The organism is Nostoc sp. (genome assembly GCF_036917535.1).
GTDB lineage: Bacteria > Cyanobacteriota > Cyanobacteriia > Cyanobacteriales > Nostocaceae > Nostoc.
This window is the reverse complement of the sequence record NZ_JBALDA010000111.1, coordinates 1-115,343: the sequence shown is the minus strand read 5'-3', so window position 1 is coordinate 115,343 and position 115,343 is coordinate 1. Positions and strand designations below refer to the sequence as shown.

Here is a 115,343-nt window from a genome sequence, read left to right as displayed (position 1 = left end):
ACTGCACGGGCATCAATATTGACATCTCCAGCATTGCCTGTCCCTAAAGCGCTGACAGATACGGTGGCGCGATCGCCAATATTTAAGTCACCATTAGGAATGTTGATATTAATATCTCCCCCGTTTCCCAAAGCAGTTTGAGCCGAAGAAGCAAATAAGCCTGAACCAAAACCCTGTTGTAAAGGGCCAATTAAATCAATGGACTTGAAACCATTAACTGTTAAATCCCCAGCTTTTCCAGAACCAAAGGTAGTAGTAAATACCTGTGCGCCACCTTTAGCTGTAAGTTGAGGCGCTATTAAGTTAACATTGCCAGATTCGGCATTAGTTAATGTTCCCGTACCGATAAAAGAGTTATCTAACTCGAAATTATTACTGCTATTCAGGGTAATATTCCCCCCTTGTCCTTGACCCAAAGCGGTAGTAGCAATTAATCCACTATTGCGGCTAAGAAAATTTGGGGTTTGAATCACAACATTTCCGGCTTTACCTTGGCCTGCACTGACAGCAACAATTCCCTGGTCAAAGTTAGCCAGGCTGAGAGTACCCGCATAAGCTGGATTAATAATTTTTGCTTGCAAGTCTGCAAATCCATTCCCAGCAACTTCTACAGATTCGCTGGCGTTGATAGTGATATCACCTCCATTACCTGCACCATCTGTGGAAGCGTTAATTCTACCGTTATCTAGTTGCAGCGTGCGGGTATTAATTGTGATGGGTGCGCCGTTGCCTTGACCAACGGTAGCGCTAGTAATCTCTCCTCCTTGGCGGACAAGTAACTTCCCAGTCGTAATATTCAAAGCCCCAGCATTACCAATCGGACTCAATGAACCTGTTGCGATCTGACTGGGATAACTGCTATTGTCTGCAAAATTCCCCACCACTTCTACTTTGTCGGTAGCGTTGAGATTTAATGTTGCTCCATTCCCCTCGCCTGTAGTTGCTGAGGAGACAATAGAACCATCACGGACATTTAGTTGTTTAACTGATAAAGTTAAGTTCCCAGCATTGCCCGTACCAGCTAGCGCCGCTGCATCGATTATCGACCTATTGGTGAGCGTTACATTATCGGCATTAATTGTTAAATCCCCAGCTTGTCCTGAACCAGCGGTTGCTGTTTGAATCCCGGCAAAATTCTGCAACAATATTTCTGTAGCATTAATTGTTAAATCTCCGCCATTACCTGACACTGGAAAGGTGGTAATTCCACCTGCATCTCGAAGCACTAAACGCCCAGTATTAACGGTCAGTTTACCAGCGTTACCACTCCCAAAAGCATTTGTACTTATACCTACTCCCGTTCCTTGTAGAAGTTGGCTAACTAATTGGCTAGGGGTAAGTATTGGGGTTGTGGGTTGACGACCGATAACTTCTACGGATTCTGAAGCATTAATTGTTAAGTTCCCGGCATTACCCGTAGTATTTGCGTCAGTTCCAGTACTTATGGTAGTTGCTCTAAAAGGGAAAAAAGCTGTTGGATCTTGGCTAACGCTCAACCGACGAGCATTAAGAGTAAAATCTCCAGCATCGCCGCTAGCACCAATAGGCAGATTTACAGCCAACGCCGCATCAGAATTTGTACCAATATCGCTTGTCCGCATGACTACATCATCTGTAGCATTGAGAATCATATTTCCTCCTCGACCTTTACCCCTAGCTAAGGCGAAAAGAGATGTAGTGTCTAGAAAAATCGAGCGAGCGGTGAGGGTGATATCATTGCCTATACCAGCACCTAAGTTGGCATTGACGATGCGAATATTTTTGCCAGAGAGGATATTACCACTAGTAAATGTAATTTTCCCTGGTATATCTCCAATAGAAGCGATATTACCCGAACGAGGAAAGTCACCTGCGGCGTTGAGACTAAGATTACCTGCGGCGGTGAGAGAAATATTTCCCGCTTGCTGTTGAGCATTAGCTAACAGATAATTAGTAGTAGTAATTCCGCCTGCGCTGCTGTTGATAGTAATATCACCGCTATTTATGGAGTCGGTGATATTGGGTATATTGAAAAACCCACTAATTAAATTACCAGTTGTAATATCATTGATAGCATTTAGAGTAATGTCGCCACCATTGCCGCTACTTTTTGCAGAGATAATAGATGCAGCAGTAGTATTAATTTGACTATTTTGCCCAAACTTCCCTGATGTAATAGTTGCATTCCCGCCATTGGTGAGGATTTGGGAACCTGGGTTCATCAAAAATTGCGCTACTCCAGAATCTCTAACGGTTGCGATCGCATTTTCATCGTTAATTTTGGCATTAAAATTACCACCATTGAGAATAATACTGTGGTTGGGATTGATGGTGAGCGATCGCCCCGCTTCTAAGTTAAGATTATTTGCCCCAAAGCTAGTGATATTATCATCAACAGTAATATCATTATTAGCTTGTAAAGTGACATTATTAAGTGCTAGCGCTTGGCTCAAACTTTGACCGCTAATAGTGCCTCCTGCTTGAATCAGAATATCTTTCGGGTCAAGCAGTAATGTTCCAAAACCATTTACAGCACTAGTATCTACAGTACCAGCAAATTCCACCCTGCCACCTGATACTTCTACAAACCCACCCTTCCCAGAATTTTCACCACCACGGGCGCTAATATTACCCTCAAAATGCGTCAAATCATTTGCTTTAATAATTACAGTGCCGCCATTACCATTTTTGAGAGCATCAGTGTTAATCTTGGCATTATTTAATAAACTCACCTGATTACCTAAAACCTTTACAGTTCCTTCTGATACAGTTAAGGAACCTGTATTAGTAACAATATCTCCCTGTAAAGTCAGAGTTTGTCCAGTACCTATGGTTAAATTCCCTTGATTGCTAATTTCTGCCTGTGGTTGGTGTAGGGCATTAGAAAATAAAGCTGTTGGCTGAATTGTTAATAAATCACTTTTTTGAGGTTCAGTAGCACTAAATAACCCATTTGTTCCTAATTTAATTGTATTTGCAGTACTAGCTGTAAAAGAGCCTGCAATATCTAATCGGGCATTTTTACCAAAAATAATCCCATTCGGATTAATCAAAAATAAATTTGCAGCACCATCTACACCTAATGTGCCAAAAATTTTAGATATATGATTTCCTGTAACGCGAGTGAGGATATTATTAATACCCGCTGGATTAGCAAAATAAACCTGCTGTCCTTGATTAACATTAAATTCTTGAAAACTGTGGAAAATATTACTACCGCGAATTGCACCTCCACTGATTAATTCACGAATATTTTGAGGGGTAACGGTAGACTGTTCAGTTCCCAAAGTGCGATCGGGTATTATTTGAGCGTTAGCTGGATGAAAATAGGTAAGAAAATAAATAAATATATTATTAATAAACAATATTGTGTATATTTTCGAGTACCGAGAATACTGTCTCGGAAAGTTTATTAGTTTAAACATGAGTTAACTTGTTTTTTATTTGAAAGCCACAGAATCCCGACTGCTTAAAGCGAGCTTCTTGTTTCTTACGAATGATTTAGTATTACTGTATTCTTAGTAAAGTAATTACTAAAAAATTCTTTATACAAACCACAACTAACTATTGCAGTTTTCCTTTCTAGATATATTAGTCCCAAACTTTTTAACTTAAATGCTACTTCTTGCTCTAAGGTAATCGGTACAGTTGAATTGATAATCTGTTGAAAACTATCAACCAAATCAGGACTTTGTAGAAGAGAATGTAACTGATTGTGCAAATGTTCGCTAAAAATTCTAGTATCATTTGTGGCATCTTCTAGTATATCGTCCATAGGAATTTGATGTTGAACGCTATGATAAAACGCCAGTCGCACCAAGTAAGGAAATCCTCCTGTAAGCGCCATTAATTGTTCAAATTGCAAAGCTGTCATTTCGAGTCCGTGACGTTGTGCTAAATCTTCTAACTGCAATCTTGTAAAAATAGGCAATTCAATTGCTAATCCTACATTAAAAGGAGATTTATTAATATCTAAATTAATATAAATATCGGTAGATTTAACAATTAATACTCGTAATTTCTGCCAAATTGATATATCTCTTGTTTCTTCATACCATGAACGCAATAGCCCCAAGAAATCACGAGTTAATTGAGGATATTCAAACAATTTATTTACTTCATCTAATGCTAAGATAACGGGAGTAGAGATTTCCTGTAATACATATCCTTGAAAGTAGATAGTACAGTTCATCAAATCACCCATATCCTCGTCCCAATATTCTTCTAACTTTGACTTTATTCCTAACTGATGAGTAACATTGGCACAAAACCAGCGTAAAAATTTTTCTAATGAGCTAAAAACTTCTGTTTCAGCGCGATGTAAACTTAACCTGACAGTATGATAATTATGCAAGCTACCATAAGCAAGGATTCTGGTCATTAAAGAAGTTTTCCCCATCTTTCGTGGTGCTTTGATGTGGATAAACGCACGAGGTTGGAGAATTGCTTGATAACAGACTTGTTCTAAGTCCCGTTTAATATATAAGGTAGAAGAAAGCGAAACTTGTCCTTCTGGAGGTTCTAAAACTATCTTTTGCTGTATCTGTATAGACTGAGACATTGTTTGCAAAGATGAACTGTCTAGTCGTTGCTCTAGCACAGCACGGCAATTAGTTCTATTAACTTTCTCGCCAAGAGCATTAGAAAGTAGTTGCCACAATTTAGGAGCAACCAATTGCCTAATATAGTTCTCTGAATAGTTATTTTCTATAGCAATTTGGGAATAATTTTTTTTGTTTCCAAAAGAGATGCTGACAAGACAGCTTTTTGGATAAATGAGAGTGATTTCCCTGTCTTATTAATAATTAATGCTTCTGTCAATTGGATAAATTGTTCTATACTCCTCATCTCTCTTCAAAACTAAAAATGTTTAAATTTCTATTTGTTTTCATCCCAATTCTCTCAAAGTAAAGGTACAAGCCTTCCATTTCTAAATATTTAAACTTTCATAACTATACATCACGAATTAGTATTAGCCATCATTCTAAAAATCAGAAATATTCAATGCTCCATTTTGCCTCAGCCATTGCTTTTGTTGAGAAGTTAACCCAATAGCATCGGTAAATAACGCTCCCTTAACGCGAGAACCGGAAAAATTTACCCCTTCTAATTGGGTATTTGTAAAATTTGTGTGTCTTAAATCACTATCACTCAAATTTGCCTCATTTAGAACTGCCTCCTCTAAGTTGGCGTTAAATAAAGAAGCTAATTTTAAATCAGCACGACTCAAGTCTGTATTAAACAAACAGGCTAACTCCAAGGCAGCTTGACGTAAAATTGCATCACTCAAATCTGCATTACTCAAGTCTGATTTAATTAAATCTGATTCTGTTAAGTCAGCTCCTTTTAAAATAGTATCGTGTAATTGCGCTCCTTCCAAATCAGCTCGTCGTAAAGAAGCAGCAGATAAAATTGCCCCTTCCCAGTTAGATTGACGCAGATTACTATCATCAAAGTTAGCGCCAGTAAAATCTGTAGCTTTTAGACTTGCTTTAAACAAATTTGCCCCAGTTAAGTCTGCTTGAGTTAGGCTAGCTTTTTCTAAATCAATCTCTGTTAAGTTTGCCTCTCGTAAGCACGCATTATCAAGTTTGGCGTAATTCAAGCGAGCGCCGATTAAGTTTGCCTGATTTAGAGTAGTCTGATTCAAGTTTGCCCACAATAGACTCGCATTCGACAGATTTGTATGAGTTAAATTGGCTTTTTGGAAGTCTACTCGATTCAAATCTGTCCAAATTAACGTGGCATAACTTAAGTTAGCCTCACTGAGATTGGCACTACTGAGGTTAGCATAGCTAAAATCAACACTACTGAAGTCAATACCCTGCAAAGAAATCTGACTTAAATTCATGTGTTGAAAATTTCTTTCCTTAGCTGCATAGCGTTTGATAAGTTCTTGGGCAATCATTATCTTGAGCAAGTTTAACTAACAATAAACTACCGCTTACACTGAATAGTCTTATACCATAGGGATATTTAATTAATAATTTATATTTGAGTTTCTGCAATTAAAGTTAATACTTTTTCCTAAATATATGAATTATCTACATTGACAAAATATTTATAATATGAATAAGCATAATATATATGACATTTTATATTTAAATTTATAATACTTATATATTGACAAAAAACTACTCTGTGAATCAGTAAGTAAAAATATTTCACAGCAGCGTAAAGATATGACATTTATGTACTTGTTTAATTTCAAGTAAAAATGCTTTAATAAACTGCTAAAGCAAGGGTATTCGCAAAAGTTATCCAAAAAATTAATATTTACTGTTTTGGTTTTCATGACTTTATATGAAAATTTTTAAACCTTTGCAAGTATGAATTTTAGTGACGGATTCTGTTGCTGACAACTTGAAAGATATGCCCAACATTGGCTTGAAAAAAATTGATCCAGTTCCTACTGGTAGAAAGGGAGCATTTAACATCTATGTCTACGATCGCGTCAACATCTAGCATTATCAGTACGGTTAGCAGTATTATCGACATGGTTGATGACGAAAAGTTGAAACAGGCTTTGAGTCAGAGTTTCTTGGAAGCAAGTGAACCACTGCAACATTGTGAAAGCTTTTTTGAACTTTTACCTACCCATTGCTGGTCAAGCAAAATGCTAGCCACATTCTTTTATTCCTGGAAAGCTACACACTTGAAAATGTTAGCTATATATGGGCTATCTTGCCGTTTACAACGTTTGGCTTTAACGAGAGATTCTCAAGAACGGGAACAATTATTTTTAGCTAGCGCTTTCAATGCTGAAACTAGTCACGAAGATTTGGGATTAGACTATGAAGGTGTAACTCACGCTGCACTCTATGAAGATTTGGCTAACAGCTTTTTAGGAAATTACCCTTGGCAATTAGAAGAATATTGTTTACCCCAAGCGCGTGATTTTCAGAAATGGATATATCACAACATGGTGGTAGATGATATTTCCCAAGGGTTACTCACAAACATGTTTTCAGAAATTTACAACCACGGTGAGTATACACGAGCCTTACTTGCTTTTTCAGAATTAATTGACAAATATTACCACTTCTCCGCTGAAGAAAAAAAGAAAGCTCTGTTCTATATCGGTGTTCATGTTGCAGATGAAACGGAAGTGGCTCATTTTCAAGTAGTTGTCGAAGCCTTGAATGAGTATGGCAAAGCTACTAATACTCCAATTGACTATACACAAGCAAAACTTTTGTTTAAGGAGTACCTGACTCGGTTAGGTACTGTAATGGAAGCACTAACTATAGAGATGAGACAAGAAATAAATGCAGCAAAACATCTGCTATCCGTGCCTTAAACCTCAAGCGCAACATTTTATTAACGATGCTCAACAAGCTATTGCTGCAACTTTAGATTTTCGACAACATCTGTGTGCGATCGCCCAAAACAAAAAGCTACGTTCAGAAGCTGTTGAGGATCAAAGTTATCCCAATGAAGTGATTGTACTGAGACCAAATCAGACTCAAGCGCCTCCTTTACTACTATTAGGTGGAATGGGGCCTTTAGCAGGTTTGGGAGCTTTTGAGGTAGCCTGTCAGATGTTCCAAAACAGTAGGGAAATTGTTCTATTTCAAGCTTGTTCATTGCCTAATCGCACTACAGCCATTCAACAAAAGATTCAAATTGGTGCATCTCAAGAGCCGGATTTGGTGGTAATGCTGGCGATCGCTATTCGAGAAGCGATGCAGTACATTTGCTCTAGTGTTGAACCTGTTGAGTTGATCGTTCTGTGCAATGGCGCTCATTATTTCTTACCTGAAGTCATGCAGCGACTCTTGACTGATTATTCAAAGATTTTTTTCAGACTGGAATGGATCTCTTTGATTGACACTACAATACAGTACTTGCAACAACGAAACTTTTGTCAACCTTTAATTCTTTGTACTACAGCAACGCGGCTAGGGTGTGTTTACTCTCGACCACTTCAAGAAGTCGGCATTGTTTATTTAGAACCTAACGACGAGTTGCAATCAATATTAATGCAATCTATTTATCAAGGAGTAAAAACATCTGACTGCGATTTTGCTTGTCAAGTTGGTGAACTTTTTTTCATTGAGCTACTCAAGCTCCAACCTACTGTTGACTGCATTATCGCTGGATGTAGCGAAATTCCCTACTTGTTGGAATGCTTGAAAACTAGCTCTTCTAAACAAGTAAAGAGATTCTTATCAAAATTGGAAATTATTGATCCTGTGCAACTAACTTTGAACAGCAGACTTAAATTCTTGCAGCATTTGAAGACAGTAAGTCATTAACGCCAATAAAAATTAAATAGCTCTAATCATGAAAATCAACGATGAATAACCCGTTACAACAGTTAATTCAGAGACATTACGTCCACCCAAATAACCCTTTTATAAAGTTCGACAAGAAAGATGTTGAACTATCGGTTCCTGAGCGCTTTCAAAAACAAGTGCATATATATCCCGAACGTATGGCAATCAAAACTAAGGAGCATACGTTCACCTATAATGCCCTAAATAAGTTTGCCAATCAGATAGCCAGGGCTATCTTAATCAAAGGCGAACACCTTCGGCGCAGCAAGGCTGAACGCCAAGCAGAACCGATTGCAATATTATTTGAAAGTGGCGCTCCGATAATTGCTGCAATTCTGGGTGTATTGAAAGTTGGTAAGTTTTATGTACCGCTAGATACTTCGCTGCCACAAGCAAGGATTAGCTATATTCTAGAAGATTCACAAGCAGGTTTATTGCTAACAGATAGCAAAAATATTTCATTTGCCAAAAAATTGCAAATCAGCGGCTTAGAAATACTCAATATTGATGAGATAGATTCCAGCATTTCTTATGAAAATCTAAATTTACCTCTGCAACCAGATAATTTTGCCTACATCATTTATACCTCTGGATCGACAGGGCAGCCCAAAGGCGTGATCCAAAACCATCGTTATGTTCTGCATCTGACGATGAACTATACCAACAGCGGTCATATTTGTGCTGATGACAAGCTAGCGCTTTTGTACTCCCCTAATTTTGCTGGTGCTGTCAGGGATATCTTTTGCTCCTTGCTTAATGGTGCAACTCTTCTGCCATACGACGTTAAACAAGAAGGGCTAATAGGTTTAAGTAGCTGGCTGAAACAGCAAGAAATAACTATCTTTTTTGCGGTGGCGACTATGTTTCGTCATTTTGTCAACACCTTAACTCAACAAGATAAATTCCCCAAACTGCGCCTGATTCAGGTAGGGAGTGAGACAGTCTACAAAAAAGATGTAGAACTTTTCAAGCAACATTTCTCTGATGACTGTATTTTTGTTGCCAATTTGGGAGGTTCGGAAATTAGCCCAATTCGGCAGTATTTTGTTGATCGGGAAACAGAAATTATTGGCAGTACTGTACCAGCTGGCTATGCAGTTGAGGATCATGAGGTTTTGTTAATTGACGATGAAGGTCAACCAGTTGGGTTTAATCAGATTGGTGAAATTGTAGTCAAAAGTCGTTATCTCTTTTGTGGATATTGGCAAAGACCAGACTTGACCAAAACAATACTCTTAAAAAACATCCGAGAAGATAAGCTGCTGTATAAAACTGGCGACTTAGGCTGTATGTTGCCAGATGGCTGCCTTTTGCACTTAGGCAGAAAAGACTTCCAAGTGAAAGTCAGAGGCTACCGCATCGACGCTTCGGAAGTCGAAATGGCATTAATCAATACTAACCTCATCCGAGAAGCTGCTGTCGTAGCATCACCTGATCGCCTGGGTGAGCAACATCTAAGAGCGTATATTGTGCCGATCGCTCCCCAACAAGCACTCTCACTCCGAGAACTACGAAGTCTGTTGTTAGAAAGTCTACCAGACTACATGGTTCCCTCAACTTTTATGATTTTAGAAGCACTACCCCTAACGCCCAATGGCAAAGTTGACCGTTTGAGTTTACCCGCTTTCAGTCAGGTGCAAAGAGCGCCGTTAGAAAGTTTAGTTTTGCCTCGCACTTCTATTGAGCAAATACTGGTTGACATCTGGACTCAAATTCTCGGAATAGAAGAAATTGGGATTTATGACAACTTTTTTGAATTAGGGGGTCATTCCCTACTTGTTAATGAACTTATCACACAATTATTTAACGTTTTCTCAATAAATATTCCTTTAATTACTGTATTTGAATTACCGACGATCGCTCAACTAGCCAAACGTGTTGAAAACACTTGTCGGATATTAGTACGAAAGGATGTGCCTGATAACACAGATGATTATGAAGAGGGGATGCTATGAAAACGCTTGATGAACTGTTGTTAGAACTTGGTCGCCTTAATATCAAAGTCTGGGTTGATGGCAACAACCTCCGTTATCAAGCACCATTAGGTATTCTAACTTCAGATATACTGGCTCAAATAAAAACATATAAAACAGAAATTTTAGCTTTCCTCAATCAATCAGCACTTGAGTTACAATTAATCATTAAACCTGTTGATGCGACTATAAAAAATGATGGTTTACCTTTATCCTTTACTCAACAACAATTTTGGCTGCTCCATCACTTAGAAGAGTCAAATTATATCTACAACATGGTGAGGGCGTTTCGCTTGGAAGGAGACTTGGATATTCCCAGTTTCGAGCGAGCAATTCAATGTCTAATTGAGCGTCATTCCATTCTGAGGACTAGGTTCAAGGTAGTGAATGGTTCGCCAGTACAGGTTATTACACCTCCCCTGACTTTTGAGATTCCTGTGATTGACTTGCAGAACTTATCAGAAACAGAGCGCATTTCTCAAGCACAACAACTTCTTTTGCAAGAGCGTACCCGTGCTTTTGATTTAAATGAGTCTCCTGTGTGGCGAGTGACTTTAATCCGTCTTCATCCTCACACTCACTTGTTGATGTTCAATCTGCACCACATTATCTGTGATGATTGGTCAATTCAGGTATTTTTGCGGGAATTATCAGCCCTGTATCAAGAAGTTTTGACAGGAAAAACAGCTTCTTTACCAGAACTCCCAATTCAATATACTGATTTTGCTCATTGGCAAAACCAACAGAGTACTCATGAAAATTTTACCCAACAGTTAAACTACTGGCAGCAACAGTTGGCAGACGTTGTGCCTGTTTTGGAACTGCCTTACTTAAGCGATAGCGATCGCAATCATAATACAAAGCAAGCGTTTCAATCGGGTATAGTTCTGTTGTCTGTGAGTACTGAGGTGACTCGTAAGTTGAAGCAGTTAAGTCAACAGTCTGGGACAACCCTTTTTACCACCCTCCTGACTGCTTTCGCCATCTTACTTTCCCGCTACACCCATCAGGAAGATTTAGTTATTGGAACTGCTATTGCTAATCGCACCTCAACGCAGACAAATTCACTTATTGGTGCTTTTGTCAATATATTGGGCTTACGTATTCAAATTCCTGATAATTTTACCTTTCGAGAACTGTTAACTGAAGTCCAAAAGGTTGTTTTAGAAGCGTATGCCCATAGTGAGATTCCCTTTGTTAAAGTTATTGAAGCTCTGAAAATAGATCGCAAATTGGGTAATAATCCCCTTTTGCAAGTGATGTTCACTCTAGAAACTCTCAATCAGGAGAAATTGCAACTTCCTGGAGTTATCACAACAGTATTAGAGTTAAATAAACCAACAGCCGGAGCAACCTTTGATTTAACCTTAAACTTGTCGGAAACAAACTCAGAATTGCAAGGTAAACTAGAGTATAATGCCTATCTGTTTAATGAAGAAATAATTCAGCGCATCAGTGGACATTTTCAGACTTTGCTAGCAACAATTGTTGAATCTCCAAATCAGTGTATCGGCAATTTGTCAATACTCAGCGCTACAGAAAGGGAGCAGTTGCTAGGGAAAGAAATACAGAGGATTGAGTCTAAGTGTCTCTGTTTGCATGAGTTGTTTGAAGCACAGGTAGAGAAGACACCCAAAGCTACAGCACTTAAGTTTGAAGGACAACAGCTGACTTATGAGGAATTGAATGAGCAGGCTAACCAACTAGCGCATCACTTGCAAACTCTGGGTGTAAAACCAGAAACTAAGGTAGGAATTTGCCTAGAACGTTCACTAGAAATGATTGTGGGTATATTGGGAATACTTAAAGCCGGAGGGGCGTATGTACCACTAGATCCTAATAATCCGCAAGAACGGTTGAACCACATACTCGAAGATGCACAAGTGCAAGTGTTGGTAACGAATTCGCAATTACGCAACACTTTAGATCAAAGCAATTTTATTGTCTATTTAGATAAAGATGCAGACAAAATTGCTCAGTACCCGCAAAATAACTTAGTCAGTAGTGTACAGGGTGATAACCTAGCGTACATGATTTATACATCCGGCTCTACAGGAAAGCCCAAAGGAGTATTAATCACTCATCACAATGTCGTTCGGCTATTCAAAGCAACGGAAGATTGGTATCAGTTTAATCAAACGGATATATGGACGCTGTTCCACTCGTTTGCATTTGACTTTTCGGTTTGGGAACTGTGGGGAGGGTTGCTGTATGGCGGGTGTGTTGTGGTTGTGCCTTTCGAGGTGAGCCGAGACTCGCAAGCATTCTACAACTTACTGATTGCTGAACAAGTGACTGTTCTCAACCAAACTCCATCCGCTTTTTACCAACTAATTCAAGTTGATGAACACTCCAAGACAACAGAAAAATTGAGTTTACGGGTGGTGATATTTGGCGGAGAAGCACTCTCATTACCTTTGTTGCAGCCTTGGTTTGAGCGGCATGAAGATCAACTGCCCCAGTTGGTAAATATGTATGGCATTACAGAAACAACAGTTCATGTGACAATCCGTCGTTTAACCTTAGCTGATGTGAAAGCCACTAGTAGCTTAATCGGGCTGCCAATTTCCGACTTACAGATTTATCTTCTGGACAAATACCAACAACCTGTACCCATTGGGGTGGTAGGAGAACTTTATGTTGGTGGAGGTGGTGTGGCGAGGGGTTATTGGCGGCGCAGTGAACTGACCCAGGAGCGATTTGTGCCCAATCCTTTTAGTAATCAGCAGCAAGGGCGTTTATACAAAACAGGGGATTTAGCGCGATATTTGCCTACAGGTGAGCTTGAGTATAAAGGACGCATCGATCATCAAGTCAAAATTCGGGGCTTTCGGATTGAGTTAGGAGAAATTAAGGCACTACTTTCTAGACACCAAGCTGTGCAAGATTGTGTTGTACTTGCTAGAGAGGATGAACCTAATAATAAGCGATTGGTAGCCTATATTGTCCCTGAGCGTACCCAAGCTTCAACCATTCTCAATTTGGTGAGTTTAAAAGAGCAAGGTATGCTGGGCGATGCTCCTTTAGGAGCCGCCAAGGGCGATCGCTCTCTGTATGAGTTACCCAATGGGATGACGATCGCTCATCTCAACAAAACGGAAACAGAATTTCTTTATCAAGAAATATTTACGGCTCAATCCTATTTACAGCATGGAATTACCCTTGATGAAGGGGACTGCATTTTTGATGTCGGGGCGAATATCGGTTTGTTTAGTTTATTTGCTGCTCAAGCTTGCCCAAAGGTAAAAATCTATGCTTTTGAACCTATTCCTCCTGTCTTTGAATTATTACGCTTGAATGCAGAACTTTATAATCTCGATGCCAAAGTCTTTAACATTGGTCTTTCTGGGGAAACTAAATCTGCTGAATTTACCTATTATCCCAATATTTCCGTCATTTCTGGACGCTTTGCTGACGCATTTGAGGAAAAAGAAGTCGTCAAATCCTTTTTGCTCAAGCAACATGTGGGAACAGGCAATGGGACAACTCTATCACAGGAAGTACTGGATGAATTATTAGTTGAGCGTTTGCAGAGTGAGAAATTTACCTGTCAGTTAAAAACAATTTCTCACATCATTGAAGAAAATCAAATTGAGCGCATTGATTTACTCAAAATTGATGTTGAAAAAAGTGAACGGGATGTACTAGCAGGAATTAAAGAAAGAGATTGGTTAAAAATCCAACAAATTATTGTTGAGGTTCATGATATTAATGGCAGACTTACTGAAATTACGGAGTTGCTGAAATTTCATGGATATGATTTGACCATTGTTCAGGACAAACTACTCGAAGCAACTCCCCTCTATAATATTTATGCGAGACGGACAACAATAAAGCAGTGTTTGCCTCAAAAAACGGGATCAAAAAGTTTAGGCGATCGCCAATCGACTTGGAACAGTTTAGAGAGATATATTCAAGACCTTCGCCACTATCTCAATGAAAAACTGCCTGAGTACATGATTCCATCTGCCTTTGTTGTCCTAGAAAAGTTTCCCTTAACGTCTAATGGAAAAGTTGATAGCCGCGCTCTACCCATACCAGAGAATTTCAAGAGTAGATTAGAATCTAGCTTCGTAGCACCTAGCACCCTTACCCAAGAAATTTTAGCTAACCTTTGGGCTGCGATTCTCAGTGTTGAGAAAGTCGGGATTTACGATAACTTTTTTGATTTGGGCGGACATTCTTTACTGGTAACCTCACTCATCTTCCGAATTCGCCAAGCCTTTGCGGTTGATTTTCCCGTGCGGTGTCTATTTGAAAACCCGACGATCGCCGCCCTCAGCAACTTAATTGAGTCGTTCAAAGCCCATCCAACACTCAGTTCAAATGGGATTCCCTCTACCATGCTAACCATATCTGGCTTGGAGAGAAGCTCATCTACACCCGTGCCTCTCTCGCTATCACAGCAGGGGTTATGGTTCTTGGAGCAATCAACAAGTAAGGTTGCAACTCTTAATAGTTCGACTCTAATGCGAGTTAAGGGTTCCTTGTTACCAGAGGTCGTCGAGCAAAGTTTTAATGAAATCGTCCGCCGTCATGAGAATCTTCGCACGGTCTTCACGATCATCAACGATCGCCCAATGCAGATCGTTTTACCTCACCTACACCTGCCATTAATCTATGAAAATCTACAGCACCTACCCCCAGAGGCGCGTGAGTCGGAAGCGGTTCGCTTGGGAATTAAAGTACGTCAGCAGCCCTTCAACTTGGCTGTTGCTCCCCTGATCAGAACTGCATTATTTCAACTGAATCCGGATGAGCATTGGCTGGTGATTACCATGCACCATCTGATCACAGATGGTTGGTCATTTGGTGTGCTTCTGCAAGAATTAAACACACTGATGCAGGCTTTCGCCAATGGGCGACCTTCGCCCCTCCCAGCCCTATCATGCCAATATGCTGACTTTGCCTTGTGGCAGCAGCAAGTCTATAACGAGTCCGCGATCACACAGCAACTCAGTTATTGGCAACGCAAACTCGTTGATGACGAGTTACACCCCTCTCCAAGTCTGATGCTGTCTAGTAAACAGGCAGGGCATCGTTTTATCCACTTACCTGAGTCTTTGATTCGTTCGATTGAAGGGCTGGGTCGTTCACAGAGGGTGACGAGTTTTGTCATCTTGTTGAGCGCTTTCAAACTTGTTTTAGCGAAGTGGAGTCAACAAAAGGAGATTTTGATTCTGGCAACGCTCGGCAACCGCACCGGGCCAGACACAGAGCAGATGATTGGCTGCTTTATCAATGACGTGATTTTGCGATCGCTAATCTTGCCGGAACAGACTGGCTCGACCGTAATTAAACAACTTCAAGAAACCGTCAATGAAGCGATCGAACATAAAGAGGTGCAGCTGCATCGGGTGATCGAGCAGATCCAACACTCACGTCCCTTCAATCTGCTGGCAAGTATTACCATGACTCCCTCTGTTCAAGATCGAATGCCAGGTTGGGAAGCGATCGCACCGTCACAATGGGGCGATATGCCAATGGAACTTTATGGCAAAACACCTCCGTTGGAGCTTTACGTTGAATTGTCAAAAACAATCCAGATCAGGGCTAAATACGGCACTGAAAAATTCACAGCAGAGACAATTGATCGCTTATTGAACAACTATCAGGAGATGCTGACGCAGCTTGTTAGCGATTCAGAAATGACTGTTTCAAACCTCTTGAAGACAATACATGCAGATCCCATCTAACCCAATCATCGAGTTTTATTCAATCTTCAGTTGTTAAACAGATTAGAGATTCAAGAGACAAGGCACTGGAGACGAAATCAAATGAATTCTCTCAATATACTTCATATTAATAACTGCTTTGGCTTAGGGGGTGCATTTATTGCTGCCTACAATCTGCATCAAGGTTTATCCAAAGCCGGGATTCAATCTTTCTTTGCCTATAAATATGAGATTAATGGAGTGTTTCAGGAAAAAGCTAATGATTTGAAAAATACGGTACAGATTGTCCAAAGAAAAAATCAGTTTGTCGATTTAGCGAACTCAATTACAAGACGAATGGGCTTGAATTACGTTGCCAATCCCTCAATTGCTGCTCTTAAACATCAAGCCTGTTATCAGAATGCTGCTTTACTCAACTTTCACCTGCTTCATGATGATTATTTTTCTTATCTCATGCTTCCCTCATTAACGAGAGATAAACCTGCCGTCTATACGCTACATGATATGTGGAGTTTCACGGGACACTGTGCCTACAGTTATGACTGTTCAAAATGGCAAACTGGTTGTGGAAAATGTCCTTATCCGAATGCGTTACCTCCGATTCAACGAGATGCCACATCTCTAGAGTGGAAGTTAAAGAATTGGGCATATCGTCACTCCAACTTAACAATTGTGGCTCCTAGTCATTGGTTGGCTGAATGCGCTAAACAGAGTATGCTCAACTGTTTCCCCATTCATCACATTCCCTACGGAATTGATACAGTAGCCTATCAACCACTCGATCAACAGCAGTGTCAATCTGAACTGGGAATTCCCCAGCATAAAAAAGTTCTCATATTTGGAGCGCAAGATTTGACCAATCGGCGTAAAGGTAGCGATCTATTGCTCAAAGCTTTTTCTGGTATACCTAAATCGCTCAAAGCTGAAATCGTGTTGCTGACTTTTGGGGATGAAGCGAAGGCAATCTCAAATGCCGCAGAAATGGAAGTACTGCACCTTGGCTATATCAGCAGCGATCGCCTGAAAGCGATTGCCTATTCTGCCGCCGATTTATTTCTGTTTCCAACCCGTGCTGATGTTTGCGGGTTAGTTGGTCTGGAGGCAGCAGCTTGTGGTACACCGACAGTTGCCTTCAATGTTGGTGGCGTTCCAGATTATGTCCGTCCTGGAATCACTGGCTATTTAGCAAAACCTGAAGATGCGGATGATTTCTGTAATGGGATTGTCCAACTATTAGAAGACGTTAATTTACGCGATCGGATGAGTCAAAATTGCCGCAAGGTTGCGATTGAAGAATACTCGTTAGAAGTGCAAGCCCAACGGTACATTCAGTTGTACCAGCAAATTTTTAACCAATATGGGTAGAAGTAACCAAATTAGCTACTTAAAAACTAAATATTCTGCTGTTCAAAAAGTTTTTGCTTCAGCCCTAACCTTAGTGCAAATGCATCTCAAAAAATAGGTAACGTATTGTTGTGATCGCAAAATCAAAAAATTGCCTTTTTACTAAAAATTGAACATCTTAAATACAGCGGAACAAAATATGTTAAATAACAGCAGTACAGGTCAATCTATCTTCTATCCACGATTTCGAGATTCTGAACCATTAGTTGCATCGAAATATTATGCTGAAAAGTATAACTGTGACTTGGCAATACCTAGTTATCTCGGAATAGGAAGTTGTGTCTGTTATACACCATTAATTGAAGCATTATCTTTAAAAAAAGGGCGAGCCATAAAATTATTTACCGCTCCTTTAAACTATTATAAAAAAGCTCAAGAAAACGGGTATTCAATTTGGGAGAACAATCCATACATTGAGAAAATTATTAATGCCGATGATATAGATACAAACATAATGGTAGAAGTATCCATTGAGTCAGATAATTTTTGTCAAAGCCGCCATATCATAGAAAATATCTGTTTTGCTCATGGACTACGGCCTCGTCAATTAAGGGGTTCTTTATTTTTATCTCACGCAGAAATGCAGTGGGGATTAAAGACCCTTGCTCACCTCAAACGCCCCGTTGTTTGTATCTGTCCCTATGGAACTTCATCAAGTACTAAAAACTCACCTTGGCACTTAGATAACTGGCTGGAATTAGTCGATTACTTCAAAAATAAAGTAAGTTTTTTACATCTTGGCAATAATGACTTTGATCAAAAGACGTTTTCTATCTTTACACCAAAAACAACTATTAGACAAGCAATGGCTCTGATTTGGGCAAGTGATTTATATGTAGGATTTGATACTGGGCCTTCTCATATTGCCACTGCATTTGCGAAACCAACATTGGTTTTATGGGACGCTGTGAGAAAAGCTTCTTTAGAAGAAGAGAAACAAGAAGGATTTAGCATTGCCCATCTACGTCGATGGTCTTATCCTCAAAATCAGAATCTAGTTATTATCGGTGAGAAAAAGAAGGAAGTCCTTGAAGACTGCTTGGAATTCATTCTTGAACAACTCAACTTCTTTAATCGACTTAGTAAACTAATCACGAATTAATAAAACTAAGAGGATATTTGGAAAGTTGTTGTCAGGCATCATCTAAAAATAACTTAAAAAATTTAGAATCAATCCGTAATATGCAGATTTTTATCAATCAATCCTTACGTCCTCATCCCCATATTGCCGTATTCGGCTCCAGCAAGGTTGGCAATTATGTAGTAACTACCCCCTTGCTACGAGGTCTAAAAGAAAAATATCCAGATTGCACGTTGGATTTTTTTGGCAGTGATGTAACCCAAGACTTTGAACTCTATTGTCCCTACATTGATTGGCGCTTTTCTCTGTATAGCGATCGCGATGATATCTTAGCGCAGTTAGCGCAAGTAGTGCATCAACGGCAACAAGTTGCAGGTGCTTACGATTTAGCGATTAATTGTGATGAATTTAGCCCTATCAATCTAGTCATGACAACTGCCTTACGTCCACTATATGTCACAGGAGCGGCCCTAACACAAGACTTTCAGAAAAAGCTAGATGGAGGTGAAAATGCGAATTCAATTCAACGCTTGCTCCAGGATCGAGATTGGAATAGTTCTAAATTTGTCGAAAGGCATCAAGGCGTGATTCAGAGCAACTACATTGGGGAAATCTTCTGTCGTTTAGCCTATGTTGAAACCGACTTTTTTAAGCTAGAGCTGCCCAGTCAACAACCTAATTTTCCTGTACCCGATGTGCTAATTCATGTGACAGCCACCCGACCTGCTAAACTCTGGCCGATTCACGCTTGGAAGCAAGTGATTAATTGGTGTGCGGCACAAGGACTGAGTATCGGTTTAGTGGGTAGTGCGCCGAAGATACAGAAAACGCTGTACAATGCAGGTTCTATAGAGGACGAGTTGTTACAAACTACTGCTTTGATTGATCTTAGAGGTCAGACATCTCTATTAGAATTGGCAGGCGCATTTCTTCAAACCAAAGCCTTCATCTCAGTGGATGCGGGGCCATTACATATTGCAGTTGCGGTGGGATGCAATACAATTGCTCTGTTTGGTAATGATGTTGACGGCGATGGAGCTAGTCCAATACACTTGTGGAAACCAAGACAACCCCACGTACATCTTGCGCTTTCAACCTTCAAATGTACCTTGTGTCAGGAGCATAGTTTTAGCAATAAATCCTGTCTTGTACCAGACCACCCCTGTATGAGCCATCTGTCTTCTGAGCAAGTTATCGATTATCTCCAGTGCCTGATAAAGAAACAGGACTTACGCAAAATAATGAAAAAACGAACTGCAAAGACGGGGTAAAATGAGCAGGCGCGACCTGAATTGGTCGTTTAGAACGCGGAGCCTACTCCGTTAAGGGATGTTCCATACCTTTAGAAGCTCAAAGATTGGGTTTGGAGGCGTATGGTAGTGATATTAATCCGGTGGCGGTTTTGATTACCAAAGCTTTAATTGAAATCCCACGGAAATTTGCAAATCAGCTTCCGGTGAACCCTGATTCTCAAAAAAATTCTTTGGCTACTAAAAAATGGTTTGGGGCACAGGGATTAGCTGAAGATGTTCGCTATTACGGGCAATGGATGCGGGATGAAGCCTTTAAACGAATTAGGCATCTTTACTAAGTCAGATTTTTCTAATACTTTTTTATTTTTAGTCTTGTTTTTTGGATAGCTAGCAATAGCAATAAAAGTTAAATCTCTGGCAACCTTCCAATCCATTATTCCCGATATTAAGGGTAGTAATTCTTCCCAATGTTCTTCTAAAATTAAAAGTTGTCCTGCTTTTCCCCAAAACTCTGCAATGAATTTGCGAAAGTTTTCAATATTTGTGCATCGTCCTAGTTGCGATAAGATACGTATATTTTCTCGTTAAATTTGAGTATATTGACCTTCTTTTGTCCGGTCGTAAATCATAGCATATATTTTTTTCAATGCTTCATGGCAAGCTTGAATAAATAACTTTTGAGCCTTTATATACCATTGAGAGTGTTCAATCATTTCGTATATTCCTCTATCTTCAGAAAGAATTAGTTTCAGTAAATTAATATTTTGGATTTTTTTTATATACAAATTATTCCACCAAAGAAAGCCTTTTACTAAATTATCAGCAATTATTCCTTGAAGCACATTGCTAATAATGAAATTTAGGTTTTTATATTTAATAATTCTGTAACCTGAAAAAGAGATGCAACTAAGCTTATAGATAATATCAATTATTTCAGTCGCTTCTACTACTGCTAGTTCTATGCGAGTTTTTTGCTGCTTTGACCAAACTGCCGTTCCAAATAATATTACTTGGCATCGTTTTACTTGATCGGGTATAGCCAGTTCTATAGTTGTTTTGTAAGTAAGGAATTTTAATGCGGCATCTCCTAAGCTAGATACATGAGAATGTTTGTAATCCAAGTTTCCCAAATTCCAGTATTGCTGGGCATAAATTTCTAAGTTAGTCACTTCAGGTATAACTACGGCATACTGCGGGTGTTGGGGTTGAGTATGTGATCGCAAAACAAAGTAGTGGCAAGCAACAGGAGCATATAAAAGAGCAAAAGCTAGTTTTGGTTTCTCTTCAAACTTAGTTTCTTTTGTAAAAGCGACATGACAAAATACAGATCCCGGATACAGTCAACCTACTACGCCAATTGACTGCTGTAAGATTTATTATTCAGTCTTGCAGATATATTTGGAACAACTTCCAGCAGTGTTTTCTGGGCAATATCGTTTAGACGGACAGTCAAGATTTGTACTAAGTAGTTGCAACACATGGATGTTAACGATTTTGCAAATGCCAGATGGAGTTTAATTTTACGTCACTTGGGTATTTGTTTTGTGGATCTGACTAGCGATCGCTCCAGTGTTCTTGCGAGTAGGTGAGTGAATATGCCAGGTGATAGAATGAATTCCTAAGGGTTTCCTACTCTGATAAATCTACTCTATCCAAATTGGAGAGCAAGATGGCAAAAGCCCCAAATATACCACCAGAACCAGAAATTACAGATGAGCAAAGAGAAGCAGCAGAAGCAGAAATTCGGGAAAAACAAAAAATAGTTGATTATGATACAAAAGAGTATCCAGTGGAAGTGCTTGTCCAAAAATATAGAGATGGGCTGGATGAAGACATTAATGAGTTGTATATACCAGACTATCAACGCGAAATGATTTGGGAAGAATCTCGGCAGTCAAAGTTTATTGAATCTATTATGCTAGGACTACCAATTCCATATATTTTTGTTGCTGATTTACGACCAAAAGATGATGATGATAGTGATGATGAAGCTCGATTAGAAATTGTTGATGGTACTCAACGTATTCGTACACTAGACAGATTTATAAATAATGAGTTAATGCTTTGTGAGCTAGACAAACTACAAAAACTTAACGACTTTAAATTTAAAGATTTACCACTGGCACGAAGAAGACGCTTCAATCGGGCTACTATTCGGATGATTGTACTAACGGATAAAGCTGATGAAGAAACAAGAAGGGATCTGTTTGAACGCATCAATACAGGTAGTGTCGAACTAAACGACATGGAGAAGCGTAGAGGTATATCTCCAGGCCCATTTGTTAATCTTCTTGAAGAACTAGCTAAAGATCCTAAATTTCGCAAGCTATGTCCATTTTCAGAAGCACTTATTAATAAACGTGAACCAGAGGAATTTGTATTACGTTTCTTCGCGTATCTAGATAACTACAATAAATTTGAAAGACGCGTTAATCTTTTTCTGAATGAATATCTAGAGAAACATAACCATAGTGGAATAGACAGAGAAGCTATGCGAAATGAATTTCACGCAATGTTAAATTTTGTTGAACAATATTTGCCAAATGGATTTAGCAAAAAAGAAGGACATGTAAGAACACCAAGAATTAGATTTGAGGCAATTTCCGTAGGTGTTGCACTTGCTCTAAGAGAAAAAAGCAATCTTAAACCTAAATCAATGAATTGGCTTGACTCACTAGAATTTAAGGATTACACCACGTCAGATGCAAGTAACTCTAGACCTAAAGTAATTCGGCGTATCGAATATGTGCGCGATCAACTTCTCGGTAAATTATGACCAGTGCATTATTTCAGGATTTCAATGAACGCTCTAAAGAAGTAAGCAAATATTTTATTTTTTTAAAGACATTAGAAGAGGGCACTACTAAATTAAGTATGCAAGGTAAAGAAGGAAACCCAAAAATCAGAGAAATTGATTCTGAGTTAATAAAAACTTTGAAAGCAAGTGGGTTTTTATTGCTCTATAATTTGGTGGAAGCAACAATGCGAAATGCTATTGAAACAATATTTGGTGAACTTAGCAGTAAAGGGATTTCCTACGATCAAATTAGACCTGAACTTAAAAAAATAGTTCTTCAAAACCTCAAAAAACGAAATCCTGATAAAATATTTTCGAGTATTACAGCTATCTCTATTGATATTATTACTGCTGGATTTGATAAAGAAAATTTATTCTCAGGTAATATTGATGGAAGACTAATCAGAACTACGGCGGATGAGTATGGATTTTCACATACAACTGACTATGCTAAAACAGCACATGGAAGTGATTTAGTAACTATTAAAACAAACAGAAATCTTTTGGCACATGGCTTTAAATCTTTTGCAGAGGTAGGACGAGACAAAACTGCTGATGAGCTTTTAAAGATTAAGAGTAAAGTGATTAGATATTTGAGACAAATTCTCCAAAATATTGAACAGTATTTAGCTAATAAGGATTATTTGGATTTATCTATTAGAGGAAATCCTTAACGGACAACTTCAAGGTGATTTAGTATGCTTTGAGCGATAACTTCGCCTAGTTTAACAGGAACAGCATTTCCAATCAATCGCCCTATATGACTTAACCCTAAAGCCTCATTGGGGGCGACAAACTCATAATTTGCTGGAAAACTTTGTAGTAATGCTGCTTCCCTAAGAGATATAGCCCTATCTTGTTCAGGATGTCCAAAACGACCGTTACCAAATCCAAAACACTGTGTAGTAATAGTTGGGCTAGGTCGATCCCATTCCATCCGACCATATACCCCAGGATAAGTTTTTCCACTCTTTTTTGTGTGGCATTCTGCAATTAATTCTTTAGGCCAATCTCGCCAAGTTCCTCCGGGTTTTGAAGCACGAATACGACAAAGATTCAGATTAGATAGTTTACTGCATAAATGGAGTCGATCTATCTTAGATTTTTGACCCGCAGAAAGTGGTTCAAGATGTTCAATAGCTTTTCTTACTGTTTCGTATCTTTCTGCATCATGTGTTCGTGGAATTAAGTTAACTTTGCCAAATTTTGAAGCCAGTAAAACTAATCGCTTTCGAGATTGAGGGATTCCATAATCTAGACAGTTAACTTCATAAGATTCCAAAAAATAGTTTAAATTTTCTAATTTATCGATAAATTCATGAAATACTGGATGGTGTTTTAACTGAAGCACATTTTCTATTGAAATAATCTCTGGTTCACATTCTTCTACCAGACGAGCAAAATCACGGCATAGCTTCCACTTTGATTCTTTATCGTTATAACGTCTTGAATAATTTGAAAATGGTTGACAAGGGGCACATCCTGCTAAAACTCTAATGCTGCTGCCAGAAAAATGCTTTGCCAGATCAGAACCGCTAAGATATTCTACATCTTGCAGTATAAATTTTGCTTTGTTATTGTGCTCGTATGGAAATTTACAAGCTCGATCAATATCATATCCAGCTTTGACTGGAAGACCTGCTTGCTCAAACCCATGAGTTAGTCCTCCAGCACCACAAAACAGATCTACTGTAGAGATGCTGCTAACCATTTATTTCCTCTGTTTGCCATATATAGCCCGATTAGCTAGACTAGCTTATTTGTACAATGACTACAACAACGGTTTTTTTTGAGGTAGTCCTTAAAAAACCATGAGGAATTGCACATTGGGTTGTAGTAGCGTTTAAACGCTACTACCTCTATTAATAGACTATTCCACCGTTACAGACTTGGCCAAATTTCTTGGCTGATCGACATCCAAACCGCGACGGGCGGCAATATGATAAGCCAATAATTGCAAAGGAACGACTGTGAGAATCGGAGAAAGTAACTCTTCTACATGAGAGACGGGAAGAAGATCGTTAAAGATTTCCGCAGCTTCGCCATCGTTGACAGGAGTCACGCCAATTAACCGAGAATCTCTGGCTTTGGCTTCTTGGGCATTAGAAATAACTTTTTCGTACACACTACCAGGGATTGCGATCGCAACTACTGGTACTTTTGCATCTAATAGAGCGATCGGGCCATGTTTCATCTCTCCAGCTGGATACCCTTCGGCGTGAATATAGCTGATTTCTTTTAGTTTTAACGCCCCTTCTAAAGCAATGGGAAAGTTAATTCCTCTTCCCACAAAAATGAAATCTTTGGTTTCGGCGAATTCGTGGGCTAGCTGTTCGGTTAAACGTTCCTGACTTTCTAAAGTTGCTTCAATTTCTTTGGGAATGTGTCGCAACCCATTAATAATTTGATCTAATGTATCTTTTGAAACTGTCTGACGACGAGCTGCTAAATCCAATGCCAAAGCATAAAACGCCATCAGTTGGGCGGTAAAAGTTTTCGTCGCTGCTACCCCAATTTCAATTCCCGCTAGGGTACTGATAACATGCGGTACTAGATGACCGAGGCTACTTTCGGGGCGATTGGTAATGCCCAGTAGTCGCGCTTGATATTTGGGTTCTTTCCCCTGGCGACGTTCTTTTTCCATCGCCAAAGCTGCTAGGGTATCGGCGGTTTCGCCTGATTGGGTAACACCAACAATCAACGTGTTAGCCGTCACGGGTGATGGTGCATAACGATACTCAGAAGCGTAATGCACCTGAGTTGAAATTCCTGCTAGTTGTTCAAGTAAATATTTTCCGATTAATGCTGCGTGCCAACTTGTACCACAGGCGAGGATTTGAATTTGTTCTAAATCGTTGTATAAATCCGCAGGTAAACCAAGATTGATTGGCGATTCGGTAGATTCGGCTGGATTAAAGTATGCGTCTAAACTAGCTCTTACTACTCCTGGTTGCTCATGAATTTCTTTGAGCATGAAGTGTTTGAATCCCTGCTTTTCTACCATTGCAGGATTGAAGTTGAGCAGCCTAGGTTGTTTTTTCAACCTGTCGCCAGCAAAATTGTAAATCTCAACGCCCAAAGGTGTGAGGCGGGCAATTTCGCCATTTTCCAGAGGTAGCACCGCACGGGTATAGGCAACGATCGCAGGCGTGTCAGACGCACAAAATAACTCTCCTTGCCCAAAACCAATTACCAAAGGTGCTTGTTGGCGGACAACAATCAATTCATCGGGGTAGTCAGCAGAAATAACTGCAAGTGCAAACGCCCCACGCAAGTGGTTAACGGCTTGGCGAACTGCCTCTAGGAAGGAAGATGAGGGGGGAAGATTCTTTAAAAATTCGGCTATCAGATGGGGAATGACTTCGGTATCAGTTTCAGAACGAAATTCGTGTCCTTTTGCTTTGAGTTCTTCGCGTAACTCGCGGTAGTTTTCGATAATGCCATTTTGCACTACTGCCACTCGCTTTGCCGTATCCAAATGGGGATGGGCGTTGTATTCTTCTGGTTTACCATGAGTTGCCCAGCGTGTATGACCAATACCAATTGGGGCAGGGGTTTCTATTTGTTCCAGTTTAGAACGCAGGTTATGGAGTTTACCCTTTGCCCGCACACAATTTACCTCACCTTCCCAAACAGTGGCGATTCCAGCCGAATCATAGCCCCTGTACTCTAGTTTTTCTAGTCCAGCCAGTAAAATGTCTGTCGCCGCTTGAGTGCCTATATATCCAACAATTCCGCACATTGTTCACACCACTTTTTTTCAGGATGATTTAATCCAGTATAGTCGGTAGCATAAAGTGGACGTTTTGCAAAGAAAAAAGGGAGTATTTTACTCCCTTTACTACTAGGTATTGTTATGGATTTTAGGGTTTTGACAGCGGATTCCTCATCAGCTTTTGACCTGACGGTACAAATACGGCTTATAAGATTTAGATACCTATAGATTGTATCCGCTCAAAAAATGCTTGCTAAAGGTGCTTGCTATTGAGACATTTAAAAGTCTTGAATGCCGAGTTGCGAGTGCTGAGTGAAGAATCAAGAAATTGTGTTTCTGATTTACTTCTTTTGTCTCAGCATTCAGTGAGAAGTTTGAGCGGCGGAAACCGCCGATCAAATCTTCGGTGACTCAGCTTTTTAGTAAGCTAGACCCATACTGCGACTTGTTTCAGCGCCCAGGTAAACCCGGATGCTCAAAAAGTCGGTGGGACAAGCGGTTTCGCAACGCTTACAGCCCACGCAGTCTTCTGTACGGGGTGAGGAGGCAATTTGAGCAGCTTTACAGCCATCCCAAGGAACCATCTCAAGTACATCAGTAGGGCAAGCGCGGACGCATTGGGTGCAGCCAATGCAGGTATCGTAGATTTTTACGGTATGAGACATTGAAAAAACGGCTCCTTTCGAGTGTTCTTCTCTGCGAAAGAATCATAATCAACGCATAGTCTACCGCAGTGGTTGATAGGCCGTAATCAAAAGGCTACATAACTTCAAACAATTTAATAAGCACCGTTAAAATTTCTTTTTGCGAGATTGTCTCTATTCACTGATAATCAGCAACATCATCAGAGCGTATTTACCACAGTGATATACCATAATGGTGTTGAATTGTAAAGATATATGAAACAAAATTAAAAGTAAATAGACACATCTCCATAATTTTAACTATGGGGATTTTGGTTAAGAATCTGAATTTTGCGATCGCCACATTCCCGTGTAAACAAAAGTAATTTGGTAATCTAGATTACACAAAATATTGTTTTTATTGCGTAATCAAACTGTTTTTGCGATGTAAATGATTAATTTAGAGACTGCGATCGCACTCAGCAATTTTAAGCGATCGCTCACTGAGAACTTGTATCTTGTATATTTAATTTTTTAGATTTGGCAATTTCATAATGTTTATTCTTACATATTAGAGGATTTCAGAAATTGCAAACTCATCAGTTATAACAGTAATTTGTGTTTGAATCTTTGGCTCGATAGCGGGTACTTGCAGTTGTTCCTCTATATTTTTAGTATCAGCAAATTTATCTTTGACATACTCCCTTTCTCGGATTTGCCGAACAATACTTTCTAACAGCCAAAGTTGCTCCTCTACAGACAAGGCAAGGATAGAGCGCTCAATTTCTAGTAAATTCGGTGAGAACATTTTATTTCTGACTCCTAGTAATGTGTATTTTTCAAAGATATTATATTCAGTCTATCTGGTTAACCCAGAGCATCGCCAATTCCCAATTATTTTCCCCATGCTTATCATTTCACAAATCATAAGAGATTGCTATAAATAACTAGAAAGCCGTTTTATGACTTTTTAATTAAGTATTACTGCTGAAGCAAAATGTGCGCTAAACTGACTACATGAATTACGAAACAGCTAGGAAACTCCTCATAGATCAGACAATCACAACCGAAGAAAACCCAGATGCGCTGTTAACGCGTATGAAACAGGGCAAACCGCCGATACCCGGTCAGATCACTTCGATTTTGTTAGCATTAAAAGTGGTGTTTGAAGCCCTCAAAGATGCAAAGAGCCTAGATCGAGAACTGGCTTTGGCCCTTTATCAGTTAAGCATTAAGGCGCAACAGCTATTTGGCGCAGGGCGTAAAGCTGGGGTTGATTGGCCGCCACTATTTAAAGAAGATTTACTACGAATTTCCTTAGCAGCTGAAAGTATCTTTTCGGGTATATGGCAAACCTTAGCTCAGACAGAGTTGGGGAAGAGATGAGGGAGAAATCAATTCAAAATTCAAAATTCAAAATTAAAGAACTTCTGCCTCCTGACTCCTGCCTCCTCTTGTCCCATCCACATTAACGAATTTGCAGTTCATTTTCTAACTTGTCTAAGTCAGTTTTGAGCAAAACGGTCATTTGACCGGTAAAAGCTTTGCCAGTCTTGGGTTGGGCAACTTCTACCCAATATACATAGCGATCGCCTACTCGTAATTCTCCCTTTAAGGCTTCCCGAATCGGAGTTTTGGCTAGACGTGCGGAATTAACTACCTTCTCGTTGGGATATTCATACACGACTTGGGCGCGATCGTAATCTTGATAAATCTCCAAGCCATAAATCACCCGCAAGGATTCTTGGAGACGCGCAAATGTCATACCGTTAATAGCATCATACATAGTAATGCGCTCAGTCCGAATTGTGCCTCGGTCTTTGGAAAATTCCACCCTACCAGGAGGCAATACTGACGCTTGAAAAGTGAATCGTTGGGCAGCCGTATCAGTCTTTTGCACAAATAATCGCTCTCCGCTCCTGGGGCGGAGTGTAGGATGTGCTTTAATCCAAGTGCCTACTTCTTCTGTACTTTGCCCTGGTAAAGCATTGGCTTGGGAATCGAAAAGCGTTCCCACGCACAGCCCGGTTGCTAGAGAAACAGGCAAAATTAAACAGTTAAGCAGAGATTTTTTGAGCATTTTGCTATTCAGGATTTTTATAGAAATTTCCCCATTTGGGATTAACCATAGTTTTCCCGTTTTTCAGCAAAATTACTTCAATGGATTGCTGCGATCGCACAAATAAAACGCTTATGCTCTATACCTGTTTGACTTTTGACTTTTGACTTTTGCCTTGCGGTACTAGTACAACACGGCGTAAATAAACATATCATTCAAAATGACGCGAAAGCCCAGACTACAATACTTTTGACTTCCGCGCAGCGGCTACTAGGCACTTCTCAAAGCCACAATGGGGTCGAGTTTAGCAGCGCGACGTGCAGGAACAACACCAAAGAATAAACCAATACCTCCAGAGACACCAACTGCCATAGTAATCGCTACAGGAGAAAGACTCGCTTCTAAAGGAGTCAAGGCTGCCACTAATAGAATGCCACTGATACCAATTGCAGTCCCAACTAAGCCGCCAGCTGCAGAAACAATCACTGCCTCAATGATGAACTGTAGCAAAATATCTTGCTCAGTTGCCCCGATCGCTTTTCGTAATCCGATTTCTTGGGTGCGTTCGGTGACGGAGACTAGCATAATATTCATAATGCCAATACCACCAACAAACAGGGATATGCCAGCGATCGCAGCTAGCATAATTGTCAATGCACCTGTAATTTGACCGACAGTTTGCAAAGCATCTTTCTGGGTGCGAAGAGTAAAGTCATCTTCACCATTGATTTTATGCCGTAGACGCAGCAAATTAGTAATTTGAAACTCTGCTGCATCTACGCTATCGGAATCACGAGCAGCAGCAACAAGGTAATCTAAGGCAATACCATAAGGAGAATTCTTGCCCACAAGTCGGTTTGCTGAGGTGGTGATTGGTATTAAGGCAGCATCATCATAATCTGCTCCCACGCTGGAACCTTTGGTTGTTAACGTTCCAATCACTTGAAAGCTGGTATTTCCGATTCGCAATTGCTGTCCTACAGGGTTACTACTACCGAATAGTTTTTCTGTCAAATCTCCACCCAGTACTACCACTTGGTTACTGCGCTTAATGTCTACCTCTGAGAAAAATCTGCCTTTAGCAGTTTCAAAATCCCGCACTGATAGGAAACTGGGAGTTGTACCAATGATGTTGACATCGGTGTTTCTGTTGCGGTAAGTAATTACCTGTCTTCTGTTTAACTCTGGTGCAACTCCTACTACAGTTGGTACTTGAGAAGCGATCGCATCCGCATCTTGTAACACTAGATTTTTTGGCACTTCAAAGGAGATCCGCTGAGTTTCGCGATTACCTGGCAGTACAAATAGCACATTTGGCCCTAGAGACTCTAGTTGTTTATTCACGTACTTTTGTCCACCTTCGCCAATCCCAATCATGGCAATCACCGAGGCGTTGCCAATAACTATACCCAACATCGTAAGGGCGCTACGCAGTTTATTTGACAGCAGGGTTTTCCCCGCCATGTTCATGCTTTCGAGGAGGTTCATGCTAATTTTGGATTTTAGATTAAAAGTCTTTATTAAAAGAAGGACTAAAGTCCTTATTACAAACTTGCTTATCCCAATTTGGTATTATTTATTCTGCTGTTCTTTGACCTTTTCGATTTTGTAGTCTTTGGGTGGGTTAACAAAAATGCGATCGCCTGCTTTAACTCCCCCTAAAATCTGAGTTTGGTCTTGAATTTGTGCCCCAACTGTAACTTCGCGGAACTGGGGTTTATTCTTTGCATCGGGTACGAGTACACCAGTTTTACCCTTTTCGGTGACAATTGACACCGTTGGTAATACCAAGGCATTATTAACGCGATCGCCTAAAAAAGTCAGATCCACATTTAAGCCAGAACGCAGTTTATCTATGCCAGTATCGAGAGCAACCCGCACCTGAAAGGATGTCACACCTTGTTCCACCACTGCTTCTGGAGCAATCAAACGTACATGACCTTTAAAAACTTGATCGGGATAGGCATCGGCGACAATTTCCACCTGCTGCCCCTGTTTTATTCTGCCAAGATCGGCTTCGGGAACTTGAGCTAATATTTCTAAACCGCGTGCTACGGCGACAATTGAACTGGAAGTTGCCGACGCACTAGTAGAAGCAGAAGTTGTCGGTGTGACAAACGCACCTGGTTCGGCATACTTTTGGGTAACAATTCCCGACAGAGGAGCGCGAATAATAGTATCTTCTAATTGCACTTGTACACCCTTTAACTGAGCCTCAGCAGATGCAACAGCGGCTTGACGCTGGGCAATTTCCTCAGAACGGGTGCCATCTTCTAACAGTACCAATGCTGCTCGTGCTTCGTTAACAGTGGCTTGGCGTTGGTCAATTTCCTCGCTGCGAGTGCCACTTTGGACTAACGACAATCGTTTTTTTATTTCTTCTAAACTGGCTCTAGCACTTTTGTCATCGCTGATAGCTTGATCGAGTAATTGTTTATTCTCTGCTCCCTGTTCGTATAGGTATTGATAACGCTTTACCTGTCCACTGGTGTAATTCGCCTTTGCTTGAGCCGCATCCACTTGGGATTGAGACTGAGCAATCTCTTGGGGACGATTACCAGCCTTAGCTGCGGCTAGTTGAGCTTGAGCTTGTGCTAATCGCGCCTTAGCTTGAGCGATTTCTTCAGGACGACTACCAGCTAGGGCTTGGGCTAGCTGTGCTTGACTTTGGGCTAAGTTAGCACGGTACTGGCTCCTTTGAGCTTCAATACTGGCACTATCCATGCGAGCGAGAATTTGCCCTTGTTGAATGCGATCGCCCTGTTCCACGTATAATTGCGACAGCACTCCAGGGTTCTTCGGACTAATATTTACGCTCTGAACTGGCACGACTTTGCCACTAGCTGTAATCCGCAACGTGACGTTTTGTGCTGCTACTGGCACAGTTAATTGAGCAATATCTTCTTTATTTGTCCCTTGATTTACTAAGGTGTAAGTTGTTATCGTACCCACAACCAAAGCACTCCCCGCCATTAGCCCTATCAGCCAGCGCAATGGATACTTAATTTTGCCAATAACTGGAATTTCTATGTGCGTAGCCATATTATAGAAGCCTGTAAATCTTGCTATATAAGAATATTTTTTAGTTAGAGGACAAGTGGAAAGTACGGAGTTGTTAAAGCTTTGGGATTAAATTTTTATGAGTCAAATAACAACCAGACGCATAATTCGCTTCATAGTTGCTTAATCTTCCTTCATACTAGGCATTTGTATTTCTGTATGTCTTCACCTGAAAGGGTGACTTTAGCCACAACAGATTAGTGCAATCCTATCTGATTTGTGAAATATTTTTAGAGTTGGCTATCATTAGTCATTAGTCATTTGTCCTTTGTAATCACAAATTGACTAATGACGCGCCAGGGGTGAAGCAGCGCGGTTTTGGGGGTTTCCCCCATGAGCGACTGCACCAAGCCGAAGGGCTGACCGCAGGCTAGGATAAATGACCAAGGACGACTATAACAAAAATTTTACAACCTCATTTAGGATTGCTATATGTATCCTTTTCTTTTTCTCTACTCCCCATTTCTTACGTCAAAGGGGTTTGTAATTGTTGCTGAAATTGGGTTAATAACCAAGCACCAACTTGACTTTGATTTATTTGACGAGTTCGCCGTAATGCATCGTTTAATAAAGAAATTGCTAATCCTGGTAACACCTGAGATTCTGTAATCCGCCTACTACCTTGGTTTTCAATAGCAAAAGCCATAACTTGGACATTGTGGACATTTAAAATCCAGTATTCTTTCACTCCTAAATCTTCGTACAAAAGTCGTTTTTCACCTTGATCGTCAGCAAGTGAGGTATTAGCCACTTCAATAACTAAATCTGGTGGTGGATATATATCTAGATTAATGATTAAAGTTCCATAAGGAATGACATCAGCATTCTCACCAATATAATAAGACACATCAGGTTGAGCTTCATTAAAGCCTGTTGTCCTATATGTACAATTATCCTTGCCATTTAGAGCAATGCCTTTGATGCTCGCAAACAAGTTAACAGCAAAGATAATAATTGTATGATCGCTGGCATGGTCATTCCCAATTGGTGGCATTTCAATCCTCATCTGTCCATTTTGGTAGTAGCCCTTGGCTTTTTCGTAGGCAGGATTTTCAATTATTTGGATATATTCATCCCAAGTTGCTGCTATCCAGGTATCGGTCGCTAGTTGGGTCTGTAATTCGCTCATAATATTGCGAAAGAGGAACTTTAATAACGATCATACAAGTTTCATTTTCTAGCAATAGGTCATCTAATGCGGTATCTAGAAACATCCCTTGTTCGAGGCTGCTAGCTAGAGTAAAGTGAGGAGCTTGCTCTAATGTTCTTTATATGGCTAGGAAAAGCTATATTAGCCCTGCAATTGATTACAAGGCTAATATAGTAAAGCTTCTAATTATTTCACTTTTTCAAAACTACATGAAATGAATTTAAATATCCAGAAATAGTTTTAGCTAATGTCTTCTGCTGCTTCTTTGTAGTTATTGCCATTACTTGATATAGTCTTCCTTCGGCAACATACATTCTATTTATAGTAATTTTCCCTCCAGAATTTATGTACTCAATTTCTTTGCCGGGATGATTATTGGAACTACGAATGTTTCGTTGACTAATTAAATTGCTTTTCGTAGTCTTTAAAGCCATATCCCGTGCATTATTAAGTACAGCTTGAGGGTCAGCCATTTGACCGTAACTATAAGGAAAATCATTGTAAGCAACTATGTATGCTACTTGCTGTTTCGGTGGTTGAGCGACAAATATTTCTAGGTTAATTTCCCCCATATAAGTTTTTTGGTATTCGGTGTTTCTGCTAGGGCTTCCTGGCATCAAAATCGTAAAACGTCCATCTGGAGCAGTGTATAACTTCCATTGTGGCTGTACGGGTTGAGAAACGGTTGGTTGTTTGACAACAACTGCCGGAGGTTTGGGTTGACGCGCTTCCACTAAAACAGAGCTACCATAGACAATGGTGGCGGCTATTAGTGGCAACAGACTTTTAACTGTCATATTTTTTGCCTTTTGAGATACCGATCTCACTGATGATGCCAGCTGTTATAACTTAGCAGCACATAAAGCAGCACCAATTAGGCCGACTTGCGGGTTGAGGATAACATACACAGGGATATCTTCTAGGAGACGGCGCATCCTACCTTTTTGGGTGAAATTTAATAAAAAATCGCTACTTTGGATTAAAGGCAGGATTTTGGGCGCAATACCACCAGCGATGTATAAGCCACCGTAAGGTAGGAGTTTCAGGGCGAGATTGCCGGCTTCTGCACCATAAGCGTCTATAAATAATTGCAAAGTTTGTTCGCAGAGGCGATCGCTACCTTGCAATGCAGCTGTACCAATGACAGCACCGGCATCAACACTTTTCTCTTCCTGTCCGGCTTCTTGTTCCCAAGTTCTGACGACTTCGGCAATATCTGGCGATTCAGTAGCAAATTTGCGATCGCGCAAAAATTGGTAAATTGCCACAATTCCCATTCCAGAAACGACGCGTTCTACAGAAAGGCGCTGGATATCATGTTTACCCAATAGGTATTTCAACAGTTGAAACTCGATCTCGTTACGAGGAGCAAAGTCAGCGTGTCCACCTTCTGAGGGAAAAACTTGGTAATCGTTTCCTTGTTTAATTAAAAATCCTTGCCCTAAGCCAGTACCAGCACCAATAATTGCAATCGGGGCTTCCGGTTTATAATTGCCAACTTGCAACGCGTGCAAGTCTTGTTTTTCTAAACCTGAAATGCCATAACCAATCGCTGCAAAGTCGTTAATCAAAGAAATGTGCGGGATACCCAATTCTTCTTGGAGACGTTCGGTATCCAGGAACCAGACTAAATTGGTTAATTGGGCAGTATTTTTGACAATGGGGCCAGCGATCGCAAAACAAGCTTTTTCTGGTATAGGTGTATTAGCTTTGAACAAAAACTGCTGCACTATGGGTACTAAATCGGGAAAATCAGCACTGTGGTAACTTTCCCGATAAATAGTATGTAAAACTGATGAATCTAACGTTTCAACCAATTGCAGAATAGTTTTCGTCCCGCCGATATCTCCTGCTAGTAATAAAGTCATAGAATTTATTCGCGAATTAATTACTTTTTTTGTAGAATATACCCAACGTACCAGAAGCCATGAACGCAAATCTCTATCAGAGGTTTAAGCAAATCGAATAACTTCTTCTATATGGGTTAGATGAGAAGTATCTCCCGTTAGTTCTAATAACCATTCTGGGTCTTGACGTACCACTTTTACCAGAGAACATAAAGAAGCTTTAACTTCTGTTTTAGCAATTTCCCCCACTAGCCCCATTGCTCCCCCCAACACAGATGCACCATGCGCTACTAGTAAAATATCCTCTGGAAAGAACTCAGTAGCTAAACATCTAGCAGTTTGTCCAGAACGTTCTCGCACTTTTTCATGAGTTTCAGGATATTTGGCGGCGATGCGCGAGGTATAGCTGCTGTCAATTCTGGGGAATAACTCTGCTAATACTGGAGTTGAGAGTCTTTCGGGTTCTTCCGTCATCCAAACTGGATTTAGCCATTCACTCAAGCCTGTTTCAAGTTTAATTGGCAAGTTGAGCTTTTCTGCAACTGCGTTTGCCGTTTGTATAGTTCGCAGGAAAGGAGAAGCGAAAATATGTCCAATCTTTTCTCCTTTCAATCGTTTAGCTAACTGCTGTGCCTGCACTATACCATCATCAGACAAAGGTGGATCGTAGCGTCGTTCGGCGGTGATAAACCAATCAGGGTTTACGAAATCGAGGCGGTTAGCGTGTCTTGCGATCCAGATGATTTGACTCATGGGTTTAATTATTCCGGTGAATAGAATTCGCCGCTAAACAAATATATAGATATCTGCAAAGAGGGCTACAAATATTAATATATGACAAAAATCGTAATAATATTTAATAATACTAATAATTAGGAAAAGTTATAAATGCTGTCAATGTAGCTTTTATTAAAGCCTTTTAAGCCAAGTCTCTAAAGCAATAGCGACTAAAATTTCTAGAGAGTTAGTTCCACTCAGAATAAGTTTTTCATATTTTCATAACAGATGCGTGAGCGCTCATCTCGTAATTCATCCCCTGCACATCTTTTTATTGTTTCTATAAATGCTGGATATTCATACATACTACAGGATCTAATTTTATTACTTATAAAAGCTCTAGGATAGTGAATTATTCTATAAAAACTAGTCCAATCTTTATCAGGAAAAATATGCATTCTCTGAGTAAATTACTACCTTTAATATTCCCAAAGCTAGATACGAATTTATATAATTGCTTACAACTTCAACCATCCAAATAATTGCACTACAGTTAATTGAAAATCATTAACTAAATCAGGAACTGGTAATATTTCGTGTGATTCTTGTAAAAGTTCTGGTTGCTGCTTTGGTGGATAAACTAAAACAGAGCGATCGCCTGGATCAATTAACCAACCTAAATGACTACCATGTTTTAAACAATGTAGAATATTTCCGGTTACTTTAGTCTGGCTTTGCTCTGGTGAAAGAATCTCAATTGTCCAGTCTGGATATGTTTTGAAGACATTAGCGACATCTCCACGCTCATCTAGAGGAATCCGTTCCCAAGCAAATACAGCTACATCAAGTACAATTGAACGTCCGCCAAAAGTACATCGCAATTCTGGGAAAGCAAGGGCAATTTTTCGACTTTCACCCACTTCATTTATACCTGTAACTAACTTACCCTGTAATTTGCTATGTTTTCCTTGAGGCATTGGCTTTTGAATAATTTGACCCTTGATGTATTCGGAACTAGGTTTGGTTTCTGGTAGTTTCAAAAACTCTTCTAAAGTTAGGGGTTTAGTTGGTGATTTTACCATCTGTTTGTACTTCTTAAGTTTTCATATACAACAATAAATCATGTATCGTTTAAAATTTTAACTGGGTAAGCACGAATTGCATCATCGACGGTCACGATAGTAAGGTCATGCTGCAAAACTTGACAAATTAGCATTCGATCAAACGGATCGCGATGGTCTAGAGGCATCAGGTGCTTTTACCGTCGGCTTAATTTCAGCAACTGGCTTTCCACCACGTAGAATTACAATAGTTTCTCCAGCTTCAACACGCTGAATATAGCCTAAAAAGTCGCCTTTTATTTCATCTACACTAATCCAGTTCATAAGAAACTTATTAAATTATTACTCCACTATAATTATTACCCTAAATAAGCTTTTCTTACTCGCTCATCACTAATTAATTCTGATGCTGCACCTGTTAAAGTAATAGAACCAGCTTCCAAAACATAACCGCGATCGGCAATTTGCAGCGCTAAATTCGCGTTTTGTTCAACTAATAAAATAGTCACACCTGTAGCCCGCAGATTTTCAATAATAGAGAAGATTTCCCGGACGATCACAGGTGCTAAACCTAAGCTAGGCTCGTCTAAAAGTAATAGTTGTGGTTTACTCATGACAGCACGAGCGATCGCTAACATTTGTTGTTCACCACCGCTGAGGGTTCCTGCTAGTTGATTGCGTCTTTGTGACAAGCGGGGAAATAGCTCAAATTGGCGCTGAATATCTGCCTTTATCTCTGCTTGATTAGAGCGAATATAAGCACCCAAAAGTAAATTATCAAGTACTGTTTGCCGCGCTAATACTCTGCGTCCTTCAGGACAATGAGCGATACCAAGTTGTACAACTTCGTGAGTTTGGCGGCGGTTAATATTATGTCCATTATAGAGAATTACGCCACTTTTAGGATTAACTACTTTAGATATGGCGCGGAGTGTAGTTGTTTTTCCTGCACCATTAGCACCAATTAAAGTAACTACCTCGCCTTTTTGAATAATTAAATTAATCTTTTTGAGAGCTTGGATACCGCCATAATTAACATCAAGTTCTTGAACTTCTAAAATTGTATAGTTTGGTCTACTATCGGCTTTCATGGGCGGTTTATATAGAGAAATATTGATTCAAAACCTAAGATACATCAATCATACATTTCTTAAAACAGTGCCTAGATATTGCTTCAACTTAAAAATTAACGCCAGAATACTGCAATCTTTATGATGTACTATTAATTACTGATAAAGATATCAAGCGTCCTGTGGTAAAAGCAGCAGATATTGGTAGCAAGCGACTAATTAATTTAGCTCCCGATGCATGGGTACAGTGGGTGACGCAGCGTCCTGAAGTCGTGGCGAAAGAAATTCTCGGTTCTGAGTTTCATTGGATTAGCCGGGAAACAGATGTGTTAGTGAAAGCATACAGTGGTACTCACGGGGATTTTCTAGTACTAAATGAACTACAACTGCGTTACACAGCACAGATCCCTCTACGGATGAGAGCTTATGCTGCTTTGGCACAAGAACGCTATCGATTGCCAACTTACCCAGTACTGATCAACATTTTACCGCCCCCATCCACCTTAACGATTGTCAGTAGTTACGAGCAGGAATTTTTGGGATTACGTGCTATCCAAGATTATCGCGTGATTAATTTGTGGGAAATCGATGCTGAGATAGTATTTGGGCAACCATTACCATCTTTGTTACCCTTTGTGCCAATCTTGCAAGGAGGGGGAGAGGTATCAGTTGTGCAACGCGCATTAAAGGCGGTACGAGCAGATGAACAGTTGAACGAGTTAGAATCATTGCTGGCATTTTTTGCTAGCTTTGTGATAGACACGCCTTTAGTGCAACAAATCATGAGGTGGGATATGGCATTATTGCGAGAATCGCCTTGGTATCAAGAAATTGAGCAAAGAGGTATTCAGCAGGGTGCGCTACGGCAGCTAATTCGGGTATTGGAACAACGCTTTGGTGAAATTTCCCATGAGGCAGAAATAAGGCTTGAGGGCAAGAATGTGGAGCAATTAGAAACTTTAATGGATAGTGCGATCGCTGTGAGTTCTTTAGAAGAATTTCTCACAATTATATCTGCCTAAATTATTCAAATCTTCAAGGGAATTGGACATGCGATACCGACCGTAAGCTGCGCTAACGCTCAACCCAAAGACTGATTGCCCTCTAGCTTTCTTAGAACTGCACTGAAACTGTTCCTAAAACTGTAAACGGTGCGGCAGGATACACACTATTTATACTATCGGCACTTTCAAAGTAGTAAACATCAAATAAGTTCTTGATATTCAGCCCAACTCGCCAATTGTCACGGCGGTAATAAATGGCTGCATCGGTTCGCACATAGCTGGGCAATGTGAATGTATTTTCTAAATCACCTTGTCTGTCGCCCACAAAAGTGACTCCACCCCCAAATCCCAACCCTTTCCAACCTCCAGTTTGAATTTCATAGGTTGTCCATAAACTAGCACTGTTTCGGGCAACATTACTCGGTTCATTCCCCTTGTACTCTGGTCTAGTATCTTCAGTGATTTCCGGATCAATATAGGCATAATTGGCAATGATTTTCCATCCCGGCAAGATTTCACCAGCGACATCTAGTTCAATTCCTCGACTGCGTTGTTCACCAATCTGAAGGCTAAATCCCTGATTAGCTGGATTGGGATCGGGTACGATAATGTTTTGCTTGGTAATTTGGTAAGCTGCTAGCGTTGCAGACAGTCTGCCATCGAAAAAGTCACTCTTCACCCCGACTTCAAATGATTCACCGTTAACTGGCTTAAATGGAGTCTCATCGGAATTTCTAACGAAAGCAGGAGAGGGTTGAAATGAGCGAGTATAGCTGGCGTATAAAGAGACTGGTTGAATGGGTTGGTAAACAATGCCAATACGAGGGCTGAAGGCAGTATCTTCTGCTTCACGTGATATACCAGTTAATCTATTCTCATCAAAGGCTTGTACAAAATCAAAACGTCCACCTAGTAAAATCTTTAACTTCTCTCCGATTGAGATTAAATCCTGGGTATAGACACCGATCAAATTTTGAGGACCCTCTCCATCTTCAGTTTTCGTACCAGGTTGAATTGAAGGTCGGTCATAATTTGGGTTAAACAAATCGATGGGTGGGAAAGCGGGCGTTGGACTGAATGTCGTTCGGGTGTAATTAGTCCTACCTAATTCCAAGCCAAATAGCAAATCATGCTTAACACTGCCAGTTTGAACCTTGCCAATTACATCAGTTTGTATCTTGTAATTCCGTGACCTAGCCTCATCAAATCTAGCGCCACGATCCACTGTTCGATAGTCTGCTCGTAGCCCTAAATTATAGTCAAACGCCTCATCATAATCTTCCAGTTCTGCTCTAAATGCATTGTGAATTGACCAATTGTCACTGAATTTGTGTTGTAAACGATATCCAAGCGCTATAAAATTCCGTTCTAATTTCAAATCTGGGTCATCGATAAACCGAGAGCGAGGAACTCTGCCAAGGGGGTTTGGCAATAATGAACCTACTGCCGGAACACCTAAATATTCTATTTTGGAGGTATTGAGATACTCAGCTTCTAGGGTCAGGTTGGTATTCTTCCCCAGGTCAAAACTGATAACAGGTGCTATGAATACCTGCTTTGTTTTCATAATGTCCACAAAGCTACCAGAGTTTTGATACGCTGCACTCAAGCGATAGCGAATCGTTTTGTCGGTATTTAAGGGACCAGAAAGATCCAACGTCGGACGGTAAAAATCAAAGTTACCAATGGTTCCTTCAACGGCGTAATATGGTGTTGAAAGAGGTTGCTTAGTTACAATATTGATAATTCCCCCTGGTTCACCCTGCCCATAAAGGACAGATGCAGGCCCTTTGAGAACTTCAATTTGTTCAATGTTCCCTACATCCAGACTGCGACTAAGGACGTTATACCTCCTAAAACCATTGACAAAAGTACTACCAGCGTCGCCCGCCGCAAATCCTCGGAAAATGAAATTTTCACCATACGTAGTTTGAGAACCACCGTTTCCAGCAGTTATTCCACTAACATTAGAAACTGCTTCCCGAACTTGTGTAATTTGTTGATCCTTTAGCACTTGTTGCGGGATGACCTGAATTGAGGCGGGAATATCGCGGATAGGTGTATCGGTTTTAGTTGCAGTGGAAGCATCAGGTACGCGATATCCATCTTGCTCCCCTGTCACGACCAACTCAATTGGCTCATCACTAGAAGCCGATGGTTGCTTTGGTTGCGTTTGGTTCGCTGGTTGTTCTTGTTCAGGTGTTTGTTGAGTTGGTGGCTGCTGTGCAGTAGATGCAGCAGTTGTCAACCCAAAAATTAGACCTTCATCGCTGTCAAATAACTCGACTGTTGGTAAGCTTGCCTCACCTATGACTGTCACCCGGATAGTATTTACATCGAAATTTGTTACTGTTATTTCAGTAATTCCTGCAAGTGGTTTTTGGGAACGGAATGTAAATACCTCGCCTGATGGTAGACGCAGCTGGGCATTGGGAATATCAGCAATAAAATTATTACCAGTACTGCGATTCGTAACTTGTAACTGTTCCCCAACAGTTGTTTGTAAAATCACCTCCACACCTTTATCAGTGGGATTTGCCTTCACTGCTGTTACTTGCATAATTGCTGATGCAGGCATTGCTTGTGGAGTTGACGATTGCGAAAGTAATCCACTAGCATTGGTGGCTGGGCGTTCCATCTCGCCCAGTTGCTTAATTTTTCTGTTAGTAGAAGAATCGGCAGTCGCTTTGAAATTTTCCCCACTGTTGATTGCTGTTTGCTGATTGTGTTTGACTTGTGCTTTTGCTGGTTGTGCCATCAACAACGGCAGAAAAATCATTACTAACCACAGCCAAGTAGTAAATGGCGATCGCTTAATTCTCATTATTCCTCACACTCCACCAAACCAACTCTAATTAAATGAGAATAGTTGTTAATAAGACTGGGGGTATTGTATAGAGATTCTCGCTTTCGTGTCAACCCAAAAAGGGCATCATCTTCTTAAAAGGACTTTTTACCCAACAAACATTCGCTGGGTGTGATGCCAAATTGGCGTTTAAAGGCAGTCGCAAAGTGTGCCGGATTTGAGTAACCATTAGAAAATCTGGGCGAGGCACTGTTAGATTTCCAGGGAATGGCTGATTTAGATACTTAGTTAGAAGCACTTGGCGGTTAGTGATGGTTTCGACTAAACGAACCGCACACCATTTATGTAGGTCGATAGCAGACGGAAATTTAATTTTGTCGTCAGGATTTGATTTATTCCACTGCGAAAGTCATAATCGTACTCAATCAGACGTGATACGCGAGTTCATCCGGTCATTAGTTGATAAGAAAAAGTGAGCATATATTAGGAATTGTTAGTAAATTGGGTGCTGTTAATTATCCTTTCAAGTGTCTAGAAAATTAATTGAAATTAATACACTGAAGATTTCTTTCGGTGGTGTAACCGATTCTGTGATTCTCAAGGATCAAGTCTACGACACTTATGACTACGGTGTTGAAAAGATTACCTTTAGTAATGGAACCATCTGGAATGAAGCGCAGTTGCAGAATGCTTATCTTACCTTGGGTGCTGCTACACTTATGCCAAACTCGTCGAACGTAGCTCATTAATAGAACTAGTCCACAAAACGGAAGATGGGTATTAATTCTTCTTCCTCACTCCCACTCCCCAGTTATGGCAGGTTGTCAGGGTCGATGCCCAGACTACGTAAGTGGGCTGCCAACTGTTCGATGCGTTGACGTTCTTGTTCTAGCAATAACTCAGCCTGTTGTGCCCGTTGATTGAGTTCTAGGGAATTCACAAATCTCTGTCCATCTGGACGGTAAATTACTAACTCTCCAAGGCCCGTTTGAAATCTAATTCCTAAGCGAGGACTCAACCAACCATCCATTTGCCATAGCTTATTTAAATGGTTGTTTTGCCGCAACCAGCCATCTAATTGAAAACTTTCAGGGTCGTATAAGTAGTATTCTTCAACACCATAAGTATCGTAAAATTCCAGCTTCCGCTCCATCTCCTTGGTATCATTACTATAAGAAAGAATCTCAAAGACTACTTGTGGTGGAATATTATTTTCTTGCCACTGACGATAGGAACGACGTTTTCCCTTTTGTCTACCGAAGACAACCATCACATCAGGTGCAGTCGGTGCAATCAGCCGAGAACGGACGGGATACCAAAGTAAATCTCCCGCAATCAAAATACAATCGTTATTAGCAAATAGAATCTCTAAATTCTCTTTAATCAAGACAATCCAACGATATTGCTCTGTATTATCTGCCATTGGTTTGCCGTCGCTGTCTGGATAGAGGAGATCGTCGGGGTCTATTTGCTCAAAGATCGTCATCGTATTTAACCCAGCGGCTCTTGACTTTCAATTCAATTATGACTGCTTCTAGAAGTCTAATCGCAATGAATGCCCCAAAAACCTTAGAATAAGTAGGTGTATTTAAATCTGTAACAAATATTTATGCCTCCTCGTTGGCCTCGCAAACCCGATCGCAAAGACCCAGATTACCGCAAGATTGATGACCGGATGAATTTTGCCATGCATGTAGCGATCGCTGCTATGATTAATTCTGGCTTATGGTTTTTTCACATCTTGAAAAGCACTACCTGGGACTGGCTGCCGTTGTTGACTGCAAGTTGGACAGGAATATTATTAGTACATCTGATTTATATCAGTGCGATCGCTAATTACAGCGAAACTCCACCTAAATCCACCTGAAGACGGACTGCTGATGCTGGGGCGATTGTAACCTGTGGTAGTAGAATCAGCCTATTAATTGAGCAATAATGTAAAAAAGCCTGAGATTTCGCACTCTTTCTTAACATAGGGTTATTTTTATGGCAAAGACTAACACCACAGAATTACTGGAAGCCCTAGCAGCTGAAATTGGCGAAAATGTCTACATGGACATTGCCAAATGGCATCTTTATTTATCTAATGCCAAACTGCATACCCTTGTTGCTGAACAGTTGTATCCTTTAATTACTTCCAACAATGTAAGTGAAGATCAAGTTTCAAAAGTCTTGCAATCAATTACAGTAAAAATTGGCGGCGGTAGAAGTGAACTTCCTTTAATCGATTTACTGCCACTCCAAGGCCAGGTAACATTAGTGGATATTTTGGAAAAATATCAACGTGAAATCTAATCCCTAAAATCAAAATTATTTAAGTTGAATGATTTTCTTGGTCAGTCTCTTTTATCTGATTTTAGATCTGAGATGTTGAATTGGAGATTTATTTACCGCGTCAACGTCAATTTTATAAAAATGAAAACCACAAATACACATAATAAAAGAATATTGTGTAATTTATGTGTGTATATCTGGTAAAAATTTCCTTTAACAATTAAGGAATCTCACGTTCTAGATCAGTTGAGATGTAAGCGAGTTGATGTTGAGACTCGTCTTACATTTTCAGACAAACTTATTGAGGCAATTTCTATGCTTTTACAACTCAAAGATACTGGCGAATTAATAAAAATTCTTGAAATTCAGGAATTACTTGATCCAAATAATGATGTTGTTCATGCACGACAACAAGAGGGTGAAGAAGAACAGCCACCTAATAGTTTTAAAAAAGAAAATCTCGTTTTTCCTTCTGGTGAAGTTCTACCACGCTGTTGGTTAGATGCCGAATACAGACACGGTAACAGTTAATAATTTGAAAATCAGATAATTGGTAGTGGAAGTAAACTATTAGCAATTATCAATAGTAGGGGCACACATCTGTGCATTAGTCTCAAATTAAGCCAAAACACTTTTAAAATCTCGTTTTCAGCCAGAGGCTGGAAATACTACTCCTGGCGGCTCTGCCGCGAGTTTGGCAGGCAAAGCCTCAATGAAAAGGATTCCCAGTCTCTAAAGAGGAACGAGGTGATCTGCTAAAAGCTTTTTCTAGACTGGCTTTAACCTTAAGTTGACACTAACGACATCTGTGCACCCCTATTACTAGGTGTTAGTTAATTACTTCTTGTTCTGCTAATGTCGCCTTTTCATTGTGCTGAAACTTTGAAAAAAATCTTTTAGTAATCCAGTCAGTTAAAATGTGAGACAGTAATCCCAAAGGCCCAGCGAACAAAGATAAAGCCAGAGAGTGAATTGTCCAAACACCTGTTTTCTGTCCTTCCCAATAAATCCAGCGACCAACAAATAAATCCATCACTAAAAAATGAATCCAACCTGTTGCCGCAGCTGTTTCATCCGCAAAAAACCGTGCAATATCAGCTAATTGAGGATTTGATAAAGCTTGAGCATTTTCTGGGGTAATGCTGTTGATAAACAAATACAAATACGCCCCAGCTAAGAGCACAAAGGGTAAATATGATGACATTATGTATCGTGTAACTTTCCAGTTAGGCAATAAAATCATCAACGCCCAAAATGGCAAGACAAAAAGGTTGGCAACATTAAATAGTTGAGAAATCGTCATATTTTTGTAAAGTGAAGGGTGAAGTTTGATACCAATTCTCTAAAATAAGGTAACAGATATAAGCCGGGAAATTAGGTAATTTTTTAGCAAAAAAGGGACGAACCACAGAAATGATCGCTGCTTTCCCTCAAGCTATCAAACTTGAGCCTGACAGTAGAAAAAATGTGGTCAGTAATGTCTAAACCGACTCTAGTCGTTGCAACTTTGGCGTAGCGACGCAAAGTGCACATTCCCCACATTGTTCGACCGTGAGTGACCATTCTTCTTACCAAACCACTTGTAGCAATTCTCCTGCTTGCTCAGTCAAGTTTTTAGCTGCTTGAAGTTCAACCCATATTTTGCCATAGTGCTGTAGGATGTAAGGATTTTGGGTTGCACTTTCTACACCTGATGTCAGCCAAGGTTTTGTATTAGTTGCAGTATATGTTTTAGCAGCCTCAAATGCTCCTTGGGCAATTTCCAAGTAGATACAGCAGTTTGCAAGTAAATGAGGTATAAAATGCAAGACTCAATATCAGAGAAAAATAGCAAATAGTGTTGAAGGGTTAGACTGGGTTTGTCTCTGCTACCAAGAATATTTAAAAGTCCCTCTCTTTTGGGAGAGGGATTTAGGGTGAAAGCTCATTGATTTATGCAAGAAGTCTATTAACTTCAAGAGAGAAAGAAGTTTTCTAGACTAAAAGTTCTTCTCGACTAAACTTTTTGAATACTCTACAATTGTCTCAACCAATTCAAAATTCAATAAGCCTCCTACATAGAAGGTCTTGCGTTGACCTTGCATAGCTTCTAGGCGATCGTAAAATCCTGCCTGCATAACCTCTGAGGTAACGTGAGGAAAGTAAGGCCACTCATCGTAAGTGTAGTAATCATCATCTACCTCCACTCCCAAATTCTCTAATGTCTTTTTAATTCCCTGGAGAACATCTGTTTTAGTAATTTTTCCCTGGCGATCTAGGCGAGTGTAAAAGGCAATCAGGTCATTTTCAGCAAACTGTTGAGCAATAAACCAGGGATTCCCCAGCGCATTTAAGGGAACGACATTAGTTACCGGGGTTGGCATTTGCAGATCGGGAATCAGATAGGTTATCAAACTGTAGGGATTGAGCACGATCTGTTCAAATAGGTCTTTCTCTGTTGGTGACAAATCGAGAAAGGTGTTAAGGACATCCAGCCTCAACGGACAAGCTAAAACCAGATAGTCAAATTCTAAAACTTCTTCACGGGTAACAATCTTGTCAAGAATTTGCTCCTGCTCAGTGAACCGCACCCGTGTAATTGCCCCACGCTTGATTTCCTTGATGTCAATATTCAAGCGCACATTTATTCCCCAAGCAACACGCTCCCAGAAGCGTTGGAAACCATCAATAAACCTTTTAGGCCAACCGCAACGCATATCTGCACCGTAAGTAACTAAAGTCCAAAAGGTTTCTAGAGTCATGTATTTTAAGGCATAGGCAGTGGGGATTTCGTTTAAATAGCCATAGCCCATTGCAGTAATCGGAATTTCAAACAAAGTTGCTAGACATGACAAATCTTTCTGTGCTAACCACTGTGAAAAAGGTTGAGTCAGTTCGGGATGTTGACTGATACCGGCAAACCCAGGAACAGAAATAATTGGCTCTAGCCAAAGACGCTCCCACCAATAGCGTCCAACGGCTGCCAAAAATGTTACTGGGTCAGTTCCTTCAGTAACAGCATTCATAATTGAGGTGTAGGCAGGTTGTCCCGGTTGAGATTTAAAAGGATTGTAGACTTGACCTGGACCTTCACTGTAAAGTCGAGCGCCGACTTCTTCAGCCATTTTTAGGACTTGTTTGTAGGCAGGAGTGAGATAATTTGCTCCTAAGTCAAAGGAACGGGAATTATAGGTAATGGAACAACACAATCCCCCTACCCGTCCAGCTTTCTCTAGGACAACTACGTTGCGGTAGCCTTGCTTTTTTAAAAAGTAAGCCGTAGATAAACCGGCTGCTCCCGCTCCAACAATACAAATTCGTGCATCTTTAGAGACTTTAGTCATAATGGTCTTTCTTCCTAGTAAATGTACCCTGGTTTGAGAATGCTGCGATCGCAATGTCTTCTACTGAAAATGCGGATAAACTGCTTCTGTGAATAATTGCTGAATGCCTGGTTGGTTAAGTAACGATTCATAATCCTGTCGCACGGCAATATCGTAACTAGCAGTGCGAGGAGCGATCGCCGATAACCAAGCAGTATGCATTGTGAAGCCAAAATCCAGTTGGGGATGGCTCAATTTGCATATAGGCCCAGCCCCTAACTGATCGGCCTGGAAGATCCAAATTTCGTTGTTATTTCCCCCAAATACCGTACAGACGATATAGCCATCTGTAGAACTACCATTGCTGTTCAATCTCGGTACAAACTGGGGTGAACTGATGAAATAACCGGGAGGCGCGTCATAAAAATCTGCCATCTCCATTTTGGTTGTATCTAGCCGAAACAAAGAAGAAGGGCGATTGTGAAATGCTTCTTGTCGTTCCAGTAATTCTTTTAGTGGTACAGCGCGGTAGGGATAGTCTTGGTACAAGTTGTAAATAAACTCAGTCAGCAATTCTGGCCAAAAACCGAGGGATTGCCAATAAATATGATCAATTCGTTTAGCAGGCAATCCAGAAGCTAGCTTTTCTTGGCAAGCGTAAAACCCTATACCCCAATGACGGCGAGTATCGTAAATTACTTTAGCATCTCGAATCTGACCTGTCTCGCCATCTATTTGATAGCGACCCAGACGACCCACATCCATTTGCCCATTAGATAACATTCCTCCCAACCACAGAGGCGCAGATTTGGGAGCATCGAATTTTGAGATATCATACTTGCGAACCCATTCGGCAATATCTGTAGCGCAGAGGTGGGCAGTATGCATTGTGATTTGCCCGTCAGGGTTTTCGTAATCGGTTAAAAAATGCACTGTTTCTAAAGGAATTACAGCTGGGCGGACTATCACAGTAGTCACATCTGTTTTGAGGTCAGCCCGACGCACGATGTAAATGGGGGAATTGGGCTGCTGCGATCGCGTCAGTAATCGCCGCAGTAGGCGCTCAGTTTCTAAACTATCGGGAATTGGATTATTCAGGATTTGTTCTGGGCCAATTTTCAGGGAAGTATCCATCAGCACCACATAGTCTTTGGTAACTGCCAGCTGATGGACACTTTGTTCAATTCGCACCGGGGAACCATCTGGCAGCATCAACTGCCAACGCTGGAATTTACCGACACCATCCCACTGCAACAGATAAACAAAATCTGGCATAGCAGTTCCCAATTGATGCTCGATCCAGCCAAGCAATGGTTGCCAGAAACTTTCAGAAAACTTCGAGAACATTCCCAAGGGAACCTGTAAGGGATTGTTGTCTAAAAGTTGAGCGATCGCACTTAGCAGTTGCTCTAGTTCCTGGGGCAGTTGTTCGAGGTCATAAATGAAACGCGCACTTTCCAGAAAATTACTCAGCGATCGCCCATAGTTAACTAAGAAAACTTCGTTAGTATAACCATCAAAAGTCGGGTGAGACGTACTCAACACAGGGGGGAAAGGATAGGAAAAAGGTAGAAACGCTTTCCACTCAGTATTGCTTCCCACTGGGGTTACAACCTCTAGGCTATTGGTATCAATTTCATAGGGACGACCAGCGTCATAAGTAATCATTAATCGCTCTTGGCTGTCTGTGGCTGTATTAAAAGCGAGAAAGGCAATATCTACCTCATCTCGCAAGCCTAAGGAAGGGGAGAAGCGCAGCAACCCATAATCGCGAAATTGATGAGAGCGATAAGCAAAATTTTTAAAAGTTGCTCGATCTGCATAATAGCAAGGTGTACGTGCCAGTTTCGTTTTGACAGTAACCTGTCCGCCTTGCCAATCGAAGCGGTAAATCATTCCATCACCGTTAAAAATGTGGGTTGCATTCGGATTGGGTAAACCTCCAGAGGCAACACTACCTACAGGCGCAATAATGAACGTATGCCCAGATAAATCTGGCGGTACATGCCCATAGATCGGATTCAGTGGTAAATTCGATAGTTCCTCACGACTGGCAGTCATTGCCGCCTCTGGAAATCGGGGTTCGGAAATTTCACGATTCATTATTGATACCCTGGCATTGCAATTTGATTTGGTGTTTTGCCTTCAGGTATAACACTAGGTTTTTATTTAAAAGTTAAGTTTTTACTCTCAAATGTCCAAATATCAACTTTTTCAGGATTTTTGAAATGGAAGCAGGAGGAAAGAGGGTTTTAGCCTAGTTAACTTTTCTTCACATAGTTTAGTTTTATTGCACCGACTTACTTATCGCTCTTTCATCACTCTCACCAGAGAATAAAGCAATAATCCTTACTACACAACACTTTCAGGCAAAAGAGATAATTTTACCCATAATATTAGAAAATAAAGCTTCAAGCCCAGTTTCTGTGGTTTGTTTGGAAGTTGGCTGAAATTTTTCTTTGACCAGAGTGATGGAAGAGGGTTATTGCTTACCCACAACTTTCTTTGTAGCTCAAATTTCCAACTTCTTAAAAAGTCGATAATCTTGTTTACTATACTCAGCACTTTCAACTCAGAACTCTTCAGCACTCAGCACTTTCAACTTAGCACTCTTCATTATCGTACATTCAAGGGTTTAAGATCCCTCTCTTACAAAGTTCTGATCCGAGGAAACCTCGGCTCAGACTTTGCGCTACGTCTTGTCGTAGCATATTTTGAGTCGGGGTTTAAATCCCCGAATCAAAATGTCTTTAATGCGTGAATTTTGAATTTTGAATTGTTAATTGCTTGGGTTCAAAATGCAGGCTGATCGAACAGCAGTAGAGAGAGGAAAAAATCCATAATAAAAATGGATACCCAACTAGTAACAACTGCTTTTGTTGCCGATTCTCCTACTTCCTTTGCCCCCCCTTTAGTAGTTAAACCCCAACTACAGCCAATGACAGCAACCAGCACTCCAAAAATAAATCCTTTTAGCAAAATAATAAACAAATCTGATGGTTCTAAAAAATTTCTGACTGATTCTAAAAATGTTTCGGGAATAATTTGGTAGAATTTTGACGCAGCAAAAACTCCGCCGATGATGCCTGTAACTAAAGCCAAAATCGTCATTAAAGGCACCATCAAACAACAAGCAATTACTCTAGGAAGTACTAGATAATCAATTGGATCGGTTTTGAGCATATAAAGTGCATCAATTTGCTCGGTGACTCGCATTGCACCTATTTCTGCTGCAAAAGCAGAACCTACTTGTCCCGCCATAATACTAGCGGTCAAAATTGGAGCCAATTCTCTACAAAAAGCTAAGGCAAAAGCACCTCCCACAGCATTGACAGCCCCAAATCGGGCTAATTCCCTCGTTATCTGAATAGTAAAAATCATTCCTGCAAAACCGCTGACAAGCAGAACTGGAGAAATAGAACCTGGCCCAGCGGTAACAAGATGTTGCAAAATCTTGCGATAGTAGGTTTTCCCTTGGAGTAAATGTAGCCACACTTGACCAAAGAGCAGTATTGCTGCAAAACAGCGTGTAATCCCAGATTGCTCAAAATTTGTTTTTGGTTGCAATTTTATCGTCCTTACGACTGACTTTTTTTGCACATTTGTTGTTATATCAATTTTCCAAAATAAGGTTACAGATACAAATGGTGGGAACCCAGCCAGATGTAATCTGACTTTCTCAATCAAATAGACGCACTAAGTGCGGCTTCCCACAGGATATTACGAATTGGTATTAGGGTATGGTAGATGAGCAGATGCACTAGATGTTTACCCTCAAAATAGAGGAGGTGTTTGGACATGATTCAATTTAGCTTAGTAAACTTTAGCCGAAAATAGCACATAAAGCATTGTGAGCTTTTTTGCTGCTGCTCTGATAATTTGTGTGCTAGAGAGTTGCAATCTCTGGTCTGTCAAACTAGGAAAAGTAATTGACTCAACTTAAAGGGTTTAAAAATTTAATAATATTTCCAAATAATGTTAAGCAATTTTTTATGAGCAGGATTAAATACATAATATTTGTGTTGTTATTAATACTACCCTTATCCATGATGCATCCGGCTTTTGCATCTGTATGCCGCAATTACGATTTCTACGACGGGCTACGCCACCAAATTTGCATTCTCAGTATCAACCGAAGTGCAAAAAATTATTGGGAATACAGGGCAACCGTTAGCGTAGATGGAAGAAAAAGACCTACAGAGGTTTACAATTGTCACGAACGAGCCAAGGTTCAACAAGCTGGGACTGTTTTGCCCTTTGAGCAAAAAGGCCCTGGTGAGATGATATGCAGCTTTTTTAATTCTTCTCGGCGGTAAACACGCGCCAGATAATGAAGACGGTGAAACCTAGATAGGCGAATACTGTTAGCCATTCTTGCCAGCTAGCAAATGTATTGTTCATCAGCAAAAGCCGGAAAATTAATATTTATCAATCTTACACGCTGATGCTACCAGTAGGTTGCTGTATTTTAGGAGATCAAAGAAGACTAGTCAAAAATTCTTAGCTAATTTTCCGGAATGGGTAACAATGGCGTGGTAGTAAATATTAGAGCATCGATATTATACTGAACCTCTATAACTAACCTTCGGGGAATATATCCCCATTGTTTTCCCTCAAAAACCCGGTCTTCATGACCGGGTTTTTGGTGTTTATACCAAGTTACAGTCGAGCAAGTCAGGGACAGAGCAATGCCTACTAGCTACACCAACGCAGCACTTCTTTAAACTGTCTACGTATTAAATAAAACTATTGTCCAGAAACTTTTAAGAGATTTTATTGGTCTGATTCTCCAAATTCTGCAAAAATCAACCAATGTTATCTTCTGCTCAAGGTATTCCCGGATTACCCGATTTGACGCATCCAATTGAGCTTGTCAAATTTGGAACCCAGGCGCTGAAAGCTTCACTGTTATTAGTATTTTTGGTCGTAGCTTTGGGAGTTGCGATCGCACTGGTAAGTTTTTCTCTGCGTCGCATTGCTCCCGAACAATTTATATTCATTAACGAATGGGCTGTTAGTTATTCCCAACTGTTGCGGGGATTACAGCATTTAACTCTAATATTAGTTCTGCTAGTACCAGGATTTTTTCTCTGTTCAACTTTGAGCAATCGCTATCATTACTGGGAACAAACAAGGGTGACTCAAGTGGCCCAAAGTGTTGCAGGTGAGAAGCTTGAACAATCTGCTCCGCAAGTCCGTTACACTACCCAAGAGCCATATTTTTATACTACGCAAGCTAATGGCAAAATAGTCAAAGTCAATGATACGCGAAACGTTAGCCGCTTCTTAACGCTGGGTGGTTCGCAAATTCAAGTCAAGCTAGACCAAAGTGTAGATGTTCCAGGTCGCAGTTCAATTTATCGCGTGGAATACACTGCTGATTATAAAGTAGTTAACCAACTCAAGGATATTAATAATTTTTTCTTTGAAGCACCGCCACCTAATGGCTACACACTACTTGCTGGCTACAAAGTAGAGCGTAACGGTACTAGGCTACAACAAACCAATCCGGGAGACTATGGCTTTCCCTTCCGCCTGCAACCAGGGGAAGAAACCACCTTTCGAGTTACCTATCAGGCTCAAGGCGGGCCTCGCTGGGTTTATAGCGCAGCAGGACAGTTACTTTCTAATTTTCGCCTCACAGCAATTGCCAACTTTGCTCCGGTTGATTTTGCTAGTGGTGTTGTACCAAATGAGATTAAAGTTGATGGACGTAGTACTCAGTTTACTTGGAAATTTAACGATAATGTTTCAGTAAAAAATCCATTTGGAGTGTTTACTAACACCGACCCCATTCGTCATACTGGTATCATTCCCCGGCTTTTGTTACTAGCACCAGCAATATTTTTGTGGTGGATACTGTTGTTATATTTGTCGCTGCCAATGAGTTTCAGAAATATTGCGATCGCTGGTAGTATTTTCTTTGCTTGTCTGTTGACTTTGACTTATCTAGCTCGCGTTATCAATGCTCAGTTGGCTTGGACTTTAATTTCGATCATTTTACTAATTTTAACATGGGGATTGGGAGCTAGCCGCAGTGCTTCCCTGGCTGCGATCGTCGCCACTATTGCTGGAGCAGTGCTACCGATTTTTGGATTATTAGTACCGTTTAGCGGACTAACTCTTAGTTTAGCGGGTTTGCTTTCAATGGTTTGGCTAGCAGTTCGTCACTGGTATGGCTGGTACAGTTTGCACCCAGAAGATCAAAGATTGCAGACTCAAAAAAATGCTAAAGATTAGATGATTTCGCTATGATTAGCGAAGTTTCAGCAAATAGCATTTATGGATAACGATTTACTCGCTTTCTTTGCGGCTGCTGGGTTACTCATTCTCTATCTTATCTTCTCAGCTTTAACTGAAATGGGGACTAAATTGCCTTGGAAGAAATAAGCTGATGGGCTAAAAAGTTTACACTTTTAAACCTGATTGGGCTTGGAAAAAAAAGTAACCATCATTTAGGCTTAGGTAATATATTTATTGTTCGAGAGAGTGCCAAATGCGCGATCCAGAGAAGAATCAGATTAAAGTCGATCCGGCAACCCTCGTTTTGATTGTATCTGTCTTAATACTTTTGCCTCTGCTGGTTGTTGGTTTTTTCTCGCAGTGAAGCTAGTGAGGAATACTCAACAGATATTAATGAACCACTAGAACGCCACCCCCGCCAAAGCTATGCTTTCTCCCTTCCCCTTGCTAAGCTACGGTGTACACACAAGTCTGAAATAGTTTACTCATTTGGTTTTCGCGTTAGTTTTACCCCACCCTAACCCTCCCCTTGTAAAGGGAAGGGAACAAGATTTCTTATTTCCCCCCTTTCTAAGGGGGGATTAAGGGGGGTAATTTGACTTGTGTATACACGGTAGGCTAAGGGGAAAAAATTAAGGGATAGAGTGCAATGACTATGGAAATCATAAATATTATCCAAAAACAATACTATATTAGTTAATGCAATGGCTGACAATGCGATTGTTTCAACTAACAATGCGATTGTTTCGCCTGACAATGCGATTGTTTTGCCTGACAATGCGATTGTTTCGCCTGACAATGCGATTGTTTTGACCTGCAAAAATTAATCTGCTCTTTCTTTAATTGTTGGGATTAGTAAAAAGAGTAAGTGTAAAGTATCAACTTTTCTTTAATTCTTAAACAATGTTAGAGCGATGCCTATAGGGAGCTATGCCTACGTCTTTTGTATTAGGTGCGTTACACTACTGTTAACGCACCTGATTGCATAAAAGCTACTTAGGCAAAACCTGCCGTAGTGCTGCTAAAAGTTGGTCAACACTTTCCTTTCGACTATTAAAGCCCATCAATCCCACGCGCCAAACTTTACCAGCAAGTTCGCCAAGACCACCGCCAATTTCAATATTATGTTCATTGAGTAACTGCCGAGCGATCGCTTTACCATCTATCCCGGCTGGAATACGGACAGTGGTAAGCGTTGGCAGTCTATACTCTTGCTCAACGTGCATACTCAGTCCTAAATTCTCTAAACCTTCCCAGAGATATTCTACGTTCTTTTGATGCCGTTGCCAGGAATTTGCTAATCCCTCTTCTGCAAGCAAACGCAGTGCTTCCCGCAATGCATAGTATAAATTAATCGGTGCTGTGTGGTGATAGATGCGTTCAGTGCCCCAATACTTGCCTAGCAACAACATATCTAAATACCAGTTTGCAACTTTCGTTTGCCGCTGTTGCAATTTCTCAACTGCACGTGCACTCATAGTAAAGGGAGAAGCACCAGGCGGGCAACCTAACCCTTTTTGGCTACAACTATAAGCTAGGTCAACTCCCCAAGTATCTAAAAACAAGGGGACACCACCCAAACTTGTCACCGTATCCAGTAGTAACAAAGTGCCAAATTCACGACACAAATCAGCGACCCCTTCCAACGGTTGACGTGCGCCGGTGGAAGTTTCGGCATGAACTAGAGCTAAGATAGCTGGACGATGAGTTTTTAAGGCAGTTTGGAGTTCATCCAAGTTGAAAACTTGTCCCCAAGGTTTGCTAATGGTTCGGACATCAGCGCCATAACGTCCAGCCATATCCACGAGGCGATTACCAAAATAACCAGCTACACCAATTAAAACTACATTACCGGGTTCTACAGCATTAGCGATGGTTGCTTCCATTGCGGCTGTTCCCGTACCGCTGACTGCAATGGTAAGTGAGTTTTCTGTTTGCCATACGTAGCGTAGCAACGACTGAATTTCATCCATGAGTGCGAGAAAAGCTGGGTCAAGATGCCCAACGGGTGAAGTATTCATCGCTTGCAGAACTGTCGGATGGGCATTAGATGGCCCTGGCCCCAACAGCAGACGGGATGGAATTTCTAGCAGCGTGAGTTGCAAGCGCCCGGAGTCGTTAATTGAAACTGTTTGTGTCATAAATCTCTCTTCATTTTGACGATACTTACCGGATCATATAGGAATCCGATTTGATCCCTGAACTTACTTGTGTAGGCAGAGAACAGGAAATTCGGGAATAGGGTATTGCAGAATAGTGGCATGAATTGAGGTAAGCAGGGGGAAATTTTTGGGCGTTGCTAAATCATCCTGCAAATATGCAACGCCGGGATTGTTAGGGAATAACGCTTTTGGCTTTGAGGATTTGGCAAATGGCGGCAGGCTCAAGATTACAACGATTTGATTGTCTAAGTTAATTTGAGTATCGCCTAGTTTGAAGTGACTTGATATAGGTGTAATATAGCCTGTAAGCTTTATTGAGCATTTGGTGTGGTGTTTCACCGAAAATTATGAATTACGAATTAGTTAAACTCTGCGATCGCAAAATTTGTGAGACTTAATTTATTTAAAAACTTTGACTCCCGACCCCGACTGATGATTGCTGTCGGACTTGCTGTATTAGTTTTAGTAATCATGCCGCCTTGGCTGCACTTACCAACTCGCATTCTCTGCGCTTGGAACTCTGGGATGGACTTTTTCTTAGCTATAACGTGGTGGAAAATGATTAAGGCTAACCCAGAAAAAATTCGCCGTTATGCTGAGAATGAATATGAAGGACATTTGGCTATATTTATGCTGGTGATTGCTGCGGCTTGTGCCAGTGTTTTAGCCATTGGGTTTTTATTAACTGATAAAAAAGAATTGTCAACAATTCTACTTACCCTACACGTCATACTTTCAATTATGACCATTGTCGGTTCCTGGTTACTGGTGCATACGATGTTTGCAGTGCAATATGCACACAGCTATTACAAATATATTAATCATAATCATAGTGAAGAAATCACCGGAGGTTTAGATTTTCCTCATAACGACTATCCAGACTACTGGGAATTTTTATATTATTCATTTGTAATCGGCATGACTAGTCAAGTTTCTGATGTGCAGACAACATCACCCGATATGAGACGCTTGACTCTGTTACATGGCATATTATCTTTCTTTTTCAATACCACCATTTTAGCTATGAGTATTAATATCATTGCATCGCTGATTTAAAAATATACAGCAGTTTTCTTTTGCATGAAATACAAAGTTACAGGCTTTGAGGCAGGAGGCAGGAGGCAGAAGGCAGGAGGTAGAAACTATTTTTATTTGATGTTGAGTCTTGCATTTTGTACCTCATTTACTTGCAAACTGCTGTATATACAAGATATGCTGATTCAAAACAGTGAAATAGCTATTCGTTTCATGCAAGATGAAATGTCTGATTATGATCTGATGGCAAAATGGTTAACTAATGCAAAAGTTTTAGAATTTTATGAAGGAAGAGATAATCCTTTTCCCTTAGAAAGAATTATAGAAACGTACAAACCGATGGTTAAGGGAGATGAACCGGTTGTTCCATGCCTCTTCTACTATCAAAATATTCCCATTGGTTATTTACAGTATTGTATACTCAACGAATTATCGGAAACTGATAGACAATTGTATCATCTCGACCAAACCGATTTTGTCTATGCGATTGACTTATTCATCGGCGAAACCGACTATTGGAACAAGGGAATTGGTACAAAAATGCTGTCAGTATTTATCAACTATCTTTTTGAACAGTGTCAAGCTCATAAAATTGTTATAGATCCGCACGTTGACAATTCTCGTGCTATTCGCTGCTATGAGAAATGTGGTTTTGTGAAAGTAAAGCTATTGCCTGCACATGAACTGCATGAAGGAGAATACTCAGATTGTTGGCTCATGGCAATCGAGCCAAAGAAATCATCACCCCTCTAATTTACATAGTTCCTCAGTTAATGTCTGATAGGTTACTCAATTAACTCGCGTGTTCCCAGTCACTAAGTAACTCATGCTGTTGTACTACTTTATGGGATTTACGAAATGGTACTTTAGGAGTACCAATACTCTCACCAGGAAAAGACTGTGTTTTTGTCTTGGTAGGTCTATTTTCTAGGGTTGTTGAACTGAACTGTTGGGTTTTCATTGGTAAATAAATCTTTGATTAAAACCTGAGCACCAATTTATAACATCAAGTTGCAAACGGCAAATTTATGAAGAAAAATAAAAAATATATATTTAATTGCTAAAGGAAAGAAGAGGAATTGAAGAGTTTATTTACTCTGAAGGTGAAGTGTGCCCAACAAGACTAACGATCGCTGTAGCTAAATCCGCTGGATCGACGGGTTTAGGTAAGTGTTTTTGAAATCCTGCTGCCATTGCTTGGTTGTAGTTAATTTCTCCAGCATAAGCAGTTAAAGCGATCGCCGGAATTTGTCCGCCTTGCTCTGGCGGTAATTTTCTCACTTCGCCCAGCAACATATACCCATCCATCAAGGGCATTCCAATATCGCTTAAAAGGATATCTGGCTTTGATTGGACTAATGTTTGCAGCGCTTCATCTGCTGATTCTACTGCCGTTACCGTCGCTCCATATTGTTCCAGCGCAAAGCTAAAAAACTCTCGCACATCAGCTTGATCGTCCACGAGCAGGATTTTCACTCCAGCAAGTAATGTGTCGTCATCACTGACTTCTGATTGAGAAGGCTCACTACTGCTAACTCGCAACTCAGAATTTTTGAGCAAAGGTAGTTTGACTGTGAAGGTAGCCCCTTGTTCTTCTCCCAAACTCTCTGCCTGAACTGTGCCACCGTGAAGTTCTACTAAATGGCGCACAATTGCCAGTCCCAATCCCAGTCCGCCAAATACTCTGGTTGTTTTGGCATCTGCTTGCCGGAAGTAATCAAAGACGTAAGGCAGAAATTCTGGATTAATTCCTTTACCTGTATCAATTACCTGGATTTGGGCATCTAAACCAACTTGCTCTAGACGCACTTCTACAAGCCCGTCTGTAGGTGTAAATTTAACGGCATTGGAGAGGAGATTCCACATCACTTGTTGCAAGCGATCGCCATCGCCGAGAACTTTGCCGATATCATTATTTAACACCGTTTGAATTTGAATCGATTTAGCTTCTGCTGCTAAACGCACCGTTTCTAATGCCGCTGCGATCGCTATTTTCAAATCCACTGCATGGAGATTTAATCTGACCTTACCTTGCAAAATCCGCGAAACATCAAGTAAATCTCCAATCAATTGGGTTTGTAACTTAGCATTCCGCTCGATTGTTTCCAGTGCCTGGATTCTAGTGGCTTCGTTGAACTTGCGGGTTCTGAGTAACTTTGCCCACCCTAAAATTGGATTTAAGGGAGTTCGGAGTTCGTGGGAAAGGACAGCAAGAAATTCATCTTTAATGCGGTTGGCTGTCTCGGCTTGTGCCCTGGCAATCTTTTCGGCTTCGTAAAGTTGAGCGCGGGCGATCGCTTGAGCACACTGTTGTCCCAGTGTCAACATAAATCCCTGGTCTTCTTCATTAAATATTTGTCCAGTAGTAAAGCTTAATCCCAAAGCCCCAATTACTTTACCTTCTACTACCAAGGGAATGGAAGCCCAGGCATTATTCGCCATAACAGTCACAACATTTGCTAAGTTGGGATATCTAGCAATCATGGCTGCTAAATTTTCTAAAAAAATTGGCTGCCCAGTTCTGACTGTTTCTGCTATTTGGTTAGATGCTGTGATCGGAAAACTTGCCCAAGTATTTGTGAGCGTTTGCGGATAGCCAATTGCTTGCACAACTTTTAGGGTAGTATTTTCCTCAGTAAGTAAGACAACAGAACCACCAGTAGCTTTCAAGGCGGCAATGCCTTGGTTCACCACCACATCAGCCACCTGTTGAGGAGTTAGGGCTTCTGAAAGAGCAGCAGTTATTTTTTGTAAAAGTAGCGTGCGATTGACAGACCGTTGAGTTTCTTGGTAAAGTCTGGCGTTGTCGATGGCTGTCGCTGCCCGCCGAGCAATATCCTCTGCTAAAGCCAAGTCTGTTTGTTGATAGTACCGACCAGATTCGGCGGTAAAAAAAGAGATTGCTCCAAATAATTGCCCGCGGGAACGAACTGGAATCACCATTAAAGAACGAATACCTAGACTTTGCAGCAATTGCCGATGTTCTTTGTCTTCAGACATCTGTAAAAGATGTGAGTCAGATAATTCCGGATAAAAGACCGATATTCCTAAGCGTAGCTGCCGTACAAGCTGTTTGGCTTTAATTTTGGGTTGATAACGCCGTCGGATTTCGTCTAAGATATTTAGTTTTGTAGGATCGGCAATTGCGATCGCAATTTGTTTACTTGACCAGTCTTCCTGGAAGACATCTACAATGCACAAATCGGCTAAAGTTGGAACTGCTAGATTTGCCACATTTTCCAAGGTGATTTCATAATCTAATGAGGCAGCTAGTAAGGTGCTGGCTTCGACTAAAAAGTTTTGTGTGGCTTCAACTCGTTTGCGATGGCTAATATCCTCAATAATCCCTAATGCATACATTGGTTCTCCGTTAGCATCCCAAACTGCTGATGAAGTTAGGTTTGCCCAAATTATAGAACCATCTTTGCGAATGTAGCGCTTCTCTAGCGAATAACCACTAATTTCTTTTGCTAAAACTCGCCGGGCATTTTCCCAATCAACTTCTAAGTCGTCAGGGTGGGTAATTTCTTGAAAGTTCATTTGAATTAACTCTTCAGAGCTATACCCAGTAATTTCGCATAGGGCAGGATTAACTTGCAGAAATTGCCCATTCAACCCTACTAGAGTAATACCAACAGCTGCTTGATTAAACATTGCCCGAAACCTTTCTTCGCTTTCTCGCAAAGCAACTTCTGTTTGCTTCGCGGCTGTCACCTCTGCCAAAATAATTCCAATTCCTACCGTTTCACCCATTGTGTTATTAACTGGGTAATAGTTGCCCAGCCAGTAACCGTAACGTCTTGGTTCTCCCCTTGTCTCACCGCTAATTTCCATATTCAGCAAGGGTTCTCCAGTTTCTAACACGCGCTGTAACTGTGGCTCTAACTCAGCTGCCATCGCTGGTAACGCTTCCCTAAATTTGCGTCCTAAATGTTCTTCTATAGTTAAACCGTTAATGTCAGCAAAAACCTGATTAATTCGGATATATCGCAGTTCCCGATCTAAAAAGCATATGGCAACAGGAGCCACACCTAGCAGCGCATCTAGAAGAGATAAAGATTCGGCATAATGGACTAAAGCTTGGTGGATGTCTCGATAAAGTTGGGCATTTTCCACTGCTAAGGCAGCACGATGGGTAATATCTGTTGCTAAAGTTAGGTCAGTGCGATCGTAGCGACGGTTTGATTCTGTAGTGACAAAGCTGATAGTGCCGAGTGCTCGCCCTTTTGCGATTAACGGCACAATCATCACAGACTTCATCCCTAATTGCCGAACAAGTTCTAAGTGTTCCTGATTCTGAGTACTTGCTACTAATAGCGAATCAGATACCTCTGAGATTAATTCGCTTTGCCCAGTTTGCAGTACTCTACTAATAGCACTTGTCACATACTCTTGAAGTTTACGCGCCAACTCTGCTTTTGATGGGTCTGTATGGGCAATGGGTAGGCGGCGAATAGAACCATCTTCATTTAAAATATCGACGCTACACCAATCAGCAAGCTGGGGAACTGAAATTTTGGCGATCTGTTGTAAGGTTTGTTCATAATCTAGCGAAGTAGAGAGTAAACTACTAATTTGGGTGATATAGCGTAGTCTTTCCTCAGCCTGCTTGCGCTCTGTAATATCGAGCACAAAAAAAGCGCCTCGATCTACAGTCCCTTCAAAATGGCTACCACCTGCCAAAACAGGCAAGCGTGAGCCGTCTTTACGGATATATTCTTTTTGATATGGTGTGCAAAAGAAACTGTCCTGAAATTGAGTTAGTGCTTTCTTATCGAGTGGCACGTATTCTGTAGGAGTTAGGTCTTGCCAGCGAAGTGTGCCGGCAAGTAATTCTTCATGGGTATAACCAACCATATTCAGCAAGGCATCGTTAGCGTCTGTAATCCTGCCGTCTCTATCCCAGAAGCCTATACCAATCATGTTTGAATCAACCACACTGCGAAACTTAGCTTCGCTTTCCCGTAATGCTTGTTCAGTTTGTTTCAGTTGAGTAATATCAATTGAACTAATGCCCACTCCCAACAACTGCCCATTCGGCAAACACACCGGATAATAGCTGACAATTCCATAACGATATACCCCAGGCGAATAGGTTTCACCGCTCACTTCTTGGTTGAGTAAGGGCTGCCTAGTTTTCATCACTTGCTCAAAAATCGGCTCAACTTGCGCTGCCCATTCTGGTAGTACTTCCTTAAAGGTGCGACCGATATGTTGAGTTTGCGGTACACCGTTAATAGCAGCTAGCGCTTCATTAACATAAATGTAGCGAAGTTCAGGATCGACAAAAGCCAGCGCCACTGGTGAATTAGTAACCCAAGCATTGAGTAAAGCCAGAGATTCGTCTTTTTGCTGAATAGCTTGCTGAAGTTCCTGGTGCAACCTGGCTTTTTCTAGTTCTGCCTGCTTGCGCTCAGTAATATTCACACCTGCACAGGTGATACCTAAAATGCTATTGTCTGCATCCCTTAACGGTTCAACTAGCAAATCGTAGTAACGATTTTCTCCACCAATTGTCAAATAAACTTCTTGGCGGGTTGCAACATTAGTCTCTATTACTTTTAGCTTAATTGCCTGCAATTGATCTGCTACTGAAGCGGGAAATAATTCATCATCAGACTTACCTAACATTTCTTCAGCAGTGTCTAAACCTTGAGGATTATGAATCCACTGATATCGCAAATCACGATCCTGCTGAAAGACCACGATATCTGAACTACCTAATGCTAATCGAAATCTTTCTTCACTAACTCTCAGCTTTTGGAGATTTCCATCCGCCTGTCTTTTAGCAGTTTTTAATGCATCACATAAGATACTAAAGAGGAATCCTTGTAATGCAAATGACCCAACTTGCACAGAATTAGATAAGTTAAAACTCAGCTCATAAGCTGGAGGAAGAAAAAAGTAATCGCTTAGTAACGCAGACAAAGAAGTTGCTAATAGCCCTGATTTCAAACCACCATACCAAGCACTCACCACGACAGCGCTAAAAAACAGCAGGAAAGGAGTTCCATTCATGCTTAACCAGGGGTCTAGCATTAACATAAGCACCAATACAAGTGCGACAATTAATACAACGATGCCATAACGCAATAACTGAGAATAATGAATATGGGGCATGAAAAGTTCTTGGAATAAACCAATACTCATTGCAGAGGTTGTACATACCCTAAGCTAGTTTGTAAATTTTAGTAACTTATCTACAGATAGATTTTTGCCGAGTTCTAAAAGTCTCTTTTGCCAGAGGTGAATTTGTTAGTTATCTGATATGCAGAGTAAAATTTAGCTCGAACATCAAAATAAATGACACTATTTTGCTAATTTAAAATACTAAATATAAACACCAGCTAATTCATAACAAAAATTATGGAATAATATCTGGTTAATGATAGAAATAAACCGAAAATATTGGCTATAGATTGATATTTTCGAGTAACAAGACAGCAGGTAATAGCTGCCCCTTGTTAAAATCAGGCTAACAAATCGAATTCTCAAGAGCCTCAGCCATTGACGAAAGCTCGTTTAACATCACGATTAGCAAGATACTCTCGCCTTAGCGTCAGATAAGAATGCATTCCGCAGTTTGGGATACCAGCCGTCATCATCCTTATGTAGGATAGAAAACCAGCGTCCGCAATTCAATACTTTCTCTAGCTGGGGCATCTGGTGGGCTTGTTGGGTCATCAAACCCAGTGTGAGCAGCAAACCTCGCCCGTCCGTCTTTGGCACAGTCAAAGCACTTAAACAATAGTGCCTCCGAGGGTTGCATTTGGGGGAAGTAGAACCATTGATGTGTTGGGTTATAGGTTATTAAGTAGCTTTCACCAACGTAATCGCGGTACACGAGGTCACTAGCTACTAGGTCTGTTGGTGCGATACTAAGAGCGTTGCACACTGCTAATGGTGACTTATAAACTGGAGCGATCGCTCGCCAAATATTAATCAAAGCAAACCTTTGCTGTAGTAATTCATCAATGTTATCTACCCCCCGTGCTGTCAACTCTTTGCGTGCGCGAGTATAGCCAGATTTGGCTGTAAAGTCGTTATGTACATGCTTAATAGGCTCACTGATCCCGCTTTCACCGTTCTGCGAGCGTTGAGCGTTACGGAGAGTGTGATCGAATATCACCACCCCAGTGGCACCTGTTACCTCTTTCAAGAGTTGCTCGGCTTCAGGATAATAGACACCAAGGATCTCATCTTCGTCATAAAAATTACGGACATTGCTATGGGCTACAACAAGTCTAAAGCCTTCTCGATCTAGGGATATGTCTTGCGAAACCGCCCGGATGTTATGGACTGGCATCTTGTGTGTCTCGTACTTCCGGTTGGATGGTGGAATCCCTGGTGGTCTTTTGTAAGTATAGATGACAGGTTTTTCTGCCATTGGCGTAAAGTAAGTCAGTTCTGCCTCAACGTGCGGCAGGTCAAGTAAAAAACGACTGTCTAGGCTCATTTAACATCTTTTTCCAGTATAGTTAGATACTTAAATTTGGGTAATTATAAGCTGTGTGTCCTAACCAGACAGTCATACTCAAGATCGAATGATTGGGATAGTTGACACAATATATATCTTAGCTTATCATTCAACCATATGGTTGAATCAAATGTTGCTCTTGATATGATTTTTGGTGCTCTCACCGATGCAACACGGAGAGATATTCTTAAGCGTGTATCGAAAAGGGGACACACGATCAGCGAATTAGCAAAATCATATGCTATGTCTTTGGCAGCGGTTGCCAAGCACGTCAGTGTGCTTGAGAAAGCAGGACTCGTTACTAAATGTCGAAGTGGTAAGGAGAAAGTTATTCATATTACACCAAAGACTATCAAAGTAGCCGCAGCACATCTGAGTGAGTATGAAAAAGTATGGGGTACCCGCTTCGATGCTTTAGAAAAATTATTAGAAGAAAATTGACAAGTAGGAGTCTTACTGTATGGCACATCTCAAAGTAACAGTCCCAGAGAATTCACAAAATATCTTGGGTACCGTCACAATCAATGCTCCGTTAGAAAAGGTATTCGAGGCGTATATCAAAGAGGAACTCTTCACTAAATGGTGGTGTCGTGGTAATCCAATGAAAGTGTATCACTTTGATTGTAAAGACGGCGGCAGCTGGCATATTGCCGAGCAATCAGAAGACGGTAATGAGTATGAATTTACTGGCTGTTTTCACGAAGTAGCTAAAGATAGACGGCTGGTGCAGACATTTGAATTCTTAGGTATGCCGGAACGTGGACACGTCATGCTGGAAAAAATCGAGTTTGTCGCGATTGACGAGCATACAACTGAGATTCGTACACACAGCACTGCAATGAACCAACAAGACCGTGACGGCATGGTTGCAAGTGGAATGGAAAGCGGCTGGCGACAGTCAATTGAAGCCCTTGGCAAGCTTTTAGAATCAGACAATTAAGTAAATTCAGTAGCTCGAAAACTTTTATAAGTTGACAAAATCATCAGGGTTTGGGCCGTCGTTGTTGGGGCTTTCCATTATGACCACAAGCGTAGACGCGATCCAGAAATCTGTTGGTCTGCCGCCAATAGGCTTGATTTGGAATTTGCGACATGACCCCAGGCTGACTGTTCTTTTTCAGAATTCTAGAAACATTGCAACCATGCTGCTATGCAAGTTTTTTGAGTTGTGTAAACAGAATATAGTATGCTAATAACAAGCAACTAACCACAATACTTGGCTTTTTAGTCAAGCGAACGCTCATTTTCCCAGCGTTCGCTTTTAATTTTTCACCATTACCCGTGGTTTCTTGGTAGCAAAAGCCCCTGCTTGCCTGAGTCAGTAGTCGGGTTTGGGTGAGCGAAAAACTCCTCAATCGCTTTGGTCAATCCATTTGCAACAATAATGACTGGCAATGTTTACAGCTTGTTTTCTCAACGACTGGATAAAATGCTTCCTTCAAAGCAGGCATGAGAGGTTTTGAGAAATCGCGATGTTTAGCCAAACAAAGACGCTGGGTGGTCGCTTGTCTGTTTTTGATGCTCAAGTGCTGTCGGCTGAGTAGAAAGAGCTTTACGATTTAATCTGGGTCAAAAATCGGCTTGATTTCGACTTGAGGCGATTATAATTTTAGTCTGGTACAACTAGTTATTTATCATTGGTGAGTTTCAAAGTCCGACGGAACTCACTTGGTGTTGTGCCTGTCCAACGTTTAAATGCCCGATAGAAAGCACTAGCTTCCGAAAAACCCAAGAGAAATGCCACTTCAGACACAGCCATCTGTTGTTCTTGAAGATAATAAATTGAGAGCGATTGCCGCGTCTCATCGAGAAGTTCTTGATAAGAAGTGCCAGCTTCCTTAAGCTTGCGCTGGAGGGTGCGGGAAACAAATCCCAAGCGTTTGGCGATCGTTTCAACTTCCAGATTGCCTCCACGTAGTTGTATACTGATTTCCCGACGAACGCCATCGATAAAACTTCCTGATTGAGGCAACTTCGCCAGTAAATCCTCAATGTAGCGGTCTAGCACTCTTCCGAGACCTGGATCTGATTTCAAAAGCGGTGAAGAGAGAAAAGTAGAATCAAAAACAATTTCATTAATGGGTTGAGCAAACTCTACGGGAGCGCGAAATAATCGATGATAGGCAGAAATCTCTTCAGGTAAGCTGTGCTGGAACCCCACTTTGAGGGGCACAAAATCTACTCCTGTTATTCTGCGAATCAGCAAGAAGAGACCTGCTACAACCTAATCACAGGCAGCACGGTGTAAAGGGATTCGTTGATGGAGACACTGCGATCGTTGAACTTTACACCCAAGCGACTGCGAAGAGTGGTGTTCAGTTCAATAACGAATACTGTTGGATCTGCCAATTTTGCGATGAGCAGATTGTCGAAGTCCGTGCTTACTTAGACTCAGCCTTGGTCACTAAGGTCATCGAAGCAGGAACAACCGACGTTAGATGACATAGTCGATTAAATCATTGGAGAACTGCGTGAACAGACTCGCGATCGCCATCTCCAATATCTCAAAGAAAACGCCGCCAAAATGCACATTGGTGGGCCATTCAAGAACGCAGAGGGCGGCATCGTTGGCACACTGACGATCATCAACGTCGCGAATGCTGCTGAGGCGCGTACTTTCATCAACAACGAACTGTTTCACAAAGCTGGGGTGTTTGAGTCGGTGCGTGTGCGTCGCTGGCAACAGATGCAGCCAGAAGTGGTTCCAGGGGCAAAGGAAAGTACTGCTCAGGAAGCACGACTTCAGTTAAAGGAGGACGGATTTTGAACAAGGCACTGGTTGTGCAGTTACGACTGAAAGAATTGATTGTACGACCGTGAATGTAGTAACGAGTCGCAACAATAGTTTATGCTCCCAGCATAAAGCGTTCCACCGTTAACCTTTCTTTACGCTAAACGAGGTACCAACAATATGACCGAAAATTCCGACTTTGGCACGTTTGGTCGATTTGAGGAGACTCCCGTTGATCAGATGCCTGCCGACATGAAAGCAGCGTATGACTTCACGATGAAACTGCGGGGTCTCGTGCCTGGTCCTCACAAGATTTGGTTGGCAAACCCGAAACTGTCTCAAACGATCGTGCCCACGGGTGCTTACTATCAGACCCAATCAACCCTGACAAAGGCTGAAATCGAGATTGTTACCAATCTCATCAACGGTCACTGGTCAGCTGCTTATTCCAACTATGAACACGAGACGATCGCAGAAAAAATCGGCGGTCTGCCATCAAAGAAGGTGGAAGCAATCATTGCCGGACTGCCGACCTCATTTGACGATCCTCGGCAGCAAGTAGTGTATGAACTAGTGTCAGCTTTGATCGCTTCGCACGTAGTCCCAAAAGGTCTCTACCGACGCGCGAAGCAATTGTTGGGGGATGCTGGCATCGTTGATGTGACTGTCCTTCTTAGCTGGTTCACTGGCGTTTCGCTGACGCTCATGGCTTTCGACGTTCCCTCCAACGCCGTTGGACTGAAGCAATAACAGAAACAATCAACCCATGCTTGCGGCACGGGTTGATCATAGAAGAGGAAAAATCGCGATGTCTAATCAAACTGAAACGTTGGGCGGTCGCCTGCCCCTTTTAGATCCTCAAATGCTGTCGGCTGAGCAGAAAGGGCTTTACGATCGCATGAATCAGACAGCCGTTCCGTGGGCGGACAGCGCTCATTTTCAGAGCAAAACTAAAGATGGCAGACTAATCGGTCCGTTCAACCCGGTGCTTTTCAGCCCCCGTCTTACCTCGGCTTTTTTGGAGCTACAAGCCATTGAAGAGAAACATACCTCACTGAGCGATCAAGTCCGCCAAGTACTGATCCTAAGCGTGGGTGCTGTGTGGAAGTCGGAGTACGAGCTTTACGCGCATTCGGCTGTGGCTCGAAAAGCGGGTCTTTCGGAGGAGTCTATACGATCGCTGGTGAGCGGCGGGTTGCCCAATGACCTAAGCGACCAGGAGAAGATTGCCCAACGTTTTGCACTACAACTTTCCACTGAACACTGCGTCGATGATGCGCTTTACCGGGAAGCAGAGCGCACCTTCGGGCAGCAAGGGTTAGTCGATGCCATTACGCTCATTGGAATCTATCACAGCGTGTGCGCGTTGCTCAATGCGTTTGAAATTCCGGCTCCGCAAGCACAGGTCTAACTGTTTGTCAACCATTACCTGAAAACCACCATGTCCTCTCAAACCGCATCGCAAGCTAAACTCACGACGATCGCTTGTTTTCCAAAGCATTATTTCCTTGAAAACCTGGCAATCCGCAGTAATGGCTCTATTCTTGTCACCGCAATGAATCAAAAGGAGCTTTGGTACATTCCGCCCACAACTGTGGACGTGCCGATCAATCCAATCCTGATACACACCTTCGCGCTCCCCGCGTTGAGCCTCGTAGAGGTCGAGCCAGATATTTTCTATATTTGCATCTCAGATGTGTACAAAACCCACAAATCGAACCTGCAACGCTTTGATTTGCGCGGTTGGACTCCTGGCAGTCCGCTCAACCCGGAAATTCTTCTGGAATTTCCCGATCCCGTGCGTGCGCTCAACGGCAGTTGCTTGATCGCGCCGATTGTCATGATCATCGCAGACTCGGTTGCAGGCTTGTTTTGGCGAGTCGATCTCCCCACAGATGGAAGCGAACTTACAGCCCGCGTCTGGCTCAAGCATGACAGTATGGCATTCAATCCCAACAGTCCGCTCAAACCGCCTCAACCGGGAGTTAACGGAGTGCGGTATGCGTCGAGGAGCCATTATTTCTACTACACCACAACCGCTCAAAAGCTCTTCATGCGCGTGCGTGTCGATCCTGATACGCACGAACCTGCTGCCGAACCGGAACACGTCGCCAACGGCAGAATGTTCGATGACTTTTGCATCGACGAAGACGCTGGCATTGCGTACATCACGACGCACCGAGAAAACACCATTGATCGCGTGTCTTTAGAGCCGAGCGAGAACCGCGGGGTGAGGCACAGCGTCGCAGGTGACCCTCTCACCGAGCAGTTGCTCGGACCGTCTAGCGGTGTTTGGGGACGGATGACGGGGGAGTATGGTCGGGTGGCTTATTTTACGACCGACGGTGGTACTACCTCACCGCCGCCTGATGGGATTGTCCGAACTGCGAAAGTTTTACGAGTGGAGTTCTAAAGGCTGCGATCAAATTTCAGTTGCAATTATCTAGCACTACACAAAGGAGTACACAATGACTGACTTGGCGTCTGAACAGGCGCCGCTTTGTTGCGTCTGTATATACAGAGAGACTTTGACATCGTTTAGCCTCGTGTATTGATATATCTGGGTTTCAAGCATTTTTGAGCCTTTGGTGTATTTCCCTTGCCCTACATGGGTTTGAGGCTTGTTTTTGCCTCAAAAATGTCTAAGTCCCGATAGCTGGCATTTCTCTAGGAGGGATCGCCAGCCTTTTTAAGCTGGCACAGACTATTGATTACTGGAAACCCTTAATTTTTATATTTTTTTGATGAATTTATACTAGTAATTTTTGAAAGAATATAGTATTAATTAAGACTAAATAATTATTAGTACAGCATGGCGGAAATAAACATACCCCTTTGGGTGACGCTCTCTATGAGACGCTGCGCGTAGCTTGCTTCTCTGTAAGAGTACGCAGGCTCGCTAACGGCAGTTCCTCATGGGGGGAACCCCCTCTTCTGCGGACTGCCTCACCATTTCAAATGGCGCAAAAGCGCAAAGATAAGAGTTTTAAACACTTGATTTTGGAATTTCATACTTCAAATCAGCAATGCTAAAAACTCTTTTTCCTATACCCTTATACCCATTTTCAAGAGAAATGAGCAATTTTCATCAATATGGAAAAGGAAATGCGACTCATAACAGCGAGAATCAGCAATACGCCTCCTTAGTAGAACAACTTGATTTGATGATTCGGGCACGGTATCCCTTAGTGTATGTGATTTCTGTTGAAGAAGAACCTGTAGAAGAAGTGCTGCTGCAAGTTGCATCACGTTCTGTGCCCAAACGACAGCTTTTATTTTGGGATATTGTCCGGGGTTGGAGTGATAATGGTGCAGATAAAGGTTCGGTGATGGCCGCGTTAGGGCGAATTGGCAAAGCTGATGCCCTAACACCTGCAATGTTTGTACTGCGGGATTTGCATCCATTTGTGAAAAATCCGACTATGGAGAAGAATGCCCCAATTGTGCGGGAGTTGCGAAACTTGACACGGGAGTTGAAGCGATCGCGTAAAACCATCATTACTACCAGCCATACTCTAGAACTTCCCGACGAGTTACTGCAAGAGGTAACAGTTGTTGATTTTCCCTTACCTAGCATTGGTGAAATCGATTATTTAATTCGACCTCAGCCAAGACAATTGCCCATGAATGGCGTTTACCTCTACTAAGATTAGATTCCGGGCGTTTATTTGGTGGGATTGTTGGTGAAAGCGAAAGCCGCGTCCGCCAAATGATTCAATTAACCGAAGCAATGGCACCCTGCGTTTTGTGGATTGATGAAATCGATAAAGCCTTTGGCAATATTACCAGTAGCATTGATGGGGATTCGGGGACATCGCGCCGCGTGTTTGGCAGTTTGATTACCTGGATGCAAGAGAAAACCGCGAGTGTGTTTATTGTCGCCACAGCAAATAATGTCAAAATATTACCAGCCGAATTGTTGCGGAAAGGGAGATTTGATGAAATTTTCTTTTTGAATCTACCTACAGAAGCCGAACGCCAAGAGATTTTTAAAGTTCATTTGCAACGGTTACGCCCCAATCAGCTGCGAGAATTTAACTTAACTTTATTAGCTAAACAGAGTCTCAATTTTAGCGGTGCGGAAATTGAGCAGGTAATAGTTGATGCGATGCACCAAGCATTTTCTACAAGAGTTGAGGGACAGCGCCGAGACTTTAATACAGAGGATATTTTACAGGCTATAGCGCAGACAGTGCCCTTAGCTGCGATCGCACATGAACAAATTGAAGCATTAAAGCAATGGGCAGCAGAAGCTGGTGCAAGAACCGCCTCCAATGATGTGTTGTTGGTAGAGGAATTAAAACAATACTCAACCGAACAAGGAATAGGCCCTTTAGAAGTCGATTAAAATAGAAAAACTATGTGTTTCCTGCGCCTCATTTTTTAATCCAAAATCCCAAATCTCAAATCCAAAATTGGTATTATGTCTCATTTCACAACTATCAAAGTCCAAATCAAACGCGGTGAAATTCTGCATCAAGTGTTGCAAGAATTAAACTATCAAGTTGAATGCAACACGAATGTACGCGGATATCGAGGCGATACGACTCAAGCTGAGTATGTAATTCGCCAGAAGAATGGTTATGATTTAGGTTTTCGCCGCAGTGGTGAAAATTACGAAATAGTTGCAGACTTTTGGGGAGCAAAAATTAATCAGCAGCAATTTGTTAACTCCATCAGCCAAAAATATGCTCATAATACCTTGATGGTAACGGTGCAAGAACAAGGCTTTAATGTGGAGGACGAAGAAGTTTTAGAAGATGGAACTGTGCGGGTAGTTGTAGGGCGTTGGGTTTGACATTTTCCCGCAGCTATACCGCGCAAGCGGTATAGCTGGGAACTCCAAGAATTTAATTTACTCTGGTATACCCCAAATTTTAATAGTTGTATCGATACTCCCGCTAACAACTGTTTTTGCATCAGGACTAACAGCTATGCAAGTAACACTAGCTGAATGTCCTTCTCAATCGTGATTTTTTTCACCTGTAAGCAAATTCCAAATTTTAATAATGTCATTATTTAAACTTCCAAAGAAAACTTCACCATCCTTGCTAACAGATATTAAGCGAATCTTATTATCTGCTTCCAGAGTAAGTGTATAAATTTTCTCTCTTTTTTCTATATCCCAAACATCAACTTGATTTTCTTCTCCAGCAATAGCAATTGTTCCATCTGGACTGAAAGCAAGTGCGTAAGGGCATGATAAACCTTCGCTTAATGTGTAAATTAATTGGTTTGTTTGAAGATTCCATAATTTGATAGTTTTATCATGGCTTCCACTAGCGATAGTTTTTCCATCGGGACTAAATGCTATTTCATATACAGAAGGAGAAGATTATTTGAGTTTGGCGATCCCTCCCCTATCAACTAACATTTTTCCCGTTAGTAAATCCTTTACTGTTACTACCAATACCCGTTGTTCATTCACTTCAAATTGTGCCTGTATTCGGTCTACTCCTGGTTGTCCAGGCGGTTCGATATGAGCGACACATACTTGTTGATGATCAGTTTCCAAAGAGCGATAACTATCTTGTTTTACTAATTGGCTGCTCGTCATGCTTCCTTGAGCATCGTAATAAACTTCCGCTTGGGAAACTTCTGTTACTTCCCCAATATCAAGGCGAATTTCTCGCTGTCCCTCTGTGGCAACTTGCAGAATTAAAGCTTCAGAACGCGCCCCTGGATACTTTGCCCCTTTTTCGATCAAAGTTAAATAAGAATAACTTTTGCTGTGGGGTTCCCAAAGACGAATAGCATAACTGTGACGCAGATAATCATCAACTGCTGCCATTTCACTTAAAGCTAATGCGCCATGTGCGACAGCTTCAAAGGGTTTATCTAACTTTACCTTTTGTCGTCCAAAATAGGAAATCACCAGTTGTTGTACGGCAGGAATTTGACAAGTACCACCTACTAATAATACTTGTTCAATTGTAGATCTGCTGATACCTTTAGAAAGAGCGATCGCTAATACTTCATCTATCGTCTGTCTTAACTGTTCTAATAATTGTTGATTTTCTAAAATTTCGCCTAACTCGTCCCGATGCAATTGCAATTCATGGGACATAAAATTTTCATCGTCAAACCAAGCTTCTTTGGCTTCATCTGTTATCGAAAGTTGGATTTTTACCCTTTCTGCTACTTCCAGCAGATTCATAAAACCGATTTCTCCAACTTCAGCACGGGAGGAAGCGATTTTTTGCAGATAATGTTCAACAATCCATGTGTCAATATCTACGCCGCCAATAAAAGCATCGGATTTGGCGATAACTTCGGCACGCACTACTTGCTGTTCAGATTCAGCGCTGACAGTTCGTACTAAACTTAAATCTAGAGTACCGCCGCCAAAATCAACCACCAAAACTACAGCACCAGGATGCTTGACAGCATAACCAAGGGCTGCTGCGGTAGATTCATCGACAATTTGCACTGCGGGAATATTTAACTTGTTGCCTAAGTTGCGGAACCAGTCAAGATATCGCTCAAATGCACCGACGGGAACTGTGAAAATAACGCTACTAGGTTGTAATTGCTGTTCAACCTGTTGCCAAATTTCCAACAGAAACAGTTCTGAAACCACCTCAGCGCTGTAACTATTACCATCCAACTGTCGCAAAGGTGGGACAAAATCCGCTGCTAAATCGCGTTTGAAAGCTCTAAAACAGCGTTCCGGCTGGGCAAACCCCAAGCGTTTGGCGCGTACAGATTCACCAAAAAAGATGCGATCGCGCCCTTCCACAAATACTAAACTGGGTACAACGCTTACCTGTTCTGCCCCAATTTCAAAGCGGCGCGACATCAAGTCAAATCTCAATGTCCGTGGTTTTTGTGTAATCAAATCGGTAGTACAAACAACAGTGTTGCTCGTACCAAAATCAATTATTACTGTTGTCATTGGTCATTTATCATTGGGTATGGGAAATTGGGCATGGGGCATTGGGCATTAGTCAAAAGAAGTATTTCTGATCTTTTCTATCCCTCACTCCTCTCACTTCCCGCCTCCCGGTAAGGTGCGACTAACTTTCGCAGGGACAAGAATTCGTCCTTGATGCTGATAACCGACAAATCGGATGTAAACTAACTCATCTTCAGTAATATCAGCAGCGTCTGGTTGATGAATTTGAGGATTGTAAGGTACTTGTTCCCAAGGTTTGCCTATCTGTTCGTAACCCCATTTATAGAGGAGGTTATCTAAAGAGGTAAACATCGAAAGTAGATTTTTCGCAGGCAATTCTGGTTTAACGCGCACCATCTGATGGATGCTGGGATAGTTTGTTAACAATGTCTGCAATTGCTTAAATGTCGAAGAACGTATTTCGTCTGTCAGTTCAAGACGCTGCTGCTGCAATTCTTCATGCAGTCGTAAGCCTTCCTGATGCAATGCTGCTTTTTCCAAAACAAGCTGGTGTAAGTTTTGCTCTAAATCTAAATAATTTTGACGAGTTGCTTTTAGTTCCTCCTCTAGCAATTCAATTTGCGTAGACGCCAAGCGGCTTGTCGTTAGACATCGCGCTAGCTCTAACTTGTTAGTTTCCAAGTCTGCTTTGCAGGCGATCGCCGCGTTAATTACTGGAATAATCAAAAGTAACGCCAAAAATCCGATTGCGATCATCAAAACACTTTCCAGAGAAAACATTCCGGTTCCCTGGATGTCTGATATGATGTCTGCGAGCATCTATATCTCTCCTATTGTTGTTTGAGAGACTGTTGTTCTGTTCCTGTCACGTTTTCTTGCCCCTCGTAATAATCAGGAAGCAGTTCTTGAGTTTCTACGTCTCCCAAAGCATCTTCAATTCCAGATGTTGTGCTAGTACAACTTGCACCAGAAGCACCAATCACTGTTTCCGTAATTTTCCCATCTTTGCCAATGCGATATTCAACTTTTTGATACTCTGCCATAAATAAAATATTTATATTTTTAAGGTTTTAAAGCAATACGCAGTTATTCCGTTGTATCACTTTTGCCAGCGAACCGCAATTACCAAATAAGGGCGTTAGAGCTTTTGCTAATATACCAAAACAAATGTACTATATCGAATAAGATTGCACAAGCATGAAAGAAACCGAGTCAAAGTATAAATGTATTATTTACTACTATAATCACGTAAAAGAGGCGCTACTTTAGCAAGCTGGTAATTAAATTAGAACAGAGTTTTTGGGAACCCTAACTGAGACTTGAAAAATAAATCAACATGACTAACAATCAAAATCAACCCAGAGATTATGATGCAGTTTTAGGAGGACAATCGCCGCTTCCTATAGATGGACTTGTTCTCGGAGGAATTGAGAGTATTAAACGCTGTTTATCAAATCCTGTGGCTAATGTGCGAATTGCTGCACTCAGCGAAGCCTTAAAATATGGTGATGCAGGCTTGGATGTCTTGATTCAAGCATTACAAGATAAATCGAGGTTAGTGCAGCGTTTTGCTTATCGAGTATTGAAGCAAAGAACAGAACCGCAAGTTTTACAAGCTTTGCAGATATATAAACCTTGGAACTTGGAAGAAAGATTGAACGAATATCAAGGGTATGCCGTTACTCAATTTGCTAATCAGCAAGTTGTAGAGTTTGATCAAAATATAGGTATTGCCGAACCTGTTAACAATGCTTACGCTCTTAGATGTAGATATGATGATAATGAGCAGAATTTATGGAGTCAACTGAGTAGACTTCTGCAAGAATCCAACGCTAACAAATTAGAAGCTTTAGTCTTTGGTTTGTGGCCGGAAGCTTATGAAAGGGATTCAAGTAGTATTGTCGAAGCTTTAGTTAATGCCAAAAAATATTTAATTAATCTCAAAGCTGTTTTTATTGGTGATATCGAACCTAGTGAATGCGAAATTTCTTGGATCCAACAAAGTGGTATAAGTCCGATTTTGCAAGCTTATCCCAAACTCGAAATTTTACAAGTTCGTGGTGGGGAAGGTTTACATTTTAGTCCACCAGTCCGGCACAATCATCTGAAAGCATTAATTGTGGAAACTGGAGGATTAAGTCGAGATGCTGTCGCCCACATTTGTAATATGAATCTGCCAGCATTAGAACATTTAGAATTATGGTTCGGCAGTGAAGATTACGGCGGAGACTGTTGGGTTGAAGATATACATTCGATTCTTTTTGAAGATAAGTTTCCCAACTTAACTTATTTAGGGTTACGCAATAGCCAATTTACCGATGAAATAGTCAATGCTATTGTATCTTCTCCAATTATGAATTGTATTAACGTACTTGACCTTTCAATGGGAACGTTGAGTGATGCGGGTGCTGAGGAATTGCTAAATTGTCAAGCTATCAATTATCTTGACATTCTCAATGTTTCAGAAAGCTTTTTGTCTCAGGAAATAATTGAGAAATTATCTAGTTTGGATGTGCATGTTTTGGCAAATCAGCAGAAAGAGGAAAATGATGATAGCTATATTCACAGTCGCTATTGTTCTGTTGCCGAGTAATTGAACGCTAGGTGTACCGTATTTAATTTTAAATATGAATCTAATCAATTTAGGAAATCTTAGATGAATAATAATCAAAATCAACCCGGAGAATTTGACGTAGTACTTGGTGGAGAAGCACAAAGTCAAAATTACGCTGTAGTTTTAGGAGGATTTGAAGGAGTTAAAAATCGTTTAAATAGCGAAGATGATGAAGTCATAATTACAGCACTTGAAGATGCACTTAAATATGGTGACGCAGGAGTAGATTTGATTATTGAAGCCTTATATAACTCTTCAGAAGCAATACATGACTGTGCTGTTTATTTACTACACAAAGCAGGTATTAAAGGAAAGCAAGGATTACTATATTATAATCCTTGGTTAGTTTTTACTATATTTAAAAATTGGGAAGATAGTTATGACAAGAGAATACATGACACGATAGGAATTGCCTATACAGCAAGGGATAAAAATAATTTATTATGTTTGCTGCAAAACTCAAAAGCTAAGTCTATAGAAGCAATAAAATGCGAAATGTATTATAAAAATCCAGACACTAAAACCGCTTTTAAAGATTTCATTAACACACTGGTTAATAGTCGTGAATTACTGATAAGCTTAAAAGCATTATTAATTGGAGATTGTTGCGATTTAATAAATATAAAATATAAAAAATCAAATATTAAAGTATGTAGTATTCATCCTCTGCTGAAAGCCTATCCTAACTTAGAATTACTCCACATCCGGGGTCGAATGCTTGAGGAAGATATTCTAAAACCTGAACTAAAGATAGTACAAGTCCGGAATAATCAAAATAATTTCAATGTTCCTATTAAACCGTTAAAACATGAGAGGTTAAAAACTTTGATTGTTGATGCTGATGGTATATCTAATGATAATCTTATAAAAGTTTGTCAATTATATTTACCTTCTCTAGAGTACTTTGAGTTATGGCTAAGTAGAAGCGATTTAAGCAACATTAACCTCGATAGTTTAGTCCCTGTGCTTTCGGGTCAGTCGTTCCCTAATCTAGCGTACTTAGCCATAAGAAAATGTGGGAACATGAGTGAAATTGCTCAGGCTATAGTTAACTCTCCAATTATAAATAACTTGAAAGTACTTGAGTTAACAGATGGAAATATAAGTAATGGGGATGTTTTATTAAATTCTCCAGCAGTTAATCGTCTACATACCCTTAATATCTCTGCAAATCGTTTACATAAAAATACAATTGAGCAATTTTCTGAGTTGAAATGTCGAGTAATTACAGATTCTCAGTTTAGCGATCGCTATTACTCAGTCTGGGAATAGACTAAAGCCAAAATCACCATTTGTCAATCTATCAAAGTAGCGAATATAACAATAGAGACAATATACAACCCAAGATGAACAATAATCCAAATCAACCAAGAGTTTATGATGCAGTACTTGGTGGAAAAATACCTCCTCCATTAAGCGGTGTAGTTTTGGGAGGACTTGAAGGAGTACAAAATCGATTGCAAAGTTCGGTGGTTGAAGCGCAGGTTTCGGCGCTGTCTGAGGCTTTGAATTACAGTGATGTAGGTTTGGAGATAGTAATTCAAGCCCTACATAATCAGTCAGGACAGGTGAGATTATCAGCTTATAATATTTTGCGATCGCGCCCGACAAACCATCCTAAATTTACACATTTTTTACAAAATTCAGAAAATCTAAGATGAATAATAATTCAGATAAACCTAGAGAATTTGACGTAGTACTTGGTAGAGAAACATATCCTGATAGTCGTGTGATATTAGGAGGAATTGCAGGAGTTAAGAATCGGTTAAAAAGTGGAATTTTTGAAGTACAGGTTGCTACACTTGCTGATGCATTAAATTATGGAGATATAGGTTTAAATTTGGTGATTGATGCCTTGCAAGATTATTCACATAAGATTCACCAAATTGCAGTTGAACTATTGCAAGAAACAGAAGGTAAAGGTAAGCAAGCACTTTTCGGCTGTGAACCTTGGTTATTTTTTACAACTTTAAAAGATTGGACATCGGAAAATTTTAATCCGAAATTTGGTATCATCAATCCAGAAGAGACAGCCTACATAGTAAATACTGAACAATTAAAGTTACTACTACAAGACCCACAAGTTAGTCAAATTGAAGCTTTAATTTGTCATTTATCTCGGTACAACTGTTATTACGAAGTTAGCCAAGATTTTTATAGTTACGTTGATACTCTTTTTGAAGCGCGTCAGGAGTTAACTCATCTGAAAGCTTTCTTTATAGGTGATTGTCGAGATAATCACTATAAAAAATCTTATATAGGCGTGGGGGATATAACTTTAATATTAGAAGCTTGTCCTAATCTAGAAGTGCTACATATTCGTGGTTGTTGCAACGAACTAGAATGTGACAAACTACTACATAATAATTTGAAAACTTTAATTATTGAGACAGCAAATATTAGTGATGTAGCCATTTATCGCCTTTGCTCACTCGATTTACCAGCGTTAGAGTACTTTGAATTATGGATGGGTAGAACTTCTGAACATAGCTCTGATGATACTATTGATAGTCTCAGACCAATACTTTTTAGTGAATCATTTCCTAATTTAAAGTATTTAGGTTTGCATAGCGATTATGCTGATGCAATAGCCGATGCGATCGCACAATCTTCCTTCATGGCTGAATCTCCCATTCTTGCAACCCTGGAAGTACTAGATTTATCAATGGGAAATTTAACAGATACAGGTTTGAACGCTTTGATTGAATCAGAAACAATCATTAATTTACATACCCTCAATATTGCTCACAACTATGTATCAGAAGAATTTATTCAGGAGATTAAACAATCATCCTTAATTGATTGTTTATTGATTGCTCATTCTCAAGAAAAAATATATGAAGGATATAGCCCTTCTCGCTATTCTGCGTTACACGAATGAAAAATTTTATATATACAAATTTTTACTTATAAATTAGAAGTAGCCAAAATGAACAATAATTCAAATCAACCGAGACAATTTGACGCAGTACATGGTGGCGAAGCACCTCCTCCTGTTAGTGGTGTGGTATTAGGAGGGATTGAGGGGATAAAAAGTCGCTTGAAAAGTTCAGTTATAGAAGTGCAAGTTGCTGCACTTTCTGAAGCTTTGAATTATGGGGATATGGGTTTAGATTTAGTGATTGATGCTTTAACAAGTTCTGCAAGTAAGATAAGGCATTTTGCAGCGCGGTTATTGAAGCAAAGAGGGGGAGAGAAAGGAAAACAGGCGTTGTTAGATTATGATCCCTACCATGCTTTCAGCACAATGACAGATTGGTTGGTTGAAGAATTTAATTCAAACGTAGGTATTACAAGTCCCGTAAATACAGCTTATAATCTAAATTTACAACTAGACTGGCAGATTTTGAATACCAAAGTTAGATCAATAGTAAAATCTGACTCTGGACTGTCAAGTTTTAGGTCAGAAAGGCAGCGTCTTGATAAAGAAGAGTCTACCAAAAAATTCCAAATATTTCTCAATAGTCCCCAGAGTCACAAAACCCAAGCTTTACACTGTAACTATCCTAGTCACTGTTTTATAGACATTTTTATTGAAGCTAAGAATCAACTTAGCAACCTTAAAGCATTATTTTGGGGCGATCCTCAAAATGATCCTTACAAAGATAGGTCTAAGCATAAATTAACCAGGAATATGAGCCTCATTCTAGAAGCTTATCCAAATTTGGAGGTTTTTCATATACGTGGTAGAGCTGACGGAGATAACTACGATCCTTTAGGTTCGTGTTTGACATTTACTCCATTGGAACATATGCATTTGAAAACGCTAATTATTGAAACTAAGGTTTTACCAGAATCGACATTTAATGAGATTGTTAATCTTAGTTTACCAAATCTGGAATATTTAGAACTTTGGATAGGAAGGTCTGGATTTGATTCAGTTAACTTAATTCCAATAATTTCTGAACGGTTTCCGAAACTGAAGTATTTAGGTATACGAAGTTGTGAACATGCTAATGAAGTAGCCAAAGCATTAGTAAGTTCTGCTTTAATAAAACGCTTGAAAGTTCTCGACCTTTCAATGGGAGAAATGACAAATGAAGGAGTTGAATATATTTTAAATTGTTCTGCGATGAACCAACTTCACACCCTTAATCTTTCTATGAATTACATTTCAAATACTGAAGTATTAAACCGACTTGTGTGCCATGTTATTGCACAACCTCAAGATAATCAATATGGCGATCGCTATAGTTGTTTATACGAATAAAAATATATCAAAAAATGCCAAGCTTTATCCTCATCGCCAACCCTGGAAATCGCCGTGTCGGTTTCCTCCAACAAGCATTAACCCATTTCAATTTACCACCAGCCACCGTAGTAGATTACGCAGACTTGATTTCAGGTAAACAAACTCTCGAACAATTTAACGCACCCAACACTATTATCCGCTTCGATTCTCCAGAAAAGAACTTTGATATCGATAAAGCGATCATCGCCGCAGGTTTCAACGTATCAGATAACCGACAATATCAACGCATTAGTCCTAGCGAAGCTATGGAATTAGAATTCGACAAAGGACTCATCCTCTACCCGCGACAGTGGTATTTAGGTTGGCGCTATCTCCTGCAAAAATGGGAATCTCAACTTACTCCTCTCCAGGGGTACTTCATGAACCATCCGCAAGACATTACTGTAATGTTTGACAAACCAGCTTGTCACGAAATATTCAGCCGTTACAATATTCCTGTTGCGCGATCATTAGGTAAAATTCACAACTACGCTCACTTACGCGAACAAATGCAAACGCAGGGAATAGAACGAGTATTCGTCAAACTTTCCCACGGTTCCGCCGCTTCTGGAGTCGTTGCTTACCGTGCAAATTCACGCTTTGAATCAGCTATTACCACCGTCGAACGAGTGCGAGAAAATGGGCAAACCCTGCTTTACAACTCCCGGAAAATTAAGCACTATACTCATCACGAAGAAATTGCAGATATCATCAACATCTTGACAGCAGAAGGCGTACAAGTTGAAGAATGGCTACCTAAAGCACATTTGCAAGGATGCGGTTTTGATGTGCGTGTGGTAGTTATCAATGGTGAAGCACAACATATCGTTGTTCGCCTTGGTAAAAGTCCCATGACAAATTTACATTTGGGGAATGAACGGGGAAATACTGAGGAATTTCTAGCAAAAGTTGGTGTAGAAAACTGGGAGATGATGAAGCGAACTTGTAAACAAGCAGCAGCATTATTTCCTAATACTTTATATTGTGGAGTGGATTTATTAATTTTACCAGATTGGAAAACTCATGCAATTTTGGAGATTAATGCTTTCGGTGATTTATTACCGGATATTTTGTGGAATGGAATGGATACTTATACGAGTGAAATTAAAGCGATCTTGGCAATATAAATCTAGGGTACGACTATAAATTAAGATTAACCAAAATGAATAACAATTCAAATAAATCGGGAGAATTTGACGCAGTACTTGGTGGGGAAGCGCCACCTCCTCTTTATGGTGTAGTTTTAGGAGGAAATAAAAAGGTAAAAAGTTTGATTTTAACAGAATCTTTAGACAGAATATTAAAAACCTTAGAAGAAAAAGATCCAGAAATTGCTTCGCTTTTACAACCAGGTTTAACTCGTAAAGATTTTTTTTATTGCTATGTTTAATATGAATGAAATCGTCGGAACTCATGACATCTTATTTATCACCTTAGACACATTACGTTACGACATAGCCAAAGATTTACTTGCACAAGAACGCACTCCAAACTTAGCAAAAGTACTCCCTAAAACAGGTTGGGAAGAACGCCATTCACCCGGAAACTTCACCTACGCTTCTCATCATGCGTTTTTCGCAGGCTTTTTACCCACACCTGTAACGCCTGGAATTCACCCCCGCCTTTTTGCTTTGGGATTTGAAGGAAGTACCACTACAACTGATACAACTTGTGTGTTAGATACCTCAAATATTGTTAATGGATTAGCTGCTAAGGAATATCATACAGTTTGCATTGGTGGAGTTGGTTTTTTCAACAAACGCAACCCTTTAGGTAATGTAATTCCCTCAATGTTTGCCGAAAGTTATTGGAGTCCAGAATTAGGTGTTACTAATCCCAATTCTACAGAAAATCAGGTAAATTTTGCACGACATATTTTAGAAAAAACGCCAAATAATCAACGCATATTTTTATTTATAAATATTTCTGCCTTGCATCAACCAAATTATTTCTACCTTCCTAATGCAAAGGATAAAATCGACACTATTGAATCTCATGCCGCAGCTTTGGAATATGTTGATCGCCAATTAGCTAAACTCTGGAATATTATACGCCAAAGGCATTCTACATTTTGCATTCTCTGTTCTGACCACGGGACAACTTATGGTGAAGATGGTTACACTGGACATCGACTTAGCCATCCTGTGGTTTGGACTGTTCCCTATGCAGAGTTTATTTTATGAAAATCTCACGCAGAGCTGCAGAGGCGCAGAGTTATTCTTTGCATGAGACTTAAAGCAAATTCTTAACTTGTCATAAAAATCCTTGAAATTCTATGATTAAAACCCAAAATCTTGAATCGAAAATCCAAAATCTAAAAGCTAAAATCGCCCAGTCTCCCTATCAAGCATACGTCTATTCTTACCCCCACAAAACAGCTTACCGTCCCCTGACTCCACTTGTGTATCTCCCGGAACTTTGGGCACAGCAAGATAGACAAGCGCTATTTCTCTACATACACATACCGTTTTGTGAAATGCGTTGTGGGTTCTGCAACCTGTTTACTACAGTCAGCCACAATGAAGATTTTATGAGTCAATATGTCCGCACGTTACAGCGACAAGCGCAACGGATGAAAGCGGTGTTGGCTGATGCGACATTTGCTAGGTTCGCTATTGGTGGCGGAACTCCCACCCAATTACCCATTCAGCACCTCGAAACTATTCTCAATATTGCTGAAAATACGATGGGTGCAAAGTTACAGAAAATTCCCATTTCTGTGGAAGTCTCACCAGAAACCGCAACTGAGGATAAGTTAAAGCTGCTGCGATCGCACGCCGTTGATCGTGTTAGCATTGGTGTCCAAAGTTTCATCGAGTCAGAAGTCTTAGCAACTCAGCGCCGTCAATCCAATACTCAAGTAGAAGCAGCTTTGACAAGGATAAAAGAAGCTGGATTTCCGACTTTGAATATTGACCTAATTTACGGTTTACCCGGTCAAACTGTCAATACTTGGTTGCAATCAATACACGCTGCTTTGCGCTTTCAACCAAAAGAAATTTATCTGTATCCATTATATGTACGACCGTTAACAGGTTTGGGACGCACAGATAAAGAATGGGACGATATTCGTTTAGCTTGTTATCGGGAAGGGCGATCGCTATTATTATCGCAAGGATATACGCAAGTTTCCATGCGGATGTTTCAACGATTAGAAAAGGAACAACCTAACAATCTTTCTCCCTCATCTCCTGTCTACTGCTGTCAAGCCGACGGTATGGTTGGTTTAGGTTGTGGCGCACGTTCATACACTAATACTTTGCACTACTCCAACGATTATGCAGTGGGAGCAAAGGGAATCAGCGAGATTTTACAAGCATATATTCAAACAGCAGATGAGTCATTTGACTACGCGCACTATGGTTTTCAACTAAATGCTGAAGAACAACGTCGGCGATATATTTTGTTATCTTTGCTTTCCGATGAAGGATTAAATTGTGCTAGTTATCGCCAACAATTTGGTGGTGAAGTATACGCAGATTTTCCAGGATTTTCAGAACTGCTTGCTTTAAATTTGGCAATTAATTACGAAGATACTTTTCAGTTAACTGAATTTGGCATTGAGCGCTCTGACACTATTGGTGTGTGGTTATTTTCTGAGAAAGTTCAGGAATTAATGCAGGATTATGAGTTGAAATAGTGGGATTTAAAAAAGATTTGTACAGAAGCGATGAATCATGTTTATACAGATATTTATATTACATCTACCGTTGGAGAAAATATGACAAACAATCAAAATAAACCCAGAGAATTTGATGCGGTACTTGGAGGAGAAGCATCACCTACGACTGATGCTGTACTAGGTGGTGTTGAAGGAATTAAAAAACGTTTAGCAAGTCCTTATGCAGAAATACGTGTAGCCGCTCTTCAAGATACATTGAATTATCAAACAGAAGGGTTAAATTTAGTAATACATTCATTGCATGATTGTTCAAGAAAAGTCCGTCAAGCTGCCTATAATTTATTACGTGATAGAATTGAGCCTCAAGTCAAACAAGTTTTGCAGGAATATAAGTATTGGGACTTAATTGAGCGAATAGATGAACCTTTAAATGAGGGATATATCTATAATACTTTCAAAAACTTTTACAATCGACAAGTTGAGAGCTCTGACCCTAAAATAGGTTTGCAAAATCCTGCTGAAAAAGCTTATGTTCTGGATGATAATGTTACTACTTTCTTAAGAGAACCCGAAGTAAATAAAGTAGAAGCTTTGATATTTAGAGGTTACTATGATTTATGGCGCATTTTATCGCCAGATATTCTAAAAAATATTAAAGCTCTTTTTTACGGACCTTATGACATAGATTACCAAATTTCTTGGACATATATTGAGGATATTAGTCTTATCTTAAAAGGTTTATCTAATCTAGAAATGTTGCTAGTTCGCGGTGGAGATGATAAATCTCCCTGGAAAAAATTCATTTATTTACGCCATGAATACTTGAAAGCACTAATTGTAGAAACTGGAGGATTAGGTCGTAACAAAATTGCTCAAATTCTCTCTCTCACTCTCCCAGCATTAGAACATTTAGAATTATGGCTAGGTACTGATGAATATGGTGGAAACTCTTCTATTGATGATTTAATGCCAATCTTCTCAGGTAATTTATTCCCTGAATTGACTTACTTGGGACTGCGTAACAGTGAATATGCTAATAATATTGCTGTTACTATTGTTAACTCTCCTGTTATTAATAAAATTAAAGTTTTAGACCTTTCGTTAGGAGATTTAGGAGATGAAGGTGCTGAAGCTTTACTAAATTGTCCTGCTGTGAATCAGCTAGATATTCTTAATGTTTCTCATAACTGTTTAACTGAAGAAATGGTTGAAAGATTGAAACTGTTAGATGTCGAAGTTATTGCAGATACAGAAAAGGAGCCAGGCGATCGATATTGTTCTGTTTCTGAATAATCAAACTTAAAAAAATTAATTTGGATATTCAATTAATATGCATCTCATTATCCTTTATCGCGGCCCTTTAATCAGTTGTAACTACGGTTGTGAATATTGCCCCTTTGCTAAACGCCAACAAACAGCCGCCGAATTAGCAATCGATAAACAATCTTTAGAACGTTTTGTCAATTGGATTTCCCAACATCCCCAACATCAATTTTCAATTCTGTTTACCCCTTGGGGAGAAGCTCTAATCCATTATTGGTATCAGCAAGCACTGATAAAATTAACGCAATTGCCCAATGTTAATAAAGCCGCAATTCAAACTAATCTCTCTTGTCAGCTAGATTGGGTAGAGGAATGTAATAAAGATAAATTAGCACTTTGGGCAACTTTTCATTCAGAATGGGTGTCACGCGATCGCTTCTTACAAAAATGCCTCAATCTAGACAACAAAAATATCAAATTTAGCGTTGGAGTTGTCGGTTTTCCCAAGTTTAAAACAGAAATAGCCACTTTACGTCAGGAGTTACCACACCACGTTTATTTGTGGATTAATGCTGTCAAGGCTGAACTTCCTGATTTATCACCAGAAAATCGAGAATTCTTCAAATCTATTGACCCGTTATATGAACTAAATACTCAACATTATCTTAGCTTTGGGCATTCTTGTCAGGCTGGAAAATCAGTGATTTCTGTTGATGGTGACGGCACAATGTACCGATGTCATTTTATTAAAGCAGCAATTGGTAATATTTACGATTCTGACTGGGAAGCAGCTTTGTTTGAACAACCTTGTACCAACCAAACTTGTCACTGTCATATTGGTTACGTTCATCTGGAATATTTAGAAATGAATAAGGTATTTGGTTCTGGTATTTTAGAAAGAATTCCTGATAATTGGGCTAATCAAAATTGTCCAGTAATATAAATATCAAGGTTTATCAATTTGACTACTCCTTTCCTGCCAGAAAATTACCTAAGAAGAAGGAAATTATACTACACTATTAGTACACAGGCAGCATCTACGGAAATCTATGTTAAACAGAACCTTTCAATTAGGCGATCGCCAATTAAATTTAGATTTGTGGCAAAAACTATACTACAAACATCAAAAGCAATACACACGGCAGAGATTGTTGGCGATTAAATATTTGTATGAACATGACGAAAGTTGAGTTTCTTTAATACCTCAATGAGTGGAGGATTTGAGGGAATTGTTATTGAGACTAAAGAGAAGTACGAAGGCCAGATTTGCTACATTGCCAGAGTGAAGTGCTGGGGCCAAGAAGCTCGATTTGGGGGTATTGTGATTGAAACAATGATAGATGATGATTTTTCTAATCACTAGGAAACTGTATTTGGATTATTAACTTATACCCAATGTTTGACTATGGTCTATCAGATTGGATGCGATTGCGTCCATCCAATGGAAACCATGTTATGTAATTGCGTTCTTCAGCACCATGAAATTATTGAATTTTCTCAAATCCAAACCAGTCATTATAGTTTTAGCAATTGCAGTAAATATCACTGTTATTGATGTACATTCTTCTAGTTCAAGTCTTCCCATAGGCAATAGTACAATTACTCAGTCCCAAATAGAGATTCAACTTGTTCACACACTGACTGGACATAAAAAAGTGACTTTTGGTGTTCGAGCAGTTGTGATTAGCCCAGATAAGCAAACTCTAATTAGTGGAGGTAGAGATGATACAATAAAATTCTGGAATTTACGTACTGGAAAATTACTTCGTAGTTTAGAAGCTCACTCAGATGGCGTTACTTCAATAGCTATTAGTCCAGATGGCAAGAGGATTGTAAGTGGTGGGATAAGCACCCCAACAATGAAGGTTTGGGATTTACACACTTTCCTTATGCTTGATAGCGAAAGTGGACATACTCAACCAGTAGAAACGGTTGCTATTAGTTCAGATGGTAGATTGATTGCTAGTGGCAGTGACGATCGCACAATCAAGCTTTGGGATTTACACACGCTTAAGCTGCTTGATACCATTGCTGCACACTCAGGATTTGTGAGTAAAGTTGCATTTAGCCCTGATATGCAAACCCTTGTAAGTGCTGGAGGTGGCGATGACAATACAATTAGGCTGATTGATTTACAAACTAAAAAAACACGCTCTATTCTCAAAGGGCACAAAACCGGAGTTGATGCTATTGCCATTACTCCAGATAGCAAAAAGCTTGTTACTGGTAGTTTTGGTCAGCTAGTTTCTCGAAATCGTGCAATTAGTACTCTGAAATTATGGAATCTTCAAACTGGAAAACTGCTGCATGAGTTTACTGATAATTTTAATTCAGTTGAATCTCTTGCCATCAGCCCTGATGGCAAAATTCTGATCTGCGGCAATTATGATGGCACTATTAAACTGTGGAGCTTAGAGACTTTAAAACTGTTGCACACATTGAGGGATGGTTCCAGTTCTGTTTTAGGGCTTGCTCTGAGCCTGGATGGTAAAATCCTCGTCAGTAGCAATGAGGATAGCACTATACATATTTGGCGAATAAACTAACTGGTGAAAGCGAGGGTTAAACTAGAATACACGTTGCGTAAGTTTTGACCTTCTGCCTCCTTCTAGTATTGTTATTATCTCTCTATCGACCAATACTCTTATTTCTCAATCAAAGCTACACTACCTTTGGAAATTGCTAATATTCTGGGGTAGCAGCACATGATTGATCTCTACACCTTCACCACGCCCAATGGACGCAAAGCCTCCGTAATGTTGGAAGAAGTCGAATTGCCCTACAATGTCCACAAAATTGACATTACTACTCAACAGCAATTTACACCTGAATATGTCGCCATCAATCCCAATAGTAAAATTCCTGCCATTGTTGACCAAGAGACAGGGATTAAAGTTTTTGAATCCGGCGCAATTCTGATTTACTTAGCCGAAAAAACAGGCAAACTCTTACCAACTGACCAAAAAAGCCGTTTTCAAGTCCTAGAGTGGCTGATGTTCCAAATGGGAGGAGTCGGGCCAATATTTGGACAACTTAACCACTTTAAACGCTTTGCACCCGAAAAAATTCCCTACGCCATCGAACGTTATGAAAAGGAAACTTTACGTATTTATGGTGTTTTAGATAAACAACTGCAAGACAATGAATTTATCTGTGGTGACTATTCTATTGCTGATATTGCTACTTATCCGTGGGTAGCGATTTATGAATTTCAAGATTTAACACTTGACAACTACCCAAATCTCAAACGCTGGGTGGACATGGTGCAGCAACGTCCGGCTGTACAACGCGGAATGCAAGTCCCTTAAATACAGAAGGAAGGATGAGTCAACAATCGGGATCTGGTTCTCCTAAGCTTAGAGTGATGCGATCGCTGTTATTAAGCTCAACAATTGGTCTTCCAAGCAAAGCTTACCTGGTCGTCCTGTTTTTTGTTTTGTTTGCTTTAGCGTAGGCGCAGCCCGTCGTAGACATCGCATTACCTCTAACATCTGGTTGAAAGTTTCCTGAGGTACACCACACAAGCGTTTAAAGTCTTCTGGCTTCAGGCTCTTTACTTGTTCATAGGTCATAGATGCTACCCAACTCTAACTTACTTGTCTCACGCATCTAGGACTTTTGCAAGAGGTATACTCTGAGAGTTCCGTCTTGGTCAGAAGTCATAACTCGTAAGTCGGAATATAAATAGATGCAACAAATAAGCGATGCCTGCGGCGGGCTACGCCTACGCATCAGTAGGTTACGCGAAAATGAAAACTTGGAAGAGGCTGCCCGTGCTGTGCTGAAGTACTTGGGGAAGTTGAAGCGACCGTATTTGACTGCGGTGAAAGAGAAATTGTTAGGTTTGATTGAGCAAGAATACGATGTTACAGATTAAATTATAAAAACACCTCGACAATAATAGATACACGTCTTATGATTAGGTAATCAGCTTGATGTTTGGCAAGGCGAAGCGAGGGCTAAAACCCTGGGGGATCTGCCAAAATCGCCAGAACCTTGACAAATGAATAACTACAGCGTTTCAAGAATTCGGAAAGTTGCAAATCACTTGCAATAAGAGCGTCTGAAAATGACCTTTTTTTTTGATTTGCCAAAACGCTTCCCAGGAAGCCTGCTCTGTAACAGTTTCAATACCGAGCGGTTTCCAAAACCAATTACCCCGCAAGGGGACTGAAACAGGCTCAGAAGGCAAATGAAGATGGACGGGAGAAAAGTTTCCAAAACCAATTACCCCGCAAGGGGACTGAAACAATCTCGGGCCATTTCCCTGTCCAATTTCCAGCAAGTTTCCAAAACCAATTACCCCGCAAGGGGACTGAAACCTTCCATCCTGTCGGCGGCTTATCAAAGCTCCGCGCGGTTTCCAAAACCAATTACCCCGCAAGGGGACTGAAACGCAAAACCAACTTAATTAACGAGTTGTTGAATGTGATTGGGATTAGTGATAATGTAATTGCCTCGACATTTGCAGAGGTTTTATCGGCAATTAAATTTTCTTATTCTTCCTGTACTGATTAAGTAAGTATTGTGGATTGCTCACATACATCTCTGTATAACCGCACTGACCACAAATATATGCTGTTAATGTCAAGGTATGAGTTCCTTTAAATATAAGTGCTTCTGGATTATCGTAAAATTCTACTTGCAGATCCTGGCTATTCCCTTGTATGTGGGAGACAATGCGAACGTTGGGAATTATATCTGACGAATCACATTTGATACAAACCATTTGTTCAACTCTTTGTTTCACTGGATACGTCGAAGAAGAATCCTCGGCATTGATTATGCCTGTAGATGTTACTAGAACTGGCTGACCTTTAACACTAGAACGAGCAATTTCGTCAACACCCTGGAATGACCTGTCCTCGATTCCGTCCTTTGATGTACCACAACTCCAGCAGAAGGAGAAAGTCTCTTCATTCTGCTCATGACATTTGCAACATTCCCACATCTGTATTACCTTTGCAAAACAGTTGACGTTAGACAAGTTTAAAAGTGATCGCTTGCTTTTTCAAGTGGGCGAGCTTTTGGTTTCATCTCACTTTTTGGGGTTGCTTTCCTAAGCCACGCTTGAACCTTTTGGTAAGAACTGCGATCGCCTTGAGCTTTGAATAGTTCTAGTGCCACTTGCAAATCTGCGATCGCACCTTGCCAATCGCCTAAGTTTTTGCTGCGTAAATCCTGGGCTAATTGAACGCTATCTGAGTAAGCAAGTCTTTACTTTTTTCTTACCGCCGACTGCGAAAACCCTGTTTACCATTAACTTGGTCAAAGAGTACATCATATTTATCAAACAAGGCGATTCCAGGATTTACAAATATAGTCGGTTCTGCTTGTGGCGAGATACTCAAATTCCAGCGATTAAATCCGTCACGGGTTCCTGGTGTCAAACTGTAATCAAAAATGCCATTAATTCCTACTTTCACAGCATTTGCTGACCCTAATACTCCGGGTTTGAGTTTACCTGCTGTAGAAGCTGACTTGAATTCAGTTAAACCATTAATAGTTCCAGTATCAGCGATCGCTCTGCTATTACACGAATTTTTCGCAGCACTCCCAGCAAGAGTTAAACAAACTTTGCTCAGTCGAGAGTCCCATATTTTACCGGGTACACCATTAATTTCGGGTTGTTGACTCCAAGAAGCCATTTTGAAACCTGCTTGATTCTCGGCAGTTAAACCGAGAATAAGGCTGCCATTGTTGTTACTACCACCATTACCATTAACGATAAATCCGTTATTTAGATTGCCTGATAATTTTCTTAACGGGTTATAGGGAAGTGATTTTTCAAAATAGTTAACACCGACAATTCCAGAAAATGGCACACCACTATTTGCTGAACATTTAGGTTTTTGGGCAGTACACTGGCGATTAGTAACAACCTGTACGGGAACAGGTTCGGTGGTGGGAATTAAACCAAAGCGGACATTAGTATAAACTAATTCTCCTTCCAGGATAGTACCATCACTTAATACCTCTTTGATATTTTGACCTGTTCTTCGGATCAAAGAATTACCTAAAAACTCTTTGGGAACTCTTAGCCCTGCCGACCCTGTATCTAATAAGATACGTTTTGGTTGACCATTTGCGATCGCAACTTCCAAAAAATAGCCGCGAACACGTTGCCCAAGGGAAGGTTTTGGATATAAAGGTAAGGATATGGTATTAAAAGTTGGCTTGCGGGGTGTATTTTGCGAGATATCACGCAACGCTGACTTTTGGAAAAGAGCCGCAAATGCCGACTGGCGTTGCGCTGCTGGTTCCGGGGCAATATCCCAAAGGCTCTCGTAGTAGAAAAATCCGATACCTAAACCGCGTTGTTGCACTGCTTCTACCTGGGATTGGATTTGTGCTATGGAAACTGGGCGATTTCGTAACCCCGCCATAATACCAATACCAGTTGGGATGACTTGTTGGGTTTCTAAAATTTCTGGGCGGGTAATTTGAGCGATAAAACTTTCCACATCATTACGGTACACCTGCATCACCAACTCATCAACAATACCCAACCGTACCCAGTTAAGCCAATCTTGCAGTTGCATTTTATAGGCGAAATTATAATAATTAGGAGCAACTGAAAAAATAGCATTCGGTTTTTTGGCTTTCACGGTTTGGTAAAGGTCTACCATGAAAGCAGTAATTTTATCTGCCCGCCATTTTATCCATGCTTGGGCTAAGGGATTAGGTGGAGGAGGATTGCCAGTTTCTTGAGTATATAGACTTATCGTGTACTTATCGTAACCAAATTCTACAGGTAAACTCGTATGGTCGTCAAATTGAACGCCATCAGCATCGTATTGAGTCATAACTTCCATGACAAGTTCGCGGATAAATTTTTGCACTTCCGGGTGAAAGGGATTTAACCACGCCACTTCACCCGCAGCACTAATTGAAGTTTGAGTGCCATCCCCTTGTTGGGTTAGCCAATCTGGATGCTGTGATGCAAGTTCCGAAGTTAGAGGAACCATGAAACCAAATTCAAACCAGGGTATTGCTAGTAACCCTTGGCTATGGGCTTGAGTAATAATGTCTGCAATTACATCTTGTCCATCTATTCCCTTGAAGAAAAAGGGAATACCCATTTTCTGCATGATGGCGCTGGGATATTGTGTATAACCATCATTCCAGACTATCGGATAAACAGTATTAAAATTTAACTGCCGCAGTTGGTTCATGGCTGCTTGCACCTGTGAACGATTTCTAAAAACGCTAAAATCGTTACCACTTAGCCATACCCCGCGAATTTCCTGACGAGGTTGAGGAGGTAGTTGGGCAACGGCAGGAGCAAAGCTATTGAGTAACAATACTAGAAAAAATGATATTAGACATAATAATGGCAACAGACGCTTTTTCAAAAGCCACGGCGATGTCTCTTGACTCGCCTTACTTAGACCTAGTAGTACCCGTCTGTGTATAGGCTTAAATAGTAAGTTAGTTAGAGTTGCATTAATTTCTCTACTTTTTTCCCAAAACTGAATTGTCATTACTTCTGCTTACTAAATGAGGTTAATTGGTTATATTTAATACCATGTAAACATTAAATTGCTACATCAGGAAAACTGATGCGGTAATTTAGCTGCAAGATAGTTGACGCAGTTATCAGGTTAGTGGTGCCAAATAAAAATGTTTCAAATGTAAGCTGTAATCGAGATTGTGATGAAATTTATTGTTGTGCCATTCCTCAAACCCATGAATTTCAAACCTCACCAAAATACTTTTGACGACAAACTAAGCGCAAGTATTGGGCTGGTCATTGGATTGCTATTTATTGGAGGCGGTTTTTGGGTACGTAACATCATCGCGCACGAAGGTGCAACGTTAAACGAAACACGTGGTACGGTGGTAGACAGCATCAGTCGTCGCGATCGCAGCAGTACGAACAATAATGATAATGAGCAAAAAGAAACCTATGCACCAGTTATCGAGTTTCTAGCCAACGGTAAACGCACTCGCTTTACAGGCAGTTATGAGTCCTACCGCTCCAGCAACGGTCAGATGGTAGTGGTACGTTACAATCCTAAACAACCGATAAGCACTGCGCGTGTGGTGAATCCGCTGGAAGGTTTAGTACCTTGGGGAATGTTTGGTATGGGTGGGTTAGCTGTGGTTTTTAGCGTGGGCACACTGTTGCCTGTACGCTGGTCTTCAGGTAAGTGACTATAGATTTGGTCAGTTAATATTGCTCAAAATAGAAATGCGATCGCCTTGCCGCCGACTTATATAGTGTCCGGCTAAATACTTATCATTTAGACCGCAGTTTTTGCAAAGGGAAAGAGGCCTTTGGAATTTTTGCACAGATGCGGTAATCATTAAGTGATTAACCGGACTTGATATTACTTACACAAAAGTAGTAGGGGAGCAGTTGTCTTGGTAGTCATTGGACTATTTTGATTTTCGTGCTGACTTTGGCGGCGTTCGGTGTGCGCCAAAATATTTCTCACTGCGGTAACGCAACCACACCCGCAACACTTGCGGAATCTGGTCTTTTTCTTCCTTAGTCAGAGTTTTGTAAAGGGCTAAGGCGCGATCGCGTTCGCCCCGACAAGCAGCATTGTTGTGAGCATCCCAATAACTGCGGGCTACTCGAATCCGCCGACAGACTTCTTTAATCAGCGCGTCTCCCGTAAGTGGAATGTCTTGCTTGGTCATACTCAAATGCTATAAATTTCTAATGCCATCCTAGCGAGTCAAATTTATCTTGACACTTCAACCGCCCCGAAATACAAAGGACGGGCAAGATGCTTATCCCACAAAACTAGCAAAATCATCCCGCATTTATGCAACACCCGATATTAAACCCTTCTAAGCCTTGTAAATTGCTGAAGGTTTTGATAATGCTTGTAATTCTTCCCAAGAATAGTGAGGGGGTAGTTCAATTGGTTTATGATTGGCTCCTAATCCTAATCCTCTTGTCGGCTGGATTTCTTCAATTAATTCTTCAGCATACTCTATCAGCTTATTGGCTGCAATGCCACCAGTAATTGCCCCTGCAATCCCACCAATGGCAGCACCTACTTTACCACCAATGGAGCGTCCCAATGCGGTTCCGGCAACGCCACCTCCCACAGTACCTAGACTTGTAGCCAATGGATGGGATTGTATTCCTTCTGACTCGTCCTGTTGAGATTGAATTTGTGGTTGCTGTTGTGGTGTAATTTGCTGTTCATCATTTGTCATCATGTTTGCCCTTTTTATCTTTACAAATAAATAATCACTATTGCGATCGTTTAGCTATTATGCATTAGCGAAACGCTGCTGCAAGCAAATCGCCAACGCGCAACGCATTAGCCATAATCGTTAATGTCGGGTTAGCACCTGAATTTGAAGGAAAGAAACTACTATCTACCACGTAGAGATTATCGACATCATGGGTACGGCAATTGAGGTCAAGGACTGAGGTTTTGGGATCTGTACCAAATCGACAAGTACCACATTGATGAGCAACTGCTTGTTCAGGTATTTGAGTGCGGGGATAAATGCTAAATGGCAAAACGCTTTTAGCCGAATGAGAAATTGACTTGAGTACAGATGTCCAACGATGAATTAAGCGATCGCTTGCTTCAATATTGTTCAATGTATAATCAACATGAATCCGATCGCCCACCACACGAATCCGATTATTTGGGTCTGGTAAATCCTCTGTTTGCAACCACCAACCAACTGCTCGCTCGGCCAACAAATTTCGTTCAAAATGAGGAATCAGGTTGATAAATGGAGCCATTAATGGTGGAGCCTCTGCGGGAATCATATCCGCTAGTACATTGCCAGTATTTTGCACCATGCCCATTGGATAAGGAAAATCCGGCTCTCCCCAGTAAAAATCGTTGACAGCGATCGTCTTTTGAAATTTGGCGTGATTCACCTCTAAGTGTATGGAAACTATAGCGGTTTCCAGCTGTTTCATGTAATTCCGTCCCACCTGATCGGAACTATTTGCCAATCCATTGGGATGTTTATCGTTAGCAGAACGTAACAGCAAGGCTGCTGAGTTAATAGAACCACAAGCAACAACGACAATATCACTTGTAAACCAATGTTTTTCCCCGGCAATTTCAGTTTCTACCCTCGTCACTTCTCGCCCCGACTCACTTGTATGCAGCCGCAAGACTTTGGCATTAGTTAAAAGGGTAAAATTTGCATACATCTCGCGGCTAGGACGAATGGCGTTAACATCGGCATCAGCTTTCGCGTGTACGAGACAAGGGTATCCATCAAAAGTATCGCAACGAATGCAGAGACTCTTGGTGCGATCGCTTTCATTAAGCTTTAATCCCAGTGGTAGATGAAATGGGTAATAACCTAATTCGCGGATGCCATCAGCAAGGGACTGCATATCCGGCTCATGACTCACTGGTGGATAAGGATATGGTTCGCTGCGAGGTGGTTCCGTTGGGTCTTCTCCTGCTTGACCATGCACGTCATACAGCTTTTCTGCCTGTGTGTAGTACGGCTCAAAGTCTGAGTACTTGAGCGGCCATTCTGGAGAAATTCCTTGCTTGTGAATTACCCTTTCAAAATCTCGCTCCCGAAATCGAATTAAGGCTGCACCGTAGAGTTTAGTATTGCCACCAACCCAGTAACCTGTCTGAGGCTTAAAAACTTTGCCTTCTTTGTTATACCAATGCTCATCGGTGTGGTAACGATGTTTTTCATAGACTTCCTGGGGATTCCAGTTATCTTTTTCTCTCGGTAAAAAGTCGCCTCGTTCCAGCACGAGAATTTTTTTACCTGTAGGTGCGAGGCGGTGAGCTAATGTACCTCCACCGGCTCCCGTACCGATAATGATGATGTCGTAGCGCTCAGTGATGTTTGTCATATATGTCCTAGCGCTTACTACTAACTTCAGGCTGTCCTTTCTGAATCAAATCAACTATACCACGCCGTAATTCATCAACAGTTAGCATCTGGTTCGAACGCATCAATTCTGAAATCGCTGCTGTTTCTGTATCTTGATGGCTGGTTGCAACTGCCAAGACTTGATTGTTTTTCAGATAAAAAACTATAAATTCCTGTTTTTGTAAATCCCCATCTACAATTATTTCATCCCAACTTTCGGCGTGTCCGATGTAGCGCAACGGAAAGTCGAATTGCATTGTCCAAAACAAAGGAAGCCCTCTAAATTTGACTGCTTTCCCTGTCATGTTCTGAGCGGCAATTCGTCCCTGCTGTGCTGCGACTCGCCAATGTTCGACGCGAATCGATTCATTTGTCCGCCAATCAGGATAACAAGCAATGTCACCTGCGGCGTAGATGCCATCACCTGCACGCAAGTATTCATCAACAACAACACTGTTATCTTTGGGATGCAAATCGATACCCTGAAGAAAGTCTGTTGCAGGCTGTACGCCAATTCCGACAATTACTATATCTGCTTTTAAGCGATCGCCATTATCTAAAATTACAGCTTCAACCTTGTCGCTACCCTCAAATTGCACCGCTTTTCGCTCAAATTTAAAGGAAACGCCCTTTTCCTCATGGACTTGCTGAAATAGTTTGCCAATTTCTTCGCCCAGGATTTTCTTAAAAGGTACAGAATCCGGTGAAACAACAGTTACTTCTAAGCCATGTTGCCTCAGCCCAGCTGCCGCTTCCATACCGATAAAACTGGAGCCAATGACTACCGCTTGTCCTTTTTGCTTGCTGATTGTCAAGATGCGATCAGTATCATTAAAACTGCGTAATGTCAAAATGTTTTGCAAGTCTGCACCGGGAATATCTAACTGGCGTGGTTTTCCTCCTGTTGCTACTAGTAAGGCATCATAGGTTAATGAATCACTAGACGTTCCGGCGTCGCTATCGGTAAAGGTAATCGTTTTATTCGTGGTTTGTACCTGTTCAACTCGCTTGTTCAACAGTACTTCAATCGCGTGTTCTTTAAAGAAATCAGGCGATCGCAAGGGCATTTCCTCTGCGGATGTCTTACCAATGAAGTAGTCTTTAGTCAGCTTGGTGCGATCGTAGGGTAGCCTGTTATCTTGAGTAATCATCACGATTCGCCCTTGATATCCAGCTATTCGCAATGTTTCTGCGGCATGGACACCTGCCGCTCCTGCACCTAAGATGACAAATGTCCGCCCATCAACATTAGGGTCGAATTGCGCCATTGCGGGCGATCGTAATCCGTTAGTTTCCTCTGGTACGCTGACAATGACATTTTCACCTTCAATGCGTACTTTATAACAAGCTAAAGCATCCAAACCAGGTGGCTCTTGTTGGTCGCCAGTTGTTACGTCATAATAGGCATTGTGCCAGGGGCAAACAACATGATGTCCACTCAGTACCCCCTCAGCCAGTGGCGCTTTATAATGAGTGCAGTGTGCGCCGACAGCATAATACTTTCCATCTATACGACTTAATAAAATTTCTGTCTCGCCGACAGACACTTGTCGCATTTCGCCATCATTTAGATCGTTGATGTTACCAACAACTGCTTCTATCTGTTTCATAATCAACTTTCAAATTAAGAATGAGAGTTATACCAATTCTTTCAAATTTGATCACATAATATTAGTCTGAGTTGGGCTACAAGGTTTTACACCATTTCATTACGAATTGATATAACAATAAATAACTGGCTTACTGTTAGTTTCTCAAACACCTCCTTTGCTCACAAACTTACAATCGACCCACCATCTACCCGATAATTAGAACCAACCACAAAGCTTGATTACTCAGAGCAAAGGAATGCAATCACAGCTGCAACTTCTTCTGCTTTCCCACGTCGTTCAATTTCGATGTTCCACATTTTACTTTATGTCACAAAGTCTGATTTTTTCAACTTGTCAATGGTATATCTCTTAAGATGATAAATTCAGCCTTTAGACATAGATAAACTTAAAAAAATTGTTCTTGATGAAAAATTGGAAAAAAACTTGATAAGAGATGGATTGCCATAACCTTGAGTTACAGCGGTGTTGCCAATCAAAAAAATTTAGCTTCTACCCAAGGGATTAATTGTTGTTTATGTCTAAAGAGAGGCTAGTATTTTATTTAAGTTTTATTTTTGTTTATATATTATGTAAATTAAGCATATTTAATATTTATAAAAATGCGGAAAAATTTTATAAATATTACTTTTTAAATTGGTATTAACTTGAACCTGCCATTGATCGCCAGTAACCAAGTTAAATAACAGGAGATTCTTATGCCTGAAGCCATTGAGATTTCTGACGATCGCATCTGTGCCTTAGTACGCCCAGGTGCTTCACTGCAAAAACTTACAAACGGTGCAGTCCATAGCGAAGGCCCTGTTTACTTCCACGAAGATGATAGTGTTGTGTGGAGCGATGCTCACGGCAACCGCCTGTTGCACTGGAATTCTACCAACAACGTTAGTGTTATACGCGACCCATCTGATTACCAAAGCGGTAATTACCGCGACTTGGAAGGTCGTCTAGTTGCTTGTTCTTCTGGACTGCGTGCTATTATCCGACGCGAACACGATGATGAATGGAAGGTTTTAGTCGATCGCTATCAGGGTAAACGCCTGAATAGTCCAAATGATCTAGTAGTCAAAAGTGACAACACGATTTGGTTCACCGATCCCCCTTATGGGATCACCGAACCAAACCAAGGCTACGGCGGCGAACAGGAACAACCTGGAAGTTATGTGTACCGCTTTAACCCTACGACTGGTGAGATTTATCCTGTAGTAACGGATATGGTGCGCCCGAATGGGCTGGCTTTCAGTCCAGACGAAAGTTTATTGTATGTTTCAGATACAGCTGCGTTTAATATTCCTGGCGGGCCTCATCATATTCGCGTCTACGAAGTTGTAGATAATCGCCATGTCAAAAATGGGCGTGTGTTTGCAGTCATCGATCCAGGACAACCGGATGGATTTCGGGTTGACGAACATGGCAATATTTTTATTAGTTCTGAAGACAGCGTACAGGTATACGCCCCAGACGGAACTAAGCTAGGAAAAATTCTTATCCCGGAGACAAGTACTAACCTAACTTTTGGTGGTAAGGAACGCGATCGCTTATTTATCACAGCTGGTCATTCTTTATATGCTATCGACCTTAATACCCGTGGTGTACAACTATGATTTATCAATTTGGGCTGGGTGTAGCGATCGCCTTTTTTCTGGCTGCATTTAGTTTCCCCCAACTAGGCCCACACTTATTGAGTTCACTCTCTTTTGTGTATTCTGACGGATTTCCCGGATTGGCACTTTTGCTACTCAGAGTCAGTGTTGGCTGGTTGTTTATCCTACACGGATATCCCAAGATAACGCATCTGCAACAGTGGGCTGATGCTCTAAAAACGCCTGTCTTTCTTTGCTTTTTATCGGCTGCATCGATGTTAGGTGGCGGAATTTTTCTAATCATTGGATTCCTGACACTCTTATCAACTTTCCCAATTCTCTGTTCAATGATTTTTGCGATATATTTAGACATTTCTGGAAGTAAGCCTTTTGTCGCCCAAGATCCATACTTAATTCCTGAACAAGAGTATAAAGGCCCTTTAGGAAAAGGTGAACCGCCAAGTTGGGAAAAAGCGTTTATGTACTGCGTTATGCTGATTGCGATCGCAGTTTTAGGCCCTGGTGCTTATTCACTTGATGCTTTAATTTTTGGACGCTGAAACAGACATTATTTATCAAGACGCTTGGCTTTATGAAAAATTGAAGGCTAGAATTTATTTCCTAGCCTTTTGTCTTTAAGACATTTTGCAATCAGGATATTAGTAAACCATTTTATTTAAGAGCGGCTAAAGTCCGGCGTCCAATTATTCCGTCTGCTCTTAATCCTTTAGACTTCTGAAATTTCATCACTGCTACACGAGTCTTACCATCAAAGACACCAGTCACACTTGCTGTATAAAATCCTTGTTGCTTTAAAGAATTCTGAGCATTTTTCACTGTTTCTCCCCTGCTGCCTACTGTTAATACAGTACCAGTATTACGCTTTGCCATATTATTGGACTTGTGCATAGTACTAGCCTTATGCATTGCATTAGGCTTTTTCATAGTATTGCCTGGCTGAGGATTTTGGGCAATGTGAGTAGCAGTAGCCGTTGTATTTTGGCTTTTATTATTAGTTAAAGAGTAAGCAGGCAAAGCAGCCGCTAGAGTCAAAGCAGGGAGCAAAGCAAGTATTTTCCAATTCATCTTCTTGTTCCTTCCAACTGTATGAGATTTTGCAATTTCTATTTGAAGAGTCATCTTTATATAAGGGACTGCACCTTAAGTAATTCTCTTCTGTAGATTCTGTATGTGGGTTGAGTCTGAGACTATTTCCCAAGCCAGAGCTATAGCATTACACGTTGTATTGACAAAGCTATTGCAAAATTGTGACAAAAGGATGACTAAATGTATTAAAATTTATGTCGCCCGAAATTGCGCCCTGATTTATGAAAATTTCCCTAATATCATTCTGCAATGAGTAAAATTGTATGTTTGTCAGGATCTTTTATTAAATAACCTTGCTTATGAGAAAAAGAGCTATCTACAATCGGTATCTGATTCTGCCGTAGCTTATCTATTAGCTGCTCAATATCATTGGTAACAAGCTCAATTTGTACACTTGCAATATCGCAACTTTTCCAGTCACTTGGTATCGGACGGCCCTTTCCAGGCAAAATGTAGTCTAACAATTCAATTCCTACACCATTTTCAACTGGTTGCAGTGCTGTAATTCTCACTTTCGCTCCTGGTAAGTTATCCAAGCGAGTTTGAGTTGCACGCCAGTTGAGACTGCGACTATCAATTTGCATTCCCAGAAGGTCGCAGTAAAAGTGTAGACTTTGCTCGGTGTGAGAAACTGCGATCGCACTATGATCGATTCCCAAAAACAAGCTATGACTGTTTTGATGCCATTTATCTTTACCTTTATCAGGCGGAAACCAAATTAACTCTAAATCATGACCATCAGGGTCTTTAAATTTAAAGGCGCGGACACCACCAGATGTTTCATTATCAGATAAGATTGTCTGCGGTGCAACTGAAATTGATTCAATCGGAAATGAACGTAAGTGAGCATAAGCGCGATCCATATCACTTACTACAATTGCGAAATGTTGAAACCACAGGTCATTACTTTGTGAATCGCTGGGAATGGGTTTACCCTGAATATTGAGATACTCTATCAACTCGATAAATTCATCTCCAAGTTGTAAGGTCACAATGCGAACTTTTGCTTCGGTTACATCTTCTGTGCTGAAATTGTGCCCTTCAACAGTAATATCAGAAACTAGTTTAAAGTCCAGTGCTTCTTGATAGAAATTTAAAGAGCGATCGCAGTTTGTTACTGTTAACCCAATAGCTCGAATTCTTTGCACCTGTTTCTTACTATGAGTAGGCATAGTCATCAATAAAAGCCCCTTTTATCCTTCAGTCTCTAATCTTTTTTCTCTTCATTTCCCAACATTTTCAATAATTTTCTTGCAGCTAAAACGCCTATAACTCCTGCACCAACCACTTCCACCGCTTGAACAACTTTTTTGCCTACATTATTAGGGTCAAGGTGATGGTGAAAAATTTCTTCATCCAGCCAATCACTAGCAGCTTTGAAATCATGAATTGGAGTTGGTAATAGCGTTAAATAAGTGCCTTGACGGATTAAATGCCCGGATTCGCCTGTAATTTCCAAAACGTTAAAAATATTAGCAGCAGCATCATTTAACCCTAATTTTAAGAGAGTTCCGCGTATATTTACCCTTGCTGGTTTGAGGTCTTCGCCCAACGCTAATGCTTTCAAATTTTGGGCAATATTGGCTCCTTGCTGATAAGCAACTTGGGCTGTTAGCGGCAGTGATTTATTCTCAACGGCTGCACAATCTCCGCCTGCAAAGACTTCTGGAAAGTCAAGTAGTTGCATTGTAGGAGTAACTATGGGGCGATCGCGACGATCCCGATGTTCTTGGGAAATTGGTAAATCTTTAATCAGTGGATGAATAGAAGTACCAGCTGTCCAGACTGTGGTGTACGTTGGTAGTGTATTAACTTGATTATTGCTCTTATATTCAATTGCATCAGGGTGAACAGCAGTAGCTTCTGCTCCCATAAGAATTTCAACTGCTACAGTGCGCTTTTGTAATTCTTTCTCAGCAATTGGGCGTAGTGGATCGTTAATATCAGCATCAAGGATTTTTTGACCATGATTAAGCAGTATTACCCGAATTTCACGAGAATTTCCTCCCATAGCGCTATACCAATGTGGAAGTAAATCTGCTAGGGTAGCCGCCATTTCTACACCAGAAGCACCACCACCAACTATGACTATTGTTAGTAGTTTCCGGCGTTGTTCTATATCTTCTGTTTTGACTGCTTTTTGTAAACAGTCGCGTAAATGACGGTCAAGAGCGATCGCATCTTCTTGTGTCCAAAAAGGAAAAGCGTGTTCTTGGGCACCTTCAAGATGATGATAAGCAGTAACATTACCTAAACCTAAAACTAAATTACTGTAGTTGTAGGAGTTTCCCGAAGCTAATTTTATTTCTCGTTGATGCAAGTCTATTGATTGCACTGTATCTTGAACAAAGATGACACCGCTACCTTTAAGCAATTCCGAAAAACGCGGTACTACTTGAAAACTATCCATCTCACCATCGAAATACTCATAAAGTAATGGCTTAAAGCAAAAACGTTCATTTTTATCAATCAAAATTACAGAGCGAGGATAATGTTCGTGAGCTAGGTGTAAGGCTGTAAATAAGCCAGTGAAACCACCACCAACAATCACAGTTTGGTAAACTGGGCTGTTCATAAAATATCTCCAAAGTATTGTCAGATTATGATTTCGCCAGGATGTTAAGCATTGAAATCAGATTTTTTTGTTTGATGACGCACAGGTGCAAAGAAACAGTCAAAATTAAGACTTTTGCAAAAGTACAAATGACCAATGACAAATCTACTATATGAATATAAATAACGCAATTAAAATGATGCTGAGGAATAAAGCGAAAGCAATAGCGTATTCGACTCTACGACTAAAAAATCCCACAGCCGCAATTAGAGCGATCGCTAGCCCAATAATGCCAATATATTGCTCTTTTTGTAAACCTTGTGCAATGAGTGGGTCTTTACCTGGTGCGGGAGTTTCTTGAACTGCTTTTGGGGCGAGTTCTGATGCTGGTATATCTTGCAAGAATAAATTCATCAAATTACTCCTAAAAATACTTAGAATTTCTGAACATTTTTATGCTCGCCAAAGATAAATAAGCGAGAAAAGGAAGACCCAAACTACATCAACAAAGTGCCAAAATAAAGTTGTCGCACTTGTACCGAAGTGAGTCTTATTATAATTGCCTGGAATGAATGAGCGAATCAGCATGATTATCTGAAGCACCACACCAGCCAGAACGTGTAAACCGTGGAAACCTGTCAGCAAATAGAATGTGGAACCAACTAATCCTGTAGTAATCTTAAAATCAAGATTTTTCCACTCAATTAATAAACCAATTAAAAAGTAGGTTCCCATTGCGATCGTTATTAGCCATAGCCCGCGAAATTTACTAAGTTGATTATGCTTAAGAGCATTTTCTGCTGGTTGAATCACAAAGCTACTAGAAAGCAAAACTACCGTATTAAGAATCACAAGCTTAGACAATTCTGGGCCAGAAATACCGGGTGGTAGCCAGTTAGTAGTATTCAGTCGTAGAGCAACGTAAGTAAAGATAAAACTCAAAAAAATGATACTTTCTGACAACAGGAACACAGTAAATCCAAACATTCCTTTGCCATGATGATCTTCATGACTTCCGCCACCACTTGGCAGAAAGCGCTGTAACCAATTTGGTAAACGTCGCCGCCATTGGTCAAAACGGATCGGACTTTCATCTTTATGAATGTTGCCATGTTGCATAATTTTGGGCATTGGGAATTAAGAATTGGGCATTGGACATTGAGCATGGGGCATTGGGATTGAATCTTCAATTTTGAATTTTGTTAGCGCAGCGTTAGCGAGTCCGCGAGCGTCATTTTGAATTTTGAATTGATTTCTCCCCTGCTCCCCATTCCCTAGTCAGACTCACCATCATTAGAATTTTCCACGAATGAATATTTTGGATCGCCATAGTCGTAAGGAGGTCTGTTGACAACAGGAATCTCTTCAAAATTGTCTCGCGGAGGTGGTGAGGAAGTTGTCCATTCCAATCCCGTAGCGTGCCAGGGATTATCAACTGCTCTGACTCCATATAGCCAGGAACCGACAATGTTAGCAATAAAGGGTAGTGTCGATGCTCCCAGTAAGAACGATCCCAGGCTAGCGATAACGTTCCAACCCTGATACTGGGGATCGTAGGAGGAAATTCGGCGCAACATCCCTTGCAAACCTAATGGATGCATGGAGAAGAAAGTAATATTGGCAGGAATAAAGGTTAACCAGAAATGCAGCTTACCCCAACCCTCGGCGTACATCCTGCCAGTTATTTTGGGAAACCAGAAGTAAATTCCGGCAAAGATTGCCATTGTGATGGTATTAAAAACGATGTAGTGGAAGTGACCTACTACAAAGTAAGTATTATTGACGTGGATATCAAATGGGGTGGCGGCAAGCATCACACCAGTGACACCGCCAAAAATAAACATCACTGCACCTCCCATTGCAAATAGCATTGGTGTCTCTAGGTGCAATTTGCTCCTCCAGATGGTAGCAGTCCAAGCAAATGCTTTAACACCAGTGGGTATGGCAACTAACATTGAGGTGGCCATGAAGGTCATCCGCATCCAGTCGGGGGTAGCACTGGTAAACATGTGATGCACCCAGACGAAGATGCTGATTACAGCGATACCTAAAGAAGCAAGAGCAACTGACCGATAGCCAAATAGAGGATTACGAGAAAAGGCTGGTAGAACTTCCGCAATAATACCGAAGGCTGGTAGCGCCATGATATACACTGCTGGATGAGAATAGAACCAGAATAAATGTTGGTAGAGAATGGGATCGCCGTTTCCTTCAGGTTTAAAAAATTGTGTACCGAAAGAGAGGTCAAGCAACAGCAGTATCAATGCACCTGTCAAAGAAGGCAAATTAATCAGCTGCAACAACTGGGCGCTAAAAACTGACCATACAAAGACGGGCATTCTAAAAAATGTCATCCCTGGCGATCGCATCCAAAAGATTGTGGTAACAAAGTTGACAGCCCCCATAATTGAGGAGATGCCGATTAGTACTAGGCTAACTATCCAAATAAATTGACCGTTAATCAATTGATTCCCTGGAACTTGCAGACTAACTGGTGGATAAGACCACCAACCAGCTTGTGCAGTCCCGTTAGGTAGCAAAAAGCTAGACAGTAGTAGAAGACCGGCTGGTGGCAAAATCCAAAAAGAGATGGCATTGAGCAGGGGAAAAGCCATGTCCCGCGCTCCAATCATCAGTGGCACTAGGTAGTTAGAAAGACCTGCATTGAAGGGAATAACCCACAGGAAAATCATGATTGTCCCGTGCATGGTGAATAAACCGTTGTAGAGGGGGCGGTCAACTAAATTTGCTTCCGGGGTGAGCAACTCAGCCCGGATGATCATCGCCAACAGTCCACCGAGAAGAAAGAAAATGAAGGTCATTACCATGTACTGAACACCAATTACCTTATGGTCGGTGCTGAAGCTGAGATATTCCCGCCAGCCATTCTCAGGTTCTCTATTCTTGGCTATAGCTTCACTCAAATTATGTGTCATTATTTATCTTCCTTTGATTGGCTATAGCTCTTTGAGTAGGTGTGACAGTGTGCCAGCCGCTTTTAAATAATGTCTTTGGTGGTTGGATATTTTCGGCAACTGCTTGATTTGGAGCATTCCCACTTTCGCTAGACACCGTTTGCGCGAGCCACTGATTATACTTATCAAGGGATTCAACGTATACATCTGCCTCCGTCAAGGCGAAGTAAGTACCACTAAATTGAGAATCTTTCAGTCGATATTTGCCTGGGCGAATGGGTGTTAGCACAATGTCAATGTTACGCCCTGGAACAATATCCTGTTTTAAGCGAAACTCAGGAACGTAGAAACCGTGAATTACATCCTGTGCTTGCATATTTAAGCGAGTGCTGCGATTGATCGGCAAATGTAATTCCTTACTGGTAACATTATTTGGATAGCGAAAAGACCAATCTGACTGCTTAACGAAAACATCTATTGTTTCAGATGCAGGTTTGGGAGCATCGCTAACGGTTGCAGCGTAGGCGGGTGCAGATTCTAAGGGCGCGTGCAAATGCACAATTTGGTTTAGACCGAGAATATTTAATTGCTGATAAATGTTGAAGCTTTGAAAGGCAATCCATACTACTAACAAAGTTGGCGTCGCTGTCCACAATATTTCTAGCTTCCCGTTACCTCTAGAAGGGTGTCCCTCAGTGTAGTCTTCTGGAGGGGCGCGATGGAAAACTATGGCATACACAATAACACCAACCAGCCCCAGCAAGATGAATGCTCCAATTGAGACTAAAAAGCTAAATAAATCATCTACGCGTTGTGCTTCTGCTGTCGCCTGGGGAGGCATCCAAGAAAAAGCCTGTTGTCCAATCCACCGACTGACAATCAGCAGGACTGCGACATAAAACGCCATTAATACATATTCAAAAACACTAAACATCACAATTTCATGTAAGAGTACTTATTACTTGATAAGAAAAAAGGCAGGAGGCAGAGGGCAGGAGGCAGGAGAAAGATAATTTCATATCAGAGTGCTTATTGCTTGATAAGAAGAAAGGTAGGAAGCAGAGGGCAGGAAGAATAAAGGTACAAACCTTGCCCATTATGGGCAAAAAGTTAGAAATATTCTTTTCGATATGCATAGTACGAGAAAATATACGTCATTGCTCAAATCTTTTCTTTTCATGGAGAGGTTTCCTCCTGCCTCCTGCCTCCTGCCTTCGATTATTTGAGTAGTAAATTTGGGTTTTTACCTTCTTGGAGTAACTTCGCAGCAGTAATATGAATTCCAAACTCCTCTCCCAATTGCGCTCCCAAAGTTCCGTGAGCGTATAATATTGCCATGATTGCTATGCCTGCTAACAAGTAACTCCACTGCACCTGTCTAGAAGCATCCTTGCGCCAACGATAGCGTTGTAAACCCCTCCATACTGTCATAGCTGCGATCGCTCCCAACAGCAAAACGCCACCCAAACCATGCAAAAGTATTGTCCAACCAGCAGTTAACCCCCAAACGCTCTTTTGATCGATTGATGGATTTGCTAGCAGCAACTCGAAAAAACCAGCTGCAACCGTGAAAAAAGTGATAAAAGCTGCTCCTATGAGGTTATACCAACCGACATCAAAAAAACCAGAACGCAGGGTAGGCAGACCCAAAAATTTGAAGATTGGTTTTTCTAAAGCAAAAAGCGCTCCGGCAATATCAAAAACGATCGCAAGAATGAATAAACCCAATGTTAGATGCACCAGTTGCGGATGTATCGGAATCTCATAAGGTAATCCGTTAGCATTCAGCCTCAATCTCAACTGGTCAATCAGTTGCCAGTTCATGGCGAAACTCCCTGCTTCATTGCTTGCACAACTGGCTCGATGTGTAAACCATACACCCAAACTAGCTTACTCCCTAAATAGACTTGTAAGCACACTAGGCACACTAAAAACGTTGCAGCACCCAAGTAAGCAGGCGATACTTTCCGTGGGGTGCGTTTGCGAATCACGAAACGCCAAGCTGTAATGCCAACAACAATAGCCGCCAGTGACCAACCCATCAACGTGTGAAAATTCAGTGTTGGTTGGACTGCTGGGTAGATGTTCGCCAGACCTGCTTCAAACTGACCAAGAATTACCGCTATAAAGATAGCTGCTGAGGCTACAAACATATTCCAGAAACTCACCTCAAATAAACGGACGTTACGCGTGAAATAGCCCAGCACATCGCACACGAAAGAAAAAAGCACCATCGCGATTACAAAATGGACAACGACCGGGTGTAGAGGGTCAGGGTATGGTAAATTTTGGTTATTCAGAGACAGAGCAGGCATCGCTTTCTCCTTCATGGGTCTAAATATTATCTAGATGCGTTGCATGGAATTTCCATCCGCCTAACGCACCATTCATATTTTTAAGAATACTGTGCTAACGCCACAGATCAACCAATTAAAAAACATTGGAAACTTCCGATGCACTGAAATTCGTAAAGTAAATTTTGAAATAAAAAGTTTTTTTATACTTATTATTTTCCAAAAATTATTTTTCACGAATGTTTAAATTAAATAAAATAACTACATTTTTGATTTATATTATAATCTCAATTGGCATTTACAAAAAATACAAAATGATTATTTTTGATTAGATGCAATATTTGAAAATAGCCAATCTAATCAGACAATTGAGAGGCGGATAAGAAGTCTTTAACGTTTTTTATGGTTCTCTTAATTTAGGTCATTTTAGATTTTCAATTGATTGATTAACTAAAACATTTTACTTTTACCAATAACCTAACTTGCCTTGAATATACCATAAATTTTTCTTATTAAGATTAATATAAGCTGGAAAATTCCAATTTTGCAAATCTTAATAAAGAACAACATCCTGTGGTCATAGAAATGACAAATGATTGAAATATTTTTTAGTAAAAAATATGTTATTTATCTTTCTCTAGATAGATTATAAAAATACTAGAGATTCTTAATATCGTAAAAAGGTTTTGCTTTCTTAATCACATAATTAACTGAATCTTAAAATTTAAATAGCAAACTAATGCTACAATGCTACGCCCAGAAAGCAAAAATATCATGAAAGCCTTCCAAATATTCAGAAACTCACAACCAATACAAGCTTTAAAAATATCAAAAGCATTATGAGCTATTCCCCTTACCTGCTCAAAGGTCAAAAAGCACTTGTGACAGGTGCTAGTTCTGGCATTGGTGAAGCGATCGCTCGCTATTTAGCTTTCTCAGGTGCAGCAGTAGCCGTCAATTATCATTCGGAAGCTGAGTCAGCTCAAAAACTTGTTGATGAGATCAAAGCAGCTAATGGTGAAGCATTTACTATTCAAGCTGATGTCAGCAAAGAAGACGAAATAAAGGCGATGTTCAGCCAGACAATCGAGCAATTCGGCACTATTGACATTTTAATAAACAATGCTGGTCTTCAAAAAGATTCACCGTTAGTAGATATGACCCTTGACCAATGGAATAGAGTTATTGGAGTGAACCTGACAGGACAATTTTTGTGTGCGCGGGAAGCTGCAAAAGAATTTCTGCGCCGGGGTGTACAGTATGAAATTTCATCTGCCGCAGGTAAGATTATTTGTATCAGTTCAGTGCATCAGGTAATTCCTTGGGCGGGTCATGTTAATTATGCCGCGAGTAAGGGTGGCATAAATATGATGATGCAAAGTATTGCTCAAGAACTTGCACCCCATAAAATTCGCGTCAATAGTATTGCTCCTGGTGCAATCAAAACTCCAATTAATAAATCAGCTTGGGATACTCCAGATGCAGAAGCAGAATTATTAAAACTGATTCCTGCAAAACGTGTCGGAGAGGTAGAAGATATTGCTAAAGCAGCAGTTTGGTTAGCTTCTGATGACTCTGATTATGTCTATGGTACGACACTATTTGTAGACGGTGGTATGACCTTGTATCCAGGTTTTACAGATAATGGTTAATTGACAATACTTAAAAAAGTTACTGTCAATCCTGGTTTAATAACCATCAACGATTAAATTTGGCTGTAGAGACGTTTTGGGGTGATGGCGCACAAACCCAGTGGGAAGTTACCCATCTGGATGGTGAATTAGAAGTTTCTGCATAATTATTATTTACTCTCATGGCATCTAATTCATCTCATAAAACTATATTTGCAGCGATGGGCGCTAACTTAGCGATCGCTATTACTAAATTTATTGCTGCCTCCATTACTGGCAGTTCCGCCATGATATCTGAAGGGATTCATTCGATTGTAGATACTGGCGATCAACTGGTGCTTTTGCTGGGAATTCGCAGGAGCCAAAAGCCAGCAGATGATAGCCATCCCTTTGGTTACGGTCAAGAACTTTATTTCTGGACTTTCATCGTTGCTATCCTGATCTTTGCCATTGGCGGCGGCATGTCAATTTATGAAGGAATCGCTCATTTAATTCATCCTAGCCCTTTAGAAAATCCAAAGTGGAATTATATTGTGTTAGGTATTGCAATATTATTAGAGGGTTTTTCTTGGACTGTAGCTTTAAAAGAGTTTTTGCCGACCAAGGGTAGACAAAATTTCTGGCAAGCAATCAAAAATAGTAAAGACCCCACAGTATTTACAATATTATTTGAAGATTCTGCTGCAATTTTAGGTTTATTCGTTGCCTTAATCGGAATCTTTTTAGGACATTTATTTAATAATGTTTATTTTGATGGCATTGCCTCGATTATTATTGGCATTATCTTGGCTATAGTAGCAGTGATACTGGCGAGAGAAAGTAAAGGATTATTACTTGGTGAAAGTGCTAATCCTCAAACTATAGCCAATATCCGCTCTTTGTCAAAAACTGAACCAGGAGTGCAAGAAGTTATACGTGTATTAACAATGCAGCTTGCTCCCCAGGAAGTATTACTCAACTTAGAAATTCAATTTTCTAAAAATTTGACAGGTGAGGAAATAGCATTAACAGTAGAAAGTTTAGAAATAAAAATTAGTCAAAAGCATCCTGAAATAAAACAAATTTTTATTGAAGCAAAATCCTTCACTGCCGCTCGCAGATTTTCACCAAATTAATAAGTTTTTAATCACATAAATATCAAATACAGAATTTTCCAAAAATCTTCAAAAATTATCGGTACAACAAAACAGTATGGCAAAAATTATTGGTCAAGCAGAAGCTTTTGGCTCGCCAGGTATTGAACCTCGATGGACTCAAGCGAATAAAGATGGAGTCGGAACAGCTTACTCTACCTCTAGTCGCATTTGGTTTACTATCTGGAATGGTGTTGTTACTGAAGTCTACCATCCTACAGTAGACAGACCTCAAATTCGGGATTTGCAGTATCTAATTTCTGATGGTAAAAGCTTTTTCCACGAAGAAAAACGCCATCTCGAAGCCAAAATGGAATCGATGTGGACTCATGGTTTAGGATACCGCATCACTAATTCTGATCCCCAAGGACGTTATGCCATAATCAAAGAAGTGATTGCCGACCCGCATTTATCCTGTATCTTACAGCACACAAAACTAACAGGAGAGAGCGATTTTATCTCCCAACTCCATTTATATGCTTTGTGTGCCCCGCATCTAGAAGTTGGAGGTATGGGTAATAATGGTTACGCTATAGAGGTTGCTGGGCATCGTATTCTGATAGCCGAGAAACAAGGAACATGGCTGGCGCTGGGTGCAACAGTTCCCTTTACCCGCCTTTCCTGTGGTTACGTCGGTAAAAGTGATGGCTGGACAGATTTAGCTGACAACTTCCAGATGGATTGGGAGTTTGATAGTGCTGTAGATGGCAACCTGGCTCTGACTGGAAAACTAAATCTAGATTGCACTAAAGAGTTTACTTTAGGGCTGGCATTTGGTACAAACCAGCACAATGCAATTTCTACACTATTTCAATCGCTCAATATTCCTTTTGAACATCAGAAGCAGCAATACAACGAACAGTGGGAGCGATCGCGCCGCAATATCCGACCCCTAGAAAATGTTTCATATAATGATGGGAAATTGTATCACAACAGCATTAGTTTGTTGTTAGCACATGAAGACAAAGCCTATCCAGGTGCTTTAATTGCATCCCTTGCGATCCCTTGGGGTGAAGCCAAAAACGACCAAGACCAAGGAGGATATCACCTTGTCTGGACGCGGGATATGGTAAGCAGTGCATCAGGTTTAGTAGCTGCTGGTGAAACAGAAACAGCAGTGCGATCGCTAATTTATCTCGCCACTAGTCAGCAGGAAGATGGCGGTTTTGCCCAAAATTTCTGGGTTGATGGTGAACCTTACTGGAAAGGTATCCAACTAGATGAGGTGGCATTTCCGATTCTGTTAGCATGGTTATTGCACCAGCAGAAAACTTGTTTAAAATTCGATATTTATCCGATGGTTTTGCGGGCGGCAGGTTATTTAGTTCGTAACGGTCCGGTTACTCAACAAGAACGCTGGGAAGAAAATAGCGGTTATTCACCATCAACACTAGCATCTAATATTGCCGCCTTAATCTGTGCTGCTCAATTTGTTCGTCAACGTGGAGATGAAGCAACAGCAAAGTTTATAGAAGAATACGCAGATTTTTTAGAATCTCACATCGAAGCTTGGACAGTAACTACTGAAGGAACTTTAGTTCCTGGGATCAAACGGCATTATATCCGAATTACTCCTTCAGATATTAATAATCCTCAAGCCGACGACAATCCTAACCAAGAAACTGTTTTCATCAGCAATCGACCAGCTGGTGAACCAGCAGAATTTCCGGCCAAGGAAATTGTCGATGGCGGATTTCTCCAATTAGTACGCTATGGAATTCGTAAACCAGATGACCCGATTATTGTTGATTCTGTCAAAGTAATTGATGCAGTATTGAAAGTAGATACACCCGTTGGGCCTTGTTGGCATCGTTACAACCACGACGGCTACGGTCAGCAAAAAGACGGAAATCCTTATGTCGGTTCGGGTAAAGGACGCGCTTGGCCTCTGTTGGCAGGAGAACGAGGACATTATGAACTAGCTGCTGGCGGGGATGTCAAAACATATATCAAGGCAATGGAAGGATTTGCTTCAGACACTTGTTTGTTACCAGAACAGGTTTGGGATGAGGCAGATATACCTGATATCTATATGTTTTTAGGAAAACCAACAGGTTCGGCCATGCCTTTAATGTGGGCACACGCAGAGTATATCAAGCTGCTACGGTCAACTGATGACGGACAGGTGTTTGATTTTATTCCAGAGGTGGCAAATCGCTATTTAGGCGAAAGAAAGCAGTGTAAATCATTGGAAATTTGGAAGTTTAACCGACAAATCAGCCAAGTAAAAAAAGGTCAGACATTGCGAATTGACGCTTTAGCATCTTTTCAATTGCACTGGTCAGATAATAATTGGCAAACCATACAAGATACGCTTTCTACTTCTACAAAGTTAGGAGTGAATTTTGTAGATATTTCTGTTTCTGATAACCAGCAACAGCCAATCAGCTTTACCTTTTTCTGGATTGAAAGCAGTAAATGGGAAGAACGCAATTATACAGTTGCAGTTGATTAGTAGTAATTATTGCAAGTTTTCAAAGTTTGTAGTCAGCACTTTAGTGCTTAGAAAATAAGAAATCTAGTGTTTACTCATACAATAAAAAAGAGCCATTTTTATGCAGAACAACTCATCAAATAAACCAACAATTGACTACTGGCACGTCTGGACTGATCGCAACGGTATAAGTCACCAATCCCGTTGTAAAATTGAGGACTTCATTGAAAAAGGCATAGCCCCAGATACTTCACCGCAGTGGCTTTCTAAGTTGAAACAGCCCGGTGCCACAATCACTTTCACTGTGCTACCTGTAGGATGGGTTGGCAACTGGCATGAGAATCCGAAACCTCAGTGGATAATCCCACTGTCGGGACGCTGGTTTGTGGAGACTATGGATGGACAGCGAGTCGAGATGGGCCCTGGCGAAATTTCATTTGGAGAAGATCAGAATACAAAAGCAGACGCGCAAGGTCATAAAGGTCACTTATCTGGAACAGTAGGCGATGCACCTGCTGTTTTGATAATGGTGCAACTTGAGGAGACTCCGACTATAGAGCAATCCTGTCGCTTCAGATAATGATGTGGGCAGTTAACTGACAGCCTAAAGGCGCTAGCTTTATCTAATTAAATAGTAACGAAAGATTAAGCATACCAAGTTAGTTTAAGTGATGGTGCAAAGTAATCTTTCTTAAGGCAAATAGAATAAAAGTGAAGATAGGGAGTAAAATATTTGAACAAATTAAAGCTGATTTGATTCAGAACAAATATATGTTTAGTATACTTTGGGGTATTGTTGTTATACTGGTTGCCTTTTGGGCATTAGGATTGACACTTCACATTGCCGGAAATCTAATTCACGCAGTGTTGCTTATAGCCATTGGCCTTGCTATCTATAACTTTTTCAAAGCGCGTGATGTGTGAATAAATATAACGTTTCCTAATCAGATGAGGTACATCATAGTCTCCTACTGGCTTGCAGGTAGGAGATTGAGGATATGGTTATTGTACCTCACTCATTATCTCTCAACCTTTAGCTCAACTTTTTCGGCAATTGCAAACAAATAATCTGCGTGATTGTTTTCATAACTTTTTGACAATTTCAGTAATATATCCTATATTGATATCTGCTGCTAGTTTTTGACACCCTGCGGCGATTTCATCAGCAGAAGCTAGCAAAGAAAACGTAGAAATTCCAGAACGGATATTTTCATCTAAATATATTTCAGGACAATATTTACCACTATATAAGAGGATGTTTGAAAAGTCCTCAAGCGTATGTTTCACTACCCTGGCTACCAAGAAACTGCTACCAGAGAATCGGAGTTTTGGGATTTGAGAGTGTACCCCTGAGTCATACTTGAGGCTCAAGCCAACCCTTTTCAAACAACCTCTAAAACAGGTCTTGCAAGTTTTTAGAAATAGAATAAGGTTCGATACTTACTGTGTTAAAATCTGCCTCATTGAGAGCATATCTAACCTCTTCTAAACTTGGCATTTGTTAAGCTGATTTATTGGAGGTAAACAGCTAATCGACCATGATATCAAGTTTTGAAGCTGGAGCAATCTCTGGTATTTCTTACACAAGCAATCGCCTGCTTCTCGATTCTTGACTTCAATTACCAAAACTGCTGCTATATTTACTTTCTATACTTTCACTCTTTTGTTAACAGGACTTACGCAAGTGTCACAAGCGATCGCTACCAAAAACTAGACCAACGATATAGAACCCATTTGACATCTTATGAGGTTTTGAATTAAGGTACTCCTGAGCATCTACAATCCAATTGGCTATTGACACCCTTGGGTTTCCCTTCTTTACACATTGCACTCGAGCCAATGTCTCGGATGATGCCGGATTAATTGAGATGCTTACTCTCAAC

At 40.7% G+C, this 115,343-nt stretch carries 105 protein-coding genes and 4 pseudogenes (1 of these 109 running past the window's edge); 54 read left to right on the top strand and 55 right to left on the bottom strand.

Annotation, left to right across the window (positions count from 1 at the left end):
* The 3 genes from V7K56_RS36405 to V7K56_RS36395 form a co-directional block, all read right to left on the bottom strand.
* A protein-coding gene (locus V7K56_RS36405) for a two-partner secretion domain-containing protein (RefSeq protein WP_334918962.1) crosses the window boundary here: on the bottom strand, positions 1-3,344 show its 5' portion. It extends 748 nt beyond the left edge of the window; 3,344 of the gene's 4,092 nt are visible here — the first part of the coding sequence; it begins with the start codon at positions 3,342-3,344; its stop codon lies beyond the left edge, outside the window.
* Between the two features lie 125 nt (positions 3,345-3,469).
* Positions 3,470-4,654, bottom strand: a complete 1,185-nt coding sequence (locus tag V7K56_RS36400; protein ID WP_334918960.1) for an AAA-like domain-containing protein — start codon at positions 4,652-4,654, stop codon at positions 3,470-3,472.
* Between the two features lie 309 nt (positions 4,655-4,963).
* The gene (locus V7K56_RS36395; protein WP_334918958.1) at positions 4,964-5,887 is read right to left on the bottom strand and encodes a pentapeptide repeat-containing protein; all 924 of its coding nucleotides are present in this window, start codon (positions 5,885-5,887) and stop codon (positions 4,964-4,966) included.
* A gap of 431 nt (positions 5,888-6,318) precedes the next feature.
* Here V7K56_RS36395 and V7K56_RS36390 point away from each other — a divergent pair, with 431 nt between their 5' ends.
* The 9 genes from V7K56_RS36390 (at position 6,319) to V7K56_RS36350 (ending at position 19,982) form a co-directional block, all read left to right on the top strand.
* Positions 6,319-6,444: a hypothetical protein gene (locus V7K56_RS36390; RefSeq protein ID WP_334918956.1), complete on the top strand. Its 126-nt coding sequence runs from the start codon at positions 6,319-6,321 to the stop codon at positions 6,442-6,444.
* A complete protein-coding gene (locus tag V7K56_RS36385) occupies positions 6,419-7,279 on the top strand; it encodes a hypothetical protein (RefSeq protein ID WP_334918954.1) in 861 nt (286 codons plus the stop codon). The genes V7K56_RS36390 and V7K56_RS36385 overlap by 26 nt, the downstream gene beginning before the upstream one ends.
* Positions 7,248-8,237 (top strand): aspartate/glutamate racemase family protein, encoded by a 990-nt coding sequence (locus V7K56_RS36380; RefSeq protein ID WP_334918952.1) that lies wholly within the window; start codon positions 7,248-7,250, stop codon positions 8,235-8,237. Before V7K56_RS36385 ends, V7K56_RS36380 begins: the two co-directional genes overlap by 32 nt.
* Before the next feature lie 41 nt (positions 8,238-8,278).
* On the top strand, positions 8,279-10,213 hold the full coding sequence (locus tag V7K56_RS36375; RefSeq protein WP_334918950.1) for a non-ribosomal peptide synthetase: 1,935 nt from the start codon (positions 8,279-8,281) through the stop codon (positions 10,211-10,213).
* A complete protein-coding gene (locus tag V7K56_RS36370) occupies positions 10,210-15,927 on the top strand; it encodes an amino acid adenylation domain-containing protein (RefSeq protein WP_334918948.1) in 5,718 nt (1,905 codons plus the stop codon). The genes V7K56_RS36375 and V7K56_RS36370 overlap by 4 nt, the downstream gene beginning before the upstream one ends.
* 81 nt (positions 15,928-16,008) lie before the next feature.
* Positions 16,009-17,271, top strand: a complete 1,263-nt coding sequence (locus V7K56_RS36365; RefSeq protein ID WP_334918946.1) for a glycosyltransferase family 4 protein — start codon at positions 16,009-16,011, stop codon at positions 17,269-17,271.
* A gap of 178 nt (positions 17,272-17,449) precedes the next feature.
* Positions 17,450-18,412 (top strand): glycosyltransferase family 9 protein, encoded by a 963-nt coding sequence (locus V7K56_RS36360; RefSeq protein WP_334918944.1) that lies wholly within the window; start codon positions 17,450-17,452, stop codon positions 18,410-18,412.
* Between the two features lie 80 nt (positions 18,413-18,492).
* A complete protein-coding gene (locus V7K56_RS36355) occupies positions 18,493-19,662 on the top strand; it encodes a glycosyltransferase family 9 protein (RefSeq protein WP_334918941.1) in 1,170 nt (389 codons plus the stop codon).
* An 86-nt stretch (positions 19,663-19,748) separates the two neighbouring features.
* A complete protein-coding gene (locus V7K56_RS36350; protein ID WP_334919005.1) occupies positions 19,749-19,982 on the top strand; it encodes a hypothetical protein in 234 nt (77 codons plus the stop codon).
* Here the strand turns inward: V7K56_RS36350 and cas8a1 are convergent.
* Positions 19,908-20,984: pseudogene (gene cas8a1, locus V7K56_RS36345) on the bottom strand (type I-MYXAN CRISPR-associated Cas8a1/Cmx1). The gene V7K56_RS36350 and the pseudogene cas8a1 sit on opposite strands and share 75 nt — an antisense overlap.
* Before the next feature lie 329 nt (positions 20,985-21,313).
* Between cas8a1 and V7K56_RS36340 the strand changes: the two are divergent.
* Both V7K56_RS36340 and V7K56_RS36335 read left to right on the top strand, forming a co-directional pair.
* Positions 21,314-22,420, top strand: coding sequence for a DUF262 domain-containing protein (locus tag V7K56_RS36340; RefSeq protein WP_334918939.1), 1,107 nt, complete (start codon positions 21,314-21,316; stop codon positions 22,418-22,420).
* Positions 22,417-23,115: an MAE_28990/MAE_18760 family HEPN-like nuclease gene (locus V7K56_RS36335; protein ID WP_334918937.1), complete on the top strand. Its 699-nt coding sequence runs from the start codon at positions 22,417-22,419 to the stop codon at positions 23,113-23,115. The genes V7K56_RS36340 and V7K56_RS36335 overlap by 4 nt, the downstream gene beginning before the upstream one ends.
* On the opposite strand, the gene V7K56_RS36330 is transcribed toward V7K56_RS36335, so the two are convergent.
* From V7K56_RS36330 to V7K56_RS36315, 4 genes are all read right to left on the bottom strand, one after another.
* Positions 23,112-24,152 (bottom strand): DNA cytosine methyltransferase, encoded by a 1,041-nt coding sequence (locus V7K56_RS36330; protein ID WP_334918935.1) that lies wholly within the window; start codon positions 24,150-24,152, stop codon positions 23,112-23,114. The two genes, V7K56_RS36335 and V7K56_RS36330, sit on opposite strands and share 4 nt — an antisense overlap.
* A gap of 159 nt (positions 24,153-24,311) precedes the next feature.
* The gene (gene glmS / locus V7K56_RS36325; protein WP_334918933.1) at positions 24,312-26,183 is read right to left on the bottom strand and encodes a glutamine--fructose-6-phosphate transaminase (isomerizing); all 1,872 of its coding nucleotides are present in this window, start codon (positions 26,181-26,183) and stop codon (positions 24,312-24,314) included.
* A gap of 392 nt (positions 26,184-26,575) precedes the next feature.
* Positions 26,576-26,821: a photosystem I iron-sulfur center protein PsaC gene (gene psaC / locus V7K56_RS36320; protein ID WP_334918931.1), complete on the bottom strand. Its 246-nt coding sequence runs from the start codon at positions 26,819-26,821 to the stop codon at positions 26,576-26,578.
* 529 nt (positions 26,822-27,350) lie between these two features.
* A complete protein-coding gene (locus V7K56_RS36315) occupies positions 27,351-27,587 on the bottom strand; it encodes a hypothetical protein (protein ID WP_334918929.1) in 237 nt (78 codons plus the stop codon).
* 209 nt (positions 27,588-27,796) lie between these two features.
* Between V7K56_RS36315 and V7K56_RS36310 the strand changes: the two genes are divergently transcribed.
* The gene (locus tag V7K56_RS36310; RefSeq protein ID WP_334918928.1) at positions 27,797-28,165 is read left to right on the top strand and encodes a Dethiobiotin synthetase; all 369 of its coding nucleotides are present in this window, start codon (positions 27,797-27,799) and stop codon (positions 28,163-28,165) included.
* Between the two features lie 82 nt (positions 28,166-28,247).
* Here V7K56_RS36310 and V7K56_RS36305 read toward each other — a convergent pair whose 3' ends face one another.
* From V7K56_RS36305 to V7K56_RS36260, 10 genes are all read right to left on the bottom strand, one after another.
* Positions 28,248-28,859, bottom strand: coding sequence for a hypothetical protein (locus V7K56_RS36305; RefSeq protein WP_334918926.1), 612 nt, complete (start codon positions 28,857-28,859; stop codon positions 28,248-28,250).
* Positions 28,860-29,108: 249 nt separating this feature from the next.
* Positions 29,109-30,326 carry an ABC transporter permease gene (locus V7K56_RS36300; RefSeq protein WP_334918924.1) on the bottom strand — a complete coding sequence of 406 codons (1,218 nt, stop codon included), beginning with the start codon at positions 30,324-30,326 and terminating at the stop codon, positions 29,109-29,111.
* Positions 30,327-30,410: 84 nt separating this feature from the next.
* Positions 30,411-31,880, bottom strand: coding sequence for an efflux RND transporter periplasmic adaptor subunit (locus V7K56_RS36295; RefSeq protein ID WP_334918922.1), 1,470 nt, complete (start codon positions 31,878-31,880; stop codon positions 30,411-30,413).
* Positions 31,881-32,364: 484 nt separating this feature from the next.
* Positions 32,365-33,027 carry a Uma2 family endonuclease gene (locus tag V7K56_RS36290; protein WP_334918920.1) on the bottom strand — a complete coding sequence of 221 codons (663 nt, stop codon included), beginning with the start codon at positions 33,025-33,027 and terminating at the stop codon, positions 32,365-32,367.
* Between the two features lie 212 nt (positions 33,028-33,239).
* Positions 33,240-33,845 (bottom strand): hypothetical protein, encoded by a 606-nt coding sequence (locus tag V7K56_RS36285; RefSeq protein ID WP_334918918.1) that lies wholly within the window; start codon positions 33,843-33,845, stop codon positions 33,240-33,242.
* A 45-nt stretch (positions 33,846-33,890) separates the two neighbouring features.
* Positions 33,891-34,916 carry a glucokinase gene (locus V7K56_RS36280; RefSeq protein ID WP_334918916.1) on the bottom strand — a complete coding sequence of 342 codons (1,026 nt, stop codon included), beginning with the start codon at positions 34,914-34,916 and terminating at the stop codon, positions 33,891-33,893.
* An 84-nt stretch (positions 34,917-35,000) separates the two neighbouring features.
* The gene (locus tag V7K56_RS36275; RefSeq protein ID WP_334918914.1) at positions 35,001-35,648 is read right to left on the bottom strand and encodes a histidine phosphatase family protein; all 648 of its coding nucleotides are present in this window, start codon (positions 35,646-35,648) and stop codon (positions 35,001-35,003) included.
* Between the two features lie 482 nt (positions 35,649-36,130).
* A complete protein-coding gene (locus V7K56_RS36270; protein WP_334918912.1) occupies positions 36,131-36,694 on the bottom strand; it encodes a Uma2 family endonuclease in 564 nt (187 codons plus the stop codon).
* Positions 36,695-36,832: 138 nt separating this feature from the next.
* On the bottom strand, positions 36,833-36,997 hold the full coding sequence (locus V7K56_RS36265; protein WP_334918910.1) for a type II toxin-antitoxin system Phd/YefM family antitoxin: 165 nt from the start codon (positions 36,995-36,997) through the stop codon (positions 36,833-36,835).
* Between the two features lie 35 nt (positions 36,998-37,032).
* A complete protein-coding gene (locus V7K56_RS36260) occupies positions 37,033-37,764 on the bottom strand; it encodes an ABC transporter ATP-binding protein (RefSeq protein ID WP_334918908.1) in 732 nt (243 codons plus the stop codon).
* Positions 37,765-37,925: 161 nt separating this feature from the next.
* Between V7K56_RS36260 and V7K56_RS36255 the strand changes: the two genes are divergently transcribed.
* Positions 37,926-38,765, top strand: a complete 840-nt coding sequence (locus V7K56_RS36255) for an Rpn family recombination-promoting nuclease/putative transposase (protein WP_334918906.1) — start codon at positions 37,926-37,928, stop codon at positions 38,763-38,765.
* Between the two features lie 91 nt (positions 38,766-38,856).
* On the opposite strand, the gene V7K56_RS36250 is transcribed toward V7K56_RS36255, so the two are convergent.
* Positions 38,857-41,571 carry a TonB-dependent siderophore receptor gene (locus V7K56_RS36250; RefSeq protein WP_334918904.1) on the bottom strand — a complete coding sequence of 905 codons (2,715 nt, stop codon included), beginning with the start codon at positions 41,569-41,571 and terminating at the stop codon, positions 38,857-38,859.
* A gap of 210 nt (positions 41,572-41,781) precedes the next feature.
* Here V7K56_RS36250 and V7K56_RS37450 point away from each other — a divergent pair.
* Positions 41,782-41,841: pseudogene (locus tag V7K56_RS37450) on the top strand (DUF4351 domain-containing protein); the annotation flags it as partial.
* A gap of 239 nt (positions 41,842-42,080) precedes the next feature.
* Positions 42,081-42,302 carry a calcium-binding protein gene (locus V7K56_RS36245; RefSeq protein ID WP_334918902.1) on the top strand — a complete coding sequence of 74 codons (222 nt, stop codon included), beginning with the start codon at positions 42,081-42,083 and terminating at the stop codon, positions 42,300-42,302.
* A gap of 62 nt (positions 42,303-42,364) precedes the next feature.
* Here the strand turns inward: V7K56_RS36245 and V7K56_RS36240 are convergent, their stop codons facing one another.
* On the bottom strand, positions 42,365-43,033 hold the full coding sequence (locus tag V7K56_RS36240; RefSeq protein WP_334919003.1) for a Uma2 family endonuclease: 669 nt from the start codon (positions 43,031-43,033) through the stop codon (positions 42,365-42,367).
* A gap of 129 nt (positions 43,034-43,162) precedes the next feature.
* On the opposite strand from V7K56_RS36240, the gene V7K56_RS36235 reads away from it, so the two are divergent.
* From V7K56_RS36235 to V7K56_RS36225, 3 genes are all read left to right on the top strand, one after another.
* Positions 43,163-43,420, top strand: coding sequence for a hypothetical protein (locus V7K56_RS36235; RefSeq protein WP_334918900.1), 258 nt, complete (start codon positions 43,163-43,165; stop codon positions 43,418-43,420).
* Between the two features lie 119 nt (positions 43,421-43,539).
* Positions 43,540-43,848 (top strand): DUF3181 family protein, encoded by a 309-nt coding sequence (locus V7K56_RS36230; RefSeq protein WP_334918898.1) that lies wholly within the window; start codon positions 43,540-43,542, stop codon positions 43,846-43,848.
* Positions 43,849-44,142: 294 nt separating this feature from the next.
* Complete coding sequence (locus V7K56_RS36225) at positions 44,143-44,358, top strand: acetyltransferase (protein WP_334918896.1); 216 nt, start codon at positions 44,143-44,145, stop codon at positions 44,356-44,358.
* A gap of 298 nt (positions 44,359-44,656) precedes the next feature.
* Here the strand turns inward: V7K56_RS36225 and V7K56_RS36220 are convergent, their stop codons facing one another.
* The 5 genes from V7K56_RS36220 to V7K56_RS36200 form a co-directional block, all read right to left on the bottom strand.
* Positions 44,657-45,130 carry an ABA4-like family protein gene (locus V7K56_RS36220; protein WP_334918894.1) on the bottom strand — a complete coding sequence of 158 codons (474 nt, stop codon included), beginning with the start codon at positions 45,128-45,130 and terminating at the stop codon, positions 44,657-44,659.
* A gap of 265 nt (positions 45,131-45,395) precedes the next feature.
* Positions 45,396-45,593: a hypothetical protein gene (locus V7K56_RS36215; RefSeq protein WP_334918892.1), complete on the bottom strand. Its 198-nt coding sequence runs from the start codon at positions 45,591-45,593 to the stop codon at positions 45,396-45,398.
* Between the two features lie 213 nt (positions 45,594-45,806).
* Positions 45,807-47,150, bottom strand: a complete 1,344-nt coding sequence (locus V7K56_RS36210; RefSeq protein ID WP_334918890.1) for an FAD-dependent oxidoreductase — start codon at positions 47,148-47,150, stop codon at positions 45,807-45,809.
* Between the two features lie 60 nt (positions 47,151-47,210).
* On the bottom strand, positions 47,211-49,232 hold the full coding sequence (locus tag V7K56_RS36205; RefSeq protein ID WP_334918888.1) for a carotenoid oxygenase family protein: 2,022 nt from the start codon (positions 49,230-49,232) through the stop codon (positions 47,211-47,213).
* Between the two features lie 690 nt (positions 49,233-49,922).
* Positions 49,923-50,696 carry an MlaE family lipid ABC transporter permease subunit gene (locus tag V7K56_RS36200; protein ID WP_334918886.1) on the bottom strand — a complete coding sequence of 258 codons (774 nt, stop codon included), beginning with the start codon at positions 50,694-50,696 and terminating at the stop codon, positions 49,923-49,925.
* 425 nt (positions 50,697-51,121) lie between these two features.
* On the opposite strand from V7K56_RS36200, the gene V7K56_RS36195 reads away from it, so the two are divergent.
* From V7K56_RS36195 to V7K56_RS36185, 3 genes are all read left to right on the top strand, one after another.
* The gene (locus tag V7K56_RS36195; RefSeq protein ID WP_334918884.1) at positions 51,122-51,445 is read left to right on the top strand and encodes a hypothetical protein; all 324 of its coding nucleotides are present in this window, start codon (positions 51,122-51,124) and stop codon (positions 51,443-51,445) included.
* Positions 51,446-51,941: 496 nt separating this feature from the next.
* Positions 51,942-53,369, top strand: a complete 1,428-nt coding sequence (locus tag V7K56_RS36190) for a hypothetical protein (protein WP_334918882.1) — start codon at positions 51,942-51,944, stop codon at positions 53,367-53,369.
* A 707-nt stretch (positions 53,370-54,076) separates the two neighbouring features.
* The gene (locus V7K56_RS36185) at positions 54,077-54,199 is read left to right on the top strand and encodes a hypothetical protein (RefSeq protein WP_334918880.1); all 123 of its coding nucleotides are present in this window, start codon (positions 54,077-54,079) and stop codon (positions 54,197-54,199) included.
* A gap of 165 nt (positions 54,200-54,364) precedes the next feature.
* Here the strand turns inward: V7K56_RS36185 and V7K56_RS36180 are convergent, their stop codons facing one another.
* On the bottom strand, positions 54,365-55,513 hold the full coding sequence (locus V7K56_RS36180) for an alanine--glyoxylate aminotransferase family protein (protein ID WP_334918878.1): 1,149 nt from the start codon (positions 55,511-55,513) through the stop codon (positions 54,365-54,367).
* A 408-nt stretch (positions 55,514-55,921) separates the two neighbouring features.
* Between V7K56_RS36180 and V7K56_RS36175 the strand changes: the two genes are divergently transcribed.
* A complete protein-coding gene (locus V7K56_RS36175) occupies positions 55,922-56,590 on the top strand; it encodes a DUF1345 domain-containing protein (RefSeq protein ID WP_334918876.1) in 669 nt (222 codons plus the stop codon).
* A 156-nt stretch (positions 56,591-56,746) separates the two neighbouring features.
* Positions 56,747-57,322, top strand: coding sequence for a GNAT family N-acetyltransferase (locus V7K56_RS36170; RefSeq protein WP_334919001.1), 576 nt, complete (start codon positions 56,747-56,749; stop codon positions 57,320-57,322).
* Positions 57,323-57,362: 40 nt separating this feature from the next.
* Here the strand turns inward: V7K56_RS36170 and V7K56_RS36165 are convergent, their stop codons facing one another.
* The 3 genes from V7K56_RS36165 to V7K56_RS36155 form a co-directional block, all read right to left on the bottom strand.
* A complete protein-coding gene (locus tag V7K56_RS36165; RefSeq protein ID WP_334918873.1) occupies positions 57,363-57,530 on the bottom strand; it encodes a hypothetical protein in 168 nt (55 codons plus the stop codon).
* 131 nt (positions 57,531-57,661) lie between these two features.
* Positions 57,662-62,689, bottom strand: coding sequence for a PAS domain S-box protein (locus tag V7K56_RS36160; RefSeq protein ID WP_442940379.1), 5,028 nt, complete (start codon positions 62,687-62,689; stop codon positions 57,662-57,664).
* 487 nt (positions 62,690-63,176) lie between these two features.
* Positions 63,177-64,025 carry a CmcJ/NvfI family oxidoreductase gene (locus tag V7K56_RS36155; protein WP_334918869.1) on the bottom strand — a complete coding sequence of 283 codons (849 nt, stop codon included), beginning with the start codon at positions 64,023-64,025 and terminating at the stop codon, positions 63,177-63,179.
* Positions 64,026-64,163: 138 nt separating this feature from the next.
* Between V7K56_RS36155 and V7K56_RS36150 the strand changes: the two genes are divergently transcribed.
* Together V7K56_RS36150 and V7K56_RS36145 are read left to right on the top strand one after the other, a co-directional pair.
* Complete coding sequence (locus V7K56_RS36150; protein WP_334918867.1) at positions 64,164-64,487, top strand: ArsR/SmtB family transcription factor; 324 nt, start codon at positions 64,164-64,166, stop codon at positions 64,485-64,487.
* 19 nt (positions 64,488-64,506) lie between these two features.
* Positions 64,507-64,986, top strand: coding sequence for an SRPBCC domain-containing protein (locus V7K56_RS36145; protein ID WP_334918866.1), 480 nt, complete (start codon positions 64,507-64,509; stop codon positions 64,984-64,986).
* Positions 64,987-65,673: 687 nt separating this feature from the next.
* On the opposite strand, the gene V7K56_RS36140 is transcribed toward V7K56_RS36145, so the two are convergent.
* A complete protein-coding gene (locus V7K56_RS36140; protein WP_334918864.1) occupies positions 65,674-66,219 on the bottom strand; it encodes a helix-turn-helix domain-containing protein in 546 nt (181 codons plus the stop codon).
* 44 nt (positions 66,220-66,263) lie between these two features.
* Complete coding sequence (locus V7K56_RS36135; RefSeq protein WP_334918862.1) at positions 66,264-66,395, bottom strand: hypothetical protein; 132 nt, start codon at positions 66,393-66,395, stop codon at positions 66,264-66,266.
* A 175-nt stretch (positions 66,396-66,570) separates the two neighbouring features.
* On the opposite strand from V7K56_RS36135, the gene V7K56_RS37445 reads away from it, so the two are divergent.
* The 6 genes and pseudogenes from V7K56_RS37445 to V7K56_RS36105 all read left to right on the top strand — a co-directional run bounded on the left by V7K56_RS37445 (position 66,571) and on the right by V7K56_RS36105 (position 71,575).
* Positions 66,571-66,813, top strand: coding sequence for a YciI family protein (locus tag V7K56_RS37445; RefSeq protein ID WP_442940377.1), 243 nt, complete (start codon positions 66,571-66,573; stop codon positions 66,811-66,813).
* 144 nt (positions 66,814-66,957) lie between these two features.
* Positions 66,958-67,527 carry a carboxymuconolactone decarboxylase family protein gene (locus V7K56_RS36125; protein ID WP_334918858.1) on the top strand — a complete coding sequence of 190 codons (570 nt, stop codon included), beginning with the start codon at positions 66,958-66,960 and terminating at the stop codon, positions 67,525-67,527.
* A 58-nt stretch (positions 67,528-67,585) separates the two neighbouring features.
* Positions 67,586-68,188 carry a carboxymuconolactone decarboxylase family protein gene (locus V7K56_RS36120; protein WP_334918856.1) on the top strand — a complete coding sequence of 201 codons (603 nt, stop codon included), beginning with the start codon at positions 67,586-67,588 and terminating at the stop codon, positions 68,186-68,188.
* A 30-nt stretch (positions 68,189-68,218) separates the two neighbouring features.
* A complete protein-coding gene (locus V7K56_RS36115) occupies positions 68,219-69,190 on the top strand; it encodes a hypothetical protein (protein ID WP_334918854.1) in 972 nt (323 codons plus the stop codon).
* Positions 69,191-69,941: 751 nt separating this feature from the next.
* Positions 69,942-71,125 (top strand): annotated as a pseudogene (locus tag V7K56_RS36110) (AAA family ATPase).
* Between the two features lie 75 nt (positions 71,126-71,200).
* Positions 71,201-71,575 carry a DUF1257 domain-containing protein gene (locus V7K56_RS36105; protein WP_334918852.1) on the top strand — a complete coding sequence of 125 codons (375 nt, stop codon included), beginning with the start codon at positions 71,201-71,203 and terminating at the stop codon, positions 71,573-71,575.
* A gap of 57 nt (positions 71,576-71,632) precedes the next feature.
* Here V7K56_RS36105 and V7K56_RS37440 read toward each other — a convergent pair.
* From V7K56_RS37440 to V7K56_RS36090, 5 genes and pseudogenes are all read right to left on the bottom strand, one after another.
* Positions 71,633-71,728 (bottom strand): annotated as a pseudogene (locus V7K56_RS37440) (hypothetical protein); the annotation flags it as partial.
* 12 nt (positions 71,729-71,740) lie between these two features.
* Positions 71,741-72,091, bottom strand: coding sequence for a WD40 repeat domain-containing protein (locus V7K56_RS37435; RefSeq protein ID WP_442940378.1), 351 nt, complete (start codon positions 72,089-72,091; stop codon positions 71,741-71,743).
* 21 nt (positions 72,092-72,112) lie between these two features.
* On the bottom strand, positions 72,113-73,672 hold the full coding sequence (locus V7K56_RS36100) for an Hsp70 family protein (protein WP_334918850.1): 1,560 nt from the start codon (positions 73,670-73,672) through the stop codon (positions 72,113-72,115).
* Positions 73,673-73,765: 93 nt separating this feature from the next.
* The gene (locus V7K56_RS36095) at positions 73,766-74,452 is read right to left on the bottom strand and encodes a hypothetical protein (RefSeq protein ID WP_334918848.1); all 687 of its coding nucleotides are present in this window, start codon (positions 74,450-74,452) and stop codon (positions 73,766-73,768) included.
* An 11-nt stretch (positions 74,453-74,463) separates the two neighbouring features.
* Positions 74,464-74,676, bottom strand: a complete 213-nt coding sequence (locus tag V7K56_RS36090; RefSeq protein ID WP_334918846.1) for a DUF2997 domain-containing protein — start codon at positions 74,674-74,676, stop codon at positions 74,464-74,466.
* 293 nt (positions 74,677-74,969) lie between these two features.
* Between V7K56_RS36090 and V7K56_RS36085 the strand changes: the two genes are divergently transcribed.
* From V7K56_RS36085 to V7K56_RS36020, 14 genes are all read left to right on the top strand, one after another.
* Positions 74,970-76,226: an STM4015 family protein gene (locus tag V7K56_RS36085; protein WP_334918844.1), complete on the top strand. Its 1,257-nt coding sequence runs from the start codon at positions 74,970-74,972 to the stop codon at positions 76,224-76,226.
* A gap of 63 nt (positions 76,227-76,289) precedes the next feature.
* Complete coding sequence (locus V7K56_RS36080) at positions 76,290-77,519, top strand: hypothetical protein (RefSeq protein ID WP_334918842.1); 1,230 nt, start codon at positions 76,290-76,292, stop codon at positions 77,517-77,519.
* A 74-nt stretch (positions 77,520-77,593) separates the two neighbouring features.
* On the top strand, positions 77,594-77,908 hold the full coding sequence (locus V7K56_RS36075; protein WP_334918840.1) for a hypothetical protein: 315 nt from the start codon (positions 77,594-77,596) through the stop codon (positions 77,906-77,908).
* Positions 77,905-79,128: a hypothetical protein gene (locus V7K56_RS36070; protein WP_334918838.1), complete on the top strand. Its 1,224-nt coding sequence runs from the start codon at positions 77,905-77,907 to the stop codon at positions 79,126-79,128. The genes V7K56_RS36075 and V7K56_RS36070 overlap by 4 nt, the downstream gene beginning before the upstream one ends.
* Before the next feature lie 48 nt (positions 79,129-79,176).
* The gene (locus tag V7K56_RS36065) at positions 79,177-80,457 is read left to right on the top strand and encodes a hypothetical protein (protein ID WP_334918836.1); all 1,281 of its coding nucleotides are present in this window, start codon (positions 79,177-79,179) and stop codon (positions 80,455-80,457) included.
* Between the two features lie 14 nt (positions 80,458-80,471).
* A complete protein-coding gene (locus tag V7K56_RS36060) occupies positions 80,472-81,605 on the top strand; it encodes an STM4014 family protein (protein WP_334918835.1) in 1,134 nt (377 codons plus the stop codon).
* A 35-nt stretch (positions 81,606-81,640) separates the two neighbouring features.
* Positions 81,641-81,868: a hypothetical protein gene (locus tag V7K56_RS36055; RefSeq protein ID WP_334918833.1), complete on the top strand. Its 228-nt coding sequence runs from the start codon at positions 81,641-81,643 to the stop codon at positions 81,866-81,868.
* 1 nt (position 81,869) lies between these two features.
* Positions 81,870-82,661, top strand: a complete 792-nt coding sequence (locus V7K56_RS36050; RefSeq protein WP_334918831.1) for an STM4013/SEN3800 family hydrolase — start codon at positions 81,870-81,872, stop codon at positions 82,659-82,661.
* A 92-nt stretch (positions 82,662-82,753) separates the two neighbouring features.
* Complete coding sequence (locus V7K56_RS36045; protein WP_334918829.1) at positions 82,754-84,118, top strand: STM4012 family radical SAM protein; 1,365 nt, start codon at positions 82,754-82,756, stop codon at positions 84,116-84,118.
* 81 nt (positions 84,119-84,199) lie between these two features.
* Positions 84,200-85,393, top strand: a complete 1,194-nt coding sequence (locus V7K56_RS36040; RefSeq protein WP_334918827.1) for a HEAT repeat domain-containing protein — start codon at positions 84,200-84,202, stop codon at positions 85,391-85,393.
* Positions 85,394-85,430: 37 nt separating this feature from the next.
* Positions 85,431-86,306, top strand: a complete 876-nt coding sequence (locus V7K56_RS36035) for an STM4011 family radical SAM protein (protein WP_334918825.1) — start codon at positions 85,431-85,433, stop codon at positions 86,304-86,306.
* Between the two features lie 106 nt (positions 86,307-86,412).
* Positions 86,413-86,553, top strand: a complete 141-nt coding sequence (locus V7K56_RS36030) for a hypothetical protein (RefSeq protein ID WP_334918823.1) — start codon at positions 86,413-86,415, stop codon at positions 86,551-86,553.
* A gap of 288 nt (positions 86,554-86,841) precedes the next feature.
* Positions 86,842-87,909, top strand: a complete 1,068-nt coding sequence (locus V7K56_RS36025; RefSeq protein ID WP_334918821.1) for a WD40 repeat domain-containing protein — start codon at positions 86,842-86,844, stop codon at positions 87,907-87,909.
* A 159-nt stretch (positions 87,910-88,068) separates the two neighbouring features.
* Entirely contained in the window at positions 88,069-88,671 is a 603-nt protein-coding gene (locus V7K56_RS36020) for a glutathione binding-like protein (RefSeq protein WP_334918819.1), read from the top strand.
* Between the two features lie 48 nt (positions 88,672-88,719).
* Here the strand turns inward: V7K56_RS36020 and V7K56_RS36015 are convergent, their stop codons facing one another.
* Positions 88,720-88,935, bottom strand: a complete 216-nt coding sequence (locus V7K56_RS36015; RefSeq protein WP_334918817.1) for a hypothetical protein — start codon at positions 88,933-88,935, stop codon at positions 88,720-88,722.
* A gap of 116 nt (positions 88,936-89,051) precedes the next feature.
* Between V7K56_RS36015 and V7K56_RS36010 the strand changes: the two genes are divergently transcribed.
* Complete coding sequence (locus V7K56_RS36010) at positions 89,052-89,240, top strand: hypothetical protein (protein ID WP_334918815.1); 189 nt, start codon at positions 89,052-89,054, stop codon at positions 89,238-89,240.
* Positions 89,241-89,849: 609 nt separating this feature from the next.
* Here the strand turns inward: V7K56_RS36010 and V7K56_RS36005 are convergent.
* From V7K56_RS36005 to V7K56_RS35995, 3 genes are all read right to left on the bottom strand, one after another.
* Positions 89,850-90,314 carry a hypothetical protein gene (locus V7K56_RS36005; RefSeq protein WP_334918813.1) on the bottom strand — a complete coding sequence of 155 codons (465 nt, stop codon included), beginning with the start codon at positions 90,312-90,314 and terminating at the stop codon, positions 89,850-89,852.
* A gap of 38 nt (positions 90,315-90,352) precedes the next feature.
* Positions 90,353-90,490, bottom strand: coding sequence for a hypothetical protein (locus V7K56_RS36000; protein ID WP_334918811.1), 138 nt, complete (start codon positions 90,488-90,490; stop codon positions 90,353-90,355).
* 101 nt (positions 90,491-90,591) lie between these two features.
* Complete coding sequence (locus V7K56_RS35995) at positions 90,592-92,847, bottom strand: glycoside hydrolase family 10 protein (protein ID WP_334918809.1); 2,256 nt, start codon at positions 92,845-92,847, stop codon at positions 90,592-90,594.
* A gap of 172 nt (positions 92,848-93,019) precedes the next feature.
* Here V7K56_RS35995 and V7K56_RS35990 point away from each other — a divergent pair, with 172 nt between their 5' ends.
* Positions 93,020-93,520: a DUF3592 domain-containing protein gene (locus tag V7K56_RS35990; RefSeq protein WP_334918807.1), complete on the top strand. Its 501-nt coding sequence runs from the start codon at positions 93,020-93,022 to the stop codon at positions 93,518-93,520.
* Positions 93,521-93,745: 225 nt separating this feature from the next.
* On the opposite strand, the gene V7K56_RS35985 is transcribed toward V7K56_RS35990, so the two are convergent.
* From V7K56_RS35985 to V7K56_RS35970, 4 genes are all read right to left on the bottom strand, one after another.
* Positions 93,746-94,012: a Precorrin-3B methylase gene (locus V7K56_RS35985; protein WP_334918805.1), complete on the bottom strand. Its 267-nt coding sequence runs from the start codon at positions 94,010-94,012 to the stop codon at positions 93,746-93,748.
* Positions 94,013-94,165: 153 nt separating this feature from the next.
* Entirely contained in the window at positions 94,166-94,543 is a 378-nt protein-coding gene (locus tag V7K56_RS35980) for a colicin V family bacteriocin (protein WP_334918803.1), read from the bottom strand.
* Between the two features lie 61 nt (positions 94,544-94,604).
* Positions 94,605-96,179 (bottom strand): GMC family oxidoreductase, encoded by a 1,575-nt coding sequence (locus V7K56_RS35975; protein ID WP_334918801.1) that lies wholly within the window; start codon positions 96,177-96,179, stop codon positions 94,605-94,607.
* A gap of 7 nt (positions 96,180-96,186) precedes the next feature.
* Positions 96,187-97,809 carry an FAD-dependent oxidoreductase gene (locus tag V7K56_RS35970; RefSeq protein WP_334918799.1) on the bottom strand — a complete coding sequence of 541 codons (1,623 nt, stop codon included), beginning with the start codon at positions 97,807-97,809 and terminating at the stop codon, positions 96,187-96,189.
* A gap of 698 nt (positions 97,810-98,507) precedes the next feature.
* Between V7K56_RS35970 and V7K56_RS35965 the strand changes: the two genes are divergently transcribed.
* Together V7K56_RS35965 and V7K56_RS35960 are read left to right on the top strand one after the other, a co-directional pair.
* Positions 98,508-99,413 carry an SMP-30/gluconolactonase/LRE family protein gene (locus V7K56_RS35965; RefSeq protein ID WP_334918797.1) on the top strand — a complete coding sequence of 302 codons (906 nt, stop codon included), beginning with the start codon at positions 98,508-98,510 and terminating at the stop codon, positions 99,411-99,413.
* Entirely contained in the window at positions 99,410-99,952 is a 543-nt protein-coding gene (locus tag V7K56_RS35960) for a DoxX family protein (protein ID WP_334918795.1), read from the top strand. Before V7K56_RS35965 ends, V7K56_RS35960 begins: the two co-directional genes overlap by 4 nt.
* A 112-nt stretch (positions 99,953-100,064) precedes the next feature.
* Here the strand turns inward: V7K56_RS35960 and V7K56_RS35955 are convergent, their stop codons facing one another.
* The 9 genes from V7K56_RS35955 to V7K56_RS35915 all read right to left on the bottom strand — a co-directional run bounded on the left by V7K56_RS35955 (position 100,065) and on the right by V7K56_RS35915 (position 108,283).
* The gene (locus tag V7K56_RS35955) at positions 100,065-100,478 is read right to left on the bottom strand and encodes a peptidoglycan-binding domain-containing protein (RefSeq protein WP_334918793.1); all 414 of its coding nucleotides are present in this window, start codon (positions 100,476-100,478) and stop codon (positions 100,065-100,067) included.
* Between the two features lie 260 nt (positions 100,479-100,738).
* Positions 100,739-101,677 (bottom strand): VOC family protein, encoded by a 939-nt coding sequence (locus V7K56_RS35950; RefSeq protein WP_334918791.1) that lies wholly within the window; start codon positions 101,675-101,677, stop codon positions 100,739-100,741.
* Positions 101,678-101,706: 29 nt separating this feature from the next.
* The gene (locus V7K56_RS35945; protein WP_334918788.1) at positions 101,707-103,074 is read right to left on the bottom strand and encodes an NAD(P)/FAD-dependent oxidoreductase; all 1,368 of its coding nucleotides are present in this window, start codon (positions 103,072-103,074) and stop codon (positions 101,707-101,709) included.
* A gap of 147 nt (positions 103,075-103,221) precedes the next feature.
* Entirely contained in the window at positions 103,222-103,467 is a 246-nt protein-coding gene (locus V7K56_RS35940) for a hypothetical protein (protein ID WP_334918787.1), read from the bottom strand.
* Between the two features lie 39 nt (positions 103,468-103,506).
* Positions 103,507-104,172: a cytochrome c oxidase subunit 3 gene (locus V7K56_RS35935; RefSeq protein WP_334918999.1), complete on the bottom strand. Its 666-nt coding sequence runs from the start codon at positions 104,170-104,172 to the stop codon at positions 103,507-103,509.
* A 155-nt stretch (positions 104,173-104,327) separates the two neighbouring features.
* A complete protein-coding gene (ctaD, locus tag V7K56_RS35930; RefSeq protein WP_334918785.1) occupies positions 104,328-105,989 on the bottom strand; it encodes a cytochrome c oxidase subunit I in 1,662 nt (553 codons plus the stop codon).
* A complete protein-coding gene (locus tag V7K56_RS35925; protein ID WP_334918783.1) occupies positions 105,979-106,902 on the bottom strand; it encodes a cytochrome c oxidase subunit II in 924 nt (307 codons plus the stop codon). The genes ctaD and V7K56_RS35925 overlap by 11 nt, the downstream gene beginning before the upstream one ends.
* A gap of 284 nt (positions 106,903-107,186) precedes the next feature.
* The gene (locus V7K56_RS35920; protein WP_334918781.1) at positions 107,187-107,792 is read right to left on the bottom strand and encodes a DUF2231 domain-containing protein; all 606 of its coding nucleotides are present in this window, start codon (positions 107,790-107,792) and stop codon (positions 107,187-107,189) included.
* Positions 107,789-108,283: a DUF2231 domain-containing protein gene (locus V7K56_RS35915; RefSeq protein ID WP_334918779.1), complete on the bottom strand. Its 495-nt coding sequence runs from the start codon at positions 108,281-108,283 to the stop codon at positions 107,789-107,791. The genes V7K56_RS35920 and V7K56_RS35915 overlap by 4 nt, the downstream gene beginning before the upstream one ends.
* A gap of 818 nt (positions 108,284-109,101) precedes the next feature.
* Between V7K56_RS35915 and V7K56_RS35910 the strand changes: the two genes are divergently transcribed.
* The 5 genes from V7K56_RS35910 (at position 109,102) to V7K56_RS35890 (ending at position 114,384) form a co-directional block, all read left to right on the top strand.
* On the top strand, positions 109,102-109,914 hold the full coding sequence (locus V7K56_RS35910; protein ID WP_334918777.1) for an SDR family oxidoreductase: 813 nt from the start codon (positions 109,102-109,104) through the stop codon (positions 109,912-109,914).
* Positions 109,915-110,075: 161 nt separating this feature from the next.
* Positions 110,076-111,008: a cation diffusion facilitator family transporter gene (locus V7K56_RS35905; protein WP_334918776.1), complete on the top strand. Its 933-nt coding sequence runs from the start codon at positions 110,076-110,078 to the stop codon at positions 111,006-111,008.
* Between the two features lie 76 nt (positions 111,009-111,084).
* A complete protein-coding gene (locus tag V7K56_RS35900) occupies positions 111,085-113,481 on the top strand; it encodes a glycoside hydrolase family 15 protein (RefSeq protein WP_334918774.1) in 2,397 nt (798 codons plus the stop codon).
* 100 nt (positions 113,482-113,581) lie between these two features.
* On the top strand, positions 113,582-114,040 hold the full coding sequence (locus V7K56_RS35895; RefSeq protein WP_334918772.1) for a cupin domain-containing protein: 459 nt from the start codon (positions 113,582-113,584) through the stop codon (positions 114,038-114,040).
* A gap of 191 nt (positions 114,041-114,231) precedes the next feature.
* Positions 114,232-114,384: a lmo0937 family membrane protein gene (locus V7K56_RS35890; protein WP_094351065.1), complete on the top strand. Its 153-nt coding sequence runs from the start codon at positions 114,232-114,234 to the stop codon at positions 114,382-114,384.
* A 159-nt stretch (positions 114,385-114,543) separates the two neighbouring features.
* On the opposite strand, the gene V7K56_RS35885 is transcribed toward V7K56_RS35890, so the two are convergent.
* On the bottom strand, positions 114,544-114,846 hold the full coding sequence (locus V7K56_RS35885) for a hypothetical protein (protein WP_334918770.1): 303 nt from the start codon (positions 114,844-114,846) through the stop codon (positions 114,544-114,546).
* Between the two features lie 301 nt (positions 114,847-115,147).
* Positions 115,148-115,343: hypothetical protein (locus V7K56_RS35880; RefSeq protein WP_334918768.1), on the bottom strand; the 196-nt coding region annotated here is incomplete at its 5' end.

Coding starts and splice junctions, on each gene's coding strand:
- V7K56_RS36395 (WP_334918958.1), bottom strand. CDS start 5,887: ATGATTGCCCAAGAACTTATCAAACGCTATGCAGCTAAGGAAAGAAAT.
- V7K56_RS36385 (WP_334918954.1), top strand. CDS start 6,419: ATGTCTACGATCGCGTCAACATCTAGCATTATCAGTACGGTTAGCAGT.
- V7K56_RS36380 (WP_334918952.1), top strand. CDS start 7,248: ATGCAGCAAAACATCTGCTATCCGTGCCTTAAACCTCAAGCGCAACAT.
- V7K56_RS36375 (WP_334918950.1), top strand. CDS start 8,279: ATGAATAACCCGTTACAACAGTTAATTCAGAGACATTACGTCCACCCA.
- V7K56_RS36370 (WP_334918948.1), top strand. CDS start 10,210: ATGAAAACGCTTGATGAACTGTTGTTAGAACTTGGTCGCCTTAATATC.
- V7K56_RS36365 (WP_334918946.1), top strand. CDS start 16,009: ATGAATTCTCTCAATATACTTCATATTAATAACTGCTTTGGCTTAGGG.
- V7K56_RS36360 (WP_334918944.1), top strand. CDS start 17,450: ATGTTAAATAACAGCAGTACAGGTCAATCTATCTTCTATCCACGATTT.
- V7K56_RS36355 (WP_334918941.1), top strand. CDS start 18,493: ATGCAGATTTTTATCAATCAATCCTTACGTCCTCATCCCCATATTGCC.
- V7K56_RS36340 (WP_334918939.1), top strand. CDS start 21,314: ATGGCAAAAGCCCCAAATATACCACCAGAACCAGAAATTACAGATGAG.
- V7K56_RS36335 (WP_334918937.1), top strand. CDS start 22,417: ATGACCAGTGCATTATTTCAGGATTTCAATGAACGCTCTAAAGAAGTA.
- V7K56_RS36330 (WP_334918935.1), bottom strand. CDS start 24,152: ATGGTTAGCAGCATCTCTACAGTAGATCTGTTTTGTGGTGCTGGAGGA.
- glmS (WP_334918933.1), bottom strand. CDS start 26,183: ATGTGCGGAATTGTTGGATATATAGGCACTCAAGCGGCGACAGACATT.
- psaC (WP_334918931.1), bottom strand. CDS start 26,821: ATGTCTCATACCGTAAAAATCTACGATACCTGCATTGGCTGCACCCAA.
- V7K56_RS36315 (WP_334918929.1), bottom strand. CDS start 27,587: ATGTTCTCACCGAATTTACTAGAAATTGAGCGCTCTATCCTTGCCTTG.
- V7K56_RS36310 (WP_334918928.1), top strand. CDS start 27,797: ATGAATTACGAAACAGCTAGGAAACTCCTCATAGATCAGACAATCACA.
- V7K56_RS36305 (WP_334918926.1), bottom strand. CDS start 28,859: ATGCTCAAAAAATCTCTGCTTAACTGTTTAATTTTGCCTGTTTCTCTA.
- V7K56_RS36300 (WP_334918924.1), bottom strand. CDS start 30,326: ATGAACCTCCTCGAAAGCATGAACATGGCGGGGAAAACCCTGCTGTCA.
- V7K56_RS36295 (WP_334918922.1), bottom strand. CDS start 31,880: ATGGCTACGCACATAGAAATTCCAGTTATTGGCAAAATTAAGTATCCA.
- V7K56_RS36290 (WP_334918920.1), bottom strand. CDS start 33,027: ATGAGCGAATTACAGACCCAACTAGCGACCGATACCTGGATAGCAGCA.
- V7K56_RS36285 (WP_334918918.1), bottom strand. CDS start 33,845: ATGACAGTTAAAAGTCTGTTGCCACTAATAGCCGCCACCATTGTCTAT.
- V7K56_RS36280 (WP_334918916.1), bottom strand. CDS start 34,916: ATGACTTTATTACTAGCAGGAGATATCGGCGGGACGAAAACTATTCTG.
- V7K56_RS36275 (WP_334918914.1), bottom strand. CDS start 35,648: ATGAGTCAAATCATCTGGATCGCAAGACACGCTAACCGCCTCGATTTC.
- V7K56_RS36270 (WP_334918912.1), bottom strand. CDS start 36,694: ATGGTAAAATCACCAACTAAACCCCTAACTTTAGAAGAGTTTTTGAAA.
- V7K56_RS36265 (WP_334918910.1), bottom strand. CDS start 36,997: ATGAACTGGATTAGTGTAGATGAAATAAAAGGCGACTTTTTAGGCTAT.
- V7K56_RS36260 (WP_334918908.1), bottom strand. CDS start 37,764: ATGAAAGCCGATAGTAGACCAAACTATACAATTTTAGAAGTTCAAGAA.
- V7K56_RS36250 (WP_334918904.1), bottom strand. CDS start 41,571: ATGAGAATTAAGCGATCGCCATTTACTACTTGGCTGTGGTTAGTAATG.
- V7K56_RS36235 (WP_334918900.1), top strand. CDS start 43,163: ATGCCTCCTCGTTGGCCTCGCAAACCCGATCGCAAAGACCCAGATTAC.
- V7K56_RS36230 (WP_334918898.1), top strand. CDS start 43,540: ATGGCAAAGACTAACACCACAGAATTACTGGAAGCCCTAGCAGCTGAA.
- V7K56_RS36225 (WP_334918896.1), top strand. CDS start 44,143: ATGCTTTTACAACTCAAAGATACTGGCGAATTAATAAAAATTCTTGAA.
- V7K56_RS36220 (WP_334918894.1), bottom strand. CDS start 45,130: ATGACGATTTCTCAACTATTTAATGTTGCCAACCTTTTTGTCTTGCCA.
- V7K56_RS36210 (WP_334918890.1), bottom strand. CDS start 47,150: ATGACTAAAGTCTCTAAAGATGCACGAATTTGTATTGTTGGAGCGGGA.
- V7K56_RS36205 (WP_334918888.1), bottom strand. CDS start 49,232: ATGAATCGTGAAATTTCCGAACCCCGATTTCCAGAGGCGGCAATGACT.
- V7K56_RS36195 (WP_334918884.1), top strand. CDS start 51,122: ATGAGCAGGATTAAATACATAATATTTGTGTTGTTATTAATACTACCC.
- V7K56_RS36190 (WP_334918882.1), top strand. CDS start 51,942: ATGTTATCTTCTGCTCAAGGTATTCCCGGATTACCCGATTTGACGCAT.
- V7K56_RS36185 (WP_334918880.1), top strand. CDS start 54,077: ATGGCTGACAATGCGATTGTTTCAACTAACAATGCGATTGTTTCGCCT.
- V7K56_RS36180 (WP_334918878.1), bottom strand. CDS start 55,513: ATGACACAAACAGTTTCAATTAACGACTCCGGGCGCTTGCAACTCACG.
- V7K56_RS36170 (WP_334919001.1), top strand. CDS start 56,747: ATGCTGATTCAAAACAGTGAAATAGCTATTCGTTTCATGCAAGATGAA.
- V7K56_RS36165 (WP_334918873.1), bottom strand. CDS start 57,530: ATGAAAACCCAACAGTTCAGTTCAACAACCCTAGAAAATAGACCTACC.
- V7K56_RS36160 (WP_442940379.1), bottom strand. CDS start 62,689: ATGCCCCATATTCATTATTCTCAGTTATTGCGTTATGGCATCGTTGTA.
- V7K56_RS36155 (WP_334918869.1), bottom strand. CDS start 64,025: ATGAGCCTAGACAGTCGTTTTTTACTTGACCTGCCGCACGTTGAGGCA.
- V7K56_RS36150 (WP_334918867.1), top strand. CDS start 64,164: ATGGTTGAATCAAATGTTGCTCTTGATATGATTTTTGGTGCTCTCACC.
- V7K56_RS36145 (WP_334918866.1), top strand. CDS start 64,507: ATGGCACATCTCAAAGTAACAGTCCCAGAGAATTCACAAAATATCTTG.
- V7K56_RS37445 (WP_442940377.1), top strand. CDS start 66,571: ATGCACATTGGTGGGCCATTCAAGAACGCAGAGGGCGGCATCGTTGGC.
- V7K56_RS36125 (WP_334918858.1), top strand. CDS start 66,958: ATGACCGAAAATTCCGACTTTGGCACGTTTGGTCGATTTGAGGAGACT.
- V7K56_RS36120 (WP_334918856.1), top strand. CDS start 67,586: ATGTCTAATCAAACTGAAACGTTGGGCGGTCGCCTGCCCCTTTTAGAT.
- V7K56_RS36115 (WP_334918854.1), top strand. CDS start 68,219: ATGTCCTCTCAAACCGCATCGCAAGCTAAACTCACGACGATCGCTTGT.
- V7K56_RS36105 (WP_334918852.1), top strand. CDS start 71,201: ATGTCTCATTTCACAACTATCAAAGTCCAAATCAAACGCGGTGAAATT.
- V7K56_RS36100 (WP_334918850.1), bottom strand. CDS start 73,672: ATGACAACAGTAATAATTGATTTTGGTACGAGCAACACTGTTGTTTGT.
- V7K56_RS36095 (WP_334918848.1), bottom strand. CDS start 74,452: ATGCTCGCAGACATCATATCAGACATCCAGGGAACCGGAATGTTTTCT.
- V7K56_RS36090 (WP_334918846.1), bottom strand. CDS start 74,676: ATGGCAGAGTATCAAAAAGTTGAATATCGCATTGGCAAAGATGGGAAA.
- V7K56_RS36085 (WP_334918844.1), top strand. CDS start 74,970: ATGACTAACAATCAAAATCAACCCAGAGATTATGATGCAGTTTTAGGA.
- V7K56_RS36080 (WP_334918842.1), top strand. CDS start 76,290: ATGAATAATAATCAAAATCAACCCGGAGAATTTGACGTAGTACTTGGT.
- V7K56_RS36075 (WP_334918840.1), top strand. CDS start 77,594: ATGAACAATAATCCAAATCAACCAAGAGTTTATGATGCAGTACTTGGT.
- V7K56_RS36070 (WP_334918838.1), top strand. CDS start 77,905: ATGAATAATAATTCAGATAAACCTAGAGAATTTGACGTAGTACTTGGT.
- V7K56_RS36065 (WP_334918836.1), top strand. CDS start 79,177: ATGAACAATAATTCAAATCAACCGAGACAATTTGACGCAGTACATGGT.
- V7K56_RS36060 (WP_334918835.1), top strand. CDS start 80,472: ATGCCAAGCTTTATCCTCATCGCCAACCCTGGAAATCGCCGTGTCGGT.
- V7K56_RS36055 (WP_334918833.1), top strand. CDS start 81,641: ATGAATAACAATTCAAATAAATCGGGAGAATTTGACGCAGTACTTGGT.
- V7K56_RS36050 (WP_334918831.1), top strand. CDS start 81,870: ATGAATGAAATCGTCGGAACTCATGACATCTTATTTATCACCTTAGAC.
- V7K56_RS36045 (WP_334918829.1), top strand. CDS start 82,754: ATGATTAAAACCCAAAATCTTGAATCGAAAATCCAAAATCTAAAAGCT.
- V7K56_RS36040 (WP_334918827.1), top strand. CDS start 84,200: ATGACAAACAATCAAAATAAACCCAGAGAATTTGATGCGGTACTTGGA.
- V7K56_RS36035 (WP_334918825.1), top strand. CDS start 85,431: ATGCATCTCATTATCCTTTATCGCGGCCCTTTAATCAGTTGTAACTAC.
- V7K56_RS36030 (WP_334918823.1), top strand. CDS start 86,413: ATGTTAAACAGAACCTTTCAATTAGGCGATCGCCAATTAAATTTAGAT.
- V7K56_RS36025 (WP_334918821.1), top strand. CDS start 86,842: ATGAAATTATTGAATTTTCTCAAATCCAAACCAGTCATTATAGTTTTA.
- V7K56_RS36020 (WP_334918819.1), top strand. CDS start 88,069: ATGATTGATCTCTACACCTTCACCACGCCCAATGGACGCAAAGCCTCC.
- V7K56_RS36015 (WP_334918817.1), bottom strand. CDS start 88,935: ATGACCTATGAACAAGTAAAGAGCCTGAAGCCAGAAGACTTTAAACGC.
- V7K56_RS36010 (WP_334918815.1), top strand. CDS start 89,052: ATGCAACAAATAAGCGATGCCTGCGGCGGGCTACGCCTACGCATCAGT.
- V7K56_RS36005 (WP_334918813.1), bottom strand. CDS start 90,314: ATGTGGGAATGTTGCAAATGTCATGAGCAGAATGAAGAGACTTTCTCC.
- V7K56_RS35995 (WP_334918809.1), bottom strand. CDS start 92,847: ATGACAATTCAGTTTTGGGAAAAAAGTAGAGAAATTAATGCAACTCTA.
- V7K56_RS35990 (WP_334918807.1), top strand. CDS start 93,020: ATGAAATTTATTGTTGTGCCATTCCTCAAACCCATGAATTTCAAACCT.
- V7K56_RS35985 (WP_334918805.1), bottom strand. CDS start 94,012: ATGACCAAGCAAGACATTCCACTTACGGGAGACGCGCTGATTAAAGAA.
- V7K56_RS35980 (WP_334918803.1), bottom strand. CDS start 94,543: ATGATGACAAATGATGAACAGCAAATTACACCACAACAGCAACCACAA.
- V7K56_RS35975 (WP_334918801.1), bottom strand. CDS start 96,179: ATGACAAACATCACTGAGCGCTACGACATCATCATTATCGGTACGGGA.
- V7K56_RS35970 (WP_334918799.1), bottom strand. CDS start 97,809: ATGAAACAGATAGAAGCAGTTGTTGGTAACATCAACGATCTAAATGAT.
- V7K56_RS35965 (WP_334918797.1), top strand. CDS start 98,508: ATGCCTGAAGCCATTGAGATTTCTGACGATCGCATCTGTGCCTTAGTA.
- V7K56_RS35960 (WP_334918795.1), top strand. CDS start 99,410: ATGATTTATCAATTTGGGCTGGGTGTAGCGATCGCCTTTTTTCTGGCT.
- V7K56_RS35955 (WP_334918793.1), bottom strand. CDS start 100,478: ATGAATTGGAAAATACTTGCTTTGCTCCCTGCTTTGACTCTAGCGGCT.
- V7K56_RS35950 (WP_334918791.1), bottom strand. CDS start 101,677: ATGACTATGCCTACTCATAGTAAGAAACAGGTGCAAAGAATTCGAGCT.
- V7K56_RS35945 (WP_334918788.1), bottom strand. CDS start 103,074: ATGAACAGCCCAGTTTACCAAACTGTGATTGTTGGTGGTGGTTTCACT.
- V7K56_RS35940 (WP_334918787.1), bottom strand. CDS start 103,467: ATGAATTTATTCTTGCAAGATATACCAGCATCAGAACTCGCCCCAAAA.
- V7K56_RS35935 (WP_334918999.1), bottom strand. CDS start 104,172: ATGCAACATGGCAACATTCATAAAGATGAAAGTCCGATCCGTTTTGAC.
- ctaD (WP_334918785.1), bottom strand. CDS start 105,989: ATGACACATAATTTGAGTGAAGCTATAGCCAAGAATAGAGAACCTGAG.
- V7K56_RS35925 (WP_334918783.1), bottom strand. CDS start 106,902: ATGTTTAGTGTTTTTGAATATGTATTAATGGCGTTTTATGTCGCAGTC.
- V7K56_RS35920 (WP_334918781.1), bottom strand. CDS start 107,792: ATGAACTGGCAACTGATTGACCAGTTGAGATTGAGGCTGAATGCTAAC.
- V7K56_RS35915 (WP_334918779.1), bottom strand. CDS start 108,283: ATGCCTGCTCTGTCTCTGAATAACCAAAATTTACCATACCCTGACCCT.
- V7K56_RS35910 (WP_334918777.1), top strand. CDS start 109,102: ATGAGCTATTCCCCTTACCTGCTCAAAGGTCAAAAAGCACTTGTGACA.
- V7K56_RS35905 (WP_334918776.1), top strand. CDS start 110,076: ATGGCATCTAATTCATCTCATAAAACTATATTTGCAGCGATGGGCGCT.
- V7K56_RS35900 (WP_334918774.1), top strand. CDS start 111,085: ATGGCAAAAATTATTGGTCAAGCAGAAGCTTTTGGCTCGCCAGGTATT.
- V7K56_RS35895 (WP_334918772.1), top strand. CDS start 113,582: ATGCAGAACAACTCATCAAATAAACCAACAATTGACTACTGGCACGTC.
- V7K56_RS35890 (WP_094351065.1), top strand. CDS start 114,232: ATGTTTAGTATACTTTGGGGTATTGTTGTTATACTGGTTGCCTTTTGG.